At 41.2% G+C, this 115,343-nt stretch carries 108 protein-coding genes, 3 tRNA genes, 1 other RNA gene and 1 pseudogene (1 of these 113 running past the window's edge); 52 read left to right on the top strand and 61 right to left on the bottom strand.

Annotated elements, in window-relative coordinates:
- Window positions 1–474: 474 nt before the first annotated feature.
- Both R0123_RS01485 and R0123_RS01490 read right to left on the bottom strand, forming a co-directional pair.
- Window positions 475–678 carry a hypothetical protein gene (locus tag R0123_RS01485; RefSeq protein ID WP_323842839.1) on the bottom strand — a complete coding sequence of 68 codons (204 nt, stop codon included), beginning with the start codon at window positions 676–678 and terminating at the stop codon, window positions 475–477.
- Entirely contained in the window at window positions 679–1,008 is a 330-nt protein-coding gene (locus tag R0123_RS01490) for a helix-turn-helix transcriptional regulator (RefSeq protein WP_323842840.1), read from the bottom strand.
- Between the two features lie 126 nt (window positions 1,009–1,134).
- Here R0123_RS01490 and R0123_RS01495 point away from each other — a divergent pair, with 126 nt between their 5' ends.
- The 7 genes from R0123_RS01495 (at window position 1,135) to R0123_RS01525 (ending at window position 7,544) form a co-directional block, all read left to right on the top strand.
- Window positions 1,135–2,364 carry a phage/plasmid replication protein, II/X family gene (locus R0123_RS01495; RefSeq protein ID WP_323842841.1) on the top strand — a complete coding sequence of 410 codons (1,230 nt, stop codon included), beginning with the start codon at window positions 1,135–1,137 and terminating at the stop codon, window positions 2,362–2,364.
- Between the two features lie 18 nt (window positions 2,365–2,382).
- A complete protein-coding gene (locus R0123_RS01500; protein ID WP_323842842.1) occupies window positions 2,383–2,685 on the top strand; it encodes a hypothetical protein in 303 nt (100 codons plus the stop codon).
- Between the two features lie 227 nt (window positions 2,686–2,912).
- Window positions 2,913–3,143 (top strand): major capsid protein, encoded by a 231-nt coding sequence (locus R0123_RS01505; protein WP_323842843.1) that lies wholly within the window; start codon window positions 2,913–2,915, stop codon window positions 3,141–3,143.
- A gap of 130 nt (window positions 3,144–3,273) precedes the next feature.
- On the top strand, window positions 3,274–4,566 hold the full coding sequence (locus R0123_RS01510; RefSeq protein ID WP_323842844.1) for a type II secretion system protein GspD: 1,293 nt from the start codon (window positions 3,274–3,276) through the stop codon (window positions 4,564–4,566).
- A gap of 13 nt (window positions 4,567–4,579) precedes the next feature.
- The gene (locus tag R0123_RS01515) at window positions 4,580–6,106 is read left to right on the top strand and encodes a virulence factor TspB C-terminal domain-related protein (RefSeq protein WP_323842845.1); all 1,527 of its coding nucleotides are present in this window, start codon (window positions 4,580–4,582) and stop codon (window positions 6,104–6,106) included.
- Window positions 6,107–6,126: 20 nt separating this feature from the next.
- A complete protein-coding gene (locus tag R0123_RS01520) occupies window positions 6,127–6,420 on the top strand; it encodes a DUF2523 family protein (RefSeq protein ID WP_323842846.1) in 294 nt (97 codons plus the stop codon).
- Complete coding sequence (locus R0123_RS01525; protein ID WP_323842847.1) at window positions 6,417–7,544, top strand: zonular occludens toxin domain-containing protein; 1,128 nt, start codon at window positions 6,417–6,419, stop codon at window positions 7,542–7,544. The genes R0123_RS01520 and R0123_RS01525 overlap by 4 nt, the downstream gene beginning before the upstream one ends.
- Window positions 7,545–7,747: 203 nt before the next feature.
- Here R0123_RS01525 and R0123_RS01530 read toward each other — a convergent pair whose 3' ends face one another.
- Both R0123_RS01530 and R0123_RS01535 read right to left on the bottom strand, forming a co-directional pair.
- Window positions 7,748–8,671, bottom strand: coding sequence for a hypothetical protein (locus tag R0123_RS01530; protein WP_323842848.1), 924 nt, complete (start codon window positions 8,669–8,671; stop codon window positions 7,748–7,750).
- A 218-nt stretch (window positions 8,672–8,889) separates the two neighbouring features.
- Window positions 8,890–9,201, bottom strand: a complete 312-nt coding sequence (locus tag R0123_RS01535) for a hypothetical protein (RefSeq protein WP_323841499.1) — start codon at window positions 9,199–9,201, stop codon at window positions 8,890–8,892.
- Window positions 9,202–9,250: 49 nt separating this feature from the next.
- Here R0123_RS01535 and R0123_RS01540 point away from each other — a divergent pair, with 49 nt between their 5' ends.
- The 5 genes from R0123_RS01540 to R0123_RS01560 all read left to right on the top strand — a co-directional run bounded on the left by R0123_RS01540 (window position 9,251) and on the right by R0123_RS01560 (window position 12,366).
- Window positions 9,251–10,540 carry a hypothetical protein gene (locus R0123_RS01540; protein ID WP_323842849.1) on the top strand — a complete coding sequence of 430 codons (1,290 nt, stop codon included), beginning with the start codon at window positions 9,251–9,253 and terminating at the stop codon, window positions 10,538–10,540.
- Window positions 10,541–10,601: 61 nt separating this feature from the next.
- Entirely contained in the window at window positions 10,602–11,144 is a 543-nt protein-coding gene (locus R0123_RS01545; protein WP_323841501.1) for a hypothetical protein, read from the top strand.
- Window positions 11,113–11,328, top strand: coding sequence for a hypothetical protein (locus R0123_RS01550; RefSeq protein ID WP_323841502.1), 216 nt, complete (start codon window positions 11,113–11,115; stop codon window positions 11,326–11,328). The genes R0123_RS01545 and R0123_RS01550 overlap by 32 nt, the downstream gene beginning before the upstream one ends.
- 25 nt (window positions 11,329–11,353) lie before the next feature.
- Complete coding sequence (locus tag R0123_RS01555) at window positions 11,354–12,043, top strand: hypothetical protein (protein WP_323842850.1); 690 nt, start codon at window positions 11,354–11,356, stop codon at window positions 12,041–12,043.
- A gap of 14 nt (window positions 12,044–12,057) precedes the next feature.
- Window positions 12,058–12,366 (top strand): hypothetical protein, encoded by a 309-nt coding sequence (locus R0123_RS01560; protein ID WP_323842851.1) that lies wholly within the window; start codon window positions 12,058–12,060, stop codon window positions 12,364–12,366.
- A 72-nt stretch (window positions 12,367–12,438) separates the two neighbouring features.
- Here R0123_RS01560 and xthA read toward each other — a convergent pair whose 3' ends face one another.
- The 4 genes from xthA to R0123_RS01580 form a co-directional block, all read right to left on the bottom strand.
- The gene (gene xthA, locus R0123_RS01565; RefSeq protein WP_323841505.1) at window positions 12,439–13,254 is read right to left on the bottom strand and encodes an exodeoxyribonuclease III; all 816 of its coding nucleotides are present in this window, start codon (window positions 13,252–13,254) and stop codon (window positions 12,439–12,441) included.
- Between the two features lie 57 nt (window positions 13,255–13,311).
- A complete protein-coding gene (locus R0123_RS01570) occupies window positions 13,312–14,178 on the bottom strand; it encodes an SDR family oxidoreductase (RefSeq protein WP_323841506.1) in 867 nt (288 codons plus the stop codon).
- A gap of 170 nt (window positions 14,179–14,348) precedes the next feature.
- Window positions 14,349–15,302 (bottom strand): protease SohB, encoded by a 954-nt coding sequence (sohB, locus tag R0123_RS01575; protein ID WP_323841507.1) that lies wholly within the window; start codon window positions 15,300–15,302, stop codon window positions 14,349–14,351.
- 114 nt (window positions 15,303–15,416) lie between these two features.
- Window positions 15,417–17,270 (bottom strand): potassium/proton antiporter, encoded by a 1,854-nt coding sequence (locus R0123_RS01580; protein WP_323841508.1) that lies wholly within the window; start codon window positions 17,268–17,270, stop codon window positions 15,417–15,419.
- A gap of 426 nt (window positions 17,271–17,696) precedes the next feature.
- Here R0123_RS01580 and aspS point away from each other — a divergent pair, with 426 nt between their 5' ends.
- The 3 genes from aspS to R0123_RS01595 are packed head-to-tail and all read left to right on the top strand — an operon-like array spanning window position 17,697 to window position 21,203.
- The gene (gene aspS, locus R0123_RS01585; RefSeq protein WP_323842852.1) at window positions 17,697–19,490 is read left to right on the top strand and encodes an aspartate--tRNA ligase; all 1,794 of its coding nucleotides are present in this window, start codon (window positions 17,697–17,699) and stop codon (window positions 19,488–19,490) included.
- Between the two features lie 23 nt (window positions 19,491–19,513).
- Window positions 19,514–20,452: a lysophospholipid acyltransferase family protein gene (locus R0123_RS01590; RefSeq protein ID WP_323843226.1), complete on the top strand. Its 939-nt coding sequence runs from the start codon at window positions 19,514–19,516 to the stop codon at window positions 20,450–20,452.
- Window positions 20,445–21,203: a glycosyltransferase gene (locus R0123_RS01595; RefSeq protein WP_323842853.1), complete on the top strand. Its 759-nt coding sequence runs from the start codon at window positions 20,445–20,447 to the stop codon at window positions 21,201–21,203. The genes R0123_RS01590 and R0123_RS01595 overlap by 8 nt, the downstream gene beginning before the upstream one ends.
- Before the next feature lie 73 nt (window positions 21,204–21,276).
- Here the strand turns inward: R0123_RS01595 and R0123_RS01600 are convergent, their stop codons facing one another.
- Window positions 21,277–21,447 carry a hypothetical protein gene (locus R0123_RS01600; protein ID WP_323841511.1) on the bottom strand — a complete coding sequence of 57 codons (171 nt, stop codon included), beginning with the start codon at window positions 21,445–21,447 and terminating at the stop codon, window positions 21,277–21,279.
- A gap of 265 nt (window positions 21,448–21,712) precedes the next feature.
- Between R0123_RS01600 and R0123_RS01605 the strand changes: the two genes are divergently transcribed.
- The 3 genes from R0123_RS01605 (at window position 21,713) to R0123_RS01615 (ending at window position 25,137) form a co-directional block, all read left to right on the top strand.
- Window positions 21,713–21,919, top strand: a complete 207-nt coding sequence (locus R0123_RS01605) for a DNA gyrase inhibitor YacG (RefSeq protein WP_416381475.1) — start codon at window positions 21,713–21,715, stop codon at window positions 21,917–21,919.
- A 70-nt stretch (window positions 21,920–21,989) separates the two neighbouring features.
- Window positions 21,990–23,585 carry a phospholipase D family protein gene (locus R0123_RS01610; RefSeq protein WP_323842854.1) on the top strand — a complete coding sequence of 532 codons (1,596 nt, stop codon included), beginning with the start codon at window positions 21,990–21,992 and terminating at the stop codon, window positions 23,583–23,585.
- A gap of 169 nt (window positions 23,586–23,754) precedes the next feature.
- Window positions 23,755–25,137 carry an MFS transporter gene (locus R0123_RS01615; protein WP_323842855.1) on the top strand — a complete coding sequence of 461 codons (1,383 nt, stop codon included), beginning with the start codon at window positions 23,755–23,757 and terminating at the stop codon, window positions 25,135–25,137.
- Window positions 25,138–25,216: 79 nt separating this feature from the next.
- Here the strand turns inward: R0123_RS01615 and rpiA are convergent, their stop codons facing one another.
- From rpiA to R0123_RS01650, 7 genes are all read right to left on the bottom strand, one after another.
- Window positions 25,217–25,882: a ribose-5-phosphate isomerase RpiA gene (rpiA, locus tag R0123_RS01620; protein ID WP_323842629.1), complete on the bottom strand. Its 666-nt coding sequence runs from the start codon at window positions 25,880–25,882 to the stop codon at window positions 25,217–25,219.
- Between the two features lie 142 nt (window positions 25,883–26,024).
- Window positions 26,025–26,121: signal recognition particle sRNA small type (gene ffs, locus R0123_RS01625), an RNA gene on the bottom strand.
- A 70-nt stretch (window positions 26,122–26,191) separates the two neighbouring features.
- Window positions 26,192–26,695 carry a SixA phosphatase family protein gene (locus tag R0123_RS01630; protein WP_323841515.1) on the bottom strand — a complete coding sequence of 168 codons (504 nt, stop codon included), beginning with the start codon at window positions 26,693–26,695 and terminating at the stop codon, window positions 26,192–26,194.
- A 2-nt stretch (window positions 26,696–26,697) separates the two neighbouring features.
- A complete protein-coding gene (locus tag R0123_RS01635) occupies window positions 26,698–27,999 on the bottom strand; it encodes an NAD(P)H-dependent glycerol-3-phosphate dehydrogenase (RefSeq protein ID WP_323842856.1) in 1,302 nt (433 codons plus the stop codon).
- A 72-nt stretch (window positions 28,000–28,071) separates the two neighbouring features.
- Window positions 28,072–28,647: a nitroreductase gene (locus R0123_RS01640; RefSeq protein ID WP_323842857.1), complete on the bottom strand. Its 576-nt coding sequence runs from the start codon at window positions 28,645–28,647 to the stop codon at window positions 28,072–28,074.
- Window positions 28,648–28,663: 16 nt separating this feature from the next.
- Window positions 28,664–29,764 (bottom strand): cell division protein ZapE, encoded by a 1,101-nt coding sequence (zapE, locus tag R0123_RS01645; RefSeq protein WP_323842858.1) that lies wholly within the window; start codon window positions 29,762–29,764, stop codon window positions 28,664–28,666.
- Between the two features lie 46 nt (window positions 29,765–29,810).
- Window positions 29,811–30,467: an alpha/beta hydrolase gene (locus R0123_RS01650; protein ID WP_323842859.1), complete on the bottom strand. Its 657-nt coding sequence runs from the start codon at window positions 30,465–30,467 to the stop codon at window positions 29,811–29,813.
- Between the two features lie 302 nt (window positions 30,468–30,769).
- Between R0123_RS01650 and R0123_RS01655 the strand changes: the two genes are divergently transcribed.
- The 5 genes from R0123_RS01655 to R0123_RS01675 all read left to right on the top strand — a co-directional run bounded on the left by R0123_RS01655 (window position 30,770) and on the right by R0123_RS01675 (window position 35,588).
- Window positions 30,770–31,840, top strand: a complete 1,071-nt coding sequence (locus R0123_RS01655; protein WP_323842860.1) for a sulfate ABC transporter substrate-binding protein — start codon at window positions 30,770–30,772, stop codon at window positions 31,838–31,840.
- A gap of 195 nt (window positions 31,841–32,035) precedes the next feature.
- Window positions 32,036–32,947 carry a sulfate ABC transporter permease subunit CysT gene (gene cysT, locus R0123_RS01660; protein WP_323842861.1) on the top strand — a complete coding sequence of 304 codons (912 nt, stop codon included), beginning with the start codon at window positions 32,036–32,038 and terminating at the stop codon, window positions 32,945–32,947.
- 59 nt (window positions 32,948–33,006) lie between these two features.
- On the top strand, window positions 33,007–33,858 hold the full coding sequence (cysW, locus tag R0123_RS01665) for a sulfate ABC transporter permease subunit CysW (protein ID WP_323841522.1): 852 nt from the start codon (window positions 33,007–33,009) through the stop codon (window positions 33,856–33,858).
- 107 nt (window positions 33,859–33,965) lie between these two features.
- Window positions 33,966–34,679 (top strand): sulfate/molybdate ABC transporter ATP-binding protein, encoded by a 714-nt coding sequence (locus R0123_RS01670; RefSeq protein WP_323841523.1) that lies wholly within the window; start codon window positions 33,966–33,968, stop codon window positions 34,677–34,679.
- A 123-nt stretch (window positions 34,680–34,802) separates the two neighbouring features.
- Window positions 34,803–35,588 (top strand): hypothetical protein, encoded by a 786-nt coding sequence (locus tag R0123_RS01675; protein WP_323842862.1) that lies wholly within the window; start codon window positions 34,803–34,805, stop codon window positions 35,586–35,588.
- Window positions 35,589–35,604: 16 nt separating this feature from the next.
- Here R0123_RS01675 and R0123_RS01680 read toward each other — a convergent pair whose 3' ends face one another.
- Both R0123_RS01680 and cydD read right to left on the bottom strand, forming a co-directional pair.
- Entirely contained in the window at window positions 35,605–37,356 is a 1,752-nt protein-coding gene (locus R0123_RS01680; RefSeq protein ID WP_323842863.1) for an amino acid ABC transporter ATP-binding/permease protein, read from the bottom strand.
- Window positions 37,349–39,169: a thiol reductant ABC exporter subunit CydD gene (gene cydD / locus R0123_RS01685; protein WP_323842864.1), complete on the bottom strand. Its 1,821-nt coding sequence runs from the start codon at window positions 39,167–39,169 to the stop codon at window positions 37,349–37,351. Before cydD ends, R0123_RS01680 begins: the two co-directional genes overlap by 8 nt.
- Window positions 39,170–39,352: 183 nt before the next feature.
- Between cydD and R0123_RS01690 the strand changes: the two genes are divergently transcribed.
- A complete protein-coding gene (locus tag R0123_RS01690; RefSeq protein WP_323842865.1) occupies window positions 39,353–39,829 on the top strand; it encodes an MgtC/SapB family protein in 477 nt (158 codons plus the stop codon).
- A 153-nt stretch (window positions 39,830–39,982) separates the two neighbouring features.
- Here the strand turns inward: R0123_RS01690 and fumC are convergent, their stop codons facing one another.
- Window positions 39,983–41,374, bottom strand: coding sequence for a class II fumarate hydratase (gene fumC / locus R0123_RS01695; protein ID WP_323842866.1), 1,392 nt, complete (start codon window positions 41,372–41,374; stop codon window positions 39,983–39,985).
- A 149-nt stretch (window positions 41,375–41,523) separates the two neighbouring features.
- On the opposite strand from fumC, the gene R0123_RS01700 reads away from it, so the two are divergent.
- A complete protein-coding gene (locus R0123_RS01700) occupies window positions 41,524–42,099 on the top strand; it encodes a 5-formyltetrahydrofolate cyclo-ligase (protein WP_323841529.1) in 576 nt (191 codons plus the stop codon).
- Between the two features lie 113 nt (window positions 42,100–42,212).
- On the opposite strand, the gene R0123_RS01705 is transcribed toward R0123_RS01700, so the two are convergent.
- Together R0123_RS01705 and R0123_RS01710 are read right to left on the bottom strand one after the other, a co-directional pair.
- Window positions 42,213–42,887, bottom strand: coding sequence for a hypothetical protein (locus R0123_RS01705; RefSeq protein WP_323842867.1), 675 nt, complete (start codon window positions 42,885–42,887; stop codon window positions 42,213–42,215).
- A 71-nt stretch (window positions 42,888–42,958) separates the two neighbouring features.
- A pseudogene (locus tag R0123_RS01710) lies at window positions 42,959–43,084 on the bottom strand (TerD family protein); the annotation flags it as partial.
- A gap of 57 nt (window positions 43,085–43,141) precedes the next feature.
- Between R0123_RS01710 and R0123_RS01715 the strand changes: the two are divergent.
- Window positions 43,142–43,597 carry a helix-turn-helix transcriptional regulator gene (locus R0123_RS01715; protein WP_323842868.1) on the top strand — a complete coding sequence of 152 codons (456 nt, stop codon included), beginning with the start codon at window positions 43,142–43,144 and terminating at the stop codon, window positions 43,595–43,597.
- Window positions 43,598–43,652: 55 nt separating this feature from the next.
- Here R0123_RS01715 and pdxA read toward each other — a convergent pair whose 3' ends face one another.
- Window positions 43,653–44,714 (bottom strand): 4-hydroxythreonine-4-phosphate dehydrogenase PdxA, encoded by a 1,062-nt coding sequence (gene pdxA, locus R0123_RS01720; RefSeq protein ID WP_323842869.1) that lies wholly within the window; start codon window positions 44,712–44,714, stop codon window positions 43,653–43,655.
- A 178-nt stretch (window positions 44,715–44,892) separates the two neighbouring features.
- Between pdxA and dnaB the strand changes: the two genes are divergently transcribed.
- The 10 genes from dnaB to R0123_RS01770 all read left to right on the top strand — a co-directional run bounded on the left by dnaB (window position 44,893) and on the right by R0123_RS01770 (window position 59,695).
- On the top strand, window positions 44,893–46,311 hold the full coding sequence (gene dnaB, locus R0123_RS01725) for a replicative DNA helicase (RefSeq protein WP_323842870.1): 1,419 nt from the start codon (window positions 44,893–44,895) through the stop codon (window positions 46,309–46,311).
- Between the two features lie 97 nt (window positions 46,312–46,408).
- On the top strand, window positions 46,409–47,536 hold the full coding sequence (alr, locus tag R0123_RS01730) for an alanine racemase (protein ID WP_323842871.1): 1,128 nt from the start codon (window positions 46,409–46,411) through the stop codon (window positions 47,534–47,536).
- A 196-nt stretch (window positions 47,537–47,732) separates the two neighbouring features.
- Window positions 47,733–48,653, top strand: coding sequence for an ornithine carbamoyltransferase (gene argF / locus R0123_RS01735; protein WP_323841535.1), 921 nt, complete (start codon window positions 47,733–47,735; stop codon window positions 48,651–48,653).
- Window positions 48,654–48,883: 230 nt separating this feature from the next.
- Window positions 48,884–49,588 (top strand): SIMPL domain-containing protein, encoded by a 705-nt coding sequence (locus tag R0123_RS01740; protein WP_323842872.1) that lies wholly within the window; start codon window positions 48,884–48,886, stop codon window positions 49,586–49,588.
- Between the two features lie 167 nt (window positions 49,589–49,755).
- Window positions 49,756–50,853 (top strand): L,D-transpeptidase family protein, encoded by a 1,098-nt coding sequence (locus R0123_RS01745; RefSeq protein WP_323842873.1) that lies wholly within the window; start codon window positions 49,756–49,758, stop codon window positions 50,851–50,853.
- 219 nt (window positions 50,854–51,072) lie between these two features.
- Window positions 51,073–54,654, top strand: a complete 3,582-nt coding sequence (gene putA, locus R0123_RS01750) for a bifunctional proline dehydrogenase/L-glutamate gamma-semialdehyde dehydrogenase PutA (RefSeq protein WP_323842874.1) — start codon at window positions 51,073–51,075, stop codon at window positions 54,652–54,654.
- 414 nt (window positions 54,655–55,068) lie between these two features.
- Window positions 55,069–57,345, top strand: a complete 2,277-nt coding sequence (gene nrdA, locus R0123_RS01755) for a class 1a ribonucleoside-diphosphate reductase subunit alpha (RefSeq protein WP_323842875.1) — start codon at window positions 55,069–55,071, stop codon at window positions 57,343–57,345.
- 144 nt (window positions 57,346–57,489) lie between these two features.
- Window positions 57,490–57,822 carry a YbaB/EbfC family nucleoid-associated protein gene (locus R0123_RS01760; RefSeq protein ID WP_323841540.1) on the top strand — a complete coding sequence of 111 codons (333 nt, stop codon included), beginning with the start codon at window positions 57,490–57,492 and terminating at the stop codon, window positions 57,820–57,822.
- A gap of 17 nt (window positions 57,823–57,839) precedes the next feature.
- Window positions 57,840–58,433 (top strand): recombination mediator RecR, encoded by a 594-nt coding sequence (gene recR / locus R0123_RS01765; RefSeq protein ID WP_323842876.1) that lies wholly within the window; start codon window positions 57,840–57,842, stop codon window positions 58,431–58,433.
- A gap of 17 nt (window positions 58,434–58,450) precedes the next feature.
- Window positions 58,451–59,695, top strand: coding sequence for a ribonuclease D (locus tag R0123_RS01770; RefSeq protein ID WP_323842877.1), 1,245 nt, complete (start codon window positions 58,451–58,453; stop codon window positions 59,693–59,695).
- Window positions 59,696–59,772: 77 nt separating this feature from the next.
- On the opposite strand, the gene R0123_RS01775 is transcribed toward R0123_RS01770, so the two are convergent.
- The gene (locus tag R0123_RS01775) at window positions 59,773–64,176 is read right to left on the bottom strand and encodes an NAD-glutamate dehydrogenase (RefSeq protein ID WP_323842878.1); all 4,404 of its coding nucleotides are present in this window, start codon (window positions 64,174–64,176) and stop codon (window positions 59,773–59,775) included.
- A gap of 270 nt (window positions 64,177–64,446) precedes the next feature.
- Between R0123_RS01775 and xseA the strand changes: the two genes are divergently transcribed.
- Complete coding sequence (gene xseA / locus R0123_RS01780) at window positions 64,447–65,955, top strand: exodeoxyribonuclease VII large subunit (RefSeq protein ID WP_323842879.1); 1,509 nt, start codon at window positions 64,447–64,449, stop codon at window positions 65,953–65,955.
- Between the two features lie 24 nt (window positions 65,956–65,979).
- Here xseA and R0123_RS01785 read toward each other — a convergent pair whose 3' ends face one another.
- From R0123_RS01785 to uvrB, 3 genes are all read right to left on the bottom strand, one after another.
- Window positions 65,980–67,326, bottom strand: a complete 1,347-nt coding sequence (locus tag R0123_RS01785) for a S41 family peptidase (protein WP_323842880.1) — start codon at window positions 67,324–67,326, stop codon at window positions 65,980–65,982.
- A 23-nt stretch (window positions 67,327–67,349) separates the two neighbouring features.
- Window positions 67,350–68,882 carry a 2,3-bisphosphoglycerate-independent phosphoglycerate mutase gene (gpmI, locus tag R0123_RS01790; protein WP_416381689.1) on the bottom strand — a complete coding sequence of 511 codons (1,533 nt, stop codon included), beginning with the start codon at window positions 68,880–68,882 and terminating at the stop codon, window positions 67,350–67,352.
- Between the two features lie 198 nt (window positions 68,883–69,080).
- Window positions 69,081–71,039, bottom strand: coding sequence for an excinuclease ABC subunit UvrB (uvrB, locus tag R0123_RS01795; protein ID WP_416381690.1), 1,959 nt, complete (start codon window positions 71,037–71,039; stop codon window positions 69,081–69,083).
- 514 nt (window positions 71,040–71,553) lie between these two features.
- Here uvrB and R0123_RS01800 point away from each other — a divergent pair.
- From R0123_RS01800 to ppk2, 6 genes are all read left to right on the top strand, one after another.
- Window positions 71,554–71,718, top strand: a complete 165-nt coding sequence (locus R0123_RS01800) for a rubredoxin (protein ID WP_323841547.1) — start codon at window positions 71,554–71,556, stop codon at window positions 71,716–71,718.
- Window positions 71,719–71,744: 26 nt separating this feature from the next.
- Window positions 71,745–72,731: an alpha/beta fold hydrolase gene (locus R0123_RS01805; RefSeq protein WP_416381482.1), complete on the top strand. Its 987-nt coding sequence runs from the start codon at window positions 71,745–71,747 to the stop codon at window positions 72,729–72,731.
- Window positions 72,732–72,818: 87 nt separating this feature from the next.
- Complete coding sequence (locus R0123_RS01810; RefSeq protein WP_323841549.1) at window positions 72,819–73,421, top strand: fumarylacetoacetate hydrolase family protein; 603 nt, start codon at window positions 72,819–72,821, stop codon at window positions 73,419–73,421.
- Window positions 73,422–73,679: 258 nt separating this feature from the next.
- Window positions 73,680–74,957: a phosphoribosylamine--glycine ligase gene (gene purD, locus R0123_RS01815; protein ID WP_323841550.1), complete on the top strand. Its 1,278-nt coding sequence runs from the start codon at window positions 73,680–73,682 to the stop codon at window positions 74,955–74,957.
- Between the two features lie 68 nt (window positions 74,958–75,025).
- Complete coding sequence (locus R0123_RS01820; RefSeq protein WP_323841551.1) at window positions 75,026–76,384, top strand: AarF/ABC1/UbiB kinase family protein; 1,359 nt, start codon at window positions 75,026–75,028, stop codon at window positions 76,382–76,384.
- 175 nt (window positions 76,385–76,559) lie between these two features.
- Window positions 76,560–77,648 carry a polyphosphate kinase 2 gene (gene ppk2 / locus R0123_RS01825; RefSeq protein WP_323841552.1) on the top strand — a complete coding sequence of 363 codons (1,089 nt, stop codon included), beginning with the start codon at window positions 76,560–76,562 and terminating at the stop codon, window positions 77,646–77,648.
- A gap of 176 nt (window positions 77,649–77,824) precedes the next feature.
- Here ppk2 and R0123_RS01830 read toward each other — a convergent pair whose 3' ends face one another.
- From R0123_RS01830 to R0123_RS01855, 6 genes are all read right to left on the bottom strand, one after another.
- On the bottom strand, window positions 77,825–78,148 hold the full coding sequence (locus tag R0123_RS01830) for a 2Fe-2S iron-sulfur cluster-binding protein (protein ID WP_323842882.1): 324 nt from the start codon (window positions 78,146–78,148) through the stop codon (window positions 77,825–77,827).
- Between the two features lie 80 nt (window positions 78,149–78,228).
- A complete protein-coding gene (nrdB, locus tag R0123_RS01835; protein ID WP_323841554.1) occupies window positions 78,229–79,359 on the bottom strand; it encodes a class Ia ribonucleoside-diphosphate reductase subunit beta in 1,131 nt (376 codons plus the stop codon).
- Window positions 79,360–79,527: 168 nt separating this feature from the next.
- A complete protein-coding gene (locus R0123_RS01840) occupies window positions 79,528–80,397 on the bottom strand; it encodes an EamA family transporter (RefSeq protein ID WP_323842883.1) in 870 nt (289 codons plus the stop codon).
- Window positions 80,398–80,427: 30 nt separating this feature from the next.
- Window positions 80,428–81,312 (bottom strand): tetratricopeptide repeat protein, encoded by an 885-nt coding sequence (locus R0123_RS01845; protein ID WP_323842884.1) that lies wholly within the window; start codon window positions 81,310–81,312, stop codon window positions 80,428–80,430.
- Between the two features lie 104 nt (window positions 81,313–81,416).
- Window positions 81,417–82,664 carry an O-succinylhomoserine sulfhydrylase gene (locus R0123_RS01850; RefSeq protein WP_323842885.1) on the bottom strand — a complete coding sequence of 416 codons (1,248 nt, stop codon included), beginning with the start codon at window positions 82,662–82,664 and terminating at the stop codon, window positions 81,417–81,419.
- A 187-nt stretch (window positions 82,665–82,851) separates the two neighbouring features.
- Complete coding sequence (locus tag R0123_RS01855; protein WP_323842887.1) at window positions 82,852–83,784, bottom strand: branched-chain amino acid transaminase; 933 nt, start codon at window positions 83,782–83,784, stop codon at window positions 82,852–82,854.
- A gap of 193 nt (window positions 83,785–83,977) precedes the next feature.
- On the opposite strand from R0123_RS01855, the gene R0123_RS01860 reads away from it, so the two are divergent.
- Together R0123_RS01860 and R0123_RS01865 are read left to right on the top strand one after the other, a co-directional pair.
- Window positions 83,978–84,817 carry a threonine/serine exporter family protein gene (locus tag R0123_RS01860; RefSeq protein ID WP_323842888.1) on the top strand — a complete coding sequence of 280 codons (840 nt, stop codon included), beginning with the start codon at window positions 83,978–83,980 and terminating at the stop codon, window positions 84,815–84,817.
- A complete protein-coding gene (locus R0123_RS01865) occupies window positions 84,817–85,269 on the top strand; it encodes a threonine/serine exporter family protein (protein WP_323841560.1) in 453 nt (150 codons plus the stop codon). The genes R0123_RS01860 and R0123_RS01865 overlap by 1 nt, the downstream gene beginning before the upstream one ends.
- A gap of 95 nt (window positions 85,270–85,364) precedes the next feature.
- Here R0123_RS01865 and R0123_RS01870 read toward each other — a convergent pair whose 3' ends face one another.
- From R0123_RS01870 to R0123_RS01880, 3 genes are read right to left on the bottom strand one after another with little or no spacing between them, the layout of a single operon-like run.
- A complete protein-coding gene (locus R0123_RS01870) occupies window positions 85,365–86,945 on the bottom strand; it encodes an efflux transporter outer membrane subunit (protein ID WP_323842889.1) in 1,581 nt (526 codons plus the stop codon).
- A gap of 18 nt (window positions 86,946–86,963) precedes the next feature.
- Window positions 86,964–90,098, bottom strand: coding sequence for an efflux RND transporter permease subunit (locus R0123_RS01875; RefSeq protein ID WP_323842890.1), 3,135 nt, complete (start codon window positions 90,096–90,098; stop codon window positions 86,964–86,966).
- An 8-nt stretch (window positions 90,099–90,106) separates the two neighbouring features.
- A complete protein-coding gene (locus tag R0123_RS01880) occupies window positions 90,107–91,531 on the bottom strand; it encodes an efflux RND transporter periplasmic adaptor subunit (RefSeq protein WP_323841563.1) in 1,425 nt (474 codons plus the stop codon).
- Between the two features lie 380 nt (window positions 91,532–91,911).
- On the opposite strand from R0123_RS01880, the gene R0123_RS01885 reads away from it, so the two are divergent.
- Window positions 91,912–91,985, top strand: a tRNA-Cys gene (locus R0123_RS01885).
- Between the two features lie 19 nt (window positions 91,986–92,004).
- Window positions 92,005–92,091 (top strand) — tRNA-Leu (locus tag R0123_RS01890).
- A 443-nt stretch (window positions 92,092–92,534) separates the two neighbouring features.
- Here R0123_RS01890 and R0123_RS01895 read toward each other — a convergent pair.
- The 20 genes from R0123_RS01895 to prmB all read right to left on the bottom strand — a co-directional run bounded on the left by R0123_RS01895 (window position 92,535) and on the right by prmB (window position 104,793).
- On the bottom strand, window positions 92,535–93,218 hold the full coding sequence (locus R0123_RS01895) for a hypothetical protein (RefSeq protein ID WP_323842891.1): 684 nt from the start codon (window positions 93,216–93,218) through the stop codon (window positions 92,535–92,537).
- Window positions 93,219–93,290: 72 nt separating this feature from the next.
- Entirely contained in the window at window positions 93,291–93,536 is a 246-nt protein-coding gene (locus R0123_RS01900; RefSeq protein ID WP_323842892.1) for a hypothetical protein, read from the bottom strand.
- Window positions 93,537–93,577: 41 nt separating this feature from the next.
- Window positions 93,578–94,030, bottom strand: coding sequence for a hypothetical protein (locus R0123_RS01905; RefSeq protein WP_323842893.1), 453 nt, complete (start codon window positions 94,028–94,030; stop codon window positions 93,578–93,580).
- A gap of 153 nt (window positions 94,031–94,183) precedes the next feature.
- Window positions 94,184–95,098 carry a phage tail tube protein gene (locus R0123_RS01910; protein WP_323842894.1) on the bottom strand — a complete coding sequence of 305 codons (915 nt, stop codon included), beginning with the start codon at window positions 95,096–95,098 and terminating at the stop codon, window positions 94,184–94,186.
- A 27-nt stretch (window positions 95,099–95,125) separates the two neighbouring features.
- Entirely contained in the window at window positions 95,126–95,629 is a 504-nt protein-coding gene (locus R0123_RS01915) for a Rha family transcriptional regulator (protein ID WP_323842895.1), read from the bottom strand.
- An 87-nt stretch (window positions 95,630–95,716) separates the two neighbouring features.
- Entirely contained in the window at window positions 95,717–96,106 is a 390-nt protein-coding gene (locus R0123_RS01920) for a phage tail terminator-like protein (protein WP_323842896.1), read from the bottom strand.
- A 2-nt stretch (window positions 96,107–96,108) separates the two neighbouring features.
- A complete protein-coding gene (locus R0123_RS01925; protein WP_323842897.1) occupies window positions 96,109–96,456 on the bottom strand; it encodes an HK97 gp10 family phage protein in 348 nt (115 codons plus the stop codon).
- On the bottom strand, window positions 96,443–96,751 hold the full coding sequence (locus R0123_RS01930; RefSeq protein WP_323842516.1) for a glutamate 5-kinase: 309 nt from the start codon (window positions 96,749–96,751) through the stop codon (window positions 96,443–96,445). Before R0123_RS01930 ends, R0123_RS01925 begins: the two co-directional genes overlap by 14 nt.
- Before the next feature lie 75 nt (window positions 96,752–96,826).
- The gene (locus tag R0123_RS01935) at window positions 96,827–97,168 is read right to left on the bottom strand and encodes a hypothetical protein (protein ID WP_323842517.1); all 342 of its coding nucleotides are present in this window, start codon (window positions 97,166–97,168) and stop codon (window positions 96,827–96,829) included.
- Between the two features lie 54 nt (window positions 97,169–97,222).
- A complete protein-coding gene (locus R0123_RS01940) occupies window positions 97,223–97,426 on the bottom strand; it encodes a hypothetical protein (RefSeq protein WP_264676202.1) in 204 nt (67 codons plus the stop codon).
- Between the two features lie 10 nt (window positions 97,427–97,436).
- A complete protein-coding gene (locus R0123_RS01945) occupies window positions 97,437–98,453 on the bottom strand; it encodes a hypothetical protein (RefSeq protein ID WP_323842898.1) in 1,017 nt (338 codons plus the stop codon).
- Window positions 98,454–98,455: 2 nt separating this feature from the next.
- On the bottom strand, window positions 98,456–99,073 hold the full coding sequence (locus R0123_RS01950; RefSeq protein ID WP_323842899.1) for a hypothetical protein: 618 nt from the start codon (window positions 99,071–99,073) through the stop codon (window positions 98,456–98,458).
- Between the two features lie 96 nt (window positions 99,074–99,169).
- The gene (locus tag R0123_RS01955; protein ID WP_323842520.1) at window positions 99,170–99,454 is read right to left on the bottom strand and encodes a hypothetical protein; all 285 of its coding nucleotides are present in this window, start codon (window positions 99,452–99,454) and stop codon (window positions 99,170–99,172) included.
- The gene (locus R0123_RS01960) at window positions 99,438–100,607 is read right to left on the bottom strand and encodes a hypothetical protein (protein WP_323842900.1); all 1,170 of its coding nucleotides are present in this window, start codon (window positions 100,605–100,607) and stop codon (window positions 99,438–99,440) included. The genes R0123_RS01955 and R0123_RS01960 overlap by 17 nt, the downstream gene beginning before the upstream one ends.
- 135 nt (window positions 100,608–100,742) lie before the next feature.
- A tRNA-Leu gene (locus R0123_RS01965) sits at window positions 100,743–100,829 on the bottom strand.
- 130 nt (window positions 100,830–100,959) lie between these two features.
- Complete coding sequence (locus R0123_RS01970; protein ID WP_323842901.1) at window positions 100,960–101,334, bottom strand: hypothetical protein; 375 nt, start codon at window positions 101,332–101,334, stop codon at window positions 100,960–100,962.
- Between the two features lie 116 nt (window positions 101,335–101,450).
- On the bottom strand, window positions 101,451–101,831 hold the full coding sequence (locus R0123_RS01975; protein ID WP_323842123.1) for a hypothetical protein: 381 nt from the start codon (window positions 101,829–101,831) through the stop codon (window positions 101,451–101,453).
- A gap of 48 nt (window positions 101,832–101,879) precedes the next feature.
- The gene (gene ybaK, locus R0123_RS01980; protein WP_323843228.1) at window positions 101,880–102,347 is read right to left on the bottom strand and encodes a Cys-tRNA(Pro) deacylase; all 468 of its coding nucleotides are present in this window, start codon (window positions 102,345–102,347) and stop codon (window positions 101,880–101,882) included.
- Window positions 102,348–102,434: 87 nt separating this feature from the next.
- Window positions 102,435–103,523, bottom strand: coding sequence for a chorismate synthase (gene aroC, locus R0123_RS01985; protein ID WP_323842124.1), 1,089 nt, complete (start codon window positions 103,521–103,523; stop codon window positions 102,435–102,437).
- Between the two features lie 184 nt (window positions 103,524–103,707).
- Complete coding sequence (gene prmB, locus R0123_RS01990; RefSeq protein ID WP_323843229.1) at window positions 103,708–104,793, bottom strand: 50S ribosomal protein L3 N(5)-glutamine methyltransferase; 1,086 nt, start codon at window positions 104,791–104,793, stop codon at window positions 103,708–103,710.
- Window positions 104,794–105,058: 265 nt separating this feature from the next.
- Between prmB and R0123_RS01995 the strand changes: the two genes are divergently transcribed.
- Window positions 105,059–106,204, top strand: coding sequence for a cupin domain-containing protein (locus tag R0123_RS01995; RefSeq protein WP_323842902.1), 1,146 nt, complete (start codon window positions 105,059–105,061; stop codon window positions 106,202–106,204).
- Between the two features lie 48 nt (window positions 106,205–106,252).
- On the opposite strand, the gene R0123_RS02000 is transcribed toward R0123_RS01995, so the two are convergent.
- From R0123_RS02000 to ispF, 6 genes are all read right to left on the bottom strand, one after another.
- On the bottom strand, window positions 106,253–107,206 hold the full coding sequence (locus R0123_RS02000; protein ID WP_323842903.1) for an AEC family transporter: 954 nt from the start codon (window positions 107,204–107,206) through the stop codon (window positions 106,253–106,255).
- A 132-nt stretch (window positions 107,207–107,338) separates the two neighbouring features.
- Window positions 107,339–109,222 (bottom strand): tRNA uridine-5-carboxymethylaminomethyl(34) synthesis enzyme MnmG, encoded by a 1,884-nt coding sequence (gene mnmG, locus R0123_RS02005; protein ID WP_323842904.1) that lies wholly within the window; start codon window positions 109,220–109,222, stop codon window positions 107,339–107,341.
- A 251-nt stretch (window positions 109,223–109,473) separates the two neighbouring features.
- A complete protein-coding gene (locus R0123_RS02010) occupies window positions 109,474–109,818 on the bottom strand; it encodes a hypothetical protein (RefSeq protein WP_323842905.1) in 345 nt (114 codons plus the stop codon).
- A 146-nt stretch (window positions 109,819–109,964) separates the two neighbouring features.
- A complete protein-coding gene (gene grxD, locus R0123_RS02015) occupies window positions 109,965–110,294 on the bottom strand; it encodes a Grx4 family monothiol glutaredoxin (protein ID WP_323842129.1) in 330 nt (109 codons plus the stop codon).
- Between the two features lie 67 nt (window positions 110,295–110,361).
- Entirely contained in the window at window positions 110,362–110,919 is a 558-nt protein-coding gene (locus R0123_RS02020; RefSeq protein ID WP_323842906.1) for a cysteine hydrolase family protein, read from the bottom strand.
- 39 nt (window positions 110,920–110,958) lie between these two features.
- Entirely contained in the window at window positions 110,959–111,444 is a 486-nt protein-coding gene (ispF, locus tag R0123_RS02025; protein WP_323842907.1) for a 2-C-methyl-D-erythritol 2,4-cyclodiphosphate synthase, read from the bottom strand.
- 81 nt (window positions 111,445–111,525) lie between these two features.
- Here ispF and R0123_RS02030 point away from each other — a divergent pair, with 81 nt between their 5' ends.
- The 4 genes from R0123_RS02030 to purB all read left to right on the top strand — a co-directional run.
- Entirely contained in the window at window positions 111,526–112,164 is a 639-nt protein-coding gene (locus R0123_RS02030) for a DUF2238 domain-containing protein (RefSeq protein WP_323842909.1), read from the top strand.
- A 58-nt stretch (window positions 112,165–112,222) separates the two neighbouring features.
- Entirely contained in the window at window positions 112,223–113,377 is a 1,155-nt protein-coding gene (gene mnmA, locus R0123_RS02035) for a tRNA 2-thiouridine(34) synthase MnmA (protein ID WP_323842910.1), read from the top strand.
- Between the two features lie 398 nt (window positions 113,378–113,775).
- Window positions 113,776–114,639: a hypothetical protein gene (locus R0123_RS02040; RefSeq protein WP_323842911.1), complete on the top strand. Its 864-nt coding sequence runs from the start codon at window positions 113,776–113,778 to the stop codon at window positions 114,637–114,639.
- Window positions 114,640–114,752: 113 nt separating this feature from the next.
- A protein-coding gene (gene purB / locus R0123_RS02045) for an adenylosuccinate lyase (RefSeq protein ID WP_323842912.1) crosses the window boundary here: on the top strand, window positions 114,753–115,343 show its 5' portion. 792 nt of this gene lie beyond the right edge of the window; 591 of the gene's 1,383 nt are visible here — the first part of the coding sequence; the start codon lies at window positions 114,753–114,755; the stop codon falls past the right edge of the window.

Consider the following 115,343-nt stretch of genomic DNA (forward strand, 5'->3'; position numbering starts at 1 on the left):
TTTGTCTATAATCATGAAGCTGGTGATTGCACAGTTAAGAATAAACAATCACAAGTAATCAGTACAAATCCACAAGACTGCAAAAATAAATTTCGCATAACCGACTAGTTATACTTCGCATAATGTAAGCTAAGATTATGCTAAAAAAGCCCATGCTATATTATCTCTAGCATGGGCTTTTTTACCGTTGCTCGTAACGGCTGCATAATCTGCATTATGCGATGTATAACTATACACCACAACCCCAAGCAAGGCGGATTAAATGCCAATCCATTAAGGCAAATTTAATCCGCCTTTGCGTTGGGGTTTGTATGTGATTTTTATTTTTTGTGAATTTATTGTCATTGATTTATATTTACTTTGTAATGACAAATAAGTCGGTTTTTGTGTGAGCAGGGCGGGCGGTGCTAACGACGCTGGCGAACACAAAAACCGCACACCGCTATCTAATGGTGTGCCTGAGTGAAAAATATTTCACTTTTTTTGCTTAAATGGTGTGCCTGAGTCCGGAATTTCGGACTTTTTATCTTTTGATTTATTTTTCACTATTTTTATCACAATAAGTTTAAAAATTCCAATCAAACATATTGCAACCATTGCACATATAAAATAAACCTGCACATCACTGATGGCGTTATTGATTTGATTTTCGACTAGCTTTAAATCTGCGTCATTCATTTAAATTCTCAATTCTTGACTTTTATTTTGAACAATAAGTGCTTTAAGCATATTTTTAGCTGTTTTTTTATTTTCATTTTTCATTCTTGATATTTCAATGAATAGTAATTTTAATTCATCGTCTTCACTTACATCATCATCAAATACAAGCTTATCTATTGTTGTGTGTAGTGCAATAGATATTTTTTTAACTTTATCTATGCTCGGATTGCTTTTACCTAATACTATATCCCTAACTGTTGTATAGGGTATGTTTGCTAATTCGGACAGTTCTTTTGTACCTATGCCAAGTTCTTTGCATCGGTTTTCTATGTTTTTACCCAAGCTCATACAACCCCCAAAATTTATACTTACTATTTTATTTGATTTTATTTATTTTTTATGATATTTCGTATTGACTGTTACGGTATTCTGTATTATATTACGGTTTAATGTAAATAAATTACAGTTTACCGTATGCTTGACCATCTCCGTTTAGCCGTCCCAGTATTTCCTATCTATGCTGTTGAGCGTGGAGAAGGGAATTTTTATTTTGAAGGGGACTTGCTTAAATTAGGGTTAAATTGTGGGGCTAGGGTGGTTACGCTGGGCGATGATGGCAAACCCAAAGCACAGGATTTATATACCCCTTACGACACGCTTGGTACTGATTTTAGTGATATGGCAATTAAGTTTTATGATAAGGGCATAAATACCTTGCCATATCTTGAACTCAAAGCCAGCCCACTTAAATTATTGCAAGGTCATAATGTCTACGGTTTTGATAGCATTGAATTGGCGTCGATTGAAATGCTTGGCATGGTTGTTGATGCTTTACCAAATCTTTGCCAATATTTAGATTTTGCCAAAACCGAAGTATTACATATTGACACAACTTATATGGCAAGTCTACCGAGTCAAAATCTTGTTAAACCAGTGCTTGAATATCTTGCAAATATCTCAAGCGGTCATGCCAAAGCCCAAAACCTGCGTTACAACAATTATGTTCGCTGGGGTACACAAAACAGCCGATACATTGGTCGTAAAGTCTATGGCAAGTTTGAAGAAGTCGAAAACCAAATTAAACAGTTAAAAAGGCAAGCTGGTAGAGATAATCAAGCATTATCAAAGTTAAATGCTTTATTTAAAGCCAAAGACTTTGCAAATGCAAAATTACGCTTTGAAGCTCGTATCTGTAAAACTTATCTATCAAAAAACAATTATCCAAGTAATCTGTTTGAGCTAATACATTTACAAAAAATGCAACCTGACTTACTACAAAAATTATGGGGAATTGCATTTAATCCCATTTTTACAGCTCTTGAAGGTGAAAATATGACACTAAATGATGATGACAAAGTTTATGAATTACTTAAATCTAAGCTATTTACAGTAACCAAAAAAGGCAATGTGAGCCATACAAAAGCTAATAATGCTTATCAATTTTATAAAACGCTAAAATCTGATGGCTTTGAAAAGTTAAAATCATCACTTTGCGACAATCCAAGTGGTCGTCGATTATTTTATTCTAATGTTAAACAGCTTATTGATTGTGGCATTTCAAAGGCTCATTTGCAAAATTTACATAATTCAGATGATTGTAAAGTCATTCCCTTTGTCCGTTTGATACAAATTGACTTTTACAATCAATTACCTGATGACTATGTACAACCTGTTTCAAAATATCAATTACCTTTAGTGGCTTAATTTAAAAGGAGCTTTATCATGATTACAATGTCTTTAAAAGTGATTGGTGCGTCTGGCGTTGATTTCACCGCTGATGATGGCACAAACTACAATTACATCAAAATTGTTGCATTGATGGATAATAAGGGCGGTTATGGCTCTAATAGCCAAACTTTCAAGTATGACAAGCCAAGTTCCGAACTTGAAAAAGAATGCGGATTTATGAAAGCTGGTGAAGTCTATAACGCTGATTGTACTGGTTCATTTGAAAGTAACGGCAAAACCGCTACATTTACAATCAAAGAAATTAAATTTAAAAACGCTAATATTGCTCAAAAATAATGAAAACTTATGTTTGTTCTGATTTATATAACTTGCCAAATGGAACTTCAGTTTGTACAAATTGGGTTGAATTGGAACATCAGCAATATAGTTTTTTATCTGAATTGGCGAATTTAAGTTATGTTGATATTACTTTAATTCTGTCAATGACTTCTGCACTCTTTGCAACCGCCTGGGTGTGGAATTTCCTTTCAAAACAAGCGTCTAGATAAATAAGGAGTTTTTTTATGAAAACGCTTAATGGAAAATATCAAAAAGCTGTTAATACAACGGCTGTTGTTGCAACTGGTCTTGTCGCATCGTCTGCATTTGCTAACGGTGCATTAGATATGACATCAGCTACAACGCAGCTTGGGCTTGCACTTGCTGCTATTGGTGCATTGGGTGCGGCTAAACTTGCACCAGCTGCATTAGTTTGGGTATGGTCTATCATTACTCGTACTGCAAGCCGTGGTTAATTCATAGCTTTTTAAAGGGTGGGGCGGTGGTAACATTGCCCCATTCTTTTAGGTGTTTTTGTTTTATGGTTATTTATTGTTTGATTGTGATTACATTGGCTTTATATATACTTTTTAGAGATTAGAAAAGATGAAGATGTTGTTATTGTCGTTACTTCTTGCTTTGCCTTTACCTGCTTTTGCAAGTTGGGTTGTTGAACTTGAAAATATTGATGTTAAGGTTGCAGCTCGTGAGATTTCAACAATCACTAAAAAAAATTTTATTGTTGCTGATGACTTAAATCAAAAAATAACAATCAATATTCGCACCCCAGTATCTGATGAAGATTTATATCATTACTTTATTAGTGCCCTAAAAATGCACAATATCCGTGCTATTGAGATGGGCGGGTTTATTCAAGTTGTTGCTGATGTTGGTGGTTCTGATGTCATTAAGCTCAATTATGCCAATGCTCAAGATGTCGCAAATATTGTTAATCATTTGGCTTTTGATGGCATTTCTGCTGTTGCTGATGTTGCAAGTAATTCAATCATCGTTAAATCAAAATCATCAAATAATATCCGTGATTTGGTCTCAAAATTAGACAATAAGCGACAACAAGTATTGATTCGTGCGGTGATTGTTGAAGTATCTGCTGATGATGTTAATCAACTCGGCATTCAATGGGTTTTGGGTCAAGAAAATGGTTATGGCGTGCTTAATCTTAATCCAAAAGTTGCTTTGTCATCTGTTATTTCTGATACAGTTTCAAAAAACCCTGCTTTGTCGGTGCTTGGTGGTATTTTGTCATATGGTAAGAATCAAGACAATAAATTCTATGGAGCTGTACTTCAAGCACTTAATCAAACCACTAACGCAAATCTATTATCAATGCCCTCTGTGCTTGCTCTTGATAATGAACAAGCTAATATCTTAGTTGGCCAGAATGTACCTTTTTTAACTGGCAGTTACTCAAAAGATGACGGTCGAGAGTTCCAAATCATTGAGCGTCAAGATGTGGGTATTAATTTAAGAGTTAAGCCCCAAATAGCCGATGACAATATAAAATTAAAGATTTATCAAGAGGTATCTAGTGTTGTTAATACTCAAAATTCAAGTGGTATTATCACAAATAAAAATGTTATTGATACTACTGTATTAACTAAAGATGGTCAAACAATTGTACTTGGCGGTTTAATGCGTGATGATTCTTTGGTTGATAGTCAATCTTTGCCAGGTCTTTCAAAAATACCTGTTTTGGGTAGGGCTTTTAAATCAAATCAAGATGTACGCAAAAAATCAAATCTTTTGATATTTTTGCAACCGACTATTTTAAATGACGACAACAAGTCTCAACCAATTATTGTTGATCCTACAACCAACGAAGTGATTAAGCTGATTGTAGATCATGGGCAGGTTCAAAGGATTGTTCTAGATCAATAAATGATGGTTAATTATGAAAAAAATTTTACTTTGTTTATTGCTTTTATTGACTTCTGTTTCTGCTCATGCTGGTGCACAGCGTGATGATGAAGGCTTATTTAATCAGTCTTCTATCGATCAGCAAAAGGAAATTAAAAAACTTGAAAAGCATGCTGATAAATTATCACCTTTGAATAAAAATCATGTTGGACATTCATCGCCTAGTGGTTGGACAATTTCAAAAAATCCTCAGATTAATAAAGATGGTGATGTTACAGTTGTTGCAAAAAAAGAGGGAAAAGTATCAACTGTTACTGTCGATAAAGATAAAATTAAGCAAAAAATAGGTTTATCTCACAAGATTAGAGCAAAGCGAGGTAATGCCTTTTCGTTATTTTCTCAGATGGCTATTGATATTGCAAAAGATATGTATGGTCAAATTGATAATCTAGCAATTATTGGCGATGTTGATGCAAGTTGGTTTGACAAGTTTTACAATTTTATTTTTAATAAAACAAGTAATGAAAATTTAGAAAAACTTAAGCTTCAGTTTGATTTACCTCCCCATGGTTATTATTGGGTGCTTAGTGTTCATGATTCTTTTCTTGATATTGATGATTCGCCTTTTGTTGCTTATCATGATCTAGTTATTCCTAGTGTTTCATATACACAACAGCTTTGTGATACAGATATTGTTACTTCTCATATTGGAGGTAAAAATTATAGAGCTTATCATAAACTAATTGATGATGCGTACTCATTATACGGAATCTTTTGCGTTCCTCAGTCTCATGTTGGCTTATACTCGCCTTATTCTCATGATTATTCTATTTACATGTCTATGTATCGATCGGTTGAAAATAAAATACAAGTCAAGGATTTTATTGAAAAAATTCCAGATGCTGCAAAATTAGGTACAAGCAATTCAGCTAAAAACATTGTAGAATCTATGGCGGTTGTTGATGTTCTTTCTGGTGATTATGATCAAGAATTTACTAAAAACCAAAGAGTAGACAGCCAGCCTTTGGAGATTCCAAACCCTGAGCCTTATATTCCTTATTATCCAGTTGGGCCTGATACAGCCACCGATCCTGCTCGCGACCCAAAAACCGATCCTGCTCGCGACCCAAAAACCGATCCTGCTCGCGACCCAAAAACCGATCCTGCTCGCGACCCAAAAACCGATCAGCAAAATCCCAGTACAACAATTGTTAATCGTCAATTTCCTGTATTCTGCACTTGGGCTAAGCCTGTTTGTGATTTTATAACTTGGTTTAAAAAAGAGCCTGATGACAATGATTTTAGCGATCGTGATCGTCCTAAAATTGATGATTTGTCATTTGATATGAATCCTTCTGACTTTGATTCTGACTATTTGAAGTATGGTGGTCAATGCCCTGACCTTGATTCATTTGTTATTCCCATTGGTGAACAGAGTATAAACATGAAATTTGACATTAGCCCTTTTTGTTCTTTCGTTGTTAATGTTCGTCCTGCAATTTTAGCTATTGCTTATTTACTTGCAATGATGATTATCGGTAGAGCGATTCAACAAACATAGTTTTATGAGGATTTTAGTTTATGTTTAAAGTATTATTTAATTGGCTTAATACTCTTGTTCGTTCTAACAATCAAAATTGGTTGGCTCAAATATTGACTGGTAGCGGAATAGGGCTTGTTACTATCACTGGTTTTAATGCATTTATTGATTACTATAAAAGTAAGGCTTTGCACGAATTGGGCGAGCTTGGGGCAGTGAGCGGTTTACTTGGTTTGGCTGGCATTGATAAAGCAATTAGTATCATTATTGGTGCTTATCTTGCTTCTGTTTATATCAAAACCTTTGCAAGTGGTTTAAGGGTGGTTAAAAAATGATCAGATTGATTACTGCAACCCCTGGCAGTGGCAAAACTTGCGTTGTCGTTGAATGGCTGCTAAAAGAGATTGATAGGGGTTTTTATAAAGAGTTTTATACTAATATTGAGGGTTTAACTGTATGCGGTGTTCGCCCTTTGCCTGATGATTGTGATTGGCGAAAATTAAACCCTAAAAAATCAAAAGACGAACCGCCAAAGCTTGTTATTATTGATGAATGCCAGTATATACCTGCATTCATGAAAGAAAATCGCTCAGTAAGTAACGCTATTGGTAAAGATTTATCAACTCATAGACATTATGGGCTTGATATTTGGTTTATTACTCAATCTACAAAGCTTTTAAATGATTATGTACTTGAAAATGTTGGTGAACATGTCCATTTATTTCGCCCAAAAAAATCAAAAAATGTACAGGTTTATTGGTGGTCTTATGTACAAAAAAGCTTAACCAAATCAGCTTTTAAAGATGCTGATGATAAACAGGTTTGGCGATTAAACCCCAATATGTTTAATTATTACAAATCAACATCTCAGGTTACAGACTCAAAAGGGCGAGTAAGTCAAAAGGTTGTCATGAGTGTATTATCGTTTATTTTGATTTTATTGGTTATCTCATTCTTTGTTACAAAAGGTCTTGATGCTTATACTAAAATGAAAGCTGGTGATGTTGTACAATCAGATCAAGTGGAGGCTTCAGCAAATTTAACAGCTTCTCAATTATCTCAGATTCCTTTATCGGACAGTGATTCAAATATTTTAACTGCAGATGACTCAAAAACTGAATCAACCGATGATGAGTCTAAAGAAAACAAAGATGTTAAAAATGATGAAAAGTTTGCTAAATCTGATGACTTGTCAAGTAATAATCATGAGCAACATAAGCAAAATTATTATGTTCCGTCATCACCAATGCCTATTTATACACCTTTATATAATGCACCAGCTCCAGTTTTGCCAGAGCCTACGCCATCTAATGTGCATTATGTTTCACCAAATTTGGGTGAGCCAACTGTATTTGTCTATAATCATGAAGCTGGTGATTGCACAGTTAAGAATAAACAATCACAAGTAATCAGTACAAATCCACAAGACTGCAAAAATAAATTTCGCATAACCGACTAGTTATACTTCGCATAATGTATATTATGTTAAATAAGAAATTAGAGAAGGTAAATTAGCTGCTGACAGTTTCAAGTTTTTTGCTATGACATAAAAGTGTGCAGCCCTTAACATCACTATACCCCCCTAAAATTCAAGATGTTCATTTTAACGCACCCAAAAGATGCAAGCCCCCTTCTTTTTTTATTAGTAAGGGGGTGTATAACTCACTTTGTTTTCGCCGGAAACATTGGGCGAGGAGCGGGTTTTTTTGCATATTCTTGGAATGCTTGTTTGATTTCCACCATGTCTTTGGCACGTTGTTCGTCCAACTCGTAAAACTCATCAAGACTTAAATGACCGTCTTTTGAAAGCATATCAAATCGCTTACTGAGTTTGTTTTTAGCTTCTGAATTGCTGCATTGCTGCTGATAAAATGTTTGAAAATGTCTATTTTCAAAGGTAAAATCATTTTCTTTTTGGTTCAGTGTGCCAGCAACAATAGCAACATCTGGTGCTTCTTGTGGTACAAATTCATTTGGTTCAGCAGGATAGCTTAAGTATTCTCTCATGGCATCTTTACTGATGTCGCCGTAATGATACAGGTTTAGCCCCATATTGTATTTTGGCACATGCTCATCTGTGATATTATCAACAAAACAAGGGCTAAAAAAATGCTTATCTAATGCGATAAATTGCTCCGCGGACAATTGGTTAATTTTCGCACTGGTTTGAGAACCAATATTTAATGCAAAGTATTGGTTTTTTTCATGTTCGTCAGCATGGGCGTAGGCAACAGGGTAGTTTTTTAAGTCAAACAGCACTATGTTGATGTTGCGTCTTTCAGGCGACATTAATTCTACGCGTTCATCATCGCTGATATAACTGATTGGATTGGTTGTATAAAATTTAAGCAGGTTGTATTTGGTCTTTTTCAGGTTATCAGCGTGGTATAGGATGGTGCTGTAATCTCGAATGGTATTGGCATTGAGGTTTTCTTGTGTGATAGCAGTATTATTTTTCAACTGACCGTTTTTATCTTCTGCGCTACATGCAGTTGTAGCCACAACCAACATGGTTGCTAGAGCTATATTGGTGATGGTGAGTTTTCGTCTGGATGCTAATGACTTAAATTTGGTTTTGATGTGCATTTTTTTTCACTTCTTTGTGGTTTAGATATGTTCAAATAGAACTTTGCATAAGTATCTTATATTAAATAATATATTCAATAATAAATCAATTAAATAAACTATTTAATATAGTCATGCTATTATAGCAAAAAAAAATATACATACAAGACAAACCATATGTAATAAACCCTCCCCAATAAAAAAAACTACCTGAAAATCATAGGTGGTTTTTTTTAGGTCTATTTGTTACTATCCGCCGCAATGCCTAACGCCATTCGAAACAAGGATTTTCCTTCGGTGGGCGCAGAATAGACGCCGCCCTTCTCATCTTGCTTTTCTTTGGCTAATTGTTCTTTTAAGGCTTTTATTTCTGCTTGTGCTTGCTCTAATTCGTGTTGCTGATGTTTACGAGTACCCCTTTCCATCAGTATTGATTTAATATCTTCAATTTCCGCCGGCGACATTCCCAAGCACACCAAGTCTGCTTCAGGCGACACCAAAAATAGATACTCAAATAGATTACACTCAAGCGCCTGTGATACTTGCGTCATGGTGGATAATCTTGGGTTTCTATAGGTGTGGTTGTTGATATGATGAATATTGCTGAGAACAAACCCAACCCCTTACTATGCCCAAGATTTTGTTTTTGAGTTGAGCTATGGTAATGACTATCTTGGTGGTTCGGCCAGAACACAGTTTAATGCGCTGTATGGTGCAAATTTACCAGTTGCTGCCAATATCAAGAAACCTACAAAGAAACTACCAACAGTACCGCGCTTTGCTAACACACAAGAAAGCCTAACCCCTGATGAAATCGCAAGAGAAAATATGAACCTTGCTAATGCAGCAATGATGGCTGATGACATGGGTTATGATATTTCTGGCCGCATGGTATCTCATCGTATTTTGGCATCAATTTTTAGCACAGAAGATGGTGTGTCTTGGGACATCGCAGAACGTATCGCGCCACCTGCAAAAGTCAGCGACATGACACCAGAAGAGCTTATAGAGTATATAGCCACAAGACGTTATGGTGACTCACAATGGTTTGTAGACATGGCAAAAATGAACATGCGCGGTTTACAAACAGAATTAATCGCCATGCAAGCCGAAAAGAAAATTCTTGAAAAGGAATTGATTATGGCTGAAAGAGCAGTTGAAAAACAATTGGCGGCTTATTTAAGTATCAAAAATAAGAGCCAAGAAATGTTGAATCAGGCTATGTATGATGGTATCATAGCAAATGCAATACCGGATATTATTGCTGCTCATCTTGAGAAGAAAGGTGATGAGTTTGTTGAGACTGGTGGTTTTGATGATAGTATGAGCGTCGCGGATGCTGATTTAACCAATATACCAGCAGACTTAGCACCTTTGCTAAACGAATTGCTAGAAGGTATTGCGCATAGTGAGGCAAAATCTTACGAAGCTTATAACAACGGTTCTATTGATGGTCCTTGTGGTGGTAGTCTTAATAAGTCCAAACCAAAAGGTGATGGGGTAACTAAGCTGACTGAAATGACAATGGCTCAGTTAAAAGCAAGGGCTAATGCGCCTTGTAGTACAAAGATTTTTGCTGCAGGTATGTATCAAATTATACCTGACACTCTAAAAGGGTTGTTGATCTCTTTACCTCATTTAAGAAACTCAAAATTCACGCCTGCGGTGCAAAAAGAAATGGCTCTTCAACTAATGAAGGAAAGAAAGCATATTAACGCTTGGCTTGCTGGTAAAGATGTACCTATTGATAGAGCTGTTTACAATGTATCTAAGATTTGGGCATCAGTAGCTGTACCAAAAGGTTTGCCAAGAGCCAAGGCACCATATCAAATGGCAATCAAAGCTATTATGGCTCAGGCAATCAATCAAATGCGACTTCTAATAAGATGATTATTAACGCATTGTTGAGAATTAAACAGTATCACGAAAACAAAAAACAAGGGTAAATAGTATGAAGCCATTATTTTTAATCGCAGCTCTTGGTTTGGCAAGTATCGCAACCATTGCTCATGCTGAAAACAGAAACGGTCCTTATAAGCTGGATAGATGCTACGCTGAAGAAGGGGAATTAGAACCTTATAAAGAGTCTGGTTATAATTTATGCTCTCAAGAAGCTCGCTCGTTGCTTGATACTATTGTATCTCAGGTTAAAAAGCCTAATTTTAACAAAGACTATGTTTTTGGGCGAATCAAGTATACGATTAAAGATGGTTCAAACAGAACTGGTTATAACCAAGTGGCAATTAACCTAAAAACAAAGCAAACTTATGTACTGCCTTACACCGTTATTCTGCCAAAAGGCGAAGTTCCTAGCTGGTCTTTTAATGAAAAAAGCAATAAAATTTGCCTTCTAAATGATGATGTAATCATGTCAAATGTAGGAAACCATTGGTCTTATTCTTATGATAATGAAATACTTCCTGATGAGAGAGCGAACTGCTTTTCTTTGTATAAGCATGATTATGATGGAGTCTTTGGCTTCTATTCAAAATAAGAAAAAAAATAAATTCAAAACAGCAGCAGAATGGCGATCTATAGGACATCCAAATAAATGTACGCCATCATTATGTTTGCCTTATTCAGGTTCCAAAGATAAGGCGCAATATTCCCATACTGTGAAAGTTTGGACTATTATGGCCAAAATGGATCAGTTGATAAAAGAAAATAAAACAAAGTGATTAAATAGATTGAGGTTGATATTCAATGAACAAGGTAACATCTTTGCTTAGCTTTATGCTTATTTCTGTATTGGTGCCTGCCAGCGCTGTAGCCGGCGAGCCTGCTCTCGGTTTAACAAAACAAGTAAACGGTTATACGGTTGGTTGCTTCTCAGAAGGTCAATCATTTGTGTCTGAAAAAACCTTTGATTTATGCAAACCAGACAATACAAGACTTATTCTGGATACAGCTGCAAAAACAAAACCTAATTTTGGCGGAGGCCTGAAAGCCATCAAGGTGCATCCTTTTAAAGAAAAAGATACAGCAATGGTTGTTTTTGTGGACGAAAAGAAAAAAACCATCAAACCGGATGATAGGGTGTATGTTGTAGATGAGGGTTCTATTGGATCTTTACATACTAGAAAAGACAGCTTTGTTATTTGCTTTGACACAAAAGATGATTATGTCGCTGCTACAGCATACGATAATCAAACAATTGTTAAAGGCGGTTGTTCTTACGCAACTAGAGAGAGCAAAGCAACAGTAAGCACAAACCCTTTGATTACTGGGCTTGGTGAAGTTGGAGAGCTTGGTTTGAAGGTCGATAAAAGCAACCCACCAGAAAGAGATGGTCGATTTAAAAATGTGCTTCATGAGCGTAATATTGACATGTTGGGTGGAGATTATTACCCTATGTCATACGCAAATGAAGTATTTAAAATGCACAAAAAATAAGCAGGCGAGAAACTATGCAATTCCAAGTCGCAGATGAAATATTTAGAGTGGCAGTTGATCCACCTAAACGCATCATGGGTGATAATAATCAACTCGCAAGCGTTTTACAGGATTTTGAGCCGCCAAGGGTGGGAATGGGTTATGAAAATCCATTATCAAAAAACAGCTTGCCTTTTCAAAAGGAAATCAGGGTTATTAGTGACCTTGCTGGTAGTCGTGAAAATCTTGAGGTGCTTATCAATAATGGCAAATATGCACTCAGTGAAAATCACCCTGCTCTAGAATTTGTAATGGTATCGGTAAGGTTAATGCGATTTTTTTAAAATAATAATAAGTGCGACAATCTTAATTAACTGTCGCACTTAAATAAGGCTTTTATTTCATTGAATTTTGAATTAAATCACAAACTTCGCCCAAATTGGTGCATGGTCAGATGGTTTATCAAAACTACGAATCTCATAACTGATACCAGCACCAGTGCAGTCATCAATCAGCCCATCCGTGCATAAAATATGATCAATACGCAAGCCTCTTTTTGGCTCGTCATCAAAACCTTTGGAGCGATAATCAAACCAGCTAAATTCATCCGCATGATTGGGTTTAAATTTGCGATAAGTGTCATGCAACTTACGACTCATCAGGTTGGCATACCAGAGTCGCTCTTCAGGTAAAAATGAACAAGTGCCTTTTTTTAGCCAGCGTTTGGCATTTGCTTCACCAATACCAACATCATTGTCATGTGGTGAAATATTCATATCACCCATAACTATCAACTCTCTACCTTGTTCTTTTAGTTCATCAATATAACAGTTTAAATCAGCATAAAAGGCTTTTTTCATGGGGAATTTGATCTCATGCGAGCGATTTTCCCCTTGTGGGAAGTAGCCGTTAATAACATCAATCTCACGGCCATTTATGTCAAATCTGGCATGAATCAGTCGTTTTTGAGCGTCAAGATTGGCAAAGGGAAAGCCTTTTTGTACAAAAATAGGCTTAAATTTAGACAAAATTGCTACTCCATAGTGTGATTTTTGTCCAAAAAATTCCACATGATAGCCCAGATTTTCAATATCAGTGAGTGGGAAAGCATCATCATGAACCTTGGTTTCTTGCAAACCGATAATGTCTGCATTCAAAATGTCTCGTACCGCAATAAGCTGATGAGGTCTGGCTCGCAGTCCATTGATATTAAAACTGACAAAAGTGGTCATAATCTTATCTCTACTTCAAATCCATGCTTGCTCTTTTTTTACCTGACTTTATCACAATCACAAAAATTTTGTAATCAATCTTAGCGGTAAATACTTCATGCCCAAACCGATGGGCAGCCAAGGCCATGCTGGCACATAGGCTTCATCAACTTTAGCTTCAATCGCTTTGATGATGACATCTGCACCCTCATCTTCTTCAATTTCAAACGGTAAATATTTTGCTCCAATATTCAAATCCGTACGCACATAGCCTGGATAGATGGTTGATACTATAATTGGTAATTTTTCTTTAATGGTATCAGCTCGTATGCCCTCAGCAAGTGCTGCAAGTCCCGCCTTAGCAGCAGCATAAGTTGTCAGATGGCGGGGCAAGCCACGCACTGCCGACATACTAGAAATCACTACTAAATGTCCGCTATTTTGTCGACGAAAAATCTGCATTGCCGCCTCGCATTGAGCAAGAGCCGATATGAAATTAGTCTCGGCTGTTGCCCGATTTATAGCAAAGCGACCATGACCAATGACACGACTGTCGCCCACCCCTGCATTAACGATGATTTTATCAATTTTACCGCCTTTATCTTTGACTGCATCATTAAAGGTTTCAAATACTGTAAATACATCGTCATAAACCGTTACATCAAGGTTTTGTGCATGGACTTGAACGCCAAATTCTTTTTCAAGTGTTTCTTTTAAATCATTAAGACGATCAAGCCTTCTGGCACAAATGGCCAAATCATAACCCAAGAAAGCAAACTTACGAGCCATCATCGCACCAAGTCCACTACTTGCACCTGTGATTAGCACTGTTTTGCCTTGTCCGATACCACGAATATCATTCAAATCTTTAATTTTATTAAACTTATTAGCAACGACACGACCAAATTTATCAGCTTTTATAAACAGCTCTTCAAGTTTTTTCATACAAACTTTCCAAAGTAAATTAAAAATACAGCCAGTAACATGATTGCCTTATTCAGGCCATGTTTAAACAAAAAATAGCAAAGAAATTTTTGCTATTCTAACGCATTTTTTGCCAAAATTCTAATGATTTAATGCAATTGACAAATTGCATTAAATCATACATAACCTCGTTAAGGGCGTTGAAATTGGCTGATGAGTTTAGCAACAGATACGGTCGCTGATTCTGCTGCAGCCTTTATTGATGCGTTCATTTGTTCGGTCAAGCCCAATTTTTCCATCAAATTAGGCTTACTTCGTGATTGCAAAGAAAATACATTGTAATGCTTCATCAGTGACAGCAGATATGAATCCGATGTGCCAATTTCATCGATCAAATTTAATTCAAGTGCATCTGTGGCAAACCAAAATTCACCAGTAGCAATTTTATCAACATCAAGATTTGGGCGGTGCTTTTTGACAAACTGCTTAAACAGCTGATGAATACGGTCAATTTCAGCTTGGTATTTACTACGGTCTTCGTCGGTGTTCTCCCCAAACATCGTTACCGTACGCTTGTATTCACCTGCGGTAAACATCTCATAGCCAATGTTGTGCTTTTTCATTAATTCATGAAAATTGGGCAATTGACTCACCACACCCACCGAACCAATGATGGCAAAGTCTGAAGCAATCACTTTGTCTGAGACAGATGCCATCATATAACCACCACTGGCAGCAATTTTATCAACACAAACTGTCAAGCTAAGCCCTGCTGTTTTAATGCGTTTAAGCTGGGCTGCTGCCAAACCATAACTATTAACTTGACCTCCGCCAGATTCCAAGCGTAGTACCACCTCATCTCCAGCTTTTGCTGTACCAATGATGGTACTGATTTCTTCACGCAAATTCTCAACGGCACTTGCTTTGATATCTCCATCAAAATCAAGCACATAAACACTTTTATCGTTTGATAATTTTTCTGATTTTTTGTCATTAGACTTGCCAAAAGGTAGTTTTGACAGGCAGAATTTTTTCCCATCTTCACTGTTTTTAATTTTTTCAAATTGCTCTTGGCGTTTTTGTTTGACTTTGTTTAAGTGGATGATTTGTAATTCAACTGGTTTTTTTGATGAATGAAATAGCATGACTACCTCTTGTTGTTAAAGTGATTGTGAAAATTTTACTAAAAATAAGAACGATTTGGCCAAAAATATTATAAAAAATATGCGGTTAAATCGGTCGGATTAAAACCTTAATCATCAGTCAAGTTTTTTTAAACCAACGCCACGCAATCGACCATGCCCATCAACATCACGCACAATGAGCGACCAAGCATCATTAAGACGCACCTCATCTCCTTTTACAGGCTCTGCCTTAAAATGAGACAGCATAAATTCCTCGATCGTCTGATGACTCGCCTTGCTCAGCATTTCAATGAGTCCATCATCAATTCCTGACAAACCAAGCGAATCAAGAGATGGTGTAAAAATATCATCTAACGCATTGGCAACAGGTGCAATTTTTTTGGCAAATCGATTTTGCATCAATGAACGAGTGGCAAGATTATAAAATGGCAAATCTCGAATGCGTGCATGCGGTGATAACAGCCAATCGCCATAAAACTCACTGGTTTTTTGGTACTGGGTAGCAGAATTATTAAAAACTTTGGCAATATTTGCCGCCCAATCGCCAGACAACGCATACCAAACAATATCACCAACTTTTAGCGTGGTATCTTCATGCACGCTCATCAAATAGCCATCACGCACTACAGCAAATACAGCAATCTCCTGAGAATTTACTTTGGTTGAGATGCTCTGTGGATGGCGACCAATCGCAAATGCCCCTGCTTTAACTTCAAATTCATACAGTGTGATATTGGCTTGGTCGCCAACCCAAATCTCATGTTCAGCCTTAGGTTCGGCATCGGTAGGCACCCACACACGAAATGCCCGAGACATGAACGGAATGGTTGCTCCTTGTGCTAATAACGAAAAAATCACCACACCAAAAACGATATTAAAGGCCAGATTTGCCCCACTTACGCCACTCATTACAGGAATAAGTGCCAGCGTAATCGGTACAGCACCACGCAACCCCACCCATGAAATAAATCCAACTTCTCTTGGGCGAAAACGAAATGGCAATAAACTTGTTGCTACAGCGATGGGTCGAGCAATAAAGAGTAAAAATAAGAAAATAATCAATGAATAGTGCCATTCTTCAAGCATTCGTGATGGTGATACCAAAAGCCCAAGCACCACAAACAATACCGCCTGCGATAGCCAAGCAAAGCTATCCATCACACGCAAGACATGCTCCGTGGCTCGTACCTTGGTATTGCCAATTGCGATGCCTGCCAGATAAACCGCTAAAAATCCACTACCGCCAAGTAGGTTGGTGGCACCAAATACCGCCATACCTGCTGACATGATTAAGATGGCGTACATACCTTCTGCCAGATGCACCTTTGGTAATAGTCGAGACAATACCCAGCCTGCCGCAACACCACTTACCAAGCCCACACCAATCTGCTGAACCAGCATTAACAAAATACCTAAAATGCTTTGACTATCAGAGTCAAGATTTAAGGAAATCATGACCGTTACAAGCAAAATTGCCATTGGGTCGTTCGCACCAGATTCTAGTTCAAGTGTTGCTTGCACACGATCATTGAGCTTGACACCGCCATTACGCAATAAACTAAAAACCGCCGCAGCGTCCGTTGAGCCAACAATCGCCGCCATCAGTAAACCCAAACGCCAATCAACACCAAGTAGCCAAGTAACAAATACGCCCAGCGTCGCTACTGTTGCAACCACCCCCCAAGTAGCCAATACAACAGCAGGTTTTAGCCCTACTCGAAACGACTTAAAAGAAGTGCGTAAACCACCATCAAGCAAAATACACGCCAATGCCGCCTGCCCAATGAAGTTTGCCATTGAGTATTCTTCAAAATGAATGCCAAGCAACCCTTCTTCACCAGCAAGCATGCCCACACCCAAAAAGAACAGCAATAATGGCACACCCAGACGCGCCGACAGCGTACTGGTCATAATGCTTATAAAAATCAACATTGATGCCACAAGGTAGATGATATTTAAAGTCTCCATCGGCTTAATTTATCTCCTTAAAATCTTAGAAAAATGAGAAATTGACACAAGATATATACACAAAAAATCAAGCCTGATTCTAACACACAAGCACTCAAATTTCTATAATAAATTCATTTATTTAGCAGACTTTTACCATTTTTTCATATAAGATAAACAATCATGAAAAATATTAGATCATCTAAATTAAATAGTTTATTTTTTTATGAAAAAACAAATATATTAAAAAAACAATCCGTCCAGTTCATTCATCAATTCAATTTTACTCTAAGATTTCTTTGCTTTGATGCAAGCTTTTTTATTTTTTAATAAAAATTTGTCAAATTTTTATTAACATTCTGGTATATTTTTGCTACAATCTAGATCTAAAAATCTATTTAATTTCTTAAATACACTTCAAACTTAATTCATTAAGGCAATTGTTTTATGATGCGTAGTCATTATTGTGGTCTTGTGACCGAAGAGCTTATCGACCAAACCATCACCATCGCAGGCTGGGTTCACCGTCGTCGTGATCATGGCGGTGTGATTTTTTTAGACATGCGTGATCGTGAAGGTCTGTTGCAAGTTGTCATCGATCCAGACACACCCATAGCATTTGCCACTGCCGATGCTGCTCGCTCTGAATACCTACTAAAAATCACAGGTCGTGTGCGTCGTCGCTACGAAGGCACCGAGAATAACAACATGACAAGCGGTCAGGTTGAACTGCTTGGCAAAGAAATTGAACTGCTTGCCAAGGCTGACACTCCGCCTTTTCCACTCAATGATGACAACATCAATGTATCAGAAGAATTGCGTCTAAAATATCGCTTCTTAGACATTCGCCGTCCAGAAATGTTGGACCGTTTGCGTTTTCGCTCAAAAGTAACCAGTCTGATTCGTAACTATTTAGATGAACACGGATTTTTAGATGTTGAAACGCCAATCCTAACTCGTGCCACCCCAGAAGGTGCAAGAGATTATTTGGTGCCAAGTCGTGTGTCTAATGGTGATTTTTACGCCCTACCACAATCGCCACAGTTATTTAAACAACTATTGATGATCGGTGGTATTGACCGCTACTACCAAATTGCCAAATGCTTTCGTGATGAGGATTTGCGTGCTGACCGCCAACCAGAATTTACACAAATTGACATCGAAACTTCATTCTTAGATGATGATAGCATCATGGACTTAATGGAAGGTATGACCGTTAAGCTGTTTGATGAATTGCTTGGCGTGAAATTTGATAAATTTATCCGCATGCCGTACTCAGAAGCCATGCGTGATTACGCATCAGACAAACCAGACTTGCGTATTCCTTTAAAACTGGTTGATGTGGCAGACATCATGAAAGATGTTGAATTTAAGGTATTTTCAGCCCCCGCCCAAGATCCCAAGGGTCGTGTTGTCGCCCTGCGTGTACCAAATGGCGCAGAAATAAGTCGCAAACAAATTGACGAGTATACCAAATTTGTTGGTATATATGGTGCCAAAGGTCTTGCTTATATCAAAGTCAATGATACTAATAACATCAATAACGGCGTGGATCAAGAATCAGGCCTACAATCGCCAATCATTAAAAATATGACCGATGAGGTGTTGGTTGAACTCATTAAGCGTACTGATGCAGAATCTGGCGACATCATTTTCTTTGGTGCAGACAAAGCCAAGGTAGTAAATGATGCGATGGGTGCATTGCGTGTAAAACTTGGCCATGATTTAAATCTACTGACTCAGCAATGGGCACCGCTATGGGTTGTTGATTTCCCAATGTTTGAAGAAACCGATGATGGTAAATGGACTTCTGTTCACCACCCATTCACCCTGCCAAAATCTAGCGTAGAAGAAGTCAAATCAAACCCAGGTCAGGCACTGTCTGTCGCTTATGACATGGTGTTAAACGGCACGGAGATTGGCGGTGGTTCATTGCGTATCTATACACTAGAAATGCAAAAAGCCATCTTTGAAGCATTAGGTATTAGTGAAGAAGAAGCGGAGGAGAAATTTAGCTTCTTACTTAACGCCCTTAAATATGGTGCACCACCACATGGCGGACTGGCATTTGGTCTTGACCGTTTGGTGATGTTGATGACAGGTTCATCGTCAATCCGTGATGTGATCGCTTTTCCAAAAACCAAAACTGCAGAATGCCCATTAACCCAAGCACCTGCATCAGTAGATGCCAAGCAACTGCGTGAATTGGGGCTACGCATTCGTGAAAAAGAAAAAGCCTAATGATGAATTGGTTTTAAGTGTGGTTGGGTTTATTAATGTTTAGACTCATCAGGTTCGTGCCATTATCGCTACTGCGTATTTTGGCACGAGTTGGTGCCAATTTGGCACGCATGGCAGATGCCAGCATTTATCGAAGTATTCGCAAAAACCTTATAATGGTACACCCTCATCTATCAGGTGAGGAGCGAAAACAACTGTCATTACAGGCTCTAAACAATCAGCTCATCAGTAGTGTTGATAGCTTAAAAAGTTGGGCGATGCCTCCAGAGTGGTCTATCAACCAAATCAAAAATGTGCATGATTTAGAAATCTTGCAGCGTGGGTTGTCACACCCCAATGGTATGCTTGCCATCGTACCGCATATCGGTACTTGGGAGATGATGAACGCATGGCTCAATCAATTTGGTAAGCCCGTCATCATGTATAAGCCTGCCAAATCAGTAGCGATGGACCAATTTATTTTACAAGGTCGTCAAAGGCTCAATGCCACACTTGTCCCCACTGACACCAAAGGTGTTAAGGCCATTTTTAAAACCCTAAAAGAAGGCGGGTTTAGCATCGTTTTACCCGATCATGTTCCTGATTTGTCTGGCGGTACTATTGTACCATTTTTTGGCATACCAACCCTAACCAGCACTCTTGCACCAAAACTGGCACAAAAAACAGGTTGTGCCTTAGTTGGCCTTAGTTGCATACGCTGTGATAATGATGACGGCTTTGAGGTTTTTTGTTACGACTTTAACAGCTCTGTACTTTATGACAAAGACATTGTTGTTGCAACCAGTGCACTGAATGATGCCATACAATCAATGATTGACAAACACTTTAACCACTATATGTGGGGTTATCGTCGTTTCAAATTCACACCATTTGGCCAAAATCCCTACTTATTACCCGAACAAGAGCTCATTAAGAAAATCCAATCCTGCCCTTTAATTACCACAAGAGAAGTCCATGACTGACAATTCACCTGACACCAACTACATCATTTGCATGAAATGGGGCACAAAGTACGGTGCAGAATATGTCAATCGTCTGTACAACATGGTTCAGCGTAATATGACCCTACCCTTTACTTTTGTATGCCTGACAGATGATGCTCTAGGTATTAGAAAAGAGGTTGTTTGTTACCCGATACCAGAATTAAACCTACCGAGCAATATTCCTGAGCGTGGGTGGAAAAAACTCACCACTTTCAAGCCCAAGCTTTATGACTTAAAAGGTACGGCACTATTTTTAGATATTGACATCGTCATCGTTGATAATATTGATTGTTTTTTTACACATCAAGCACAACACGAAGACAGCGTGATGATCATTCGTGATTGGAAGAAACCATGGCGAATGGTCGGTAACTCATCAGTATATCGCTTCAAAGTTGGTTACCACACTTATCCAAACCTGCTTCAATACTTTGAGAATAATTTTGAAAAAGTACGCTCTGAGTTTCGGCATGAACAGGCGTTTTTGTCCAATTATCTTCGCGAACATCATCATTTAGAATATTGGGACGCATCGTGGTGTGTCAGCTACAAATATCATTGCTTACAAAAAATTCCTTTTTCATATTTTAAACCGCCCATTAAGCCAAAAGATGCCAAAATCATCGTATTTCATGGGGAAATTAATCCGCCAGATGCCATCACAGGTGGTGGTGGCAAGTGGTATCGCCATGTTTTACCCAGCGATTGGATTAAAGACGCTTGGCAATAAAACTCAAAATGTCATTTGACGACAAAAAAAGCACTAGTAATTAGTGCTTTTTTTTATAAAAAAACGGTTCAAATCAACGCTTAAACATATCACCTTGACGGTTTTTCTTCACATACTCAATCATGCAATCACGCAATAGTTGGCTTGCTGTACGGTTGTTATCTCTTGCCGCTTGTTTAAATTGCTCAACCAAATTTTTATCAACACGCATATTAAATGTGGTTTGCTCGCCGTGCATTGCCATAGTTTGCCCTTTTTGTCTGTAAAATGTGATGAAAAATAGGTTGTAGATTATAACAATATTCATAAAATTTTCAAGTATTTATGTGTGTTTTTCGTAGATTTTTAAAGACATCTACGATATGGCTTCAATACATTTAAAAAGCACATCAAAACACACGGCAAAAATTTACCTACTGTTTCTTGCACAAAAAACAAAACATAATACGATAAAATTTGATGCTTTATGGTAGAATAAATCTAATTTTTTAAATACAATTTTAAATACAATGCACAAGATTGGCTCTCATACCTACCCCTGTCCCACTTGCAAAACCCTAACCATATGGCAAGACAATCCAACCAAACCCTTTTGCTCTAAGCGTTGTCAGTTGATTGACCTTGGTGAATGGGCATCTGAAAACTACAAAATAGCAAGTTTAGACACGCCATTTAGTGATGAAATCAACACGCTTAATGACAACCAACTTGATTAAAATCATATTGGCAAAAATTTGTTAAAATTGTTAAAAATTGTATTTTATACCAATGATATTCACCAAACCCATGTCTTATTGTAGACCAACTTTTGCCTTATTGACTTTGACTGCCTTGGTGTCATGCCAAAGTTTGCCAACGACTGCACATCTACCAAAGAGTCAAACACTTACTCAAAAAGCTCAACTTAAACAACAAAAATCCAAAAATCCTTCAATCTTGTCAGGCTATCTGCTTGATATGCAACAGCAGGACAAGGTCAATTTATCAGGCTATTATCCAATCGCTACAGGGATAAATGCCTTTGCTGCTCGCAAGGTTTTGGTTGATACAGCAACAAAAACCATCGATATTCAATACTATATTTGGCATAATGACGAAGCAGGCCAGATGATGATTTATGACTTGTGGCAAGCAGCAGAGCGTGGTGTGCTGGTACGCCTTTTGCTTGATGACTTTAATAGCTCTCCCAAGCTAGACGAGCTTTTGCTTGCCTTTGCCAAACACCCAAATGTCGCTGTACGCCTATCCAACCCTTTTACTTATCGTCGTTTTCGGGCAATAAGTTTTTTCACCGAACCCATCAGAATCAACCGAAGAATGCACAATAAAAGCATGACTTTTGATGGGCAATTAAGCATTATTGGTGGTCGCAATATCGGCAATGAATATCTTAACAACACCAAGCACAATAATTTTTCTGACATGGATGTACTACTCATTGGCGATGTGGTTAGTGATGTGGGGGCAAGCTTTGAAGATTACTGGTCATCTGGCACCAGCTATGACATTGAAACCATCGCCAAACCCACCTCAAAAACATTGCCAGAATTAATCAATCAGACACTCTTAAATAGCAATGATGCCATCAATAACCAAAAAAAATCTCTAAATACTTACTGGCATGCACTTAAACATTCAAAAATTGGCAAAGATTTGCTGAACAAGCAAGTGCCATTTCGCTGGGCAACCATTGAATTTTTAGCAGATGATGTTGATAAATTAACAAATAACGCTAATTTGGACACGCACCTTGTCAGCCTTTTACAATCAAGACTAGGACGCCCTATAAAAAATCTTAGCATCATTTCATCATATTTTGTACCAACCAAAAAAGGCGTGCGTTTGTTAAGGCGACTTGCCAAAAGTGGCGTAAAGGTGAGAATTTTGACCAACTCTTATGACGCTACTGATGTCGGTGCTGTCCATATAGGTTATGGGCATTGGCGTCATGATTTGCTAGATGCTGGGGTTCATCTGTATGAACTTAAATCCACCGCCACAAACACAAATGCCGATATCAATAAACTGTGGAGAAACAAACAAACAACCACAACAAGCCTGCACGCTAAAGCTTTTTCGGTGGATAATGAAAAAGTATTTATTGGTTCTTACAATATTGACCCTCGCTCCGCCAATTTTAACACCGAACTTGGCGTAATCATTCATGATGAACGGCTTGCTGGACAACTGCATAACGCTCTAGATAGCCAAAAAATCTTAAACCAAGCTTATAAAGTTATACTAACCAAACAAAATACCCTTGAATGGCACACACTTGAACACGGTAAATACACCATTCATCAAAATGAACCTGACATGAAGCTTGGGCATCGTGCTGGCGTGGCAATACTAAGTTTGATGCCAATTGATTGGCTGTTTTGATCAAAAAAATAAACAACTATTTTTTGATAACTAAAAAGCACTTTAACTAATATTACCAAATTTCTGATATAATCATTTTTTGTAACCAAATCATCATAAGCCTTACCAAGCCATCATTTTTTAGTTTAGCCAAGCACATATCATCAGCAAGGCGACGACGGATAACTTCATGCAGCTAAACACGACAGAGCTATTAAACTCCAAACATTATTCTATCATGGCCATCACTGTGTTGTGCTCAACGGTGGCGTTTTTTGATTTTATTTCATTTGTTTATTTGGCAGACCTATTTTCGTTGATTTTTTTTGGTAATCAAGATGATGTGTGGATAGGATATCTACAAACCTTTTTTCTATTAATCACAGGCTATCTAGCAAGACCTGTCGGTGGATTGCTTTTTGGCAAATATGGCGATACTCATGGCAGAAAACCCGCTTTCATGCTTAGCATACTGGGCGTGATGATAACAACACTGTTGGTTGCACTTTTGCCCACTTATCAACAAATTGGTATCATTGCACCGCTACTGCTTATGGTTGCTAGGTTTGGACAAGGTGTTGCCATTGGTGGTGCATTGCCAGCTGCATGGACTTTCATTGTTGAGCATCTACCCATCAAAAACATCGGCTTGGGTTGTGGTCTTGTTTGTGCCAGTAGCATGTTATCGTATTTGGTGGTGATTGGTCTTGTTGGATTTTTACAAGACACACTCACTTCGACTCAGATGCTCAGCTACGGCTGGCGAATACCATTTCTTATTGGTGGCACTTTGGGCCTAGTGGCAGCTTTTTTACTCAAAAATCTGCCAGAAACCACTGTTTTTGACAATATCACCAAACCTATAGCCTCTCTTAAATCTTATATTGACAGCATTCATTTACAAGAACAACCCAACTCCGCTACTTTAATGCCTTCTGAACAATTTTCCTTGCATCATGCAGGTTTGCTGGTTATTTTAAAATCCATCGTTGTGCGTCATAAGCTCAGTGTCATCATCTCGGTGCTGATATCATTCATCATTGGTAGTTCGGCAATATATTTACCCGCATTGATCATGCCACTATTAGCAAGCCATTATCAAATTTCTAATGAGTATTTATACTTTGGCAGCGTGATTGGTCTGATTTTTCTCATGCTTGGCTCTATCATGTTTGGCTATTTAACCGACAGATTTGGGGCAGGTCGTGTGCTGGCATTTGGCGGATTACTCTTAATTACCCAAGTGATGATTTTCTTTCATCACCTACAAAATGGCGGTTCATTGATTCTACTTTGCTTTGCCTTACTTGGGCTATCCAATGGCTTAATTGGTGCATTACCATCTATCATGACACGGATATTTCCCGCCAAAGTACGCATGACAGGTTTGGGCATCTGTTATAATACCACCATTGCTGTCATTGGTGGCATTTTGCCATTTGTATTGGGTTATGCCAGCTTTTATTTCTCATTCGCTCCTGCACTATATTTGGCGGTTGTGGGTATGTTGGCAATCTTTTTAAGTTTCTTTATGTATTATACGCCACGATCTGAACGAGATTTGAATAGATAAGCATTGCTTTTGGTGGATATTCCACAATGTCATAAAAATACCCCATCATGAATGTGGGGTATTTTTGGGTCATCGGCAATCAAAATCTGACAGTCTCAACACCATCATCGCTTGCTTTTAGCATGAGCGTTGCCGACTGCCGAGAAAAAACACCGTGACACACCACACCAACGATATTATTCAATACCTCTTCAACTTGCTTTGGATTGACAATGTCTAAATCGTAAGTGTCTAAGATGATATTACCATAATCGGTAACAAAACCCTCACGATACACAGGTTCGCCGCCTAGTTTTACCAGCTCACGAGCCACATAAGAACGAGCCTGTGGCAATACCTCCACCGCCACAGGAAACCTACCCAACTGACTGACAATTTTTGAGTCATCAACCATACAAATAAAAGACTTGGACGCTGCTGCCACAATTTTTTCTCGTGTCAAAGCACCGCCACCACCTTTAATCATGTTACCAGCAGCATCAATCTCATCCGCACCATCAATATACAGATCCAACTCACCCACGCTATTTAAATCAAAAATTTCAATACCTAAGGCACGCAGCTTATCTTCGGTAACCTTTGATGATGACACAGCACCTTTGAGATTTACTTTTGGCAATAGCTCAATCAAGCAGTTTACGGTACTGCCCGTTCCCACACCCAAAATCATACCATCTTCAATGTGGCTTAGGGCGGCATTCGCAGCAGCTTGTTTTTGGCTAAGTTTTGGGTCAATGGTTGTCATATCACACCTAAATTAACAAATGATGGTTTAAATAATGATTATTGTACTGCAATTGGTTAAAAATTAGTAGAAAAATTTTGCACCAAAAATAAAATATTTAATAAAATCAATAGCTTATATAAATATAAGACAAAAAAAATGACTTCATCAGCACATCTTCGGCACACCTTATATCTACTACCGTTGCTACCTTCCGGTCCTGGCGGGGTTCATAGTATATGGTTGCGAAGCTACCGATGAAGCCAAGTTTGTATTATACTTGATAATTTTAAATATGCAAGGGTTTTATAAGATTTTTTGGTAATGTGTTCATGTCTGAATTGGCGTAAATTGGGCGATTTGCGTTGCCAAACCCTCTGCAATCACAGGTGTGTCAAACACACGACATTCTGCCAGTTCAAAAAACACAGGCGATGTACCGTCTAGCGTGGCTGCCAAATGAGCAATGATGGGCATATGGGATACAATAACTACGGTCAAATCATCTATCGCTGTGCCAAATTGATGACAAACAGCATGGTCAATACCATCAAGACCGACGGCAGGATTATCATCAGGTGTGATGTTTTTAACTGTCATAAAAGCGGGATTTTGCCCTGCACAAATAAGCTCATTTAAAATGATGCTGGCTGTCTGATTAGCACGATGATATGGGCTGGTGATGACAACATCAACAGGATTGTTTTTGGTGAAATTTACCAAAAAATCTGCCGTTTGGCTTGCCTGCATCTTACCAACATGGGTTAAGCGACGCCCCGCATCATCATCACAATAAGGCTCAGCTTGCCCATGCCTTACTAAAATCAATTTCATCATCATTCCCAATCAATAGGTTTAGATTTGGCATTCTTGCTCGCCTGCAATACCTCATCAAATTCTTGACTTAGGCGTGCATTACTCTCATCATGTGGCATGACAAATTCAACATCACTACGAAAACCTGTCTCCATCAAATTTAATGCCACGCCCAGCGGTGATTTGTTTTCGTACAGCACAGCATGTAAGGCGTGCGTAATGGGCATATACACGCCAAGCTCTTTGGCACGCTCATGGACCTGCAAAATGGTATTGACGCCCTCTGCAGTTTGTCCTAGCTTTTTGATGGCATTTTCAAGAGTCATGCCCTTGCCCAGCATATTGCCGATGCGATAATTACGACTTAGCACCGAATTGCAAGTGGCATACAAATCCCCCACCCCAGATAAACCTAAAAAAGTTAAGGGATTTGCCCCTGTTGCTACACCAAATCGGCTCATTTCTGCCAAAGCACGAGTCAATAGCATGGCCTTGGTATTATCCCCAACATCATAAGCTGCCGCCATACCCATGGCAATGGCATAAATATTTTTCAAGGTGCCACCAAGCTCAACGCCCTTAATATCGTCAGAAGAGAACACACGAAAAAATGCACCATGTAAAGCCTCTTGAACAGCGGTACGCAGCAGCTCTGATGATGATGCAATAACGGTGGCAGAGGGCATGTTATCCATGATTTCAACCGCCAAATTTGGACCACTCATCACACCAAAATTCACCTGAGGCAAAACCTCCTTGATGATGTCGCTCATCATGGCAAAAGTCGCCTTTTCCATACCCTTGGTTAAAGACACCACCGCCTGATGGGTAATAAACGGTTTGATCTGTTTGAGCATCTCTCGAAATGCTGAGCTTGGCACGGCCACAAAAATGATGTCCTTGCCCTGTACGGCAGACTTTAAATCATGGCTAAATTTTAGATGCTCTGACAGCTTATGATTTGGTAGGTATTTTTTGTTGATGAGGTTTTTTTTCATTGACCTAACAGCTGACTTATCTCGCACCCAAAGTGTTGCATCACAGCCATTTTTAGCTGCCATATTTGCCATCGCTGTGCCAAAGCTACCACCACCAACAAACACTAACTTCAATGGAATATTATCTGCTTCATCTTTGGTTTTTGTATCCGATGACTTAAGGGAATTTTTTTTCTTTTTTAAGCGAGCAAATTTGGCAATGCTTGCAATGATAGAGCCTTGCTCACCAGAGATTTTGATGGTTTGCATCACATCAATACCACCACTTGCCACATCAACAATTTTTTTGACCTTTGAATGATTGATTGACTTAGGTAATTTCATAAATTAGCCTTTTGTATTTTAATTTAGCACATTTAAAAAAAGAGCTTTAAGAATGATGAATGGTGGCAATATTTAGCGATAATACTCAACAAACTCATTTAAATCCATCTCACAACGAGCAGGCATATTCACACTACTTGAACCCACATAAACAAAACCACAAATCATGTCCTTATCTGCCACCTTAAAATATGTCTTCACTGGCGGCGCATTACTTAAAAGACCAGTACGCCAAACCGTGTGATAACCCAACGATTCAAAGGCGAGTAATAAGTTTTGTATTGCTGCACCAACACTGAGTATCTGCTCAAACGATGGTACTTTTTCATGCTCTTTGATGTCAGTAGCAACAGCAATAATCATTGGTGCACGCTGCGGCATATTTAGTAGCTTTTGACAAGTCATGTCATCAAGTGGCTTGGTACAACTTGCTTGCTGCGCCTTTAATAAAACCTTGCCAAATTCAATCAGTGCATTGTTGGTTAATACAGTAAATCGCCATGGCTTTAATTGCTTATGATCAGGTGCAGACATTGCAGCACGCAAGGCAATGCTTAATTCATCATCTGTTGGCATGGGCAAGACCAAATTACCAATACTGCGACGAGCCTGTATGGTGTCAATCATAGGATTTATTTGAACAGTCATGACTCACTCCTTGTATTCATTCTACACGATGTTGCTCTGCCAAATAATCTTCTGATTGCATTTCTAACAGTCTTGAACGAGTTCTTTCAATCTCAAAAGCAAGCTTTTCGCCTTGATATAAATCCAAAATTGATTGTTCTGCACGCACCAGCAACTTGACACGGCGATCATAAAACTCATCCACCAAATAGATAAATCTACGCACAGGATCCATCAGCGTATCAGTCAAGGCAGGGACATTATCCACCATCACTGTATCAAAATCATTGGCAATTTCAATAAAATCTGCTGCCGAACGCGGCTGCATACACAACATACGAAAATCAGCAAGCAACATGGTCTCGGTACGCTTAATGATTTCAATCTCTCGTCCACCAATGCTGATAGGTTTGGTGCTCACCGTCTGCCCTGCCGACAGTGTATCAAACCGCTCAGACAGCCAATTTGCTGTCTCATCAAGCAGTGGGGAGCTGTACAATTTAGCCTGCTTTAACAACCTGAGACGATAATCCACACCAATATCAATATTCATGACAGTGGTATTTTTTTCAACTTGAGCAATGGCAGGCAAAAAACGATTGCGATGAATGCCATTTTTATAAAGTCCTGATGGCTCAATATTTGAAGTTGCCACAAGAGTGATGCCTCGCTCAAACAGCATGGTAAATAAGTCGCCCAAAATCATTGCATCAGATACATTTGACACAAAAAACTCATCAAAACAAATGACCAAAGCTTCATCATGAATGATGTCAGCGACCTTTTGCAATGGGTCTGATTGCCCCTGCAACTTAACCAATTCAAACTGCACACGCTGCATAAAATGATGAAAATGCATACGCATTTTGCGTTTGATTGGCAGGCTTTCATAAAACATATCCATCATCCAAGTCTTACCACGCCCAACACCGCCCCACATATACAGCCCTTTGGGTGGCTTAGGCTTTGACTTAAACAAACTGGCAAAAAATCCTTGCTTGGCACCATCATTCATCGCAATGATTTTATGATGTAGCTCATCTAAATAAGTCATCGCTTGTAGCTGTACAGGGTCTTTACTAAAATTACCTGACGCTAAAGCGGCTTGATAACGCTCAATGGGCGTTTGAATGACCATGATTGTCCTTAAAATTTGTTAATTTTGTTAAATGATTACATGTATACTAAATCGTATTAGCGATTAAGGCCTGTTTTAAATCCGTCAACCTACCATGAAAAAAATGCCCAGCATCTGCCATGACTACTTGCCCAAACTTGCGTTCATCAGCAAACTGTTTTAATGCCTTTGGTGCAACCAGCTCATCTTTATCACCATAAATCACAAAAGCATTATCCGCTTGTAGTATCAGGTCGTTTGTATCATTACGCGCAACAGACGGAGCAATCAGTGCCAAATTTGCCAAATGCAGACCAGAAAAATCACCGCCCATTTTGTGGTGATGGCTGATTAAATCCGCCATACGACACGCCACAAAACCGCCAAACGAAAACCCACCAAGCCAAAGTTTGCGTGCGCTTGTCTTGGTCATTGCCCATTTTAACACCGTCTGTGTGTCCATAAATTCACCATCGCCATATTCAGACACACCCGATGAGCGACCTACGCCACGGTAATTAAAGCGAACCACATCCATGCCAGCATCTCGACAAAATCTATACATGGTACTGACCACTTTATTGGTCATGTTACCACCACCAAGTGGATTTGGGTGGCAAATGATGGCAAGCATATCGGTAGGCTGTCTGTTGCCATCTTGCCAAATCGCATCAACCTCTAATACACCATGTGGTGCATCAATCAATATTGTTTCGTGAATCATTGCTCATTATTCTTTGTTTAAATTTTTCTATTATAACACATATGGCGTATTTTCGTGGTGTTATGGGTGGATTTTAGGCGAAGTTTTTTGTGACTTTTATGGCATAAAAGCTTTTAGAGCGTAAATACAAAAATATGAAAGGTTTTTTGCTCAATTGCAACACAAGCCATAGCAAATGATGAAAATTCCAAAACAGAATAACGATTTCCCTTTTTTTACCTAACCTTTTGAAAGGTTCTGCTTTACAATACCTTCACTTTTTTAATCTTAACTTTTTTTTATTTTTATTTGGAAAAATGACCATGAAAAAAATTCTCACGCCCTCCGCCATTGCCTTATTCGCTTTTGCATTGACTGCTTGTGGTGGCAACAGCCAAAATGACACTGCCAAAAACGCTGAAAATAAAGACCATGCCAATCATCAAGTAGAGCTACTCAATGTCTCTTACGATGTAGCCAGAGACTTTTATAAAGACTACAACCCTATTTTTGTTAAACATTATCAAAGCATCAATCCTGATGTCAAAGTCAACATTAAGCAGTCACACGGTGGTTCCAGCAAGCAAGCTCTGTCAGTAAAAAACGGCTTAGAAGCAGACATTGTTACCATGAATCAAAGCTCAGACATTGAGCTACTTGCCGACAGCCAGCTTGTGGACAGTCAATGGCGACAAAATTTTCCAAATAATGCCATTCCTTTCACCAGTACGATTGTATTTGTGGTGCGTGAAGGCAATCCAAAGGGCATCAAAGATTGGGCAGACCTTGTTAATAAAGATGTACAAATCATCATTGCCAACCCAAAAACCACAGGTAACGGTCGTTACGCATTCTTAGGGGCGTATGGTTACGGCCTGCACACATTTAATCAAGATAAACAAAAAACACATGAATTCATCACCAATCTACTTGCCAATGTCAAAGTCTTTGAAAATGGCGGACGAGCAGCAACCACAACTTTTGCCCAAAGACAGCTTGGCGATGTGCTAATCACCTTTGAAAACGAAGCCAACATCATCAAAGAAAAATTTCAAGGCACTCAAATCGTCTACCCAAGCTATACCGTCAATGCTGAAAACCCCATAGCGGTCGTGGATACGATAGCCAGCAAGAAAGGCACTACCGACATTGCCAAGTCATACCTAAACCATCTTTATAGCGATGAAGGTCAGGAATTAGCGGTCAAATACTTCTTGCGTCCAAGCAATCCTGATATCCTAGATAAATACAAAGACCGCTTTCCTCAAATCCAGACTTTCTTTCCAAATGATGTCTTTGGTGATTGGAAATCTATCATGCAAACTTACTTTAAAGAAGGTGGTGTGTACGACAAACTGGCGGTCAGTGCCACTGGCGAAGTAGTGAGCAAATAAACAAACACCAGCTCAAAACAGCAAAAAAGCTGAGACAATACTCAGCTTTTTTGCTGTTTTGTATCGATTGATGACATCAATCAATTGTTTAAATTCCAAAATTTCAAATACATATTCCATTTTAACAATACTATAATTTTGTCAATCTTTTTAAAATAGTCAAAATTTTACAAAACCCACAAGACAAACAAAACCATGACAAGCACTCATAGCCCAGATGATTTAATCACAGGCCCGACCAAGCACTGGCCTAAAAACAAACAAAGACGCATCATGCCTTTTTTTGGTTTGTCCATGGGCATCAGCATATTTGCTCTATCTCTTTTGGTGGTTTTGCCCTTTGTGATGATGATTTTAACCACCTTACAAATGGGCATGGACGATATCATTAGCACCATCAAAGAACCACAGGTATTTCACGCCATTAAGCTGTCTTTGTCCATGGCAGCGCTTGCCACTTTGACCAATCTTATTTTTGGCACGCTGATTGCTTGGGTATTGGTGCGTTATGATTTTTGGGGTAAGTCATTCATCAATGCTCTGGTGGACTTACCCTTTGCCCTACCGACTGCCGTTACAGGCATTGCACTTGCGACACTATACGCACCCAACGGCTTATTTGGGCAAATATTTGCCAAACTTGGCATCGCCCTGACAAAAGAGCCCATACACATTGCTTTTACTCCTATCGGAATTTGGCTCGCCCTTGTTGTGGTATCTTTTCCTTTTATCGTGCGTGCAGTACAGCCTGTCCTTGCAGAATTATCTGTAGAGTTTGAAGAAGCATCTGCTGTGATGGGAGCTAATCGCAGAACAACTTTTATCAAAGTCATCTTGCCAGAGATTGCTCCTGCCATGCTGATTGGTGCAGGCATGATGTTTGCCAGAGCTACAGGCGAATACGGCTCGGTGATTTTTATTGCAGGCAATATCCCCATGAAATCTGAAATATTGCCATTGATCATTGTGTCAAAATTAGAACAATTTGATGTGGCAGGGGCAAGCTGTGTGGCGTTATTCATGCTGATTGTATCATTGTTGGTGTTATTTGCGATCAACTTTGCCCAATGGAAATTATCAGCAAGACTTGGTGCAAAAACAAATTAATTTTAACTAAAAAAGTACATTGTTGATTTACAAAGAATATCAAATAGTTGAAACAAAAAATGACAACCCAATCTACCTACGATTATCAAAATCACCCTGCGACCAAAGATCCCATATGGATAAAGTGGTCGCTCATTCTACTGGCGGTCAGTTTTATGGCCATCATGCTGGCCGTACCGCTGATTGCTGTATTTTATGAGGCACTCAAAGAGGGGCAAGAGGCGTACATTTCCGCCTTGTCAGACCCTGATGCTTTACACGCCATTAAATTAACCTTGATGACAACAGCCATCGTATTGCCAATTAACACCATCATTGGCGTGGCACTTGCTTATTTGATTACACGCCATAAATTTAGAGGTAAATTCATCATCACCACTTTGCTGGATTTACCCTTTGCAGTATCGCCAGTAGTGGCAGGATTGATGTTTGTGCTGTTATTTGGGGCGAATACAATGATTGGTGGGTTTTTTGAAAGCATGGGTATCAAAATCATCTTTGCTACGACAGGCATTGTACTTGCCACACTTTTTGTTACCTTCCCTTTCATCGCACGAGAGCTCATACCGCTCATGCAATCACAAGGTGATGCTGAAGAAGAGGCTGGACTGACACTTGGTGCAAGCGGCTGGCAGATGTTTTGGCATATTACACTACCAAACATCAAATGGGCATTATTTTATGGCATTATTCTAACCAATGCACGAGCAATGGGTGAATTTGGTGCGGTGTCAGTGGTGTCTGGGCATATCCGTGGTGAGACCAATACCATGCCACTCATGATTGAAATTGCTTATAATGAGTATGCTTTTACTACTGCCTTTGCCATGTCTAGCCTACTTGCCCTGCTTGCTTTGCTGACACTTGCTGCACAAAATATATTAAGCAGACAATACAAAGGCAGGCATTAACCTAAATAAAAACCCAAATGGCATATAGTTATTTTTAATATACGCCCAACTGTACAAATTTGTACCCAAAATGAATTTAAACCAAAAAATTTAAAACTGGAATGAATATGAGCATTGAGATTAAAAACATTCATAAGCACTTTGGCGATTTTACCGCTCTCAACGACATCAGTTTTACGGTCAATTCTGGTGAGCTGACTACACTGCTTGGTCCTTCTGGCTGTGGCAAAACAACACTTTTGCGAATCATTGCAGGGCTAGAAACCTCAGATACAGGAAGGATTTTTTTTGATGGCATTGATGTAACAGATACACCCGTACAAAAGCGAGGTATTGGCTTTGTCTTTCAAAACTACGCCTTATTTCGCCACAAAACCGTTGCCGACAACATTGCCTTTGGCCTAACCTTATTAAAAGAACGCCCCAGCCAAAAAGAAATTGACGCTCGAGTAACAGAGCTTCTTGATCTTGTGCAATTGCCTCACATCAAAGACCGCTACCCACACGAACTGTCAGGCGGACAACGCCAACGCATTGCCTTAGCAAGAGCCATTGCCACCAATCCCAAATTACTACTTTTAGATGAGCCGTTTGGAGCCTTAGATGCCAAAGTACGCAAAGAGCTTCGTTCATCGCTGCGACAAATACAAAAAGACATTGGCATCACCAGCATTATGGTAACACACGACCAAGAAGAGGCGATCACCATCTCAGACACCATCGTTGTCATGAATCATGGCATGATAGAACAAATAGGAAAGGCTGATGAATTATTTATTAAGCCCAACAGCGAATTTGTGGTGGACTTTTTAGGTCTTTGATCTTTTTAGGTCTTTGATATGACATGATCAATCATTTTGGCATTGTTGGTTTTTTGGTGAATTTAGTTGCTCAAAAACACTAAAATTTGCTACAATGAACAAAACTTTAAATACACCTTTCTTATGACCAACCATTCACATTTCTACTCAGACACCCAAGAGTCCCAAGGAATCTTAGGTAACTTTGCCCAAATCAGCGGTCTTGATGGCGACCGATTGCTTGAAGACTTATTTTTCAACTGGCAACAAACGCTTGGCAACTTAAAACACAGCTATGCCAATGCTACTAGCCATTTGATTGATGAAATCAGCGTACCTGTCAGTCAAAAAATCATCAATGACTCACTGGATAATTTTGTGGTAAAAAATGTTGACATGCTACATCATTTGCGATTAGACATTCATGATGGGTGGCTCAGATTATATGCCACCATAAATATCAAGGGCATCTTTGCCAATGTCGCCAGCAATTTTGAGCTGGTGCATTTACAGCTTGATGGACACACTCAGCGATTGGTGCTACGCCAAATCAGCGATACCGATGTGCTTGAACTGCATACCAAATCCTGGTGGCAAGCACCTTTGGCAAAGTTTGCTCTGCGTGCTTATCATGTCATTTTTCGCAAAGACCCCTTGCCCCTGATTTTAAGCCAAATTGAAATCAAAGGCGTGCCATTCACCGAACACAAAGGGAGTATTGTCTATCTTGAACTTGGACGCTGGCTTGGTAAAGTTGATATCATCATAAATACCATCAAAAAAATACAAATCAATCAAGGCATCTTGGAGCGAGAGCAATTGATTTTAAAAGCCGCACCTAATTTTTCAGAAATTTTAAGCTTAGGCGACCCAAACACACCCATCATTACCGAAAAGGACAACCCAAAACAAGCATCATCAAAAAGTTAGGGTCAATCTTTTGCTGTCAGCCCACTTTCATCACATCAGCTTCACACATCTGACCGCATCTTTGATGAGTAGAGATGGCAAGTATACCAATCTTGCCATCTTTTTGCATATCAATCAAAGCATTCCATACAATTTGGCGAGTGGTACCGTCCAAGCCTGCAAATGGTTCGTCTAATAAAAGTACTTTTTTAGGCGTAAGTAGCAGGCGAGCCAAAGCCACACGCCGTCCTTGACCACCAGAAATCGCCATGCCATACTCACCAAGTGGCGTATCTAGCCCTTTTGGCTGAGACTTTGCCCAATCAGACAAATTAACCTTCTTCAGCACCGCCCACAACTCATCATCACTGGCAGATGGTTTACCAAGCCTTAAATTATCTGCTAAAGTTTGATCAAAAATATCAACATTTTGTCCCAAAAACCCCAATGTTTGACCAAAATCAACCTGCTCAATGTCAAGTTTGGTGGTTTTGGTTCCATCAGCATTCAAACCGTCAATCCAAATTTCACCACTCATGCGTGGCACTTCCCCTGCCAATGTTGCCAGCAGTGTAGATTTGCCCGCTCCAGATGCACCGATTATTAGCATGGGTTTATGCGGTGTCAAAGTAGCATTAATACAATCCGTTTTGAGTATGGCAGATGGCATTTTAACCGAAAGATTTTTTAAGGTAATGGTAAAATCACCTTCAATGGGCTGTTTATTATTAGTTAATCGAGTCCCTAATAAGTCATTGATGCGTTTTTTAGCATTCACACTGCGACCAAAAGCAAGTGGTTCATTCACCAACACCGACATGATTTCCATCAAGCCAAATACCCCAAGTGTCAAAGCAAGTATGATGGCAGGGTTTAAAGTAGTATAATCACCCAAATTTTTAAGTGTCAATGGGACAATTCCTTGCTCAAACAGACGCCCTGCCATCATAAGCAAAGCAATAACAGCCACCGCCAAACTCATCTGAATCAACAATTGGGCAATGCGTTTATTTTTTAGCACTTGCATGCTAAACTGATGATATTGCTCATCATACTCAGCCAGCTCACGCATACCATCACCCCAACGGTTCCATGTCAGTAGTGCTGTCAAGGCAGGCAATGTATTTAACAGTTTGCTTTTACGCAAAGTAATGAGCCTGCTTTCAGAGCTTGCCAAGCCAATGCCTCTTTTTAAAGTCATTAGTGCAATGACAAATGACAATGCCGCACACGCCACGACCATGATGGCATTTGGTATCATTAATAGCACCATCAGCGACAACACCACCACTGCAACTATTGCTACTACAAAAGGTGAGATCACACGCAAAGGAAACTCATCTAGCGTATCAATATCATGCACAAGTCTTTGCATGGTTTCACTACTACCACCCTTTTGTACTCGCATGGTTAAAGGTAGCTTTGCCCAATGAGCAAAAAATTTGACTCGCAAATCTTTAAGTAGGCCAAATACCGCATGGTGCGAAACCATTAAATCACCATAACGAGCAAGCGTTCTTGTCATGGCAAAACCACGAATGATCAAAGATGGTAAAAAATAATTAAAAGCATAAGAGGCTAGCCCTAACACTCCGACCACGCCTGCCATCGTAATGAACCAACCTGCAAGCATGGCCAAACCCAGTGCCGACAACATCGTCGCAATACTCAATATCCACGCAATGCTCCACAATAACTTTTGGCTCGATAACAACTCTCTTAAACGAAATTGGTGATTGTTATTTTTACTGTTACTCATCACACCACCGTCCATGCCATCATCACTCATGTTGCACCGCCTTATCGCTCATGTTTTTATGCAAGGCATTTAAATCATGAACCCTATCAAAATCCACACCCACACCATCATGAGTTACCCAAATCACGGTTTTGCCCACACTCACACGACACAACAGCTCTTTAATCCACCCTGCTGTTTGACCATCTAAATGCTCGGTTGGTTCGTCTAATAGCCATACTTTGGCATCTTGTAATAGCAATTGAGCAATAGCAAGGCGTTGCCCCTGACCGCCAGATAGCCCACCGCCACGCTCAAAAAGCATGGTATTAATGCCATCAGGCAGTGTTTCAACCAAATTCCATAACCCCACTTCTTTTAGGACTTGTACAAGTTTGGCATCGCTAGCATCTGGTTTGGCAAGTCGCAAATTATCCGCAATCGTCATCGGCAACAACGGAGCTGCCTGCGATAAATAGCCAAATTGAGTGCGTAATTGTGCCACATCAATTTCATCGTAGCATATAGAGCCATCATTTGTATGAATGATAACATCACCCTCACAATCACCAAAGCCAAGTAGGATTTGTAAAATTGTGGATTTACCCATGCCACTCTCCCCCATTAGGGCGGTGCGTTTGCCAGCTTCAAAAGACAAGCTTGTTGGTCTTAGGCGAATCCGCCCATCATCACCAAAGGCAGCAATATTTTTGAGCTCAAAACCAGGAGCTAAGCTTAAATTTGGCATCATAGAGCCTTGTTGTTTGGCCTTAAAATCTAGCATTGGGGTAATTGCTTTGGCACACGCCACGGCTTGTCCTTTGATGTGGTATTCTGCCCCAAGTCGGCGAAGTGGTGCATAAAATTCAGGCACAAGCAATAAAATAAATAAAGCGATACCATAAGTTGTGTGTGTTTGTTCTGTTCTCCAAGGCAGTACACCCATTAAATCAAAGCCTAGATACACCGCCACCAAAGCAATTGACAAAGCAGTCAAAAACTCTAATGCCGTGCTATTTAAAAAAGCTATTTTTAATACGCTCATTGTGCGTTTGCGGTAATTTTCAGAGCTTTTTGCAATGTCTGATACTGCCATGTCCACCGCTCCTAGCCGTGATAGCGTATTCACACCACGAATCCAGTCTAAAAAACGCCCACCAAGCTGTGCCAAAGCGTCCATCTGCTCACGGCTTTTGCGAGCTGTGGCAATGCCAATACACATCATAAAAATTGGCACAAGTGGTGCGGTCAGCAATAAAATCAAAGCCGAGGTCGTACTATAAAATGCCACACACCCCGCCAAAATAAGAGGTGTGGTTATGGCCGTTATTTTTTGAACCTCAAAGCGAGCATAACCAACCAGATGATCAGGCTCATCAATGATTTTGCTTGCCAACGCACCATCTGACCCAAAATAACGCCGAGCCTGCCCAAGTCTAGCGAGTTGATCAAACAGCCGTTTTCTCACAGACTTAGCAACCATCAGGCCAGCATTTGTTAAAATCACATCACGCCCATAAGCAATGACAATACGCCCAATTAAACAAGCAAAAAGCAAGCCTAAGCTTATCCTCAATACCAACCCATCACCAACCGCCCCATTGGGCAAAGGTGTATTTTTTATGAAAGCTGATAACCAAGCATCAAACAGCCATGCCAAAACATACGCCTGCCCCACCAACAGTATGGTACTTACCACATCTAATAACCATGCTAATATCATGGATTTTTTAACAGGTTTAAAGGTTGCTTTTAAAAAAGCAGTGGTCATCTTATCTTGAGAGCCATTTTGTTCTTTAACTTTGGTTGCTCTGGTTGTTGGCGATGTGGCAAGGGAACTGACACTGGAATCTTGTGTGGTCATGATGACAGCTTTTGAAGGCAAAATAAATGTTTAATTATCGCTAAATTTGCCCAATTTTTCAAGGCAAAAGCATAAAAATTCATTTTTATTTAAAAATACAGTGCATCACACTAACAACCATTTGGCAATTATGACAAAAATTTCTGCTATAATAAGCACCCATCTAGCCAATTTGAATTTTGTATGCCAAGCATGAATCATGTACTTTCCACATTGTTTGATTTTGATTTGGACATTGTTTTGACCCATGTCATACAGATGGTCGTGGCATTTGGTCTGGTAATGCCTATTGGTTATCATCGTGAAAATAGCAAAGAAAATATTGGTCTGCGTACCTTTCCGATTGTCAGCCTTGCCAGTTGTGGCTTTATGCTACTTGCCATTGAAATCATTGGAGATGATGGTGGCATGGGCGAATTGATGGCAGGCATTATTGGTGGCATTGGTTTTATTGGCGGTGGTGCAATTTTAAAAGAAAAAGGCATGGTTGAAGGCACATCAACAGCAGCAGCCATCTGGTCGGCAGGTTGTATCGGTCTTGCTGTGGCAATGGGTCGGCTTGAAATTGCGGTGGTGGTCAGCGTTTTTACTTATTTAATTTTTCAATTTGCCAAGCCCATCAAAAAAACCTTTACCGAGCAGTCGGACGAAAAAGATTAATTTGCCAATCATTGTTTGCTTTTTTGTATGATGCCAGCACGCATACGCAAATTTTAAAAATTTGACAGAAATTGACGCCAAAAATAAGAGCAAATCCAAAAAAGAATTTGCTCTTATTTTATTCAATTTTTTTAATCTTTTTTTGATTTTTGCTTATTTGGGTGCAACCATCTCGTGGGGCTTGACCCACTCGTCAAACTCGCTTTCACTCAAAAGGTTCAGCTCTACCGCCACTTGCTTTAAGGTTTTGTTTTCTTTAAAGGCGGTTTTGGCGACTTTGGCGGCGTTTTCATAGCCGATTTTGCGATTGAGAGCGGTAACCAGCATCAATGAATTGTGCAAAAAGTGGTCAATTTTTTCACGGTTTGGTTCAATGCCCACCGCACAGTTGTCATTAAAACTTGTACACGCATCAGCAAGCAAGCGAATGGACTGCAACAGATTGTAGCCAATGACAGGCATAAAGACATTAAGTTCAAAATTGCCAGATGCCCCTGCCAAGTTGATGGTAACATCGTTGCCCATCACTTGTGCCACCACCATCGTCATCGCCTCCGATTGGGTGGGATTGACTTTACCAGGCATAATAGAGCTACCTGGTTCATTTTCAGGAATGGACAACTCGCCCAAGCCACAGCGAGGGCCAGACGCAAGCCAGCGGACATCGTTGGCGATTTTGTTGAGACTTGCTGCCAAAGTTTTTAGAGCGCCTGAGGCAAACACCTCAGCATCTCGTGCCGCCAAAGCCTCAAATTTGTTGGGGGCGGTTACAAAGGGCAAGCCTGTCAATTGGGCGATTTGTTCGGCGGATTTGACGGCATAGTCTGGGTGGCTGTTGAGTCCTGTGCCCACCGCTGTGCCACCAAGGGGCAACTGGTACAAGCCTTGCAAGGCGTTGTCAAGGCGAACCAATGCCAAATCCAGCTGTGCCACATAAGCACTAAATTCTTGCCCCAAAGTGAGTGGCGTGGCGTCTTGTAGGTGTGTGCGTCCGATTTTGACAATGTCGGCAAAGTCATCGGCTTTTTTGGACAAGGTATCACGCAGTGCCTTGACCGCAGGAATGAGCGTTTGGTTGATTTGCACTGCACTTGCCACCCGAATGGCGGTGGGGAAGCTGTCGTTGGTGGATTGGGCGTGGTTTACATGGTCGTTGGGGTGAATGGGCTTGTACGAGCCTTTGGGGCTACCTGCCAGTTCGTTGGCGATGTTGGCAAGCACTTCGTTCATATTCATATTGGACTGTGTGCCTGAGCCTGTCTGCCACACCACAAGCGGAAATTGGTCTAGATGTTCACCTGCCAAAATCTTGTCGCACGCTTTGATAATCAGTTGTTTTTGTTCGTCTTCAATTCGCCCCAAAGACGCATTGGTGATGGCAGCGGCTTTTTTGACGGTTGCCATCGCTTGAATCAACGGCTGTGGCAGGGTTTCGCCACCGATTTTAAAATTATCACGGCTACGCTGGGTTTGGGCACCAAAGTAGGCTTGGGCGGGGACTTGTACCTCGCCCATGGTGTCTTTTTCAATGCGAATGTCGGTCATAAAATATTTCCTTTTTTAATACAAAAATTGTTAAAATGATTGAATTGCTATACCATCATTAACTATACCATCATTAAAATTAATTTTCAATCACTAATCATTATCATTTTTAAATGATAATATTTTCTAAATAAACTTGGAAAGCCATCATGGTCAGCCACTTAGATAGCGGTCATTTACGCAAAACCATTCGTCAGCAACGCAAAAATTTGACCACCAAACAACGCAAAAATTTTGCATTTTTAGCAAATTTGCACCTACCAAAATTAGCTAAAATTTTACCAAAAAATGCCAAAATTGGACTTTATCTGGATAATTTTGGCGAGTTGCCTACTGGTGTGATTGTCAAATTTTGCCAAAAACATGGCTTTATGCCCTATTTACCAATCACCAAAAAAGAAACAGCCTTAACTTTTTCTCCAGTATTTTATGATTTAAAAAAAATACCACTAAAACGCCATGCACTTGGCATGAAAGAACCATTTGCCAAAAATACTGTCTTAGCCAGCCAGCTAGACTGCATCATCTGCCCTTTGGTGGCGGTGGATCAGCTGGGCAATCGGCTGGGTATGGGTGGCGGGTTTTATGACCGCACCTTTGCCACTTTTAGGGGTTTAAAAGTGGGCTGGTGCTATGACTTTCAGATGGTGGAGCGATTGGTGGTGAATGATTGGGATTTGGGGGTGGATATGGTAGTAACAAATAAAGGCATTATTAGATTTTAAGCAAGGTTGAAGCATTGAACAAGTGAATATTTTTTAAAATATCAAAAAGACACTCTACAAAGAAATAAAAAAAACCGCTTAGCACATCAGCGGTTTTTTTATGTCAAAAAAAATTATTTAGAGCCTCGACCCCAACTAAATCCCCATTTATAATAATCATCACATTCTTTATGACCTTTATGAAAAGTAATTTCTTTTCTTACCATCATTTGATTATCTATAAAATCAATGCTTGCGATAGCACAAAAGCCTCTACTATCATTTTGCTCGCCCATTTCAACGACAATATCAGGCTGACTTGGGACTTTAATGGTTACGATCGCATCGGAATGTGCCCATCTTGCAACACCATCATAAATAAAGCAGTAGATGATAATCCGCTTAAGCTCTTTAATACCTCGTGGATTTATCAAAATATTTTCACCTGTAACACTATCTCCATTTCTGTCGTCTCCACAATGCCAAATCCAAGGAGCTTGGGTGTAGCACCCCTGAGCGGTTTGTTGCGTCCTTGGGCCACCACGATTGTGCGAAAATTGTACGCCGTCAATTACACCTGCATGACCACTATTTAACTGATAGTAGCACCCCAAATCCAAGTCAACATCTCGAACAGTGTTAAATAATTTAAGTAAAAATCGATTATCACTTTTATTTTTAGACCAGTTTAAATTAATAATAATCTCATCACTGCTTTTTGATAAGTTTATTTTAGTTGAATCACCTGATTTCTCCAACACAATTTTACTTAAAGAAATCTTAGGCTTTTTTGTGATATTTATTACCATTTTATACCCTTATCTAATTAAAAAAATAAAGAATGAATAGGTCATTCTTTATTTTTTAAGCTTACAGATTGTTAAATATTAATACCATAATTTCTGGCCAATGCCCCTAATCCACCTGCAAAACCTTGACCAATAGCACGAAATTTCCATTCAGCATTATGTCTATATATCTCACCAAATATCATAGCAGTTTCGGTAAATGTTGCTATACACGATTAACCACCAACATACAATGTTTGCAGAATGCACAATTTATGGTTAAAATCACTCAAAAAGTGGGTATTATGAAGAATGTCAATCAAAAAATTAAGATTATGCGAGAAATTAATCAGTGGTCTCAAGAAGAAATGGCACAAAAGTTGCATATGTCTGTTAATGGTTACGCCAAGATAGAACGTGGTGAGACGAAGCTGACGTTAAACAAACTTGAGCAAATTGCACAGGTCTTTGATTTGGATGTATTTGAATTCATGCAAAGCACAAATAAAAATATTTACTTTTTGATGAATAATGATAGTGCTGATAATAACACGGTATATTGCGGTTCTGATGAGAATATGATGAAAGAAAATGAAAAGTTAAAATTATCTTTAAAACATAAAGATGAACTGCTAGCTAATAAAGATATTTTATTAGCACAGAAGCAAAATGAAATAAATTCTTTAAGGGAGATTATCGGATTGTTAAAGCAAAATAAAGCGATGTCCTAAACCATCGCTGAAAATAAGGCATAAAATAATTCATCAAAAATTGTCATTTAAGTCATTAACCCACCATCTCACACGCCACCTTAATCGCCTGAATCAAACTGCTACTACTTGCACGCCCAGTACCTGCCAAATCCAGTGCTGTACCATGGTCTACCGAGGTGCGTACATAAGGCAAACCCAATGTAATATTGACCGTATCACCAAAACCATGTGATTTGAGCGGTGCCAATCCTTGGTCATGATACATGGCGATGATGGCATCTGCTTGGGACAGATGTTTGTCAGTAAAAATCGTATCGGCAGGCATGGCAAGACTGATATCCACACCTTCATCACGAAATTCTTGTAATACAGGATTGATGACACTCATTTCTTCATCGCCCAGATGACCACTCTCGCCTGCGTGCGGATTCAGTCCACAAACCAAGATTTTTGGGTTTCGTATGCCAAATTGGTTTTTCATTTGGGCATAAGTAATGGCAACTGTTTGGCGGACTTCTGTGGGTGTAACAGCATCTGGTACTTCTTTTAAAGGAATGTGCGTAGTAACAAGTGCCACACGCATTTTAGCATTAGCAAGCATCATCACCACCTTATCACAGCCTGCTTTGTGCATGAAATATTCGGTATGTCCGCTGAAAATCTCACCATCAGCAAGGCAAATTCCACCATCAATCATCACCGACTTTTGAATGGGTGCGGTAACAATCGCCCCAATCACGCCTTTATTTGCCAAAGTGTGTGCCAGATTCAACTGACGCTCTACCATACTGGCGTTATTTGCGTTTAATTGACCTGCAATGACTTTATCTTTACAATGAGTATTCAAGATAAATACACCATGTGGTAAACTTTTATCTTGGGCAAAAGTCATGATTTCATCACCATCAATCACGGTAAAATTTGGAGCTTTATCAATCGCACCCACCGCTTGTAGCTCATTGATACGCTCATTAAAAGCGTGAATGTCAGCTATAATAAACAGTGGTTTTGGTAGCACATCATCATGATGGCAGAGCACATCAATGACGATATCCATACCAATGCCAGCAGGCTCACCTGTGGTAATGAGCAATGGCTTTTTGGCTTGTTGCATACAATTGGGCGTGATGGTCATGACGACATACTCTTAAAATGATTTGAAAAATGATGAAAAGGATTGTTTGATGAGTGGTTGTTTATCAACAAAGATAAGTGGTGGGAAAATTTAGCACTTATTATAATGTTTTTGTGCTAAAATTCGCATTTAAATTAGCAATTTTTCTTTTTAGTTTTTTTAAAGATGGTTAATCAAGATGGCAAAAACAGCCAAACAAACAAAGACTGATCCAAAAGTAGATGATCTATTAAGTCTGCAGCCACCGCATAACATAGAGATTGAGAGAGCCTTGCTTGCGTCTTTGATGAGCATTGATGAGTCTTTTGAAAAGATTGATAACATCGTCAGTGATGATGATTTTTATGGCGAAAGACACAAGCACATCTTTCGAGCAATCACACATCTATCAAGAGTGAATCAGCCTTATGACAGTCTGATGGTCTATGACTATTTAAACACCCAAAATCTGCTCAATACCGCAGGCGGTGAAGAATATCTCATGCAGATTAACCAAAGCCCTGCAACTTTATTCAATCTTGTGCCATATGCCGAGCGAGTGCGTGAGTTTTCGGTATACCGACAGCTCATCAAAGCCGCCAATAATATGCTCAATCTTGCCTACCACCCAAAAAAACAAACGGTGAGCGAGATTCTTGACACAGTAGAGGCTGATATTTTTCGTATCAATGAAAACTACACCAGTGGTGCAAGCAAACAAGGCGTACAAAATGTAACTGACATTTTGCAAAATGTCACCAATCAACTTGCTGAACTAAAAGCACGAGATGGCTCAATCATTGGTCTTGCCACGCCCTTTGAAGAGCTCAACAATAAAACCCAAGGTTTACAAAAAGGCGACATGATTGTCGTGGCGGCTCGCCCATCAATGGGTAAGACGACTTTTGCAATGAATTTGGCAGAATCTGTGCTCATGCAAGGCTTGCCCGTGGTGGTCTTTTCGATGGAGATGCCCGCCGAATCTATCGTTACTCGTATGTTGTCATCTTTGGGTCAAATCAACCAAACCAACCTGCGTTCTGGCAACATGAGCGAACAAGAATGGGCTCAGCTGTCTACTGCCATCACCATGCTCCAAGATACGCATCTGTATGTGGACGCACGCACCAACTTACCACCGACCGAGATTCGCTCAACTTGTCGTCGCATCGCTAAAAACCACGAAAACGGTCTTGGTATGATCATCATTGACTATTTGCAACTGATGAAAGTGCCTGGCATGGAGAATAACCGTGTCGGCGAGATTGGCGAGATTAGCCGCAGTATCAAAGCATTAGCCCGTGAGATGAATTGTCCTGTCGTGGCGTTATCCCAGCTTAACCGTAGCCTTGAAAACAGGCCCAATAAACGCCCTGTGATGTCAGATTTGCGTGAATCAGGAGCGATTGAACAAGACGCTGACCTCATCATGTTCATCTATCGTGATGAGGTGTACAATAAAGACAAAGCAGACAACAAAGGCTTTACTGAGATCATCATTGGCAAACAGCGTAACGGCCCAATTGGCACCGTGCCACTACGCTTTGAAGGGCAATTTACTCGTTTTAGTAATTTTATTGCAGGATATGGTATGCCTGATGATTATGAAGAAGGCTAAATCATCTTTAAGTCATCAGCTTTTTAAAGTCATTAGGTTTTAAGCCACCATATTCAAGACATCAAAGCACTCTACCAAACCAACAACCAATCATACCATGCGAAATACCACTTTAACCATCAATCAATCTGCTCTGCGTCACAATTTATCTGTGATTAAAAATCAGCTCAGTGCTACTTATCCTGCCAAAGTTATGACAATGGTCAAAGCCAATGCCTATGGGCATGGTGTCTCGTATGTCATCGCAGGGTTGGCTGATGCAGACGCTTTTGGTGTGGCATGTTTAAGTGAGGCTTTAGAAGTTAAAAAAACTTGCGATATCCTAGGCATTAAAAAACCCATCGTACTGATTGAAGGTGTATTTGATGAAAATGAATGGCTTGTGGCATTAAAGCACGACTTTGGCTGTGTCATTCATAATGAACAACAGCTTGGCTTTGCCATCAAACACCCTGCTGATAACGACCGATTTATCCATACCATTTGGCTAAAATACAATACAGGTATGAACCGACTGGGCTTTGATCAAGAAGGTGTGATAAAAGCCGCCAATGCTTTAAATGATCTGGGATACAAAATGATTTTAACCAGTCATTTTGCTTGTGCTGACGAAAAAGACAACCCCATGACCAACAAGCAAATCACAAGATTTAATACACTTTTAGGCGAACTTCGCCATGCTGTTAGCAACGACATTCAAGGCTCGTTATGCAACTCAGCTGGCATATTCACACAAAAGGACAATCATCACAACTGGGTGCGTGCAGGCATTGCTTTATATGGCTCTAGTCCCTTTGCACACATTTTAAGTCATGAACTTGGGCTACAACCTGTCATGATTTTTGGTGCACAAATCATGGCAATACAGGCAGTTAAAACAGGCGAAATGGTTGGCTATGGTGGATTATGGACAGCAACCAAATCAAGTCGGATTGGCATTATCAGTTGTGGCTATGGCGATGGCTACCCCAGAGTGGTGGCAGATGCCTCTGTTGGTGTCGTTGTGGGAGATAAAGTCATACGCACGCCAATCATCGGACGAGTAGCAATGGATGTCATGATGATAGATTTAACCAACATCACTGCCGAAGTTGGTACGCCAGTCATTTTATGGGGTGCAGATGGTGCACCCAGCATTGATGAGGTTGCCACTTTTGCAGGAACAACTGGCTATGAGTTGATGTGTCGCACTACCACACGCCCCATTCGAGCAGTCAAGTTTTAATTCATATCAAATACCGATGGCATCAAAACCGCAAAGCAACTAGAATACAAGGTGTCGTATTGCCATTTTACCCAACTTGCGTATTTTTTATTTATCGGTTTATCCATAATTTTATAGGTTTTTATTAAAAATACTGGTCATTTAAATTCAGCTTTGCTATACTTCAGTCGCTCCCCATTCAGTTAAGGGTATCATCATGAGTATTCGCCATTTTCTTACCTTAAAGGATTTATCAAAACAAGAGTTACAAAACATCATCATTCGAGCAGTAGAACTAAAAAAGTTACAGCACGCAGGTGAGATTTATCGCCCGTTTGTAGGGCGAACACTTGCGATGATTTTTGAAAAATCCAGCACACGCACCCGAGTATCTTTTGAGGTGGGCATGGGTCAATTTGGCGGTCAGACAATATTTTTATCACCCAATGATACCCAGCTTGGGCGTGGCGAACCAATTGAAGATTCAGCTCGTGTCATCAGCTCTATGACTGATATTATCATGATTCGCACTTTTGCTCATGAACGATTAGAAACCTTTGCCAAGCATTCCTCTGTCCCTGTCATCAACGCCCTAACGGACGATTACCACCCCTGCCAATTGCTTGCTGATATGCAAACTTACTTTGAACACAAAGGCAATATCAAGGGCAAAACCGTTACATGGGTGGGTGATGGCAACAATATGTGCAACTCATACATTTTGGCATCTGAGCAATTTGGCTTTCATCTTAATATCGCCACACCAAAAGGCTATGAACCAAACAGTAATTTGCTCGCCCAATACGCCCACCGCCTAACTTTAACAAACAGCGTCTTAGATGCCGTCAAAGGCTCGCACCTTGTTGTTACTGATGTTTGGGCCAGCATGGGTCAAGAAGCCGAGCAGAAAAAACGCAAAGCAGATTTTGCTGGCTTTCAAATCACACCAAAGCTTTTGGATACCGCCGATAAAGATGTATTATTCATGCACTGCCTGCCTGCACACCGTGGCGAAGAAATCAGTGAAGACCTGCTAGACGACCCAAGAGCGGTGGTTTGGAGTGAAGCAGAAAACCGCTTATACGCCCAAAAAGCTCTGATAGAATTTTTGCTAAAAGAGCAAATCAAGCCAAGCTGATTTAGACCAAACGAATCAGCTGGTCATTTGTCGTACCAATACACCTAACGCATGGTTACAAATCTACACAACAAATCACTTTTACTTTAGCAAATTTATGCTAAATTGATGGCGTGACAATTCTTGCTTTGCTTATCAAAGCCTTGTCAAACGACAGGGCTTTGATAAATGACAAGTAAGTTGATGGAAAAACCCACCCTGCCTCATTTAACTTTTATTAAAAAATACATATGCGTTCATTTCAATTCATCTCCGTTGCTGCTGCCGCTGCTTTATCTGCCATTGTTTCAACTAGCCATGCAAGTCAAAGCAACTATAACCGCATCAGTTTTAGCGTCAACGCCAAACAAGAAGTTGCCAACGATGAAATTCAAGCCACTCTTACCAAGACAACTCAAGCAAAAACTGTTGCCGAGATTGCCAAAAATCTAAATAAAACCACCAATGATGCACTCATCATCGCCAAAAAATACCCCAATGTTGCCGTTAAAACCTCCTATCATGACACCTATCCACGCTATGGTACAAATCATCTCATTACAGGCTTTACAGGGCTGGCATCTATAGAAATTAAAAGCCAAGATTTAACAGAGGCCAGTCAGCTTATTGCCGAACTACAATCACTGATGGCATTGGAAAATTTATCATTTCATGTATCATCAAATGCCAATGACGCCATCAAAAAACAACTGATCTTAGATGCTGTCAAACACTTTCAAGAAGAAGCCGCCGTCATTAGCCAAGCCTTCGGTGCAAAAGATTATAAAATCGTTTCGGTAAAGCTTGGTGATGACAACAATTATCACACACGCACCCTAGCACCAATGATGGCAATGGCAAAAGACGCCAGCATAGGCATTGAAAACCCAAAATTTGAAAGCGGTAAGACCACCATTGGCTATGATGTCAGCGGTACGATTGAGCTGATTAAATGAATAAAAAGTGGTTTAGGTTTAAGCTTTGCTTAAAGCACCAAAATGGCAAAAGCAATAAAAATACTCTAAAAATCATCAACCTATACTTTTAAGGTTTTAAGACATCAAAAATCATGTTATCATGACGCCATTTTGACATCATCATCTCTTATTATTGGTGAATTTATATGAATCACAAAACCAACTTAATCACAAGCATTTTATTTGCCTTATCACTAAGTTCAGTCAGTCTTGCTTTTGCTAACGAGACCAACACCGATGACATTGTTGATATTATTGATGGCGAAGTGGAGGTATTGCAATCCACCCAAACCACAGACAACAGTGCCATACAAAGCATTGAGCAAGATGGCAAGCGTATTACCACGGTCAATCTGTCCAGCTATGCCAGACAGGTCAATCAAGCTGTTTGGTCACCAGACATGAAAGTCAACACTGCCATGACCATCAAGATGCAAGTATTGTTGGATTGGAATCATGCCAGTCCAGGCCCTATTGATGGTGGCTGGGGCATGAACAGCAAAAAAGCACTGATTAATTTTCAAAAAATGCACAATCTTGAACCGACAGGCAAGATGGACGAGGCAACTTGGGCGGCATTAACAAAAGATATTGACAGCAATCAGCCAGTATTGGTCTCTTATACCATCACCAAAGAAGATGCTGAAAACCCATACAAAACCCTGCCAAACAATGCAGAATCTCGCTCCAAGCTACAAGCACTTGGCTATGAAAATATTCAAGAAATGCTTGGCGAGCGTTTTCATATGGATGTCAAATATCTAAAAAAACTCAACCCAACCAAACAATTTGTTGAAGGCGAAACCATCACCGTCATCAATACAGGCAAGCCAGCATCGGAGCGAGTGACTCGAGTGGTTGCTGACCGCAATGAAAAAGTATTGCTTGCCTATAATGGTGATAAATTGGTGGCAACCTACCCTACCACCATTGGTAGTACTGCCACAGCCACACCAAGTGGCAAATTCAAGGTTGTTAATAAAGTTAAGATGCCACACTACAAAGCCACTGTAAACCGTGATAGCGAAACTGATAAAAAAACCTTCATTCTACCACCTGGACCAAACAGTCCTGTAGGCGTAGTCTGGATGGGTCTGAATAAGCCAAGCTATGGCATTCATGGTTCGCCAGTGCCAGAGGGCATCAGTCGCCAAGCCTCACTTGGTTGCGTTCGCCTGACCAACTGGGATGTACTTGAACTGTACGCCAACATTCAAAATGGTGCAACAGTTGAGATTCGTTAAGATCATCTTAAAAAATTAATCACAGCAAAAAAGATTTAAAAATTTAAGAAAATAAAAAAGCCACAAGTCATTCTTGGGCTTTTTTTATTTACAAATACTCTTATTTGATTGGGATTTTTAATTAAGATAATGATATAATAAAACACTATATGCTTTATGCCAAGTATCAAGCATGATGATGTAAAAATTGTACTTATTTTGTTGTTTTAAGGAAAAATCATGTTTCATTTTGCCCATGACCAAGGTCCACTTCGTGATGCCATCACCAGTGCCTATCGCCTAGATGAACCAAGTGCTGTCAAAAATCTGGCATCAACCCTACAATTTGACACCGCTCAAAAAGATGACATTCGCACTCTAGCACATCGTCTGATCACACAGGTTCGTGCAGACCGCTCCAAATCCTCGGGTGTAGATGCACTCATGCAAGAGTTTTCATTATCTAGTGAAGAGGGTGTGGCACTGATGTGCCTTGCTGAATCACTGCTACGCATTCCAGACACCGCCACACGAGACAAGCTTATCCAAGACAAATTATCTGATGGCGACTGGAAAAGTCATGTTGGCAACAGTCCGTCAATGTTTGTCAATGCTGCCGCTTGGGGTTTGGTGCTGACAGGCAAATTGACACAGCCAACCAACGACAGTTTAGGCTCTGCACTGACTCGAATCATTCAAAAAGGTGGTGCACCATTCATTCGTGCAGGTGTTAATCACGCCATGAAAATCTTAGGTCAGCAATTTGTCACTGGCCAGACCATTAATGAAGCACTTGCCAATGGCAAAGAGCGTGAAAAATTAGGCTATCGTTTTAGTTTTGATATGCTTGGCGAGGCAGCAATGACCGCCGAAGATGCCGACCGTTATTACAATGATTATGTTACTGCCATTCATGCCATTGGCAAAGATGCCAAAGGTCGTGGTGTGTATGATGGCAATGGCATTTCTGTCAAGCTGTCTGCCATTCACCCACGCTACTTTCGTGCACAGCATGAGCGTGTGATGACCGAACTGTTGCCACGCCTAAAAGCCTTGTTTATTCTTGCCAAAGAGTATAATATTGGTCTAAATATTGACGCTGAAGAAGCAAATCGCCTAGAATTATCACTGGATTTGATGGAAAAATTGGTATCAGATCCTGATTTGGCAGGTTTTAATGGCATTGGCTTTGTGGTACAAGCCTATCAAAAACGCTGTCCTTATGTGATTGACTATCTCATTGATCTAGCTCGCCGAAACAACCAAAAACTCATGATTCGCCTTGTAAAAGGTGCATATTGGGACAGCGAAATTAAATGGGCACAGGTTGATGGCATGGACGGATATCCAGTTTATACCCGTAAAGTTCATACCGATGTGTCATATTTGGCATGTGCCAAAAAACTGCTTGCCGCTCAAGATGCCATTTTCCCACAGTTTGCCACACATAATGCCCAGTCTCTTGCTACTATTTATAAGATGGGCGAGGGTAAAGATTTTGAATTCCAATGCCTACATGGCATGGGCGAAACCTTGTATGATCAAGTTGTTGGTGAAAAAAATCTGGGTCGTCGTGTGCGTATTTATGCACCTGTTGGCACGCACAAAACCCTACTTGCCTATTTAGTTCGTCGCTTGCTTGAAAATGGTGCTAACTCATCATTTGTCAATCGCATTGTAGATGAAAAAGTGAGTATTGATGCACTGACCATATCGCCACTAGATGAGATTGATGTTAATAACATTACTGCCAATCCACTCACACCAAAACCACGCCACATTTATGGCGAGCGTCTAAATTCATATGGCATCGACCTATCCAATGAACACATTTTGGCAGAACTGCAAGCCAACATGAATGCCGCACTTGACATTAATTTTGACATCAGCTCAATCACAAGCATTCCTGTGCAACACAACATGGCACACGATGTGAAAAACCCTGCTGACAACAACGACATTGTTGGCCGTGTGTCATTCCTTAACCCAATCTGTGTTCATGATGTCATCACCGCCACAATCAACGCTCAGGGTGCATGGCAAGCAACCACACCAAAGGCTCGTGCTGATGTTTTGCGTCGTTTTGCCGACACACTAGAATCCCCAAAGCATATGGCACTACTAATGATGATTGCCATGCGCGAAGCTGGCAAAACACTATCAAATGCTATTGCTGAAGTGCGTGAAGCGGTGGATTTTTGTCGTTACTACGCCGATGAAGTGGAGCGTCTTAATCTAAATAGTCCTTTAGGGACAGTAATAGCAATTAGCCCTTGGAATTTTCCACTTGCCATCTTTGTTGGTGAAGTGGTGTCCGCTTTGGCTGCTGGCAATACCGTTGTCGCCAAACCTGCTGAGCAAACCTCAATCATTGCACATTTGGCAGTAACATGGTTGCATGAGGCAGGCGTACCAACCGACGCACTACAACTGGTGCTAGGTGCAGGTGATGTAGGGAGTGCATTAACAACAGACGATCGCATTGATGGGGTAATTTTTACAGGCTCAACCGAAGTTGCCAAACGCATCAATAGTGTTTTGGCAGCTCGCACTGACAATCCTGTGCTGATCGCTGAAACTGGCGGTATGAATGCAATGATTGTTGATTCTACCGCTTTGCCAGAGCAAGTATGTACCGATGTTTTGGCATCTGCCTTTGACTCGGCAGGCCAGCGATGCTCGGCTCTTCGTATCTTATGTATCCAAGAGGACATTGCCGATCACATGATTGAGATGATTAAGGGTGCAATGGACGAATTGGTAGTAAACAGTCCTGCTTTATTATCAACAGATGTAGGCCCTGTCATTGATGCAGAGGCCCAAGAAAATCTACTCAATCACATCAACACTCTAAAACAGACCGCTGGCTATCATGAAGTCAAGATTCGTTCAAACAGTCAAGGAACATTTGTAGCACCCATCATGTTTGAGCTACAAAACCTATCGCAACTAAAAAAAGAAGTGTTTGGTCCAGTTTTGCATGTCGTGCGTTTTGCAGCACATGAACTTAATGATTTGATTGATGACATCAACAAAAAAGGCTTTGCGCTAACACATGGCATTCATAGCCGTATTGACGGTACAATCAATCACATCGCCAGTCGTATTGAGGCGGGCAATGTCTATATTAACCGCAACATCGTTGGTGCAGTTGTTGGCGTACAGCCATTTGGTGGTCATGGCATGAGTGGCACAGGGCCAAAAGCAGGTGGTCCATTCTACTTGCAACGCCTAAGCCGTCTTAATATTTGGCACACGCCAAACATTGATGATTTGGCACAAATTGACGAACAAGCATTAAGTCATACAATTACTGTTGCCAAAAAACTGGGTATTACCGACAGTGAAATTCAAAACCTAAATCACATCGCCAATCATGCCAAAGCATCATCATTAAATGGTGCAACCATTACTCTACCAGGGCCGACAGGTGAGCGAAATACTTTGTCATGGCGTGCACCATATGCAGTAACAATCTATGGTGGCAATTTGGTGCAGTCTTTGAATGTTTTGGCTATTTTGGCAGCAAATGGTATCCAAGCAACCATCACGCCCAAGCATGTTTTATCCACGCATGCTAATGAGTTTGATGGTATCATTACCGTTACCGAACAAGCAGGTGCCGATGCTAACGACATCATCATCGCCCTTGATGCCATGCCAAGCGAAGAACAGGTGCGTTTGGCTGACTTAGACGGTACAATCCGCCGAGTGATTGATGCAACACATGGGCTTGACATCGCACGCTTATATCATGAAATCAGCCAAAGTTACAATACCACTGCCGCAGGTGGTAATGCCAGCCTAATGGCAAGTGCTTGATTGTTTTGATGTTTGCAAAAAATACGCACTCAATTGAGTGCGTATTTTTATAAAATAAATCAATTTCTCTCATCATTTTAAAATTTCAATTAAAAAAAATTTTTAACCTATTGACAAATCTACACCCCTTGCCAGCTCTATTGTGAATAAAGCAAGAAAAATCCACCCATAAAATTGCCAAAAAAACAAGCTAGTATTTTAAAAATTTTTAGGCTATATTGTGCTTATTCAAAGATAAGCATCTAGATGTGGTAGCAGATATCTAAAAGTAGTATTCATCGATGTGGCAGTTTAATACTCGGTAGCATATCCAACCGCTTAAAACACATCACGCCCTCTTGTATTGATAAAACTTATTATCATTCAGGCAGTATACTAACACTCAACTCGTTCATAATATGGAAAAATGCGTTCATGACACACATTGACAAAATCCAAGTGATAAAAAGAGATGGCAGATTGGAGTCGATTGACCTAGAAAAAATCCACAAAGTCATCGCATGGGCAGCCAAAGATTTAAATAATGTCTCCGTATCGCAAGTGGAGTTAAAATCGCACATTCAGTTTTATGATGGCATTCGCACCAAAGACATTCACGAAACCATCATCAAGGCAGCTGCCGACTTAATTTCAGCAGAGACACCTGATTACCAATATTTGGCTGCGCGTTTGGCAATTTTTCACTTACGCAAAATTGCCTATGGTGAATATGAACCGCCACACCTATATGATCATGTCATCAAACTTACCCAATCTGGCAAATACGACAAACATATCGTAGAAGATTACTCAAAAGCAGAATTTGATGAACTAAACACTTACATTGACCACGAACGCGATATGAACCTTGCTTATGCTGCTGTTGAACAGATGATGGGTAAATATCTTGTGCAAGACCGAGTAACCAAGCAAGTTTATGAAAGCCCACAATTTTTATATATTTTAGTAGGCATGTGCTTGTTTGCCAACTATGATAAAGTAGAGCGTTTAAGCTACATCAAGCGTTTTTATGATGCAACTTCCAATTTCTACATTTCTTTGCCCACGCCCATCATGGCAGGCGTGCGTACACCAACACGCCAATTCAGCTCGTGTGTACTGATTGAATGCGATGACAATCTAGACAGTATTAATGCCACCACTTCTGCCATCGTTCGTTATGTCTCGCAGCGTGCTGGCATTGGTGTTAACGCAGGTGCAATCCGTGCATTAGGCTCACCCATTCGTGATGGTGAAGCCCAGCACACAGGTTGTATTCCGTTTTTTAAAATGTTTCAAGCGGCGGTCAAATCCTGCTCACAAGGCGGTGTTCGTGGCGGGGCCGCAACTTTGTTTTATCCAATGTGGCATCTGGAAGTTGAAAGTTTGCTTGTTCTTAAAAATAACCGTGGCGTTGAAGATAACCGTGTTCGCCACATGGATTATGGTGTACAAATCAACAAAACTTTATACACCCGTCTCATTCAAAACAAAGACATCACGCTATTTTCACCATCTGATGTGCCAGGTCTGTATGAAGCATTTTTTGCCGACCAGACAGAATTTGAACGCCTATATGTCAAATATGAGGCGGATAGTAATATCCGAAAACGCAAAATTGCTGCACGAGAGCTGTTTAGCCTAATGCTTCAAGAGCGTGCCAGCACAGGTCGTATCTATGTACAAAATGTAGACCACTGCAACACACACAGTCCATTTGATCCAAGTATTGCACCAATTCGCCAATCAAACCTATGTATGGAAATTGCCCTGCCAACCAAACCACTTGATAACATCAATGATGAAGATGGTGAAATCGCTCTTTGCACACTATCAGCAATTAATTTGGGTAAAATCAATGAGTTGTCAGATATTGAAGAACCTGCCGAACTGATAGTGCGTGCACTTGATGCCCTGCTTGATTATCAAGACTACCCTGTTATTGCTGCTAAAAAAGGCAGTTTGAATCGTCGCACACTGGGCGTAGGTGTCATTAACTATGCCTACTATCTTGCAAAAAATGGCACAAACTACTCAGATAGTACCGCATTGGGCTTGACGCACCGCACCTTTGAGGCACTACAGTACTACTTACTCAAAGCCTCAAACAAACTTGCCAAAGAGCAAGGTGCTTGTCCATGGTTTGATCAAACAACTTATAGTCAAGGCATATTGCCAATTGACACTTATAAGGCAGATTTGGATAACATTTGTCAAGAGCCTTTGCATTATGATTGGGAAGGCTTGCGTGGTGATATTCAAAAGCACGGACTTCGTAATTCAACTTTGACCGCTTTGATGCCATCAGAAACCAGCTCACAGATTGCCAACGCCACCAATGGCATTGAACCGCCACGAGGACTTGTTTCCATCAAACAATCCAAAGATGGCATCTTAAAGCAAGTCGTGCCTGATATTGAACAATTGGCAAACCGCTATGAATTATTGTGGCAAATGCCCGACAATAATGGTTATTTGCGTTTGGTTGGCATCATGCAAAAATTCATTGACCAAAGTATTTCAGCCAATACCAATTATGACCCATCAAAATTTGAAGGTGGCAAGGTGCCAATGAAAGTACTGATTCAAGATCTCTTGACCGCCTATAAATTTGGTGTAAAAACCCTATATTACCACAACACGCGTGATGGTGCAGATGATTCACAAGGCGACATTGACGATGGTTGTGCAGGTGGTGCATGTAAACTATAAGTACACCATAAATACATTGTAATTTCAATATATCAATAGATACAATCTAAGTGGGTAAAATTTACCAACTTAGCTTTTTGATGTCAGTTTATGCTATAATGAGTAAAATTTTGCTTAATTTTAACCAGATATAGGGAAAAAATCATGAACATTCAAGCACTCATGCAACAAGCTCAAGCCATGCAAAAGCAAGTTGAAAAAAATGTCGAAGCTGCCAAAGCAAGCCTTGCTAATAAAGAAGTTCATGGCGAAGCGGGTAATGGTTTGGTAAAAGTAACCATGACTGGTCGCCATGTGGTTAAGCGTCTTAGCATTGACCCAAGCCTAATGAATGATGAACCTGACATGATTGAAGACTTGGTGGCTGCTGCCATCAACGATGCCGTTCGTCAAGCTGACGAACTATATGAAGAGGTTATGGCTGGTGCGACAACAGGCATGGGATTGCCAAAAGGTATGCAAGGTTTGTTTGGCTAAAACTGAGTAACTGTTTCGTGCTAACTCCTAATTTTGCGAACTTAGTCAAAGAGCTACAACATTTGCCTGGCGTTGGACAAAAAACAGCTCAGCGCATGGCATTGCAACTGCTCTCCAAAAAGCGGTTACAAGGCATCAGTCTTGCCCAAGCACTAGATACCGCCATGCGTAATATCGTTGAATGTCGCCATTGCCACTCATTTAGCGATGATGACATTTGCTCGATTTGTAGCGATGTGCGTCGTGATGAAACCTTACTATGCGTTGTTGAAAGTGCATCAGATGTGATGGCGGTTGAACAAAGTGGTGCATATCGAGGTAAGTATTTTGTCTTAGGTGGGCATTTATCCCCCATTGATGGCATCAATGCAGACGATTTACATATTGATGAGCTCATCTTTCGCCTAAAAAACAATCCCATTAAAGAATTGATTCTTGCCACAGGTGCGACCGTCGAAGGTCAAACAACCGCCTTTTTTATCAATGAAGCCGCCCGCCCCCATGTTGAAAAGATCACTCGTCTTGCCCAAGGCATTCCTATCGGTGGTGAGCTTGAATATGTTGATAGCCTAACCTTGCATCAAGCTCTACAAAATCGTGCCTTTATATAACATATAATTTGTACAATATGACCAATTTATCTGCCAATATCACCGACACCACCGACCGTTTTAATTTTTTTCGTGCCCATGATGTGGACTTTCACGCCTTAAATGATTTACCCACCATATGGGTACGCACCGAAGATGAGTTGTACGCACTCATTGATGAGATTGACTCGGTTGATGTCGTTGCACTTGACACCGAATTCATTAAACGCACTACTTATTATCCAATTTTAGCACTGGTGCAGGTCAACACAGGGCGTGCAATTTATCTGGTAGATGCTCCCAAATTAGATTTAACTGAATTTTGGCAAGCACTCATTGAGGTACCAACGATGGTGTGGTATGCTTGCGGTGAGGATTTGGGTATTTTTTATTTACTTGCCAAAAATCCAGCCTTAACCAATATTTTTGATGTACAAATTGGCGTGGCTTATTTGACAGGCAAACTACAAGTAGGCTACGGTCAGGCAGTAAGCGAAATTTTAGGCATTGATCTGAACAAAGGCGAAAGTCAATCCGATTGGCTTATCCGCCCTCTAAGCCAAGAGCAAGAAGTGTATGCTGCCAACGATGTGCGTTATTTACTCGCACTTTATGAAGCTGTAAAAGAAAAACTTCAACAAAATCAAGTCATTGAATATGTGTACGAAGACAGCAATCTATACGCCAAAGAGCTGCACGATACCGCCAACATGGACGATGGCATACTGTATTTGGATTTTTGTGCACCTGAGTACAACCGCCTACAAATAGGGGTGCTAAAAGAGCTTGTATTGTGGCGTGAATCACTTGCAAGAGCAATTAACGAACCAAGAACTTTCATCATTAGCAAGCAGGCAATGCGTGAGATTATTGAAACTTTGCCTGATAACATCAAGCTGTTGGCCAGAACCACCATCAATCGTGGTTCGCTACGCAAATATGGCGATGAAATTGTGCGGATCATTCACTCAGTAAAATCACAATCAGCAGATACCCTACCTCCTTTACCACCCCCTGTATATCGTAGCAAAGACAAACCCTTTAAAAAATTGCTTGACCAAGCCATCAGCGATTATAGCCATGTCATTCATGTTCCAGAGAACATACTGCTGCGTGGACGCTGGATTAATGATTTACTCATCATGGTCGCACAGGGCTCATCTGATGACCAGTTGCCACTTGGCTTGCAAGGATACCGAAAAGCGTGGACGATAGGCACGCTTTTACCATTGCTTCAACAATACAAACCACAAATTTTGGCAGGCATGAATTTAAATCAGTAAGCTCGCCCTCCCCAAAGTATTCATTAAAAAACCAGAACCTAAATAAGTTCTGGTTTTTTATCGCTAAGCATCAAGGTTTATTGTGTCATGGCAGATACTTGTACAGGCAGTCTGGCAAATAATGTTGCTGATTTTGCTGACAAACCTTGACTTTCTAGCATTTTGGCATAGGCAGTATCAATCAGATCTGATGAATCCGCCAGAGCACTGATCGTAATTGTCAATTTAGCCACATCAATCTGGTCGTTTACCATCAACAATGCCAAAATGGCACGCTGTAAATCACGACGCATGGCAATCTCAATGTCAAGTTGCAACTGAGCACTTACTTGATTATCAAGTAGCCCAATCTCATTCCAAAGCTTTTGCACACCAAAAGCATCACGCACCACCGCATAAGCTCGTGTGATGTCAGCAATGCTACGCCCTGTTTGCTTATAAATATCAAACACAGTTTCTATCCCCAAGCGATTCACCAGACCATTGGTCAGATAAGTACTGATGATTTCTCGGTGCAGACGATGCTTGACCATCTCATCAAAATATGGTTTGTCTAACGCATTTGGGAAATATTTTCTTAGCTCATTTAAAAAATACGCATCATCTGCCAATGAACTTGATAGCATTTCTTCATAGACCCACATTTTACCATATGCCAATAAAATCGCAAATTCTGGATTAGTGAGACCCAAATTTGCCAACCGACGCTCTTTTATCTCATCATCGCTTGGCAAATACTCAATGGCACGGTCCAAACGACCTGCATTTTCCAAAAACTGCATGAAGTTTTGATGCTCTGGTAATCTAGATGGTGCCTCACGCGATGACAATTCAATGGCTTGTGGTTGCAGATAGTTTTGGCGTAAAACAAGCTGTGCCACCTCGTCGGTCATGCTTTCAAGCAAAACATTACGCTGTTTAATCGTCATCTCATCCTGTTCAACGACTGCACCTAACAAAATCTTAATGTTTACCTCGTGGTCAGAGCAGTTCACACCTGCCGAGTTGTCAATAGCGTCAGTATAGATACGACCACCATTTTTGGCATACTCAATACGACCTTTTTGAGTACAGCCCAAGTTACCGCCCTCTCCTACTACTTTGGCACTCACCTCTCTGCCATTAACACGGATACAGTCATTGGTGCGATCGCCAACATCAGCGTGCTCTTCATCAGATGATTTGATATAAGTACCAATACCACCATTCCAAATCAAGTCCACAGGTGCTTTTAGCAAACGATTCAAAAGCTCGTTTGGTGTCAAGGTATCTTCTGCAATACCAAACGCCTCTTTCATCTGTGGCGTGATGGCAATGGATTTATCCGTGCGATTAAAGATGCCGCCGCCTTCACTGATCAAAGTGACATCATAATCTGTCCACATTGAACGAGGCAAATTAAATAGACGCTGACGCTCAGCAAAAGAAGTCTTTGCATCTGGATTTGGATCAATGAAAATATGCAAATGATTAAAAGCGGCTTGCAAGCGGATATTTTTGGACAAAAGCATACCATTGCCAAATACATCACCTGACATATCACCAATTCCCACGACGGTAAATTCATCGCTGTTTTGAATGTCTTTGCCCATTAAGCGAAAATGACGCTTGACACTCTCCCACGCACCTCTTGCCGTAATACCCATGCCCTTATGGTCATAGCCTGCACTGCCACCAGAGGCAAAAGCGTCTTGCAACCAAAAGCCATACTCTGCCGACAATTTATTAGCAATGTCTGAAAAAGTTGCTGTACCTTTATCGGCTGCCACCACCAGATAAGGATCATCTTCATCATGACGTACGGTATTGGCAGGTGGTACAACTTTGCCATCAACCAAATTGTCTGTCAAATCAAGCAATCCACGAATGAAAGTCTGATAGCACGCCACACCCTCAGCTTGCCATTCTTCACGGCTTGATGCCTTAGTGCGGTCTTTGCAAACAAAGCCACCTTTTGAACCCACAGGAACAATGACGGCATTTTTAACCATTTGAGCCTTAACAAGCCCCAGCACCTCGGTACGATAATCCTCCATGCGGTCAGACCATCTAAGACCACCACGCGCAACCTTACCACCACGCAAATGCACACCCTCTGTGCGTGCTGAATACACATAAATTTCAAACATTGGTTTGGGCTTGGGCAGATGAGGAATTTGACTGGCAGCAAACTTAAACGACACCCGATCTTTACGATTACCCAATGGATCAACTTGATAAAAACTGGTACGAAGTAGTGCACCAATCAAATCTAAGAACCAACGAATGATACGGTCTTCGTCCAAGCTTTGAACTTTGGCCAGTTTGACATCAATGTCCTTTTGAACAGTGGCAATCACAAATTCACGCTCAATCACATCAGGCGACATCTTGGCATGAAATAGCTCAACCAATTTTTCACTCAGCTTGGGGTTTTTAACCAATGTTGCGTGAATATAATCATTAGAAAATGGTGCACGAGCCTGAACCATATAACGAGATAATGCACGCAAAATCAGCACATCATAGGCATCTAGGCTGGTCGTTAAAATCAGTTCGTTCAGTTTATCCGACTCAATGTTGCCTTGCCAAATCTCACGCAAGCTGTCCTCAAACTGACGACGCACCACATCAAGATCAATGCTGATACCATTGCGTAATTTTAGCTTGTATTCTTGTAGCCAAGCACTTTGATTATTGTCAAATTGGAAAGTCTGTGCACTTAACACCAATACACCAAAGTTCTCCAAAATCGGCAATACGAGCGATAAAATCAACGGTTCGCCTTGCCCATAAAGTTTTAAGGTCAGTCTATCCGCCCCTTCACCCACAGGCTGATACAGTCGCCACACCATTGGATTATTTTCATTAATGACAAGCAATCGCTTAGTATCGGCAGCGGCGGTGTTGGCATCATAGCGTTCTTTGTAGGCCGCAGGAATAAAATCCCCATACTCACGCATGATTCGGTTGGCTTCGCTTTCACCCAAGTCTTCACTAAGCACTTTTAGATACTCATCAGACCAATTTTGCATGAGTGTGGCAAGTTTATTTTCAAGCATGGCGGTATCCACAGGCTTGATATTTCCTGGAATGGTGCGTACATGAATATGCACTCGTGCATGGTGCAAGTCATTAAACTCAGTAGTGAAATTTGATGACTGGCCACCATAGCTTTCGGTCAAAAGATTTTGAATTTTAATGCGTAACTGCGTATCAAATTTATGGCGTGGAACATACACAAGGCAAGAGACAAAGCGTTGATAATGATCAATTCGTGTAAAAAGACGCAAGCGGTTTTTATCTTGTAATTGACTGATGGCACTTACCATTGGATACAGCTCATCAATGCCTGCTTGAAATAAGTCATCTCGTGGCAAGGTGTTGATGATGTGAGCCAGTTTTAAATAACTATGGCCATTCTTTGGCAAGCCCGACATACCAAGGATTTGCTCAGCTTTTTCACGAAGTAGTGGGATATTATTCACACTCGTCTGATAAGCACGAGAGGTCAATAATCCTACAAAGCGATATTCACCAATCAGCCTGCCATTACCATCATATTTATGAATGCCTAAAAAATCCATATAAACAGGGCGATGCACAGGTGATTCATGGCGAGACTTGGACAATAAAATCACCCGTGGCAAGCTCAGTAGATGCTTTAACTGACCTGGCAAGCGATGAAAGCTTTGCGACAGCGTATCTGTTGATACTCCACGCAATACACCAAGACCGCTACCACCCACCGAATACAATTTGGCGTCCTCACCCAATTCATCGAATCGATATTCACGAAAACCCATAAAAATAAAGTTATCATTACCAATCCAATCCAAAAATTCCAGCACTTCTTCTTTAGAATGATACTTGGTTGGTATGGACGCATTTGCCATCTCATCACGAATGATGGTCAGCTTATCACGCATGATTGCCCAATCTGCAACAATGACATCTAGCGTGTGAATCTTGGCAAGCAATATCTCATGAATTTCATCAAGCACTTTGTCATCTTGGCGTGCAATTTCGCAATGAAGCAGTGAATACTGCTGGGCAATATCAGCACCACTTTCATCTGTCGTGGCGATATCAATGATATTGCCTGTTGCATCACGCACAACTTTAATGATGCTATTATGAATACGCTTGACCGACACGCCCTTTTTTTCAAGACTCATCAACACGGTATCGGTCAGAAATGGGCGGTCAAACACCACCATCTGAATCACACTGTTTTTACTGGCAAAATAATGCTCATCGCTCACAGGGTTGATGACAGATAAGCGTGGGATTTGACCGTTGTGGTTTTGCAACTGGCTAAAATGGTGCAATGCCATGCCTGCCAAATCATAATCACTCAGCACACCTGCAACATCATGGTGTAGGTGCTCATAATAAATACAAATGAATTTGCTCAAAAGCTCGGGATTTTCATGGCTTTTGTCAATAGCGATGCCGATAATATTGGCAATGCGTTCATCATCAATTGTTAAGCTATTCATACGCTTCCATCAGTTTTTGTTTATTTTAAAAAATTGGCATGAAAACACGCCAATTAACGCATAAATTAACCAAACATCAATGCAAATGCAAATGGGAAATTATTGTTTAGTTATCATAAAAAATAATAAATAATAATTTTTTATACCAATTTCCTGATAAATATGAACAAAATATCATCATTAAGACCAAATCAAGATTAAGACTTGTTGATAAATCAATCGCTTGTGATATAGTAGTACTTAGAATTTAACGAGATGTATGATAATTTTATGAGCACACAGGCCAAACGCATCGCCGACCTTGTCCAAAGTATCAGCACAACAGACAGCGATACCGATGATTTACATGCCAAAATCTTAGCCCAGATGGATGATTTGAACGGTCTTCAAGACACAAAAAGCACACTACAAGACACGCATCTTGCTCTCAGTGATTACCTAGAAGCGGTAAAAATGGTCATCAGCGATACTTTTGACCATGAAGTATGGATACGCACCGAAGTGCGTGCAATATCATCTAAAGGTGGGCATTATTATTTTGAACTGGCTGAAAAAGATGATAACGACCAAATCATCGCAAGTTGCCGTGCTACGCTTTGGCGATATCGTGCGTCTGGCGTGCTGGCAAAATTTCATACCACCACAGGACGCATACTTGAAGCTGGTACAAGCATACTCATTAAAGCCTCTGCCACCTTTCATGCACAATATGGTTTTAGCATCAATATCAGCGACATAGACCCAACTTACACCATCGGTGAACTGGCAGCAGCCTACCACACCATGCTAAAACGCCTACACGATGAAGGCCTAACTCTACTAAATAAACATCTACCTACACCATTTGACATTCGCCATGTCATCGTCATCTCTCCAGAAAATGCCGCAGGATTGGGCGATTTTCGTCGTGAAGCAGACAGACTAGAAATGGCAAATGCGTGCCATTTTCATTATCATCATGCCACCTTTCAAGGCAATCATGCACCCAATGAAATTCGAATTGCCATCACACAAGCAATGGATAAATTTGTCAAAAAATTTGGTCATTTGCCAGATTTGCTTGTCATCATTCGTGGTGGTGGTGCAGTGGGCGACTTGGCATACTTAAACGACTATGAGTTAGCCGCACTCATTGCCGAACAAAAAGTACCTGTATGGGTAGGTATTGGACATGAACGAGATAAAGTGCTTATTGATGAAATGGCTCACACACGCTTTGACACACCATCAAAGGTGATCGGTGCAATAGAAAGACAGCTCCTTGAGATTACTCAAAATGCCAAGCTTAATATGCAGCACATTCAAGCACTTGGTCAATCTAAACTTATAACGGCCAAAAATATAAGCAATAATGCCATGCAACGCAGTCAAGTCTCAGCATCAAAACTGATTCAATTGGCCAAAAAAGACAGTCAAAACCAAATGGCAACCACCAAACTTTTAGCCATCCATCAACTTGGTCAGCAAAAAATACACACAAACAACTTGCTCAATCAAAGCAAGGCACAATCAACCGCCAAGCTATCCCAAGTCAAAACAAAAACATCGCAATTTCTTAATCATCACAAAGTAATTACTAAGCAGCTACAACTAATGAGTGAGCATTGTCGATATTTACAAAGCATGATTTTGATTCAACACCCTGCCAAAACACTGGGTAAGGGTTATGCACTCATTCAGCAAGGTGGTCAATTCATCTCATCAAAATCAAAAGTAATACCTGATAAAGATATCATCATTGAATTTTATGACGGCAAAATAACCACCACCCCAAAATAAAAACACAAAAAATAGGGGAGCCGATTAAAAACCACCCACAGGAGAAAACTCAATACCTGTTTCAAGTTTGCCCTTTTGCATGATGAATAAAGCCTGCTCCAGCCACGCATCAGTCATTGGTGCAGGCGTGTCTTGCAGAGTGTCTTGTGCCAGATTGAACTTCACATCAGGCTTAACGCCAATTTTATCAATTTGCTCAGCATTGGCGGTCAGATAGTGTGCGGTGGTAATTTTTACCGCTTGATTATCACCAATGGGAATTACCGACTGCACTGAACCTTTGCCATAACTGGTCTCGCCGACGATGAGCGCGCGTTTTTGGGTTTGTAAACTGCTTGCCAGAACCTCTGCTGCTGATGCAGAATAGCGATTTTGCAAAATGATGAGTGGGATTTCGTCAAGCAAAGGCGAGCCTGTGGTGTTCATGACACGCTCAATGCCACTACGCCCCTGAACTTGGGTAACAACTTGGTTACGCATGAACAAAGATGCCACATCAACCGCTGATTCAAGCACACCGCCAGGGTTGTTACGCACATCAATAATCATGCCCTGTATCGGTAAACCTGCACCAGCAACTTTATTTAAAATCTGTTCACGAGTGTTGGTCTGAAACACAGGCAATTTAATAATAACAATCCCATCTTTCATCACCGCCTCAATCTTTGACTGCACATCATGCGTACGGACAAGCGTCTTGGTCAGCTTAGAACGACCAGACTTTGAGAAAGTAACATCGACTTTTGTTCCCAAAATACCACTCAAAAGCTGTATCACATCGTTGGCTGTCTTATCGCCTGACAGACGCACATCACCAACTTGGTGCAGATAATCACCCACTGACAGCCCTGCCTTTTCGGCAGGTGAATCAGCAATCACCTTGGTAATCACCCAATGCCCCACATCAGCCTGCCACATCACACCAATGCCAATATCCGCCATCTTACCCATAGTAAATGACTGTAAATTGGCAAAGGCATCAGCGTCCAAAAACTCAGCATGGCTATCCACCTTACGCAACATACCATCAATGGCGTGGTAAAACAGCTCATCATCGCTTTTTTCTCTTGGGTATTCTCGACGCACCAGATCAATCACAGACACAAAAGTTTTTAGTGTATTTGGTGAAATGGCGTTTAATGGCACACGGCCTTGATGCAGTCCATCAATGCCGTGCAAAGTATTCGGCTTGGTATCAAGCACATCAAGCGCAACGCCATTATTACCCTGTATTTGCCCCTCTTCAGATGTATCGCCACCAACGCCAAAAAAATTGACCACCTTGACTATCGGCTTGGGTAATTGTGCCTGTGCTGACAGTGGATTTGCCATCATCAGCATTAAAACAGTTAAAGCGGATAATTTTTTCATACAGTTCCTATTTAGTTTTAAAATCAGCCTTCAACCAATAGGCTTTCACCCGTCATCTCATCAGGCTTGGCCATGCCCATAAGATGCAAAATGGTCGGTGATACATCGCACAATCGCCCACCTTCACGCACAGATACAGATTGATCGCCCACATAAATGAATGGCACAAGCTCTGTGGTGTGCTGAGTATGGACTTGACCGCTATCATAGTCTTGCATTTGTTCGCAGTTGCCGTGGTCTGCTGTAATGAGTAGATGCCCACCCATTTTACGCACACTCTGAACAATCACACCAATGCACTCATCAACCACCTCAACTGCTTTGACCGCTGCATCAAACACACCAGTATGTCCCACCATATCGCCATTGGCATAGTTGATGATAAGCACATCAAACTGCCCTGATTCAATGGCAACTTTTAAATTATCCGTAACCTCATAGGCACTCATATGTGGCTGTAAGTCATAAGTTTTAACATCAGGGCTTTTGACTAAAATACGCTTTTCGCCATCATACAACTCCTCTCTGCCACCGCTAAAAAAGAAAGTTACATGGGCATATTTTTCAGTTTCGGCAATACGCAATTGAGTTTTACCATGATTTTGTAGATACTCACCCAAAGTATTTACCAAACTTGTTGGGTAATAAGCAATTGTGGTTTTTGTATTATTTTCCAATTCATCTGAGTATTTGGTCAGCATGACATAGGCAGATAATTGTGGTGCAACTTTACGCTCAAAACCATCAAAATCGGTACCCACGAATGCTTGGGAAATTTCTCTTGCACGGTCAGCACGAAAATTCATAAAAATCACAGCATCATTATCACAGATGATGCCATTATCATCAATGATTGTCGCTTGGATAAATTCGTCTGTTTCACCGTTGTCATAAGCCAGCTGTACCGCTTGGCTCGCCGATGATACTTCTCGCACAGCTTTGGCTTGGGTAAGTAATTCATAAGCCGCCTGCACCCTATCCCAACGCTTGTCTCTATCCATTGCAAAAAAGCGACCAATAAGACTGGCTATTTTTGCTTCACCCTCAAATTGGTGATTAATTTGGGTCAAAAACTCTTCAAAATCATCAATATAGCTTTGAGCAGATTTTGGCGGAGTATCACGCCCATCCATAAATCCATGTATGAATACCTGCGATGCACCTTGTTCTAGGGCCATGCGTACCGCTGATTTGATATGCTCAATATGTGCATGAACACCACCATCAGAAAGCAGTCCCAAAATATGAACCGCCCCTTCTGCATCATTGGCGGCTTTTACAGCACCGACCAACGCTTTGTTGCTAAAAAAATCGCCTGTTTTTATGTCGTTCATAATGCGAGTAGAATCTTGAAACAAAATACGGCCAGCACCCAAGTTCATGTGGCCAACTTCTGAGTTGCCAAATTGACCATCAGGCAAGCCCACATCCATGCCAGAACCTGAAATCAGACCGTTTGGACAAGTGGCCATCAGTTCATCAAGATTTGGTGTATTTGCTGCCAGAACCGCATTATCTCGTGGGTCAGTGCGATACCCCACACCGTCTAAAATCATCAGCACATGAGGGATTTTTTTATTAATATTACTCACAGACTTCTCCAAATTCAAAAAAATTTACATTTTCTTATTGTAGCATATTTAGGAATGAAATTAACGCCACAACCATCAAATAATTACCACTTTTCATGCCCCGCCTTGGTGTTATTTTGGGCTTGTTCAGCAGACAGACTATTCTAGTAGATTGCAATCAGCCTAGCCCACCAAAAAATCTTTCAATGCCAACACTGTATCACGCACGCGTGCTGCTTCTTCAAATTTGAGCTCACCAGACAACGCTCGCATTTGTTTTTCAAGGCGGGCAATTTCCTTACTAATAAGCTCTGGCCGCCTTAAAATCTCTTCATCTACACCTGCAATCGCAGATTGATGGATTGCTACACTACCCACCACCTGAACCGCCTCTTCTTCACCTGTATCAATCTTATCAGTGATGGCACGATGGGCAGATTTTGGCGTAATACCATGTGCTTCATTAAAGGCAATTTGCTTGGTTCGTCTTCGTTCAGTTTCTTCTATCGCCTTTTGCATACTTGGTGTGATCTTGTCGGCATACAAAATCGCCTTACCATTAATATGGCGTGCAGCACGACCAATGGTCTGAATCAGCGAACGCTCCGAACGCAAAAAACCCTCTTTGTCTGCATCAAATATCGCCACCAAACTCACCTCTGGCATATCAAGCCCCTCACGCAGCAAGTTAATGCCAACCAACACATCATGCACGCCAGTACGCAGTTCATGAATGATTTTCATACGCTCTACCGTATCAATGTCTGAGTGTAAATAGGCAACTTTGACACCATATTCTTTTAGGTAGCTGGTCAAGTCCTCTGCCATGCGTTTGGTCAAAGTCGTGATCAGCACACGCTCATTCAAAGTTTTGCGAATATTAATCTCACCCAATACATCATCTACCTGAGTCAGCACAGGTCGGATTTCTAGCACTGGGTCAATAAGGCCTGTTGGACGCACCACCTGTTCTACTACTTGCTCACTTTTTTCAAGCTCATAAGTGGCAGGCGTGGCAGACACATAAATGGTAGACGGCTTTAAACGCTCCCATTCTTCAAATTTCATTGGGCGATTATCCATCGCTGAAGGCAGACGAAATCCATAATTCACCAGCGTTTCTTTACGAGAGCGGTCTCCTTTGTACATCGCTCCAATCTGTGGCACAGTAACATGGCTTTCATCAATAAACAACAGTGCATCATCAGGAACATAGTCAAAAAGCGTGGGCGGTGCAACGCCTGATGGCCGTCCTGATAGGTGGCGTGAATAGTTTTCAATGCCATTGCAATAGCCAAGTTGTTGAATCATTTCAAGGTCGTATTGCGTTCGCTCTTTGATTCTTTGGGCTTCAATGAGTTTGTCATTTTCACAGAAATATTCAAGCCGATTGGCAAGCTCCTCCTTAATCGTTTGACTCGCCAATTCCAACTTGTCTTTTGGGGTAACATAATGCGACTTTGGATAAATGGTAATGCGTGGTGCAGTACGAACATTATTACCTGTCAAAGGGTCAAACCAGACGATTTTTTCTACTTCATCATCAAACATAATAATGCGTACAGCAAGACTCTCGCTCTCAGCAGGGTAAATGTCAAGCACTTCACCACGAATGCGATAAGTACCTCGCCCAAAATCTAACTCATTGCGTTCATATTGCAGTGCCACAAGTCGCTTAATTAAGGTCGTGCGGTCTATTCTGTCGCCAACAACAATATGCAGCAACATTTTTAAATAGCTTTCTGGGTCACCCAAACCATAAATGGCAGACACACTTGCTATAATTATCGCATCACGGCGTTCCAATAAGGCTCGGGTTGCAGAAAGTCGCATTTGGTCAATATGGTCATTGATGGCAGAGTCTTTTTCAATGAAAGTATCAGACGCTGGCACATAAGCCTCTGGCTGATAATAATCATAATAGCTGACAAAATACTCCACCGCATTGTGTGGAAAAAACGCTTTAAATTCGCCATAAAGCTGGGCGGCAAGGGTTTTATTGTGTGCCATGATGATGGCTGGTCGCCCAAGTTGAGCGATGACCTTCGCCATTGTGTAGGTCTTGCCAGAGCCTGTTACACCAAGTAATAGTTGTTCTTTTTTGCCTGATTTGATGCCATCAACTAAGCCTTTGATGGCCATTGGTTGGTCGCCTGCTGGCTCATAATCACTGACCAAATCAAATGCCTGACTGCTGATTTGTGTGCCAGAGACATTCACGCCTATCAGTTCTGCCTTTTCTTGAATTTGCTTGGCAAGCTGGTTTAGATGGCGTTCTTGCCTACTGGTGCTTTTGATGTCTGGAATTCTCACGGCTTAGGTTGCTCAATTATCAAAAAATACCCCAATTATGGGGATAAATGTAAAAATTTGCAAGCTTCTCTTGCCACCAAAAATTAAGATGAGTCGCTTATTATTGTTATCTCACTATATGATGTATAAAGTATCTTAAACATCAGTTGATACAGGGTTTTGTTTTAATAATCACATCTTTTTACAAATTTTACTTGCAAAAAATAGCTACATATGTAAACTAAGCAAAGTTTTTTAAACAACTTTTTGCTGTTGATTGTTGATTGGCATTAACGAACATGATGACCATCAAGCAAACCTAAAACCAAACTAAACCAAGTCAACCAAATAAACAAGGTAATTTATGAAAAAGTATCAATGCATAGTCTGTGGCTGGATTTATGATGAAGCGTTGGGCTGTCCTGAAGAAGGACTCGCCCCTGGTACTCGCTGGGAGGACATTCCAGATGATTGGACTTGCCCAGAATGTGGTGTTACCAAAATTGATTTTGAAATGGTAGAAATCTGATGCACGCCCCTTTTTGCACGCAGTCCATGGATTTGCCAGAAGCTTGGCAAAGATTTGGTAAGATAAATTGGCAACCGTCTGATTTATCCCCCCATCTATACCAAGCCATCATTGATATCGGCGAAGGCATGGAATTATGCGTGGAAGCTGGAGGCAATCCCAACAATCCTGCCATGATTTTCATCGCAGGACTTGGTTCACAAATGATGTTTTGGCCAGACACGCTCTTAAAGCAATTCATGGATGCAGGTTTTTTTGTCATTCGTTTTGACAATCGAGACACTGGTCTTTCTAGCAAAATTCGCATTGATGGCTTACCAAAACTTAATACCATAAAAATGATGTTAAAGGTACAAGCAGGGTTGTCAAACCGCCAAGAACCCGTCGCCTACACCTTAACCGACATGGCAGAAGATGTGGCAAGACTCATCAAGACGCTTAATTTTAATCAAGTCAATCTGGTCGGTGCATCTATGGGTGGCATGATTGCCCAAATCGTTGCCGCACGCTATCCTAAGTACATTGATCATCTGGTGCTGATGTTCACCAGTAGCAACCGTGCATTTTTTCGTCCACCCAACCCTAAGCAATTCATGACCTTTATCCGTCGTCCAGAAAGCCATTCTGAAAGAGACATGGTACGCCACAGTGTGTGGTTCATGACAGCAGTTGGCAGTCCTGGGCATCTAGATATCAAAGGCACTCGTGCCATCGCCAAACAACGCTATCAACGCAATTTCCACCCCCTAGGTGTGGCACAACAACTTAACGCTATTTTAGCATCTGGGTCAATCTTACGATTCACCAAGCAAATCCGTGCCAAAACTTTAATATTGCATGGCAGCAAAGATGGACTACTCACCCCCAGTCATGGCAAATTTTTGGCAAAAGTCATTACCAATGCCACATTCAAACTCATTGATGGCATGGGTCATGACATTCCAGCTTACTACCATCCATACTTGGTGAGTGTGATCAGCCAACATTGTCATGATGACCACCATAACGGTTAGGACTGGCACAGCCATCAGTGTTTTTAAGTTTATATTTAAACAGCTTAATACCACCATCTCATTTTAGCTCATTTTAAGGAAAACTGCATGACTGCCATCACATTTAATAACACTTTTCATGCTGTCAACACCATCTATTGTATCGGCCGTAGCTATGTTGAGCATATCAACGAGCTTGGCAATGCCATGCCTGAAGAGCCATTGGTTTTTTTAAAGCCCAATAGCAGTATTACAACCAGCAACACCATCACTTTGCCAGATTTTTCAAATGATGTGCATCACGAAACCGAACTTGTATTACTTATTGGCGAAAATAAAACCATCATAGGGGTGACAGTTGGGCTTGATTTAACCGCTCGTGATGTACAAAGCGTTTGCAAAGAAAAAGGACTGCCGTGGCTAAAAGCCAAAGGTTTTAAAGGTGCGTGTTGGCTTGGCGATTTTAAGCCATTCATCAATAAAACCTACCATCTATCACTCACTGTTAATGGTGATATTCGCCAAGACGACAGTACCGACAAAATGATGTATTCTTTTGACTATCTGATTGATTATTTGGATAATTTATATGGGCTGACGGCAGGAGATATCATCATGACAGGCACACCCAAAGGCGTAGATAAGCTACAAAAAGGGGACAAAGTTGTCATTGGTCTTGATGATGAGGCATTTGAAGTATTGATAGAATAAATCAAATATAGAATAATCAAATAATGACAACAATACCAAAACACATTATTATTTTTTTATTTGCCCGTTTTTGATTTGGCTGATTATTTATTTGATTGTTGATGTATTTTATGTTAAATTCTGCAAAATATGAGTGATGATTTTATAGACATTACATCAGTTTTGTTAAAGTTTTTACACCATCGACTTTTATATTTATATCCAATATTCACACTCAAAACTTTTATTCATTTAAGTTGATCAGTTTAGGAAAGTTTTATGAACATTCTTGTACTCGGCACGGGCGGTCGTGAACACGCACTTGCATGGGCGTGTGCCAAAGACAGTAAAGTAAATACCGTGTTTGTTGCCAAGGGCAATGCAGGTACAGCAGGCGAACCAAAATTACAAAACATCAATCTGGATATCACCGACCATCAGGCCGTGATTGAATTTTGCCAAAATAATCACATTGCCTTTGTACTCATTGGTCCAGAAGCACCATTGGTAGCAGGTATTGTGGACGACTTACAAAAAGCAGGAATCAGAGCATGGGGGCCAAATCAATATTGTGCCCAGCTTGAAGGCTCAAAAGCATTTGCCAAAGACTTTATGCAAAAAGTTGGTATTCCTACCGCTTTTTATGCGGTTTTTAGCGACACAGATTCTGCCAAAGATTTTATCAAGAAAAAAGGTACGCCGATTGTCATCAAAGCAGATGGGCTGGCAGCAGGCAAAGGCGTGATTGTCGCCATGAACGAACATGAAGCATTTGCAGCCATTGATGATATGTTGTCAGACAATAAGTTTGGCGAAGCAGGCAGTCGTGTGGTGATTGAGGAATTTTTACAAGGCGAAGAAGCATCTTTCATCTGCATGATTGATGGCGACAATATTCTACCAATGGCGACCAGCCAAGATCACAAACGCATTTTTGAAGGTGATACGGGAGCAAACACAGGTGGCATGGGGGCATACAGTCCTGCTCCTGTCGTTACCCAAGAAGTACACGATAAAGTCATTGAGCGTATCATTCGCCCTGTTGTAGACGCCATGAAAGATAATGGCACGCCTTATACGGGCTTTTTGTATGCAGGCTTAATGATTGATGAGCAAAATGACCCTTATGTGATTGAGTTTAACTGCCGATTTGGCGACCCTGAAACTCAGCCAATCATGATGCGTCTCAAAAGCTCTTTGGTGGATTTGATTTGTGCAGGCCTTGAAGGCAAGCTACCAAGCCAAGCTGACTGGCATGAGCAAGTCGCCCTAGGCATAGTGCTGGCAAGCCGTGGTTACCCAGAAAGCAGCTCAAAAGGCGATGTCATCACAGGTCTTGACCAAAGTTTTGACGATGTCAAAGTATTTTATGCAGGTGTCAAAATTCAAGATGGGCAAATCGTCACCGATGGCGGGCGTGTGCTATGTGTAACCGCTCTGGCAGATACCATCAAAGATGCCCAAAGCAAGGCGTTGCAGGTCTGTAATACGATAGACTTTGCTGGCAAGCAATATCGCCGTGATATTGGCTGGCGTGCCATTGACCGCCAAAACTAATGACACAAATTTTCACAACATAAATTTTATCGCTCTTTTTAAACGCCAACGATAATCAGCCAAAAACAATGAACAAGCCAATAAACAGCCTAAAAACCTCACCCTTGCAACGCCGACTTTCTATTGCAAAAACCTCTTTCAATCTGGGGGCAAATTGGGCAAAAAGCGGTGTGTCTGGCTTGTTTTTGAGTAAAGAAGAAAAAGAAGCTCAAAAACACATTTTATTACAAGAACAAGCTGATTATCTGGTGCGTGAGTTGGGCAAATTAAAAGGTTCGGTGGTAAAAATCGGACAAATGTTGGCACTATATGGCGAGCATTTTTTACCCAAAGAGGTTGTTAATGCTTTGCACACCTTAGATGCCAACACCACTCCTTTGTCATGGCACATCATCTACGAGACCTTAAAAAACGAGCTTGGTGAGCAGGTGCATGACTTTGAGATTGAGCGTACACCAATCGGTACGGCAAGTTTAGCCCAAGTGCATAAAGCGGTGCATAAATTCAGCGGACGCACGGTGGTATTAAAAGTGCAATACCCCAATGTTGCCAACGCCATAGATTCTGATCTTGCGATTTTTAGACAACTGCTTAAAATCACCAATGCCGTGCCACAGACTAAGGCCCTAGACGACTGGTTTTTGGAAATAAAGGAGCTGTTACATACCGAGGTAGACTATCAAAAAGAAGCCGACACCACCAAACGATTTGCTCAATATTTGGCGAATGATGAGCGTTACATCGTGCCGACCATCTATGATAATTACAGCACCGACCGCCTAATTTGTATGAGTTTTGAACAAGGCACCCCTTTAAATGATGCACGCCTACTACAACTTCCCCAAAACCGCCGAAACGCCCTAGGCCAAGCGGCAATTGAGATTGTCATTCGTGAGTTGTTTGAATGGGGAGAGATGCAAACCGACCCAAATTTTGGCAATTATTTGGTACGCATTGATGATGACGGCATAGACAAGCTTATCCTACTGGATTTTGGTGCGGTAAAACGCTTTGACAATCACCTATTAACCATCGCCAAAAACTTACTTACCGCAGGGTATCATCAAGATAAATCAATGATGAAAATCGCCATGACAGGCTATGATTTTTTTGATAGATTGACAGGTAAACCTAAAGATGACATGGCGGATGTATTCTTGCTTGCTTGCGAGCCATTTTCTGATAAATCCCTGATTGATAAGCAGTTTATTGATGAAAATGACCTATATTTGTGGGCAAATAGCCAGCTGTATGGTCGTGTTATGGCAAGTGCCAAAAATGGCATGACATCAATAGAATTTAGCCTACCCCCCAAAGAAATGATGTTCATCAGCCGCAAGTTCATTGGTGCATACGCCTTACTTGTCGCCTTAGATGCACGCACCGATAGCAATACATTAATCAAACCTTATCTCAATCAACCATAGACACACTACATAAAACACACTATTGAAAAAATATTTGTAGCAATCTTCATCATTCATCAAAATTTTAGATGTATGTATCAAATGAAATGCCTTGTCAGACCGCATAGAAAATGATAATATGAAAATGAAAAAGAAATAAAATTTTAACTTTTTTCATTTTCATCAGGAGTATGCCATGTCAGCTGACAGCAATATCACCATTAAAACCACAAAGGCTCAACGCACCACCAAAACTGAGCCAAAAACCAAAAAATCAGTGACGCCAGACACTGCCAGTCAGCTTGAAAACTTATTAATACACGCAACACCTGATGATTTGATAGAAGTAGAACAACTATTGAGCAAATACCTACCGACAACTGCCACGCATCAAATCACCAACCAAATTCGCAATAATAAATCCAAAGACACACAGCTTTCAGACAATTGGCGTGAAGGTGGTTATCCTTACAAGCATCGCCTAAGCCGTAAAAATTATGAAGCACAAAAGTATAAGCTACAAATTGAGCTGTTAAAGCTACAACATCACATCAAGACCACAGGTCAACGATTGGTCATTATCTTTGAAGGTCGTGATGCGGCGGGCAAAGGTGGCACCATTAAGCGTTTTATGGAACATCTCAATCCTCGTGGAGCAAGGGTTGTTGCCTTAGAAAAACCAACAGAACAGGAAAAAGGACAGTGGTATTTTCAGCGTTATGTACAGCACCTACCTACCGCAGGCGAGATTGTTTTATTTGACCGCTCTTGGTATAACCGTGCAGTGGTTGAGCGAGTCATGGGATTTTGCACCGATATAGAATATCAAACTTTCATGCATCAGGTTCCTGAGTTTGAAAAGCACCTCATTGAATCTGGCATTCAGCTGGTAAAATTTTGGTTTTCGGTATCACGAGATGAGCAAAAAGCACGCTTTGCAAGTCGTGAGAACGACCCACTCAAACAGTGGAAACTTTCACCTGTTGATAAGGCCTCATTAAACAAATGGGACGATTATACACTTGCCAAAGAAGCCATGTTTTTTAATACCGACACTGCTGAATCACCTTGGATTGTCATCAAGTCCGATTGCAAAAAACGCGCTCGTCTTAATGCCATGCGTTATGTGCTCAATAAAATCAATTATGAAAACAAAGACACTCGTCAAATCGGCAATATTGACCCTCTGATCGTTGGTCGTGCTGGTGCATTGTACGAAAAAGATGAACGCACCGATTTGTCAGTAACTTCCGCCAGAATCACCTTGGCAACCAAAAACAACTAAGATCAACAAATCTAGACAGATGATTAACAAAAATACCGCTTCATGGCGGTATTTTTTGATACTTAAAAGGTCAGCCCCAATAAGTCATCACATATCACATCAACTTTGATTTATGAACACACTCTTTTGATGGCATTAGATCACTTGTATTTAGCAGATGGTACATTTGCCATACTTTAAATGGTCAGCCATGACTCTACGCTTTTATCCTCAAATAAAGCCAGTTGCTCGGCATCGGTCTTAGACGCATAAGTCACACACACCGTACCCATAGGGCAACAACAACACGCCAACACCTCATCATCATCAAGCATGGCAATCGGCGTACGCACCATTTTTAAGGCACCAGTTTTAGCAGTAACTCGCATCTTGCATGAGCCACAATACCCCTGCTGACATTCAAAACGCACCAGCTCATGCTCTGTACGCCTCATACCTTCTAATAGCGTCTCATTATCATGCAAATAAAAACGCATCTCGTCAGTGAATACCCAACCCATATCAACCCTGCTTTTTGCACAATGTTCAATGATTTGATAGTTGCATTACCATTCATACACAGCGATTGTTAACAATCACTTTATAGCTCAAAATCATCTAAATCCACATCATCTAAATCGGAGTCAATTTGACCAACCAAATAGGTGGTAATTTCTGTCTCTTGTGGGGCAACTTGCACATTATCTGACGACAACCACGCATTAATCCAAGGAATCGGATTGGATTTGGTATCAAAAATTGTCGGCAAACCAATCGCTGCCATGCGTGTATTGGTAATAAACTCAACATATTGGCATAAGATGTCTTTATTCAACCCAATCATCGAACCATCTTTAAATAGATATTCTGCCCATGCCTTTTCTTGGTCAGCGGCACTTTTAAAAATCTCTATCGCCTCTGCCTCACACTCTTTGGCAATCTCAAGCATTTCAGGATCATCACGACCTGTACGCATCAGATTAATCATGTGCTGTGTACCATTAAGATGCAGTGCCTCATCACGAGCAATCATCTTTATGATTTTGGCATTACCCTCCATGACTTTGCGTTCAGCAAAAGCGAATGAACAAGCAAAAGACACATAAAAGCGAATCGCCTCTAACACATTGACCGCCACAATGCACAAATACAACTTTTTCTTCAAATCTTTTAGCGATACATGTATGCTCTCACCACACACCGTATAAAGCCCTTCTCCATGCAAATCGTACAACTGTGCCGCACAGTGTAGCTCATCATAATAGCGTGCAATGTCGCTGGCACGCTCTAAGATATGCTCATTATCAATAATGTCATCAAAAATCTTAGCAGGGTCGTTGACGACATTACGGATAATGTGCGTATAGCTACGAGAGTGAATGGTTTCAGAAAAGCTCCAAGTTTCAATCCAAGTTTCAAGCTCAGGGATAGAAACTAGGGGTAATAGCACCACATTTGGGCTACGACCTTGAATGCTATCAAGCAGGGTTTGATATTTTAGATTTGATAAAAAAATATGCTGTTCATGAACAGACAATTCAGCAAAGTCAATACGATCACGACTCACATCAATTTCCTCTGGTCGCCAAAAAAATGACAACTGCTTTTCAATCAACTGCTCAAAAATTGGGTGTTTTTGTTGGTCATAACGAGACACATTGACAGGTTGCCCAAAGAACATGGGTTCTTTTAAAACATCGTTTTTAGTTTGGCAAAAAATTGAATAATGCATGAGTGATTTCCAAATGACTTTAAAATGATTTCAGACGAAGCAAATTAATATAACAACATATGGTATATTATTTTATTAATTACACATTATATAGTGTTAAATTTCGGATAATTTTAGCATATTTTTTTTAATTTCGCATGGTTTTTTTAATAATAAATCTCAATAAACTCATGAGCGGATTTTCTTTGCACCAAAGACATGGGTCAGCAAAGAAGCCATGACCACCACAATCCCCAGCCAGTGCCAAGCGGTTAATTGCTCAGCCATAAACAACATACCTGCCAATAGTGCCACCACAGGCACAAAAAGTGCAAGGGGCGTTACCTGACTGGCAGGATAGCGTAGCAGTAAGTAGCCCCAGCCACCATAACCCAAAAGGCTTGCAACATAAGCCAAATACAGTATGCTTAGCCAACCCAGTGGTTTTAAATTGGCAATCTGCACGCCCACGCCATCGGCACCATACAGACACAACGAGCCAGCAGTAAACGCCACAAATGTCGATAGGTTGCCCCAAACAACAAGCGATATTGGATTGATATTACCCAATTTCTTGACGACAATATTACCCAGTGCCCACGAAAACGACCCTGCCATCACGACAAAAAGCCCAATAACCGCCATGTCGCCTTGAAATTGCCCCACACCAATCAAAAACAGGCCCACTGCCGCAATCATCATGGCAAAAAAATGATGGCGACGCACCCCTTCTTTAAAAACCAATGCCGCCAAAATCACCGTAAAGGACACCTGACTTTGATGCACAAGGGCAGCAAGCCCTGTTGGCACACCCATAGACAATGCCAAAAACATAAAAGCAAATTGCCCAAAGCTAATCGTCAATCCGTACAGTATCAGCCATCGCCACAGCAAAGGGGGACGAGCCAAAAAGAAAATGGCAGGCAAAAGTAAAAAGGCAAATCTAAGCATGCCCAGCACCATCGGCGACACATCAAACAGAGCAATCTTCATAAAAATAAAATTAATGCCCCATATCAATATCACCGCAATTGCAATTAACCAGTCCTTGTTAGCCATATTTCCTACTTTTTGGATTCAGTGAGTTTTTTAGTGATGTCCGCCTTCCATCTGATTTAAAAGCTTAAAAGCAGGTTCGTGGTTCTTGGCAGATTGTCGCAACCAATCTTTTGCCAAATTCTCATCCTTTGCAACCCCCTCACCTTTTAGATAACAAAGTGCCAATTGGTATATGGCAGGCTCAAAGCCCAAATCGGCAGCTTCTTTAAAATAAGAAAACGCCCTCACCAAATCCTGTGCCACACCATCACCATGCTGATAACACACCGCCAATTGATACTTAGCTTCCAAAATACCACTCGTTGCCGCTTTTTCAAAATAAGCCATCGCCTTAGCATCATCTTGAGATACGCCACGCCCCATACGGTAAAGATTGCCCAAATTCAAATACGACAAAACAAAACCCTGACCAGCCGCTCTCTCATACCAATCGACCGCCAAACGATCATCTGCTGGCACACCCACACCGTGTTCATACATCAAAGCAATGTTATGGCAAGATTCAGCATAATCCTGATCAGCGGCTTTTTTATACCAGTCAAACGCCACTTGATGGTTTTGGATAACCCCAAAGCCATGATAGTACATGACACCCAAGTTGTGGCAGGCCTTAACATCGCCTTGATTGGCGGCTTTTAAAAAAAGCTCATGCCCTTTTTGATGGTCTTGTCGCACTCCAAGCCCATTGCAGTGCATGACCGCCAAACTACGCTGTGCATCTGCCAGACCAAGCACCGCCGCTTCAAGTAATAATGTTACTGCCGCTTCATGCTCACCGTCTTGGTGTCGTTGTGTGGCCTGCTCATACAGTGCATTTGCTTTTTGCAAGTCGGTATCATCATGCTTGGTTGGTTTGATGATGTCTGCAATGGAATCATTTTGTTTTGTTTTGAATAATTTATCTAAAAAGCCCATGGGTTAGTTCTGCTTTGCACTCAAAAGACATCATTATACTTGAAAAATTGATTGGACAATTGATAAAAATAATTCATCAAAAACCAAAAACAACCATCAAGCAACTATAAACTATCCAAACCACGCTGTAAATCCTTGATAATATCGTCCACATTTTCAAGCCCCACCGACAAGCGGATAAGTCCGTCATTCACGCCTGCGTCCACTCGTTGCTCTGGTGTCATTCTAAAATGCGTGGTGGTGGCAGGGTGGGTGATGGTGGTTTTGGCATCGCCTAAGTTATTGGTAATGCTAATCATTTTGGTGCTGTCAATGATGTGCCACGCACTTTGTTGGCTGTCCACTTCAAAGCCGATAATCGCCCCAAACGCACCGCCTACCACTGGCAAATGACTGTGTTGGCGTTTGGCAAGTTCGTGGCTTCTGTGCTCTTTTAGCCCTGAAAAATGCACTTTGCTAACTTTGGGGTGATTGACCAAAAATTTGGCGACTTGATTGGCGTTTTCACAATGCACTTTCATTCTCAGCGACAAGGTTTCTAGCCCCTTTAACAACACCCACGCATTAAAGGGCGACAAGCTAATACCGCCTGTGCGAATGACCGTGAACGCCTTTTCCATAAGCTCATTTGAGCCAACCAATGCACCGCCCAGCACTCGCCCTTGACCGTCAATGTATTTGCTTGCTGAATGAATGACGATATCCGCCCCCAAATCTAAGGGCTTTTGGATAGCAGGGGTGGCAAAGCAGTTATCTACAATGAGCAAAGCCCCCTTGTCGTGAGCGATTTTGGCAATCGCACCAATATCGGCAATTTGTGCCAAAGGATTGCTTGGGCTTTCTAGGTAGCAAACTTTGGTATTGTCTTGAATGGCGTTTTGCCAAGCGGTATTGTCAAAGCAGTCCACATAAGACACATCAACGCCAAAGGCTTTAAAATAAGTGTCAAACAACGCCACCGATGAGCCAAATAATTGCTTGGCACACAATAAATGGTCGCCTGCCTTTAAATACGCCAAGCACATTGTCAAAATCGCCCCCATACCGCTGGCGGTTGCCACACAGCGTTCGCCGTTTTCTAATAACGCCAGCCGTCTTTCAAAGGCTCGCACGGTGGGGTTGGTATGACGGCTATATACATTGCCTTTTTTGGTGCCGTTAAAGTGGTCAAAGGCGTCTTGGGCGTTTTGATAGACATAGCTACTGGTGGTAAAAATCGCTTCACTATGCTCGCCTTCGTCCGTGCGATGATAACCGCCACGCACGGCAAGCGTTTGCATCGCAAAGTCAAGGCTTGGGTCTAGGCAGTCAGATTGCCAGTTTAAATCCAATTTGTGGTCAAAGTTGCTCATATTTTTTACCTTAATCATATCTAATGACACTTAAGTTGCGTTGATTTATTTTGTCTAATTGCGTTTTAGACCATCTCTTATGATATCACAAATTCAATCATGAGGTTTTTCTAATTGACATAAAAGCATCATATATACAACAAAAAAGACGGCACTTTTACCGTCTTTTTTTGAACACCGCCATTCATCAGTCATCAATGAATGACAACCAGTGCTTATACTTGTCATTACGACCTTGTACCACATCAAAATAAAGACTTTGAAGCTGTTCGGTAATTTCACCACGAGAGCCATTACCAATCACACGGTCATCATATTCACGGATTGGCGTCACTTCCGCCGCCGTACCTGTCATAAAAATCTCGTCAGCAAGATAAAATTCATCACGAGTAATGCGACGCTCAACCACCTTAATGCCCAAGTCATGGGCAAACTCAATCATCGTACGGCGTGTAATGCCATCAAGTGCACCACCTGCCAAATCTGGGGTATGCAATTCACCATTTTTGACCAAAAACAGATTTTCTCCAGAACCTTGACAGACATAGCCCAACGGGTCCATCAAGATGGCTTCATCATAGCCTGCCTTGGTGGCCTCTTGATTGGCCAAAATAGATACAGGGTAATTGGCGGCTGCTTTTGCTTTACACATCGTTACATTTGGGTGGTGGTGCGTATAGCTGGAAGTTTTTGCACGGATACCATTTTTAATGCCATCTTCGCCAAGATACGCACCCCAATGCCACGCTGCTACTGCTGCATGAATGGTGTTATCCTTGGCGGCTATACCAAGCTTTTCAGAACCCACCCAAATGAGCGGACGAATGTAGGCAGATGCCAAGCCACTTTCACGCACCACATCTTTTTGGGCTTGCACCAGTGTCTTGTGATCATAAGGTACATTTAATTGAAAAATTTTTGCCGAATTTAATAGGCGTTCGGTATGCTCATGCAGACGAAAAATTGCCGTGCGACCATCTGGCGTCTCATAAGCACGCACCCCCTCAAATACCGCCAAACCATAGTGCAAGCTGTGCGTCAAGACATGAACTTTGGCTTGTGATTGCTCAATGATTGTACCATCTAGCCATAATTTACCAGGATTGGTTGCCATATTCATAGCTATTCCTTAAAGTTTATTATAAATAAAAATAGAAAAATAAAAGAAATAAAATATTGTCAGATGATTATAGCTACCCTTAATAGGTTTTGCAATGATTTTTAGAAAAAATTCAGCTTTTTATCATGACTTTTTCAAGATTTACCCTTACAATATTCCCTTTATCCCAAACCAAAAATGAATGACCATTTTTATGTCAAGCTTCAATCAGGCGAAGACACGCCGCTTACCCTATATTTCTTATGAAGAACAACAACGCATCACCAGAGTGTGTGTGCGTTGTGCGTTATTGTTCATGCAATATGGTGGCGAATCAGCGGTGGTAGTTGATTTGACCAAACGACTTGGCAGATCACTTGGTGTGAGCGGTGTTGAATGCGCCCTATCCTTTAATGCCATCACCTTGACAACACTGTACAATGGACGCTGCATCACAACCGTAAGAAACACCATTCATCAAGGCATTAATGTGAGCATTTTAGTGCAGATTCAGCAGATTGTCATGCACGCCGAAACCACCACCAAAAACGAGCAACTGATTGATGAAGTTGAAATTCAATTTGACAACATTAATCGTACCACTTATTCCAATCATCTGATGTCTTTGTTTGTTGGTTTATCTTGTGCGTGTTTTGCCTACTTAAATGGTGGCAACTTCATCATCGCCATCATTACGCTGATTGCAGGGTTTTGTGCCATGCGAACACGCTTATATCTATCAACACATCATTTTAATCCATTTGTGGTAGTGATTATTACCGCATTTGTCGCAACAGTCTTGGGGGCATCTGCATATTTTTTGGATTTAAATGGTCTGGTAACATTGGGTGATACCGCCGACATTGCAGTAGCATCAAGCGTGCTACTACTTGTACCCAGCTTTCCAATCATCAATGCCTTATCTGACATTCTTAAAGGGTATATCAATATGGGTTTGGGTCGCTGGGTATTTGCCACCATGCTGACCCTGTCTGCTTGCGTAGGCATTGTTACCGCACTTATTTTACTACAAATTCCACATTGGGGGTTGTGATGTGGTTGATTTACGATGTTTTGTTATCCTCTGTCATTACGCTTGGTTGGTGCTTAATGTTTGCCCTACCAAGTCGCTATATCATATATTGCCTTATCATGACATCACTGGGTTTTGGCACAAAAACCCTCATGGTTAATCATGGCGTACATTTGGCGGTGGCGACTTTTTTTGGTGCCATGCTAGCAAGCTTTTTGGGCGTATGGTTTGCCCAAAGATTTCGTCTGCCCCCAAAAGCACTCATCGTACCTAGCGTGATTTGTCTCATGCCTGGCATTGCCGCCTACAAGGCGATGGTCAGTATGGTGCAGATTGGTTATTTTGGTTTTAATATGACGCTATTCACCACCATGATGTCTTATTTTTTTGATGCAACTTTTGTCATTTCTGCACTGGTGCTGGGCTTATCCATTCCAGGGATTTTATTTTATCGCAAAAGACCCATTGTCTAATCCCATAAATACCCAACTTATCTTAAACAAGACATATGATAAAAACATAAAAAAAACGCCCAACAAATATGGGCGTTTTTTTGATGATGAGATGATTAAGGGTGATTGGCAGACTTAGTAACATTCGGCACAGGCTGTACCTCTTGATTCTTTGGTAATGATGTCTCATTAACCGCTTGTGCCTGTTTTTGCTCATTGGTTGCCAATTTGTTGACAAGCATGGCTTGGCGTTGCTGATTGATGTTGGCAATTTGTTCGGTGGTCAAAGTTGCACCGCCACCCAATGCTCGATACAGCTCAATTTGACTGAGTATTTTTTGCAATTGTAAATCCAAAATGCTTTGTTGATTGGTAAATAAAGAACGCTCGGCATCAAGCACATTCAGATAATCGTCCAAACCCGAACGAAATCGTGCATGGGCAATCTGGTAGCTTTGCTGATAATTTTGTTGTAGCTTATACTGCGATTCTAGTTGCTGACCAAGCGTAGCACGAGATGCCAACACATCATTGACTTCTTTAAAGGCGGTTTGAATGGCTTTTTCATAAGAAACAAGTGCATTTTTTTGTGCAATTTGTGCCATCTCATGGTTAGAACGGCGTACACCTGCATCAAAAATTGGTAAATTAATTGCAGGCCCCACCGACCAACCAAAGGCAGTAGATTGTAGTAAATTGGTCAGACTAGATGAGCTAAAACCTAAATTGCCAGACAGGCTAATTGACGGAAAATAGGCAGCACGAGCGACATTGATATTTGCCCCTGCTGCTTTTAAAGTATGCTCAGCTTGCATGATGTCAGGTCGGTAATACAAAAGCTCACTTGGCAGACCTGTACTAAATAATGCCTGCGTGGTGATGTGATGCACCGCCATGTCTGGCATCAATTCATTGGGAATTGGCATGCCTAACAGCACTTGCAAAGCATTGCGTGCTTTCAAGATGCCTGTATCGGCTTGATAAATCACCAATTTTGTTGCCTCTAATGACGCTTCGGCTTGTAGGCTTGGCAAAATAGCATCAATACCAGCCTCAAAACGCTTTTTGGTAATGCCAAGTGAATGTTCACGAGTTTTTAGCGTCTCAATGGCAAGCTGTCGCTGAGCCAAAGCGTAGCTTAGATTAACATAGCTTTGAGCAATGCTGGCGATGAGTGAAATTTGTACCGTGTCTTTGGCAGCATTGCTCGCCAAATACTGATGCAAAGCTGCCTCTTTGGCATTAGCAATTTTGCCCCATAAATCCAGCTCATAACTTGCCATGGCCAGACCCACGCTATAACCAGCACTTGGATTACGGTTTACCTGATTAGGAAGACTTGCTCGGCCAGACACTCCCAATCTTGGCATAGTGTCAGCAGATTTGATTTGGTACTGTGCCTGAGCATTTTGGATAGCAAGCACAGCTTTTTGCAGGTCTTTATTGTTATTTAGACCAATCTCAATCAGCGACTTTAATTTATCATCAACATAAAAATCTTGCCAACGCATTGCTGCCAGACTTGGCGTCTCAATGCTACTGACAGTGTCATTATCCAAAACCCGATAGGCCGTATCCATTGCCACATTTGGCTTGGCAAGCATGATTTGATTTGACTTAGACATTGTACTGCACGCTGAAACTGCCAATGCCAGCGATGAGAATGCCAATAAGCGAATTGTGTTAGTTTTTTTCATAAAATCTCCTTGTCTTTATTATTGACCATCAACTTTGGTGGTTTTGATTGGGAATAAAGAACGCACCCAAATATAAAACATTGGAATAAATAGCACACCCAAGAAAGTTGCCGCAATCACGCCACCAAGTACGCTTGTACCAACAGCATTTTGACTGCCAGAGCCTGCACCCGTAGCGATGGCTAGTGGCACAACACCCATACCAAAGGCAAGTGATGTCATGATGATTGGGCGTAAACGCTGACGAGCAGCCTGCATGACAGCCTGCTTTAAACCATGCCCTGCTTCTTGTAGCTCTTTGGCAACTTCAACAATCAAGATGGCGTTTTTGGCCGACAGTCCAATCACCGTCAATAGACCAACTTGTAAATACACATCATTATCAAGACCACGAAGCCATGTAAAGACAATCGCCCCCAGCACACCCAATGGCACAACAAGCATCACCGAAAACGGAATCAGCCAGCTTTCATACAATGCTGCCAAACACAAGAACACCACAAAAATAGAAATGGCGTACAATAGCAGTGCTTGCGAGCCTGATTGTTGCTCTTGCAAGGTCAAACCTGTCCATTCAAAACCAATACCATCAGGCAACTGACTGGCAATTTCCTCCATTGCAGCCACCGCCTCACCATTAGATTTGCCTATCGCTGACGACCCCTGAATGCCCATACTTGGCAAGCCATTATATCGATTCAAAGTTGGCGGACCATAAGTCCATTCACTTGTTGAGAAGGCATCAAAACCAATCATATTGCCGCTACTATTACGCACATACCATTTACCAATGTCCTCAGGTGTGGTGCGTGAGCTTGGCTCACCTTGCATATACACAGATTTTATACGGCCACGATCCACAAAATCGCCAATCTTGGCCGAGCCCCATGCTGTTGAGATGGTGCGGTTGATATCGCCAATGGACAAGCCATAAGCCAACGCTTGGGCATGATTGACATTCACTTTTAATTGCGGTGCATCTTCTTGACCACTTGGACGCACGCCCGCCAAAATCTCTGGCTTTTGTGATGCCATGCCAAGTAGCATATTGCGAGCTTCCAACAGTGCAACATGACCCACACCCCCTGTATCTTGAAGCTGAAAATCAAAACCGCTAGAATTACCCAAACCTTGAATAGATGGGGGTGCCAGTGTATAAACATTGGCTTTGTTGTACTGAGTCATAAAATACCCCATCGCTCTACCAGCCACGCTCTTTGCATCAGAGTTAGGTGCTTTACGCTCACCCCAGTCTTTTAAACGAATGAACGCCATGCCAGTATTTTGACCCTGCCCCATAAAGCTAAATCCAGTAATAGTAAATACAGACTCAACATTATCTTTTTCTTGACTGTTAAAATAAGCCTCAACATCATCAAGTACCGCTTGGGTGTCTTTGATGGTTGAACCCACGGGGGTTTGTACCACAGTAAATAACACGCCTTGATCTTCATCTGGAACAAACGATGTTGGCAAACGCATGAACAACAAACCAAGCACCACGATGATCAGTGCATAAATAACCCCAAAAAGCCATTTCGCCTTAAAAGTTTTGCCAATAAAATTTTCATACCTAGCACTCATCATACCAAACATACGATTAAACCAACCAAAAAATCCAGTTTGTTGATTGATGCTTTTGGGTGGTTGGCGTTTTAAAATGGTAACGCATAACGCAGGGGTAAATATGAGCGCGACAATCGCCGACAAACTCATCGCTGCAATCAAAGTAACGGCAAACTGACGATAAATCACGCCCGTTGAACCACCCATAAACACCATGGGTACAAAGACTGCTGACAAAATCAAGGCAATACCAATCAATACTTTGCTGATCTCGCCCATTGATTGAATGGTGGCGTCCTTGACCGACAAGTTAGGATTCTGCGCTAAAATACGCTCAACATTCTCTACAACAACAATCGCATCATCCACCAACAGACCGATAGCAAGCACAAGTGCAAACATGGTTAAAATATTAATGCTAAAACCCGTCGCATAAAGCACCGCAAATGTTCCCAAAATAACAACAGGCACAGCAAGTGTTGGAATGATGGTCGCACGCCAATTTTGCAAAAATAAGAACATTACCAAAAAAACCAAGATGATCGCCTCTGCCAATGTCTTGACAACCTGATTGATAGACAAATGCACAAAAGGCGTGGTATCGTATGGCACAACAGCCGTCAGCCCTTTTGGGTAGTTTTTGGCAAGCTGGTCAAGCCTGTCTTGCACCGCTTGGCGTACCTCCAAGGCATTAGCACCTGAGGCAAGCATGATCGCCAGACCTGCCGCCTGTTTGCCATTATACAGTGAGTTAAAGCCGTAGCTTTGTGAACCCAATTCAACATTGGCAACATCTTTTAGGCGAACCTGAGCACCGCCAGCATCAGTTTTGATGAGAATTTCTGCAAACTCCTCGGCACTTTGCAGATAGCTTTGCACCGTAATTGTCGCATTGATCACCTGTCTTTTTTCATCAGATGGTACTGTCGCCAACTGCCCTGCTGAGACTTGGGCATTTTGTGCAGAAACAGCAGCAATGATGTCAGATGGCATTAATGAATAAGCACGCAATTTTTCTGGATCAAGCCAGATACGCATTGCGTACTTAGAACCAAAAACATTAACGCCACCCACACCATTGACACGGCTGATTTGCTCAACAATGTTTGAGTTAAGATAGTCAGCAATGTCCGTTTTATCCATGCTTCCATCTTCAGAAACATACGCCACAACCATCAAAAATGATGACGACGATTTATTAACCGTCAAACCCTGTCGCTGTACCACTTCTGGTAATGATGCGGTCGCTGATTGCAGTTTGTTTTGTACTTGTATCTGAGCAACATCTGGATCTGTACCGCTTTCAAAAGTAATTTGAACCGAGGCCAAGCCTTGTGATGATGAGCTTGATGACATATACATCATGCCATCTAAGCCTGTCATTTGTTGTTCGATGACCTGCGTTACTGAGTTTTCTACTGTTTGGGCATCTGCACCTGGATATATGGCACTGACAGTTACAGTTGGTGGTGCAATTTGAGGATACTGGGAGATTGGCAGTTTTAACACCGCAAGCACGCCAACAAGCATGATTAAGATAGCAATCACCCATGCAAAAATTGGTCGTTTGATAAAATATTTAGACATAAATGCTCCTATTTTTTCTTAGGCGCATCAACAGCGTCTTTCATCGGTTCGTCAGTTTGTCTTTTTTGATCCAAGGTAGGTGCCATCACACTATTTTGACCTTGAGGGTTTGCTTGCATCATTGTACTTTGTAAAGCAGTTGGGGTGTTGGCATTTTGTCCAGATGGTAGGTATGGACGAGTCTCAACCACTTGATCTGGACGAACTTTTGCCCCACCAACAATCACAACCGTATCTCCGTCTTGCAAGCCATCAGTAACAACCCATTGTCCATTAAATGTACCCGCTGTTGTTATCGCACGGACTTCAATTTTCTTTTGGGCATTAACAACATACGCTTGCATTTCGCCTTTTGGCGTACGAATGATGGCACTTTGTGGTAATAGTGCAGCATTACTGACAGCAGACTGTGCTAAGTTAGCATTGACATACATTCCTGGAATGAGCACGCCATCTGGATTTGGAAATACTGCACGAATTTTAACCGTACCTGTAGCCTCATCAATACTGACATCAGACAGTATGAGATGACCGATGATTGGATAAGCCTGACCATCTTCTAAGATGATTTGAACCTCAGGACCACCCTCAACCGCCCTACCTTCGGTGATTTGCTGGCGTAGGCGAAGCAACTCAGAAGATGATTGACTGATGTCCACATAAACATAATCGGTGCGAGAGATGGTTGCCAATGCATTACTCTGATTGGCAGAAACTAATGCACCACCAGTTACCGCAGAAATGCCAATCCGACCACTGATTGGTGCCTTAACAATGGTACGACTATAATCCAATTCGCTTGCACCTAGGCTGGCTCTTGCACTGTTAATGGCAGCATCTGCACTGTTAATACTTGCGTTAGCCTGAGCGACGGTCGCTTTTGCCGCCTCAACATTAGCTTCCGCGGTACGCAACGAGGTTATGGCTTGGTCGTAAGATTGCTGAGAAATCGCATTCACCTCCACCAACCCTTGAAGCCTTGCCAAATCAGCTTTTGCCTGAGCTAAAACCGCTTGTTGTGCCATCAAGGTTGCTTGTGCTTGTGAATACACAGCACGAGCATTTTGAGCGGCTGCCTGAGCACTGGCAACCGATGCCCTGCCCGACTCAATGGCACTGACATAACTGTCTGTATTGATGCGGTAAAGTGGCTGGCCTGCACGCACAAAACTGCCTTCATGAAATAACACTTCATCAATAATACCCGTAACCTGCGGGCGTACTTCAGAAGTCTCAACAGCAGTCACTCGACCAGAAAATGTCTTATTAACAGGAATAACACCCAAAGCTACTTTTTGTACATCAACAACCACTGATGGCATTTGCTGATGAGCCACCTCCTGTTTTGCTTGGTCAGACTGACCACAAGCTGTCATCAACGCCATACCAGCAAATATTGCAACAATCGTTACTACACGCAAGTTTTGTTTCATAAACACCTTATTTTTTAGTTCATTCATCACATTTATTAATAAAAAGCTTAATTAACTGGTTTTAATTTTATTAATATAGTTTTACGGCTTTGGTTTTTAATTGGTTACAAAATGATCACCGCAAGTAAGTAAGCAGAAAAGCAAAACCCTAAAACCACGCAAAACCCTTAGTTATTATACTTTAAAAAATACACAAAATTTGAATTTTATTTAGTTTTTAGCCAAAAATCCATGTTGTATTTTTAGCCAAAATGTGTACAAAACAGATATTTTTTGATTGGCTTTAGGTAAAATTTGGCAATTTGTATCGAATTTTAATTTTTTTAATAAAACTACTTGCATTTTTGAAAAAAAATGCTAGAATATCGCCTTATTAAACAGGCTGGATGGCAGAGTGGTCATGCAGCGGACTGCAACTCCGTGTACGCCGGTTCGATTCCGACTCCAGCCTCCATAATTTTTTAAGACCATCTGCCCGGGTGGTGAAATTGGTAGACACAAGGGATTTAAAATCCCTCGCTCTTACGAGCGTGCCGGTTCGAGTCCGGCTCCGGGCACCATTATTTTGCTTTAAACCCCTGATTATTCAGGGTTTTTTGTTGTCTCAACGGTTACAATTAATCACCAAGACAAAGGTCGCACCTTGTCCTTATCCGCCAACTTCTCCCACACTTGTTCATTGACAGTGATTTGGCTGTTTTGATAATAAGCATTAAATCCACCCTCTTTGACAAAGTTTAATGTCAGAGCTGACCTTTAAGCTGGAATTTGTTAAAGCCACAAGCGAATCTCGTCAGTTTAAGGGGATCATCTCAAAGCTTGCCTTGGATAACGAAGACACGCAAGAAAAAACTGCGTAAAACAGGCACCATCTCCATCACAGGCGATGTGACGGTGATTGGTGGCTGATTCTACCTAAAACAAAACCCCAAACTCTGCAAAGTTTGGGGTTTTGCTTATTAAAAACCCCACCTTGTAAAGTGGGTTTTTAAAAAATTTAAAATTAATTTGTATTGAAATTTTTAATAACTTTATAAGTAATTGTTTGGTTATTAGCATCTATAACTTCAAGCAACGCTCCTTTATAACCAATCTGCTTTGATTCTGATAAATCGTACTCAACATCATTATTAAATGCAGGGCGAGCCATATCGCTACTAAACTCACGATAAGCAATATTGATTTTATTGCCGACCTTGCCATTATAAATCAAGGTCTGTTGGAAACTATTGCTGTTTGCCGTCACCCAGTTTTTCTTTTCAAAATTTATTCCTGCACGACAATTTACAGCACCACCCATCAAATTAACAGCACAAACAGAATTATCTGATTTTTTGATTGCAAAACCTGTGGGAATTTCCATGTTTAACACATCTAAGTATTTACCTGCCCCAGAATCATTAGTCTGGCGGTAAAACTCATGCTCGCCATCTTCACTATGCTTGGCAAAATAGCCTTGACGAATAACTGAGCCTAATATAAATTTCTGGTCTGTCGCAAAATAGACGGCTTGGCGTTCTGTCATTAACCCTTGTACCAACAATTTATCGCCAATATTTGCAGTATTGGTGCTATTTATTGGGGGTTCACTAATTTTTTGTTGTGTTGGTTGGTATATAGTTTTTGGTGTAGAAGCACAACCAGTTATCGCCAAACACAATATAGCTAAGAAAGTAAAATTTTTCACAACACATATCCATTTAGTTAAAAAAACTTTACTATACACCAACAAAAACCAAATAATTGTAAAATTATGTAACTAATTATCTTTGTCTTGCAATTTCCCCCACGCATCAAGCCAAATATCATCAAGGGCGAACACCGCGGCATCAAGCAACCATCTAGGCACATAGTAGCGATAATGTTCGCATACATCGCTAATATCCCGTACACTCAAGGGTAATGCTATGCCGTCAATATAGCGCCTTTGCCTGTTAGCTAACACAAATATCTGTATGCAATTATCACTGATTAAATCGCCCGCCACTTCATTTGGCAATGCCATGCCAAGTCGCTTGTAAATCTCTTTTCGCTTGGCGTTTAGCTTTACTTCTTGGGTTTGCCACTTGTAGCGGTCGATGGCTTTTTTACGACTTCAGCCGTCATCTTTTTGTATTCAAGGCGACCAACGAAGAAAGCACCTAGAACAGCATCAACTAATTCGCCACGTTCTTTAGGTGGCAGGCTATTGATTAGCAAGATGAAGTTATCACCGTTGATAGGTAGTGGTTTATCGTCTGAATCGACCACATTCCATTTATCGATAGCGTATTCTCCAACAATGAATAGCCATGTTGTGTCTTTTGATAACCCTTGATTGTTCCGTCTTAAATCATCTAGTGCGAGGCGCTCAATGTTCGGAGTTTGCATCTTATCGATGGCACTTTCTAACGCCTCATCCCTTTCAAGTTTGATTGTTAATTCAATGCCGCCAATGCTTACCTCTTTTGTAATCTTTTCAAGGTTGGGTTTTTTCAAAATATCTAGTTTAAAAGTCATTTTGTTGATCCTTACAATTTAATAGCCGTGATAATGGCAGGTAAAGCAAAAAGCAACAAACCGAATGCCGCTAATCCCACCAAGATTAAGAAGCGTTTCATTTCCATTTTTGCCACCATTAGAAAAGCCCCTGCATTGCAAGGGCTGTTATTGTTACGCTGTAGTGTGTCGCTCAATGATTGGGCTTTCGTCAACCACGGTGTAATTAACGTCAACTGTTACCAAATCCTTTCCGCTTGGGCTTGGGATTTCGCCCGATACTTGAAATTTAGGGATTTTAATCACATAACGCTTGTCGTCCGCGAATTTGATGGGGATTTCAAGGCTTAGCGTCTTGCCTGTTAGCTGATTAGTGATGATGTCGTGCGCCTTTTGGCTATATGCGATTGTCATACTACCGCTGATGTTAGCAAGCATAGCAAGAACATTACCGCCATAGATATTCTCGCCCAAGCATTTTTGTACTTCGGTTTGGTTGTCAATATCAAGACTAAACGATTCCACGCACACATCAAGCTTAGTGCCGTCCACTTTGATTTCACCGATTGATAGACCGCTGGCTTTGGCGGTATCGGGTGTTGGCGCGGGGGTTTTGGCGAACGACTCTGTTTTACTTTCTTGATAGCCGATACCCGTCATGCCAAATTTAACTTTGATAAGGCTTGACGTGTCAACCGTTAGCCCAAAACTTGACACAACACACCCCAAAAAGGCGTGATTGACGTTAATGTCGGTAAAGTCCTTGCTAATGGCAAACTGGTGTTTGGTTGTGCCAATGCTTAGTGTTTTTGGCGATGCACGACCCGACCAATCATTCCAAAAAGCACCTGCCAATAAGTCATCATAAGCCTCAAACATCATCTCTGTTTCAATATCGCCTTGCACGGTTGCAGATGTTACCATGCCTGCCTTGCCGACACGTCCGCCTGATAGCATTTCACTATTTGTCAGCTCGGTAGATACGGTTAGTCCGTTTGTGATGTTGGGTAAGATTCTCCACCCTGTAAGGGGTAATGTTTTATCGCTTTGTTTTGCGTATGCTGATACGACACGAGCACCACTTGACATAGTTTTTACTCCAATAAAAAAAGCCCCTTAAGGGCGGTTGAAAGGTAGTTGGGGTTGCATTTGCTGTTGTACCGACAAAATAGCGCCGTTTAGGTCGTCTCGTCTCTTTTTCCAATCGGATAGACCTTTACCGCACAAACTGGCAAATGCCTGTTCACGCTCTTTTAAGTCGCTAAGCAAGGCGTGTTGTTGCATTAGCTCCATCGTCTCACTTTGTAGCAATGAGCGAGCGTAGAAAAATGCTTGAACCAATGCTTTTTTAAAGGCAATCACTTTGGGGCTGTTTCGCATAAGGGTCATTAAAAACGTGGCTTGCTGTTCGTTAAGTTCAAAATACGGCACATCACCACCACCGTGCTGACCTTTCAATCTTGGTTGGATTTTAAATCCGACCTTGCCAAATTCTGCAAAATCAGGCATATAGGAACGCACCAATTTAATTACGTTTTCATGCTTAACGCCTAAACCCTGTGCGATTTGCAGGGTTGTTGTTTTTGGCTGACCATCATCAACCATGACCAATTCATTCATATTCACTCCGAACATAAAAAATTCTTGCCACATAAAAAAATCCCCACAGATTGGCAAGATAATCTATGGGGAATGCCTTTAAAAAAATTAGTAGTGCCGATACGGCACACTCACATTGATTTGATAAATGCCATCGGTTGACGGCACAGTGATAATGCTAGGGGCTAGCAATTCCAACCGCTCTAGCTGTTTGGCTTTTAGGTGCTTGGCAAGGCTGTCGGCTTGTGTTTTGATTGCAACCGTGCCGCTATTCTCGGCTGTGAATAACTGCACAATCAGCGTGCCAACTTCAAGCACACACGGTTCATCGCTCACACTGTTAATGTGATTGATACCGCCAAGCACCGTTACACGCCCCCAAACGCCCTTTTTAGGCGGTTTAAGGTTTGCATTGTCCCTACCCATCAGGGCAGGGTCAAAATGCTCCCACCGTGCAATATGGCTCAATATAAGCCGTTCGATTGTTGTACTGTTCATGCTTACCCCATTCTTGCCATTGCGCTGTTATAAGCGTTTTGATATACACCTGTCGGGGCTTGCTTTGACCAGCCATTTTCAAGGCGGATTGAATAAGGCGAATTGGTTTGAATGTAGATTGTTGGATAGTTACCCTTAGCAATCCCCATAATCGCCTCAATGCCTGCACCTGTTTGTGCCATGCTGGGCTTGCCAATGCTAATGTGATGTGACCGCCTGTATGCGCCGGTATCGACAGGAGAGAGCGCAACCACGTTGTTATAACAATCGATGGCAAAGGTGCGATACTGCTTATCTAGCTCATCTGTGATTTGCTTGATAAAATCGCTAGGCGGTTTATCCCACTTCATGCCCATAGTTAAGCCCCCTTAGTTGCATTACCCACGTCACATTAGCAGGGTCTTTACTGACATTTAGCACACGCATGTCATTAATCACGTCATCAATCAATGGCGCTTCGTCCACTTCAGATTGTAAGCATGTTAATTTCACGTCATGCACGGCGACCGTCTGCCCGTCAATCTCATAAGCGTTATATGAGCCAAATACCCCACGCCCTTGATACGCTTTGTCTTTGCCTGTGTTATCGTTAATCACCCAATCATTCGCGCTGTGAACACGTCTAATCGCGGTAAACTCTGTCACGGCATCAGCTAAATCGGTATCAAACGCCTGACGGATTTCTTCGTTTATTTCATTTTTTAAGCTCATGCCCATCCTTTAGTAGCGAGATACCATCAAGTTAAGTCCGCCTTTGACAACAAAAGGTTTGATTAAATCAAGTGCCATCATCTCATACTCACTCATCGGCTGACCATCAACGCCTGTTGCATAGGTTTTTGATACCGATACATCGCCCGCTTTTGATGATTTAGACACAACCACGCCTTCGGTGCGTGCTTGGTATAGCTCGCCTGCCAGATATGCTTTGGCGATTAATCGCCCTGCTTGTTTGACATTGTCATGGTAGGGCTTTTGTATTTGATGGCGTGATAGCCAAGCATTGACCGCAAGTAGCGTGTCTTCATTGGCATCAGGCAAATTTAGTTCGTCTTGCGTCATAAATGCCCCATTATAAAACCCCCATAAGGTAAAGTTCTTATGGGGGTTTTGCGATTATTCCACTTTGCCAGTCTCAGATGTCGTGCCTGTCAAAGCTTCTGTTTTTTCTGGATTTTTAATGCCGTAATCGCCCCCACTTTTAGCGGTATCAGTCGCTTTCATTGCTCCTACCGTACTTTTTGAGTCGTCAAAGTAGTCTCTTTCTGATGGATAAGTGTAGTTAAAAGCGGGTTTTACTTTGTCTTTGGGTAGTCCCATCATTTACTCCTTATAGGTTGGTAATTAAAAAGCGGATTGGCGTTTGTTCTGGTGTTGCATCCAGTCGCCAGTTTGTGCCTGTTTGTAGGTCTGTCCAGCTTGCTGATAAGGCTTCATTCTTTGTACCGCCTGTCAATGCAGAATCTTCAGCAATAAAGCTAAACCCCTGTGGGTGGATTAACGCATGACGGCGTGTCCAAAGCGTGGTATGACCTGCACCATTACCTGTGTTCGCCGTGCGTTCAAGCTCCAAATCATCTTGACCTACCACCATGTCGGCAGCAAATGCCCCACGACCTAGCAAGTACGACACATATTTGGCGTTTTTGCCTGTGCCTATGATTGTGCCTTTGGTGGATTGAATGACCATACGACCGTTATAAGTCTCCACAGGCTTTAAATCATCAGCGGTGGTAACTTTCTCTACCAGTCTTTGCTTACGCATTTTGGTGGCAATGAGTGGATGAACAATCATGATGCCACGTCCTTGATACGCCTCATCAAGCGTGCCTTCGGCATCGATAAACGCATTCACATCAAAGCCACTGGTGTCATCAGCGGTGGTCTTTGAAATGTCATGGGTAAGCTTCTTGCCGTTGGTATGGTCATAGTTCATCAAACCAAACACGGTAGCAATGGCTCGGTTTTCCATTTGGGTCAGCCAAAATCCGTCTAACATTTTAGCAATCTCACTCAAAGGCGATTTGCCCGTTAAATAGTTCTCCAGTCGGCTCTCAATAAAGCCCTCGTTTAAAAAGGCGACACGACCTTTTGACTTACTTGCTTCAATACTTCTAGGCATGGCAATATCAGTCATGATGGTGTTGCCATAGTTGGCTTCAAGATTGCCATCAATGGGGTGGATAAATGGCACTTCAAAGGTTTTTGAACCGCTTGTCAGTAGTGGTCTTAGGCGACTATCTGACACAAAAGCTCCTGACTGATAAAACTTTGAACGCTGCAGGTTGTCTTTAACTTGATAAGACAACACCACATTTTTGTTAAAAATTTCTCTTAATTTGGGCATGATTACTCCATGAATAATTGATTGAATAAAGTTGGGTTGTTTTGAGCCAAAGCGACTCGCTCGGCTTCCGTATAATCTTGGGCTTGTTTTTGACTTTGACCTGTTGCCCCTGTGCCACTAGCCCTTGTGCCGTCAATCAAACTGTCAAACTTACCCCCATCTTTGAACTCTTTTACTAAATCGTCCAATGTAGAAATGGTCAAATTACCATTGCCATCTGTTACTTTAACTTCGCCATTGTCGCAAGTTAAGCGTTTTTCAATCAGCATTTGCAAGATTTCTTGATTATGGGCATTGGTGGATAACTGGCTGGCAATTTTCAATGATTGTGATTTGATTAAATCATGGTTGCGTTCGGCTGTCATATCACTCATCTGTTTTTCAAGATTTGCAATTTTATCTTGATAGCTTTTTTCTAAGGTTTCAAAATCGCCTTTTTTGCGTGCTAACTCTTCTGCCTGTTTGTCTTTTTCGGCTTGTTCGGCTTTGCGTTTTTCGGTTTCTGCCTTTTTTTCGCCAAGTAGCGTTTCGTTGTGCTTTCGCAAACGCTCAATTTCAGCTTTTAATGTTTCAAGCTCGTTGTTGTTGGTGTTGGTGTTTTCGTTGTTTTGTTCGGTCATGGTTACTACCTTTGGTTGTGCCGTTACAAACGGCGGACAATAAAAAACCCCTTGCAGTTGCAGGGGGCTTAAAAGTTTATGAGTTAAAGTATGATTTTATGCACCATTAAAACGGTCATCTTGCTTGATTTTTTTAATCAAGCCAGTCTTAGGAATTTCGTCAAGGTCAGCTTTAATAATTTCATTGGCAATAAAATTAAAGTCATCTTTGGATAAATCTTGCAAGGCGATAAACCCAAAAAACTTCTCTTCATTATCAAAATCTTGCATCATTTCACTATCTTGCCCAAATTTTTTAATCAGACTTGGGCGGATTTCATTTAACACTTGATTTGCAAAACTTTTACTACCAAAATTATTGCCATCACTTATCATAATCATCGCTAAACTCCCTAATAATTAGGATTTTCTTTTGTTGTTCTTGTGATAATGATAGCACAAAACCCATGACTTTTTCCAGTCGCTCTTTGTCAAACTTGCGTACATCAAGTGGCACAATATCAGATTTTTCAATATGTCCAATAATGTTTGCTTTTTGACGCTCCCACGCCTTTTCAGACTTTGTGATACTATGTAAATAGGCTTTTATATCCACATCGCTACCAATTGCATACATCATATCAAGCGTTTGCCATTCTTTAACAGGCAAGTCATTATCCTTTTTGGCAAAGTCTGGTGGATTGCCTGTCGGATTGGCTTTGTGATAACGGTCATCATATCGCACCAAATAAATGCCAAAATACTGTTGCAATAAATCAGCAAGCTCGGCTTCGGCAGGTCGTGGTGTTTTTGGTTTTTCACCACGCTTAACAGGCTCATTTTGCAGTCTGATAACTTCGCTTTGCCGTGGTTGCAAATTACCAAAACTCACCGTCTGATAACTTGGCTTTTGTGTCGTGCGTTCTGCAATTACCATTTCATCAAGCGTTAAAGGCTCAAAACTTCTATCAAGCCCAAGCTGTTTAAATTTATCCGCCGTCATACCGTCTGACAAAAAAGTTTGGGCTTTTTTCTTACCCAAAACCGATTGAATGTAGGCTTTATCTTGTTTTTTAAGCCACTCATAATAGCTGACATTTTCGGTTACGCCAAATTCAGACGCTCTATTTTTGGGGCTTTCGTAGCCGTCAAAAACAATCTCAAAACTTGACCGACAGTTAAAATGGTAAGGCGGATATTTCGCCTTGTCAATCGGCATAAAAGTGTGGTCTAAATGGCGACAAATAGAACTGGTTCGGCTATCCAATGTGGCATTTATCCGAATGCCTTTGATAATATCACGGTTTTGGTTGATAAATTCTTGCTTAGCTTCACTTGCCATAATCGCTGTGCCTGTGCGAGCGATAGCGTGGGCATTTCTTGTTGTTGTACGCAAAATGCCATCTTGATAACGATTAGCACGGCTACCACGAATCAGCTGTACAAGTTTATCATTGGTTAAACCCTCGCTGTGCGCCAAGCGAATGGCGCGGATAATGCGTTCGCTTTCATTTTTGCCAAATGATTTCGTTAGTTCATCTAATGTTATGCCCACATTGGTGGTGATGTTTATTTGTAGATTTCAATAAATTGGGCGGTTGTCAATAGACACAAAAAACCCCAAAAACCGTTATTTTATTGGGTTTTTGGGGTTATTTTGGATTTTTTGAAATGCTTTGAAAAAGCAAAATGGTACCAGTGGTCGGACTCGAACCGACACGCTTTTAAAGGCAACGGATTTTGAATCCGTCATGTCTACCAATTTCATCACACTGGCATGAGTGGTTAAGTTTCTAACTTATGGATGCGTATTATATAGATTTTTAATATTGTGTCAAGCATTTTTTTATTAAAAATTTATGAATTTTTAAAATTCTGTAAAACTGCTGGGAAAATCAAACGGTCAGCTATTGCTTTTGTGCTGGAATAATTTTTACTTCCAATACATAATTCATGATACTAGGCTTACGCTCAAAACTGTCATATTCTAACCGAATGACATGACGACCATTTGCTACCACCAAATAATCACCATTGGCGAAATCATGATAATAAGGAATGTCCAAAAAGGGTTTCATGCGAGTATCTGATACCGACACACCAACCACTTCGCCCACATTTGGGTAGATGAAGTAATCGCAAGTATTACCCAAAATCTGCTCTTGGCGAGATACGATTGTCCTATCAATGCGTTTTTGTACCAACTTTGGACATTCATCTTGCACATTGATGGGGCCTTGTGTCAAACTTTCACGCCTAACTAGCTCATCTACAATCATCATAGACTTACCCGCCCTTTCTACCCCCCCTGCCCTGGTGATACAGTGTCGTCGCAACCAGTAATCACTGTAAAAAGCCCAAAGAATCCCACCCATTTTGAGCGACACGCCATCATATGTCAAATACCTTTTAAAAAGTCGCTCACACACACATTTAAAGACCTAGATGCCACCGTATCAATAACTTGCATGCGTGCCTGCGAATCAATCGCTGCGTGTCCAAGCTCAGTTAGTGTAACGCTCTTTGAGGCTTGTTTAGAAACACAATCGCAGATTTTATTTTCCAAGCTCGCTTTTTGGCCTTTGCTCATCAGCATTGATGCAGTTTGATAAATATGGTTAGCATTCAATTCGTTATGACACCGCTTATCCACCACCGCTTTAACGATATTCATGCTAATAGTATTTGATGGACTGTGTACTGTTTGCGGACCAGTGGTGGTACAGCCCAATAAGGCAATTGTAAATAACCATGCAATTACCCAGCATTTTTCTTTCATAATAATCCTAACATAATAATCCTAAATTGCATTAAAACCATGCTTAAATCAAACATCAATGATATCATCAAATGCGGCATTCAAAACATTCGCCAAGTCAATTGGGTTGATGCCAACATCTAATCCTCGCCTAGCACCGCTGACATACATTTTAACCAAACTTTTGGCTGTGCCATCTATCACGGTTGGTAGTTTTTTCTTCTGTCCGATTGGACTAATACCGCCCACCACATAGCCTGTGATGCGTTCAGCACTTGACACATCTGCCATTCTTAATTTTTTGGCACCCACCGCTTTGGCAAATTTGCCCAAATTAAGCTGATACGCCACAGGTAACACCGCCACAAAGTAGCTTTTACCATCGGTGGCAAGCAAAGTTTTAAACACTTCTTGGTTGGTTAGACCCAATTTTTCTACCGCTTCATCGCCAAAATTGCTACAACTTGGGTCATGGTCATATTCGTGGATACTAAATGGTATTTTTTGCTTTTTTAATAAAGTAATCGCAGGAGTCATTATCATCACTCACTTTTTTAATTCATACATTTTTTGCATAGCATCATAAAAATCCACAACCAATGAGTCAAAAAACCACGCAAAAAGCTACTCAATTGGCATAATGGGCATGACCACATCGCCATTTTGACCACGATGACGCAGATAATGATCCAGTAAGACAATCGCCAGCATACTCTCAGCAATTGGCACAGCTCGCACACCCACACACGGATCGTGTCGCCCAAGGGTTCTGACATCGGTTGGGTTACCCTGAATGTCAATGGTTTTACCAGCTGTGGTGATGCTTGCTGTTGGTTTTAGGGCAATGGCAACTTTAATCGTCTGCCCGCTACTAATCCCACCTAAAATTCCGCCTGCATGATTGGCGTTAAAACCATCAGGAGTCAGCTCATCTCGGGCTTCGTGTCCGAATTGCTCAGCAACAGCAAAGCCATCACCAATTTCCACGCCCTTAACCGCATTAATGCTCATCATCGCATGGGCAATGTCTGCATCCAGACGGTCAAAAATAGGCTCACCCAAGCCCACAGGAACATTTTGGGCATAAATTTCCAGCCTTGCCCCACAGCTTGTGCCATTTTCACGCAATGATGTTACCAATTTTTCAAAGCGTGGTACCACTGTCTCATCACCACAAAAAAACGGATTGGTCTCTACAAGATTCCAATCTAGCTTGCTTGCTTTTTCGTTGCCAATTTGGGTAACGCAGCCTCTAATGACAATACCAAGCCGTTCTTTTAAGTATTTTTTGGCAATTGCCCCTGCCGCCACACGCATGGCCGTCTCTCGTGCAGAAGAACGACCGCCACCACGATAATCTCTAAAACCGTATTTCATCGTATAGGTATAATCGGCATGGTTGGGGCGAAAAGTCTTGGCGATATTACCATAATCTTTGGACTTTTGGTCTGTATTGCGAATGAGCAACCCAATTGGCGTGCCTGTCGTCCGCCCTTCAAAAACACCTGAAATGATTTCTACTTGATCATCTTCTTTTCGCTGAGTGGCAAATTTGGAAGTACCAGGTTTTCTGCGGTCAAGCTCAATTTGCAAATCCTCTTCTGTGAGTGGCAAATTAGGTGGAATGCCGTCCACAATTGCCATCAAACCCACACCGTGCGACTCACCACAAGTGGTTACACTAAATAACTTGCCAATAGTATTGCCTGACATTTTTTATTCCTTATTTAACAAAAGCCAGAAGAACCAGAAGAAAAGATGGTCAGTCGCCTTTCTTCAATTATTATTTTCAATCGTTCTTGACTTTGCGTTTGATAAAAACCAACCCACAAACGCAAATCTACCTCAATAAAGCAAGTAAACATATCGTATTTTGCAATATATTTTTCAATGAGGGTTATCTTGCATACTGCTCAAACAGCTCTCTGTATTCCACCAGCTCTTCTCTTGTGATGGCAAAAATACCATGACCACCCTTTTCAAATTTCAGCCAATTAAATTGAATGCTTGGATAAGCCTGTCTTAAATGCCATTCACTATTACCCACTTCACACACAAGCAGGCCATCACGAGTCAAATAATCAGGTGCATGGTACAAAATTTTATGCACCAACATCAACCCATCTTGTCCAGCAGCAAGTGCAAGCTCGGGCTCATGCAAAAACTCTGGTGGCAAATCTGCCATATCTTCGCTGTCTACATAAGGTGGGTTGGTAACAATCAGTTCATACTGATTTTCCATAGGCAATCTTTCAAATAAATCACTTTCTAGCAAATTGACTTGATGTTCAAGCTCATGGTATTCCACATTTGTCCAAGCCACTTCCAAGGCATCTTTTGAAATATCGGTTGCATCTACATTGGCATCAGGCAAAGCTTTAGCCAATGCAATAGCAATACAACCAGAACCAGTACAAAGATCCAGCACTCGCTCAGGCTGGGCAAGCTCCCTGCCTTCAAGCCCATGCTCAAAAAAACTTGCTTTATTGGCATCATCAACATCAAAATATGGGAAAAACCGCTTGTTAATCAGCTCAGCAATTGGCGAACGGGGAATAAGTACACGCTCATCCACATAAAAAGGCAGGTGGCAAAAATAAGCCAAATTAATCAGATAACTTAACGGCTTACGCTGTACAATGCGATTGCCAAGCAAATCAAGCACAGCCATCTTTTCTGTATCAGTCAAACGACAATCTAAAATTTCAGGATCGGCCGACCAATCCAAATTTAGCGTATGTAGAACAATTGCAGAACTTTCAGCAAACTCATCAGTCGTGCCTTGTGCCACCACCACATCATATTCACGCAATTTACTCACACAAAAACGGATAAAATCACGAATCGTACGCAAATTTGCCTTAGCTTCATCAAGCTGTGCATACAGCTCATTAATTTGGGCGGGACTCAATCTCCCATCATCGCACGCGCCAAAATCAACAAAATCTTGCTCGTTAAAAATTTGATCATCATTTAAGTTCATATTAACATCATAATTAAGATTGGGTGCATCAGACATGATTGGCTCTATACAATAAAAATTAAAATAAAGTTCTCATTATAAATAAAATTGTATTTTTTTTAAACTTATTTTATGTAGTTTGGGGTGTTTTTATCTCTTAACATGAAATTTTGTTGAAAAAATAGTTTTTTTTGATAAAAAATTGTTACAATAAGCCAAATATTTATCCAATATATCTTTATCATTTCACAGTTTCACACATTCATCAAAGTCAAAGAGAAAAATCATGAGCGACAAATTGCCCTTTTGCTTACCCACCAACATCACCCCAGAAGTTTTTTTGGCTGAATATTGGCAAAAAAAACCACTACTGATCAAAAATGGCCTACCTGCCTTGGTAGGTATGTTTGAACCAACAGATGTGCTAGATTTGGCAATTGAAGATGGCGTTTGTGCTCGCTTAATCACCCAAAAAGACGATAATCCACAACAATGGACACTCAAAAACTCACCTTTGACCCAAAGCGATTTACAAAAAACACCACGCCTGTGGACGGTGCTGGTACAAAATTTAGAACAGTGGTCGCCTGAGCTGGGCGAACTGTGGCAAGCTTTTGATTTTATCCCCAAGTGGCAACAAGATGATATCATGGTCTCAGTCGCCCAAGCTGGCGGTTCAGTAGGCGAGCATTATGATGAATACGATGTCTTTTTAGCACAAGGCTATGGCAAACGCCGCTGGATACTTGGCAAAATGTGTACACCTGACACGCCATTTGTCAAAGACCAACCCATTCGTCTGCTAGATGACATGGGCGAGATTATTTTTGATGAGGTATTGGAGGCTGGCGATGTATTGTATGTACCGCCACGCCTATCTCATCATGGGGTAGCAATTGATGACTGCCTGACTTTTTCATTTGGTTTTCGTCGCCCCAATATGGTACAAATCCTAGACGAAGTGGCAGATGTGGCCACAGGCGAACACTCCCTATTTTCACCTCTTGTGTTGCCACAAGCCCTACAAAACAATCCTTATGAGCTATCAGCCAATAGTATTGATGCAATCAAAAGCGAACTCATCAATGTATTAAATTCAGACAAAGGCACAGCCATCTTAACCCAAGCTCTTAGCGAACTTGTCAGCAAACGCCAATACGACCTCATTGCCTTTGATGACGAATCAACACCAGATGAACTTGCTCAACGCCTACAAAATGGCGAATATCTCATCATAAACCCTGCTTGCCGTTTTGTGTTACAAGATAATGAATGGTACATCAACGGAGAGAATGTCTGCTTAAATGATCATGAATTGTCACTCATCAACAGACTGACCAATCATGAAGCAATCGTCTTTGATGATTTGAATGGTAATCTACTGACAAGTGTGACCAATTGGCTAAATGACAATTGGCTGATTTTGCTTTAAGCACACCAAGATAAAACAAAAAAAATGAGCTACATAAAGCTCATTTTTTTACACCCACCCCAAAATCCGCAAAATCGCCATACCGACTGCCATACCAATCATGCTAAAAACGGTAGTAAATGCCAAAATATTGGCAGCCAAAATCGCATTACTACCCATTGCTTTTACCATTACATAGCTTGCCGCTGCCGCAGGGCTTGCCACCATCATAAATAGCACGCCAAACTGCACCGCAGACAAGCCAAACCCCACACCCATTATAACCGCCACAATCGGTGCAACCACAATTCGCCCAATACTCGCCTGCATAGACACGCCAGTCAAGGCAAACATTGATTTGGCGTTAATACTCGCCCCTGCACAAATCAGCGCCAAGGGCAAGGCGATATTGGCAAACAGTCTGCCTGTTTTAAGCACAAAATCAGCTGGCATTGGCAAATTAACCGCCTTATATAAAAAAGCTGATACCAAGGCAATAATCAAAGGATTTTTGATGATTTTGGGTAGCATATTCAAAGACTTTTGCCAAAAGCCCTGCCCTGTATCGGTGCGACTTAGGGTAATCACCGCCAAAATATTATACAAAATGGTAATCAGCCCCATATACACCGCCCCCACCGATAGACCCGCCTCGCCATAGGCATTGGTTACGGTCGCAAGACTGATAATCGCCATATTGGAGCGAAACACCCCTTGCACGAATACGCCTTTATCACAAATATCCTGCACAAAAAATTTGGCATAAATCTCTGCCAAAAAATACAGCAAAAAAGTTGTACAAACCCCCGCAAGCAATAAATCAAGCTGGGCATAAAAATGAATATCGCTGTTTAATACACTCAAAAACAACAAACACGGCAAGGCAACTTTAAAAACAATATCAGATGCTGTCGCCACAAAACCTGCATCAATCACGCCCTTTTGTTTTAATAAAAAACCACTTGCCATCAAGATTAAATTGGGGGCGGTAATATTAAAGGCAAAAATAATGGCAGATAGCATTTTGGACTCGTTTTTATATTTAACAAGTGTTTACTTTTTTCTTAGGCTATTTTTGATAATTTTAAACCTTATCAACCTATATTTTAACTATCAAGCCATTAAATAATTAAAAAGTTGTATCAGTTATATTTTTTACAAATCTAATGACTGCTTTTTCATCTTCTTAACCGTCATCGCCAGCAAACTTATCGCCGCAGGGGTAACCCCACTTATCCTGCCTGCCTGCCCAAGTGTCGCAGGGCGAATGTGGGAGAGTTTTTGTACAATTTCATTGGACAGTCCAGACACCGCTGTATAATCAAAATCAACAGGCAAGGCGGTATTTTCAAGGCGTTTCATTTGCTCAATTTCATCGTTTTGGCGGTCAATGTAGCCTGCATATTTAACGCCAATTTCAATTTGTTCGCCCACTTCTTCACTTACCGCAGAATCGCTAATTTTGGCAATGTCAAAAAAAGTGATATTGGGGCGTTTTAATAAATCCAGCAGATTATTTTCTTTACTTAGTAGCTCATCAGGATTATTTGCCATAAAGGCTTTGCCAAGCTCGTTGGTAGGCGTTGCCCAAAGTGCTTTGAGTCGTGCGGTTTCTGTCTCAATCGCCTCTTGTTTTTGATTAAACTTCGCCCAACGCACATCATCTACCAAGCCAAGCTCTCGTCCAATGGCAGTCAAACGCTGGTCGGCATTGTCTTCACGCAAAAGCAGGCGATGCTCGGCACGACTGGTAAACATCCGATACGGCTCTTTGGTGCCGTGGGTAATCAAATCGTCCACCAGCACCCCCAAATACGCCTCGTGGCGTTTGGGCGTCCACGCCTCTTTATTTTGCACCAACAGTGCGGCGTTCGCCCCTGCCAGTAGCCCCTGTGCCGCCGCCTCTTCATAGCCTGTGGTGCCGTTGATTTGCCCTGCAAAATACAGATGGTCAATGGCTTTGGTTTCAAGCGTGGGCTTTAAGGCTTGGGGGTCAAAATAATCGTACTCAATGGCATAGCCTGCACGGATAATGTGGGCGTTTTCAAGCCCTTTCATAGAATGCACCAAATCCAGCTGTACATCAAAGGGCAAACTGGTGGAAATGCCATTGGGATACAGCTCGTGCGTGGTCAGACCCTCAGGCTCAATAAAAATCTGATGGCTGTCTTTGTCGGCAAAACGATGAATTTTATCCTCAATGCTTGGGCAGTATCTAGGGCCTACGCCCTCAATCACCCCAGAATACATCGGCGAGCGGTCAAGGCTTGCTCGGATAATGTCGTGGGTGCGTGCGTTGGTGTGGGTAATGTAGCAGTTGATTTGGCGTGGGTGCATAGACGCATCGCCCATATAGCTCATCACAGGCAAGGGCGTATCGCCTGCTTGCACAGTCATTTTGCCAAAATCCACCGTGCGTGCATCAAGGCGTGGCGGTGTGCCTGTTTTGAGTCGTCCCACAGGCAAATTAAGCTCCCGCAAACGGTGGGCCAAGCGAATGCTGGGCGGGTCGCCTGCACGCCCCCCTTGATAATTATCAAGCCCAATGTGAATCACCCCACCCAAAAAAGTGCCAGAAGTCAGCACCACCGCCGTGCAATTAAAGCGAATGCCAGACTGGGTAACCACCGCCACCGCACGCCCATTTTCTACGACGATGTCGTCAGCAGACTGGGCAAAAATATCCAAATTGTCTTGATTTTCAAGGGCTTGGCGGATATAGGCTTTGTATAATAAGCGGTCGGCTTGCGCTCGTGTGGCTCGCACCGCCGCCCCTTTTCGGCTGTTTAATACCCGAAATTGAATGCCTGCGTGGTCGGTCGCCAGTGCCATCGCCCCGCCCAATGCGTCCACTTCACGCACCAAATGCGATTTGCCAATCCCACCAATGGCAGGGTTACAGCTCATCGCCCCCAGCGTCTCAATGTTGTGGGTCAATAACAGCGTGGCAACGCCCATTCGTGCCGATGCCAATGCCGCCTCCGTGCCTGCGTGTCCGCCACCGATGACGATAACGCCGTAGTGTTTTGGGTAGTTCATTGTTTGCCCTATTTTTTTAATTTAACTTAGCTTCAATTTAACCGCTTATTATAACAGTTTTTGGTGAATAAAAAAATCAAAACCGCCATTTGGACGGTTTTTGACGGATAGGTTTAAAATCAATAACATCAAACTGCGTTTAAAATATAAAACATTTACAGTACACCTGATAAAAAAATAATACGCTTGATAACAATAGTTTAAAGTCATTTATTATCAAAAGCCTATTATTTAGGTGCTTATTATGGCATTTAAATCAACCCCAACGCCTTTAAATTGTCTATGGTACTTTGGGGCAAATTTTTATACATGGCTTGTTTGTCCTTGTCATCGCCAAATTTTAAAATCATTTCAATCAATGGCAAACCCTCAAAAGGCAAGTTATCCAATTTTTTTAAAAATTTTAATAAATACAGACCTGCGATGATGTCCTTATCCGCCAGCGTACGATGATTGACCATACGCCACGCCAATTCCCCTGCCCCACCCACAGTCACAATTTGATGAATGGCTTGCAAGGCGGTATTAGGATTTTCGCACAATTTGACAATGCTGTCAGAGTGCTGTTTTATTTTGGTTAATTGTTCATTATTCATAGATTTATTATTTAGATTTTATCCACGCATTACAAACATAAAACGGCTGTATCAAATAAAATTTAATACCTAGCCGTTTTTGCTTATCGCTTTTATGCTTACTGTTTTTAATAGTCAAATCTAAGACAGATTTTAAAAAAACCGTTTTAAATCTCTGGGCTATGTTCTTCAATCAAGGGTTTTAATTCGCCTGATTGATACATTTCAAGCATAATATCACTACCGCCAATCAGCTCGCCACCCACCCATAGTTGGGGAAAGGTTGGCCAGTTGGCGATTTGTGGTAGCGTGGCACGAATGTCAGGATTTTCAAGGATATTAACAAAGGCAAAAGGTCGCCCAATTTGGCTTAAAATCTCCACCGCACGAGACGAAAATCCGCACTGGGGGAACTGGGGCGTGCCTTTCATATACAAAAGGACGCTATTGTCTTTGATTTGGCTTTCAATCAAGGCTTTGATGTCGGTGTCGCTCATAACTTTCTCCAAAAAAATTTGTGTGTTTATGGGGGTTTTTGTGATTTTTGCAAGCGGTTTTTGCAAATTATCCACGCAAAAATTCATCGCTATTTACCACCGTGGCAAATTCACCGTGCAAATTGGCAAGGCTAATTTGATGCACAAGCTCACTATCATAGCGTGTGCCGTCCGCACCCACACGGTCAAAAGTCGCCGTGCCGTCCGCCACCACATAGGCATCAAAGCCCAAATTGCCCGCCATTCTGGTGGTGGTAGACACGCAGTGGTTGGTGGTAAGCCCGACAATCACAAGACTATCAATGGCACGGCTGGTCAATTCATCGTATAAATTTGTGCCGATAAATGCCGAATTGACCGTTTTGCCAATGATGATTTCATTATTTATAGGGGCGGTTAAGGGTTTAAACTCATTGCCGATTTGATTGGGGCGAAGTGGCGAGTTGGGGTCGGTGGAATTGTGCTGAATATGAAAAATGGGCATATTTTTTGCACGCCATTTTTGTAAAAGCCGATGACAAACCGTTTCGCAATGTGGATTGTTTCTATTGCCACCCCAATGGCTGTGATTATCAAAGCCAATTTGCAAATCTATCAATAAAAGAGCGGTGTTTTGATTAATCATTGTATTTTCCAAAAGCAAATTAAATAAATGTAATACCATTTAATCCATTTTTTGCAATAACACCACACAACTGGCAAATATCCCCTCGCCTCGCCCCAAATAGCCCATTTTTTCATTGGTGGTGGCTTTGATGCTAATACAGTCGGTATCCACTTTTAAAATATTGGCGATACATTCACGCATTTTGGTATTGTGGGGGGCGATTTTGGGCAATTCACAAATCACAGTCATATCGGCATTGATAAGCCGATAGCCTTTGTCTTGCACCATTTGATAGACTTGGCTCAATAACCGTTTGCTGTCCGCCCCTTTGTAGGCAGGGTCGCTATCACTAAAATGCTGACCAATGTCGCCGAGTGCCAACGCCCCAAGCAGTGCGTCCATCAAGGCGTGGAGCAACACATCGCCGTCAGAATGTGCCAAAATGCCGTGCGTATGCGGTATCACCACACCGCCAAGCGTGACAAAATCGCCTTGTGTAAAGGCGTGGACATCAAGTCCTTGACCGATTTTTAGCATAATCATCTCTCAAAATAATGATTGTAGCACATTCGTAATCAAAATGGTATAATGGCTTTGATTAAGCTTATACCAATTATACACACAATGCACAATCCTTTAAAAAACAGCCTGATTGTTATTATTTTTTGCATTGTGTTAGCAAGTATTGACCCTTTGGATTGGCACAGCTATTTATTGCATCAAATTGGCACGGTTTTTTTAATGCTACCGATGGCGTATTTATTTATCAAGCACAAAATCAGCACCAAAAGTCTTTATGCAATGACTGCTTTTTTGCTGTTGCATATTTTAGGGGCAAAGTACTTGTATTCTTATGTGCCATATGATGATTGGTCAAAATACCTTTTTAATATTTCCATTAGCGAAACTTTTAATTTTAAAAGAAATCATTATGACAGACTGGTACATTTTGCTTATGGTGTATGTTTGTATCCTTTGATATATGATTTAATCAAACATTGGTTCAAAACCAATAGCCAAAAACAGCTTGTGTTTATTGTGCTGACGGTCAATATGGCAACCAGTATGCTTTATGAACTTTTTGAATGGTTTTTGGCGATTGGCTTATCGCCCAAGCAAGCAGAACAATACAATGGACAACAAGGCGATATGTGGGATGCCCATAAAGATATGGCGTTGGCACTCATTGGGGCAGTGCTATCAAGTTTTGTTTATCCCAATTACAAAGCTTGTCAATGTAAACCTACCCAATATACACCTTAAGCACAAACTTGAAATTTGACTTTTAAACCTTATTATACAGCAAATTTGTGGATATATTATGATGACAACCTTCCCTTCACCCCCTTTCTCCAAAAATCCAAGCAACACCCGTGTCATTGTCGGTATGTCAGGCGGTGTGGACAGCTCGGTATCCGCCCTATTATTAAAACAAGCAGGCTATCAGGTGGAGGGTCTGTTTATGAAAAATTGGGAAGAAGATGACGGCACCGAGTATTGCACGGCGATGACAGACTTGGCGGACGCCCAAGCGGTGGCGGACAAATTGGGCATTTATTTGCATACCGCCAATTTTAGTGTGGAATATTGGGACAATGTGTTTGAGCATTTTTTGGCAGAATACAAAGCAGGTCGCACGCCAAACCCTGATATTTTGTGCAATAAAGAGATTAAATTTAAAGCCTTTTTGGAGTATGCCACGCACCATTTGGGGGCGGATTTTATTGCCACAGGGCATTATGTACGCCGTGGCGATATTGTCAATCATCATTCGCAAAATCTAGCAAAAGCCCCTTTATTAAAAGGGCTAGACGACAATAAAGACCAAAGCTATTTTTTATATGCGGTGGGCGGTGATAAATTGGCAAAAACTTTATTTCCCATTGGTCATTTACAAAAAAGCCAAGTGCGACAAATTGCCACACAATACGATTTAGCCACCGCCCACAAAAAAGATTCCACAGGCATTTGTTTTATTGGCGAACGCAAATTCAAAGACTTTTTGCAAACTTATTTGCCTGCCCAAATGGGCGATATTTATACCGATGACGGACACAAAATCGGCACGCATTCTGGCTTGATGTACTATACCATCGGACAACGGGGTGGCATTGGCATTGGTGGGGTCAAAAACCGAGCTGACGAACCGTGGTTTGTATTACAAAAAGACTTAAAAAACAACCGCTTAATTGTCGGTCAAGGGCATAACCACCCTTATTTATTATCCAAAGAATTGACCGCTTATAAATTGGATTGGGTGGTAAATCCGCCCCAAAATGGCGACAAACTCACCGCCAAAACCCGCTACCGCCAAGCCGACCAAGCCTGCACCGTGTATCTTGAAAATGACAAAGTGCGAGTGGTGTGTGACGAACCACAGCGGGCGGTAACTTTGGGGCAATCGGTGGTGTTGTATGACGGTCAGATGTGTTTGGGCGGTGGGGTGATTGATTGGTGTGATGCGCCGTCCCTATGATTTGATAATCACCGCTAAAACTACTTTTGGTATTGGCTAATGTCGTTTAAATAAAAAACACATAAGCCAATGCCCCAGTAATCCTATTGGAAGCAATCCTATTTGGCGTTTATTGCTGTTGAAAAGTTTTGATTTAAAAATTGTGATTTGAAAATAGACTTCCTGCAAAACCCCAAAGTTAAGGAAAACCGTTCGTGGTGAGCTTGTCGAACCATAACGGTTTTCCGCTACCCTTCGACTTAGCTCAGGGCGAACGGAAAACCTAGTATTGCAGGAAGTCTAATATAATTAAGCGTTGTTTTTTATCATTGTTATGTTATCTAGCATTGTTATTTAGATTGCTATTTAATTAAAAGGTTGTATTAAATCTCATTCACTTTATTATACGGTGGTAATCAATGCCCTATCAAGTATATATCCAAGCCCTAAAAGATTACAAAAACCACAAAATAAATGGTCGAAGGTTGCTTGCTATTTGGGAGAATGCACCCAGTGAGATTGACATTGTTTATTATAACCTACACCATTTGGTGGACGATGAAGACATTCGCCAAAAAGATGAATACTATAAAACACAGCAATTATTGCATTTAGACCAACTGATTAATGCCCTAGAAAAAGGCGAAAACCGTGAGTATTTGTCAAGGCTAAACTTTTTATCTTTTGACGACAGCCATTGTAAGAATAATAGCGATGATAAATTGTCAAAATACCCATTATCAAAACACAAGTCGCCAAAAGAAATTTTGTATTCACAGGCTTTTGCTATTATCCAAGACACACAAAATATTGATATTTTTAATCACAGCGTATTTGTGCAATTTTCTTGCCATATTAACAAATACACTTTGGCAAAAACCGCTCGTGAATTTGGCTACACAGTATTAAACATCAAAAAGCACAAATGGACATATTGGTTGTTTTTTATTCCATCGCCCAATATCATTAGCCTAAAAATAGATGACCTAAGCCGTTTTTATAAATTTTTTGAACGATGCAATCAATTTGCCTTGGTGGAGTTTTTGCTTTGTGCCAAAGATACGGATATTGAACACGCATTAAGTCAGGGTGTGGATATGGATTGTGCGATAAATACCAACCAAAACTATTTTTATTATAGGCTAAATTTTGATGGCTATGACGACAAAGACAGTGGCGAAAGCACAGCACTATTGAACGCTGATTATAATTTTGTGCCAAAAAATTTACAGCCATATTTTACCAATAAAGTTTTATCAATAAATCCAATTGTTAATTCATAGATAAAAATCGGCTTATTTTTGACAAAACCCAGGCGGTTTTTTCAAAAAAAGCTCATCGCCAGCACTGCATAAATTGTGCTATAATATGCCAACGATACCACATAGGAAACACAATGAATAGCCTTACCGCCCTATCCCCCCTTGACGGTCGCTATGCGTCCAAATGCGACAGCCTACGCCCATTTTTGTCTGAATTTGGCTTAATGCACGCCCGAGTATTGGTAGAAATCCGCTGGTTGCAGGCATTGGCAAACCATAGTCAAATCACAGAAATCAAGCCGTTTTCTGATGACACCAATGCCAAATTAAATGCGATTATTGATAATTTTTCACAAGACAATGCCGAACGCATTAAACAAATTGAAGCCACCACCAATCACGATGTCAAAGCGGTGGAATATTTTTTAAAAGAACAAATTAGTGATATTGATGAATTAAAAATGTCAGGCGAATTTATTCATTTTGCTTGTACATCAGAAGATATTAACAATTTATCACACGCTTTAATGCTCAAAAACAGCCGTGAAATATTGGCAAAATCAATGCAAGCGATTATTGACCGTATTGCACACTTGGCAGACGAATATAGCGATGTGCCAATGTTATCACGCACGCACGGACAAACGGCAAGCCCCACCACAATGGGCAAAGAGCTGGCAAATGTGGCTTATCGCTTGCACCGTCAATTAAAGCAATTTAATAGT

It is taken from the genome of Moraxella sp. Pampa (genome assembly GCF_035181385.1).
Taxonomy (GTDB): domain Bacteria; phylum Pseudomonadota; class Gammaproteobacteria; order Pseudomonadales; family Moraxellaceae; genus Moraxella.

Bases quoted from the DNA above. Each gene is read 5' to 3' on its own strand.
- R0123_RS01910 (WP_323842894.1), bottom strand. From the start codon at position 95,098: ATGTCAAGTGGTGCTCGTGTCGTATCAGCATACGCAAAACAAAGCGAT.
- mnmA (WP_323842910.1), top strand. From the start codon at position 112,223: ATGATGACAACCTTCCCTTCACCCCCTTTCTCCAAAAATCCAAGCAAC.
- R0123_RS01525 (WP_323842847.1), top strand. From the start codon at position 6,417: ATGATCAGATTGATTACTGCAACCCCTGGCAGTGGCAAAACTTGCGTT.
- R0123_RS01900 (WP_323842892.1), bottom strand. From the start codon at position 93,536: ATGGCATTGCCAAATGAAGTGGCGGGCGATTTAATCAGTGATAATTGC.
- xseA (WP_323842879.1), top strand. From the start codon at position 64,447: ATGAGCACACAGGCCAAACGCATCGCCGACCTTGTCCAAAGTATCAGC.
- R0123_RS01945 (WP_323842898.1), bottom strand. From the start codon at position 98,453: ATGCCCAAATTAAGAGAAATTTTTAACAAAAATGTGGTGTTGTCTTAT.
- R0123_RS01505 (WP_323842843.1), top strand. From the start codon at position 2,913: ATGAAAACGCTTAATGGAAAATATCAAAAAGCTGTTAATACAACGGCT.
- R0123_RS01635 (WP_323842856.1), bottom strand. From the start codon at position 27,999: ATGAAATTACCTAAGTCAATCAATCATTCAAAGGTCAAAAAAATTGTT.
- R0123_RS02040 (WP_323842911.1), top strand. From the start codon at position 113,776: ATGCCCTATCAAGTATATATCCAAGCCCTAAAAGATTACAAAAACCAC.
- R0123_RS01520 (WP_323842846.1), top strand. From the start codon at position 6,127: ATGTTTAAAGTATTATTTAATTGGCTTAATACTCTTGTTCGTTCTAAC.
- cysW (WP_323841522.1), top strand. From the start codon at position 33,007: ATGACAACCCAATCTACCTACGATTATCAAAATCACCCTGCGACCAAA.
- R0123_RS01515 (WP_323842845.1), top strand. From the start codon at position 4,580: ATGAAAAAAATTTTACTTTGTTTATTGCTTTTATTGACTTCTGTTTCT.
- gpmI (WP_416381689.1), bottom strand. From the start codon at position 68,882: ATGATTTTAGACGGTGTGGGGTATCGCACTGACCCACGAGATAATGCG.
- R0123_RS01880 (WP_323841563.1), bottom strand. From the start codon at position 91,531: ATGAAACAAAACTTGCGTGTAGTAACGATTGTTGCAATATTTGCTGGT.
- R0123_RS01715 (WP_323842868.1), top strand. From the start codon at position 43,142: ATGGTTAAAATCACTCAAAAAGTGGGTATTATGAAGAATGTCAATCAA.
- R0123_RS01810 (WP_323841549.1), top strand. From the start codon at position 72,819: ATGACTGCCATCACATTTAATAACACTTTTCATGCTGTCAACACCATC.
- R0123_RS01840 (WP_323842883.1), bottom strand. From the start codon at position 80,397: ATGGCTAACAAGGACTGGTTAATTGCAATTGCGGTGATATTGATATGG.
- R0123_RS02030 (WP_323842909.1), top strand. From the start codon at position 111,526: ATGCACAATCCTTTAAAAAACAGCCTGATTGTTATTATTTTTTGCATT.
- R0123_RS01820 (WP_323841551.1), top strand. From the start codon at position 75,026: ATGAACAAGCCAATAAACAGCCTAAAAACCTCACCCTTGCAACGCCGA.
- mnmG (WP_323842904.1), bottom strand. From the start codon at position 109,222: ATGAACTACCCAAAACACTACGGCGTTATCGTCATCGGTGGCGGACAC.
- xthA (WP_323841505.1), bottom strand. From the start codon at position 13,254: ATGACCACTTTTGTCAGTTTTAATATCAATGGACTGCGAGCCAGACCT.
- R0123_RS01850 (WP_323842885.1), bottom strand. From the start codon at position 82,664: ATGAGCAACTTTGACCACAAATTGGATTTAAACTGGCAATCTGACTGC.
- ppk2 (WP_323841552.1), top strand. From the start codon at position 76,560: ATGTCAGCTGACAGCAATATCACCATTAAAACCACAAAGGCTCAACGC.
- grxD (WP_323842129.1), bottom strand. From the start codon at position 110,294: ATGAGCGACACCGACATCAAAGCCTTGATTGAAAGCCAAATCAAAGAC.
- R0123_RS01545 (WP_323841501.1), top strand. From the start codon at position 10,602: ATGAAGCCATTATTTTTAATCGCAGCTCTTGGTTTGGCAAGTATCGCA.
- R0123_RS01875 (WP_323842890.1), bottom strand. From the start codon at position 90,098: ATGTCTAAATATTTTATCAAACGACCAATTTTTGCATGGGTGATTGCT.
- R0123_RS01615 (WP_323842855.1), top strand. From the start codon at position 23,755: ATGCAGCTAAACACGACAGAGCTATTAAACTCCAAACATTATTCTATC.
- R0123_RS01610 (WP_323842854.1), top strand. From the start codon at position 21,990: ATGTCTTATTGTAGACCAACTTTTGCCTTATTGACTTTGACTGCCTTG.
- aspS (WP_323842852.1), top strand. From the start codon at position 17,697: ATGATGCGTAGTCATTATTGTGGTCTTGTGACCGAAGAGCTTATCGAC.
- R0123_RS01680 (WP_323842863.1), bottom strand. From the start codon at position 37,356: ATGAGTGATGATGGCATGGACGGTGGTGTGATGAGTAACAGTAAAAAT.
- R0123_RS01675 (WP_323842862.1), top strand. From the start codon at position 34,803: ATGACCAACCATTCACATTTCTACTCAGACACCCAAGAGTCCCAAGGA.
- sohB (WP_323841507.1), bottom strand. From the start codon at position 15,302: ATGCTATTTCATTCATCAAAAAAACCAGTTGAATTACAAATCATCCAC.
- R0123_RS01490 (WP_323842840.1), bottom strand. From the start codon at position 1,008: ATGAGCTTGGGTAAAAACATAGAAAACCGATGCAAAGAACTTGGCATA.
- R0123_RS01530 (WP_323842848.1), bottom strand. From the start codon at position 8,671: ATGCACATCAAAACCAAATTTAAGTCATTAGCATCCAGACGAAAACTC.
- R0123_RS01770 (WP_323842877.1), top strand. From the start codon at position 58,451: ATGACCAATTTATCTGCCAATATCACCGACACCACCGACCGTTTTAAT.
- R0123_RS01745 (WP_323842873.1), top strand. From the start codon at position 49,756: ATGAATCACAAAACCAACTTAATCACAAGCATTTTATTTGCCTTATCA.
- R0123_RS01705 (WP_323842867.1), bottom strand. From the start codon at position 42,887: ATGGTAATAAATATCACAAAAAAGCCTAAGATTTCTTTAAGTAAAATT.
- R0123_RS01915 (WP_323842895.1), bottom strand. From the start codon at position 95,629: ATGAATGAATTGGTCATGGTTGATGATGGTCAGCCAAAAACAACAACC.
- R0123_RS01550 (WP_323841502.1), top strand. From the start codon at position 11,113: ATGATGGAGTCTTTGGCTTCTATTCAAAATAAGAAAAAAAATAAATTC.
- R0123_RS01740 (WP_323842872.1), top strand. From the start codon at position 48,884: ATGCGTTCATTTCAATTCATCTCCGTTGCTGCTGCCGCTGCTTTATCT.
- R0123_RS01630 (WP_323841515.1), bottom strand. From the start codon at position 26,695: ATGAAATTGATTTTAGTAAGGCATGGGCAAGCTGAGCCTTATTGTGAT.
- purD (WP_323841550.1), top strand. From the start codon at position 73,680: ATGAACATTCTTGTACTCGGCACGGGCGGTCGTGAACACGCACTTGCA.
- R0123_RS01975 (WP_323842123.1), bottom strand. From the start codon at position 101,831: ATGAAAGAAAAATGCTGGGTAATTGCATGGTTATTTACAATTGCCTTA.
- R0123_RS01800 (WP_323841547.1), top strand. From the start codon at position 71,554: ATGAAAAAGTATCAATGCATAGTCTGTGGCTGGATTTATGATGAAGCG.
- R0123_RS01570 (WP_323841506.1), bottom strand. From the start codon at position 14,178: ATGAAAAAACTTGAAGAGCTGTTTATAAAAGCTGATAAATTTGGTCGT.
- R0123_RS01600 (WP_323841511.1), bottom strand. From the start codon at position 21,447: ATGGCAATGCACGGCGAGCAAACCACATTTAATATGCGTGTTGATAAA.
- R0123_RS01855 (WP_323842887.1), bottom strand. From the start codon at position 83,784: ATGAATATGGCAACCAATCCTGGTAAATTATGGCTAGATGGTACAATC.
- R0123_RS01535 (WP_323841499.1), bottom strand. From the start codon at position 9,201: ATGACGCAAGTATCACAGGCGCTTGAGTGTAATCTATTTGAGTATCTA.
- nrdB (WP_323841554.1), bottom strand. From the start codon at position 79,359: ATGCATTATTCAATTTTTTGCCAAACTAAAAACGATGTTTTAAAAGAA.
- rpiA (WP_323842629.1), bottom strand. From the start codon at position 25,882: ATGACAACCATTGACCCAAAACTTAGCCAAAAACAAGCTGCTGCGAAT.
- R0123_RS01670 (WP_323841523.1), top strand. From the start codon at position 33,966: ATGAGCATTGAGATTAAAAACATTCATAAGCACTTTGGCGATTTTACC.
- R0123_RS01865 (WP_323841560.1), top strand. From the start codon at position 84,817: ATGTGGTTGATTTACGATGTTTTGTTATCCTCTGTCATTACGCTTGGT.
- R0123_RS01605 (WP_416381475.1), top strand. From the start codon at position 21,713: ATGCACAAGATTGGCTCTCATACCTACCCCTGTCCCACTTGCAAAACC.
- R0123_RS01595 (WP_323842853.1), top strand. From the start codon at position 20,445: ATGACTGACAATTCACCTGACACCAACTACATCATTTGCATGAAATGG.
- argF (WP_323841535.1), top strand. From the start codon at position 47,733: ATGAGTATTCGCCATTTTCTTACCTTAAAGGATTTATCAAAACAAGAG.
- putA (WP_323842874.1), top strand. From the start codon at position 51,073: ATGTTTCATTTTGCCCATGACCAAGGTCCACTTCGTGATGCCATCACC.
- R0123_RS02020 (WP_323842906.1), bottom strand. From the start codon at position 110,919: ATGATTAATCAAAACACCGCTCTTTTATTGATAGATTTGCAAATTGGC.
- R0123_RS01805 (WP_416381482.1), top strand. From the start codon at position 71,745: ATGGATTTGCCAGAAGCTTGGCAAAGATTTGGTAAGATAAATTGGCAA.
- R0123_RS01555 (WP_323842850.1), top strand. From the start codon at position 11,354: ATGAACAAGGTAACATCTTTGCTTAGCTTTATGCTTATTTCTGTATTG.
- R0123_RS01920 (WP_323842896.1), bottom strand. From the start codon at position 96,106: ATGAACAGTACAACAATCGAACGGCTTATATTGAGCCATATTGCACGG.
- R0123_RS01510 (WP_323842844.1), top strand. From the start codon at position 3,274: ATGAAGATGTTGTTATTGTCGTTACTTCTTGCTTTGCCTTTACCTGCT.
- pdxA (WP_323842869.1), bottom strand. From the start codon at position 44,714: ATGACCATCACGCCCAATTGTATGCAACAAGCCAAAAAGCCATTGCTC.
- R0123_RS01970 (WP_323842901.1), bottom strand. From the start codon at position 101,334: ATGATGATTGTAGATGAGCTAGTTAGGCGTGAAAGTTTGACACAAGGC.
- R0123_RS01560 (WP_323842851.1), top strand. From the start codon at position 12,058: ATGCAATTCCAAGTCGCAGATGAAATATTTAGAGTGGCAGTTGATCCA.
- R0123_RS01860 (WP_323842888.1), top strand. From the start codon at position 83,978: ATGTCAAGCTTCAATCAGGCGAAGACACGCCGCTTACCCTATATTTCT.
- R0123_RS02010 (WP_323842905.1), bottom strand. From the start codon at position 109,818: ATGAATAATGAACAATTAACCAAAATAAAACAGCACTCTGACAGCATT.
- cydD (WP_323842864.1), bottom strand. From the start codon at position 39,169: ATGACCACACAAGATTCCAGTGTCAGTTCCCTTGCCACATCGCCAACA.
- R0123_RS01485 (WP_323842839.1), bottom strand. From the start codon at position 678: ATGAATGACGCAGATTTAAAGCTAGTCGAAAATCAAATCAATAACGCC.
- R0123_RS01655 (WP_323842860.1), top strand. From the start codon at position 30,770: ATGAAAAAAATTCTCACGCCCTCCGCCATTGCCTTATTCGCTTTTGCA.
- R0123_RS01845 (WP_323842884.1), bottom strand. From the start codon at position 81,312: ATGGGCTTTTTAGATAAATTATTCAAAACAAAACAAAATGATTCCATT.
- R0123_RS01700 (WP_323841529.1), top strand. From the start codon at position 41,524: ATGGTCAGCCACTTAGATAGCGGTCATTTACGCAAAACCATTCGTCAG.
- zapE (WP_323842858.1), bottom strand. From the start codon at position 29,764: ATGGTCATTCAAACGCCCATTGAGCGTTATCAAGCCGCTTTAGCGTCA.
- nrdA (WP_323842875.1), top strand. From the start codon at position 55,069: ATGACACACATTGACAAAATCCAAGTGATAAAAAGAGATGGCAGATTG.
- prmB (WP_323843229.1), bottom strand. From the start codon at position 104,793: ATGAACTTAAATGATGATCAAATTTTTAACGAGCAAGATTTTGTTGAT.
- R0123_RS01775 (WP_323842878.1), bottom strand. From the start codon at position 64,176: ATGAATAGCTTAACAATTGATGATGAACGCATTGCCAATATTATCGGC.
- R0123_RS01870 (WP_323842889.1), bottom strand. From the start codon at position 86,945: ATGAAAAAAACTAACACAATTCGCTTATTGGCATTCTCATCGCTGGCA.
- R0123_RS01905 (WP_323842893.1), bottom strand. From the start codon at position 94,030: ATGACTTTTAAACTAGATATTTTGAAAAAACCCAACCTTGAAAAGATT.
- R0123_RS01690 (WP_323842865.1), top strand. From the start codon at position 39,353: ATGCCAAGCATGAATCATGTACTTTCCACATTGTTTGATTTTGATTTG.
- cysT (WP_323842861.1), top strand. From the start codon at position 32,036: ATGACAAGCACTCATAGCCCAGATGATTTAATCACAGGCCCGACCAAG.
- dnaB (WP_323842870.1), top strand. From the start codon at position 44,893: ATGGCAAAAACAGCCAAACAAACAAAGACTGATCCAAAAGTAGATGAT.
- R0123_RS01500 (WP_323842842.1), top strand. From the start codon at position 2,383: ATGATTACAATGTCTTTAAAAGTGATTGGTGCGTCTGGCGTTGATTTC.
- R0123_RS01495 (WP_323842841.1), top strand. From the start codon at position 1,135: ATGCTTGACCATCTCCGTTTAGCCGTCCCAGTATTTCCTATCTATGCT.
- R0123_RS01995 (WP_323842902.1), top strand. From the start codon at position 105,059: ATGAGCGACAAATTGCCCTTTTGCTTACCCACCAACATCACCCCAGAA.
- R0123_RS01760 (WP_323841540.1), top strand. From the start codon at position 57,490: ATGAACATTCAAGCACTCATGCAACAAGCTCAAGCCATGCAAAAGCAA.
- R0123_RS01935 (WP_323842517.1), bottom strand. From the start codon at position 97,168: ATGACGCAAGACGAACTAAATTTGCCTGATGCCAATGAAGACACGCTA.
- aroC (WP_323842124.1), bottom strand. From the start codon at position 103,523: ATGTCAGGCAATACTATTGGCAAGTTATTTAGTGTAACCACTTGTGGT.
- R0123_RS01785 (WP_323842880.1), bottom strand. From the start codon at position 67,326: ATGAAAAAATTATCCGCTTTAACTGTTTTAATGCTGATGATGGCAAAT.
- R0123_RS01950 (WP_323842899.1), bottom strand. From the start codon at position 99,073: ATGACCGAACAAAACAACGAAAACACCAACACCAACAACAACGAGCTT.
- R0123_RS01925 (WP_323842897.1), bottom strand. From the start codon at position 96,456: ATGAAGTGGGATAAACCGCCTAGCGATTTTATCAAGCAAATCACAGAT.
- R0123_RS01830 (WP_323842882.1), bottom strand. From the start codon at position 78,148: ATGGGTTGGGTATTCACTGACGAGATGCGTTTTTATTTGCATGATAAT.
- R0123_RS02000 (WP_323842903.1), bottom strand. From the start codon at position 107,206: ATGCTATCTGCCATTATTTTTGCCTTTAATATTACCGCCCCCAATTTA.
- alr (WP_323842871.1), top strand. From the start codon at position 46,409: ATGCGAAATACCACTTTAACCATCAATCAATCTGCTCTGCGTCACAAT.
- R0123_RS01955 (WP_323842520.1), bottom strand. From the start codon at position 99,454: ATGATTATGATAAGTGATGGCAATAATTTTGGTAGTAAAAGTTTTGCA.
- ybaK (WP_323843228.1), bottom strand. From the start codon at position 102,347: ATGACTCCTGCGATTACTTTATTAAAAAAGCAAAAAATACCATTTAGT.
- fumC (WP_323842866.1), bottom strand. From the start codon at position 41,374: ATGACCGACATTCGCATTGAAAAAGACACCATGGGCGAGGTACAAGTC.
- uvrB (WP_416381690.1), bottom strand. From the start codon at position 71,039: ATGGCCATCAAAGGCTTAGTTGATGGCATCAAATCAGGCAAAAAAGAA.
- R0123_RS01640 (WP_323842857.1), bottom strand. From the start codon at position 28,647: ATGACTGTTCAAATAAATCCTATGATTGACACCATACAGGCTCGTCGC.
- R0123_RS01650 (WP_323842859.1), bottom strand. From the start codon at position 30,467: ATGATTCACGAAACAATATTGATTGATGCACCACATGGTGTATTAGAG.
- R0123_RS01580 (WP_323841508.1), bottom strand. From the start codon at position 17,270: ATGGAGACTTTAAATATCATCTACCTTGTGGCATCAATGTTGATTTTT.
- ispF (WP_323842907.1), bottom strand. From the start codon at position 111,444: ATGATTATGCTAAAAATCGGTCAAGGACTTGATGTCCACGCCTTTACA.
- R0123_RS01940 (WP_264676202.1), bottom strand. From the start codon at position 97,426: ATGGGACTACCCAAAGACAAAGTAAAACCCGCTTTTAACTACACTTAT.